Origin of the sequence: Ramlibacter sp. PS3R-8, assembly GCF_037572435.1 — a bacterium.
GTDB lineage: Bacteria > Pseudomonadota > Gammaproteobacteria > Burkholderiales > Burkholderiaceae_C > Ramlibacter.
The window spans coordinates 1-113,080 of sequence record NZ_JBBHGT010000001.1 but is presented as its reverse complement, the minus strand read 5'-3'; the positions used below and the strand labels follow the sequence as shown (position 1 = coordinate 113,080).

105 protein-coding genes, 1 tRNA gene and 3 pseudogenes (1 of these 109 cut by a window edge) are annotated in these 113,080 nt (G+C 67.5%); 56 read left to right on the top strand and 53 right to left on the bottom strand.

Features of this window, described 5'->3' with window-relative positions:
• The 13 genes from WG902_RS00545 to WG902_RS00485 form a co-directional block, all read right to left on the bottom strand.
• Positions 1-446, bottom strand: partial view of a thiolase family protein gene (locus WG902_RS00545; RefSeq protein ID WP_340057926.1) — the beginning only. It extends 712 nt beyond the left edge of the window; the window shows 446 of its 1,158 coding nt (coding positions 1-446); the start codon lies at positions 444-446; its stop codon lies off the left edge, out of view.
• 140 nt (positions 447-586) lie between these two features.
• Positions 587-1,558, bottom strand: a complete 972-nt coding sequence (locus WG902_RS00540) for a tripartite tricarboxylate transporter substrate binding protein (protein ID WP_340057925.1) — start codon at positions 1,556-1,558, stop codon at positions 587-589.
• Positions 1,519-2,619, bottom strand: a complete 1,101-nt coding sequence (locus WG902_RS00535; RefSeq protein WP_445263640.1) for a phosphotransferase family protein — start codon at positions 2,617-2,619, stop codon at positions 1,519-1,521. Before WG902_RS00535 ends, WG902_RS00540 begins: the two co-directional genes overlap by 40 nt.
• Positions 2,616-3,386 carry an SDR family NAD(P)-dependent oxidoreductase gene (locus WG902_RS00530; RefSeq protein ID WP_340057924.1) on the bottom strand — a complete coding sequence of 257 codons (771 nt, stop codon included), beginning with the start codon at positions 3,384-3,386 and terminating at the stop codon, positions 2,616-2,618. The genes WG902_RS00535 and WG902_RS00530 overlap by 4 nt, the downstream gene beginning before the upstream one ends.
• Positions 3,383-4,552, bottom strand: coding sequence for an acyl-CoA dehydrogenase family protein (locus tag WG902_RS00525; RefSeq protein ID WP_340057923.1), 1,170 nt, complete (start codon positions 4,550-4,552; stop codon positions 3,383-3,385). Before WG902_RS00525 ends, WG902_RS00530 begins: the two co-directional genes overlap by 4 nt.
• A gap of 14 nt (positions 4,553-4,566) precedes the next feature.
• The gene (locus WG902_RS00520; protein ID WP_340057922.1) at positions 4,567-5,706 is read right to left on the bottom strand and encodes a nitronate monooxygenase; all 1,140 of its coding nucleotides are present in this window, start codon (positions 5,704-5,706) and stop codon (positions 4,567-4,569) included.
• A gap of 2 nt (positions 5,707-5,708) precedes the next feature.
• On the bottom strand, positions 5,709-6,488 hold the full coding sequence (locus WG902_RS00515; protein WP_340057921.1) for an enoyl-CoA hydratase-related protein: 780 nt from the start codon (positions 6,486-6,488) through the stop codon (positions 5,709-5,711).
• Between the two features lie 11 nt (positions 6,489-6,499).
• On the bottom strand, positions 6,500-7,990 hold the full coding sequence (locus WG902_RS00510) for a hypothetical protein (protein ID WP_340057920.1): 1,491 nt from the start codon (positions 7,988-7,990) through the stop codon (positions 6,500-6,502).
• Complete coding sequence (locus WG902_RS00505) at positions 7,987-10,080, bottom strand: acetate--CoA ligase family protein (protein WP_340057919.1); 2,094 nt, start codon at positions 10,078-10,080, stop codon at positions 7,987-7,989. The genes WG902_RS00510 and WG902_RS00505 overlap by 4 nt, the downstream gene beginning before the upstream one ends.
• Positions 10,077-10,568 (bottom strand): Zn-ribbon domain-containing OB-fold protein, encoded by a 492-nt coding sequence (locus WG902_RS00500; RefSeq protein ID WP_340057918.1) that lies wholly within the window; start codon positions 10,566-10,568, stop codon positions 10,077-10,079. The genes WG902_RS00505 and WG902_RS00500 overlap by 4 nt, the downstream gene beginning before the upstream one ends.
• Positions 10,569-10,596: 28 nt before the next feature.
• Positions 10,597-11,835, bottom strand: coding sequence for a thiolase C-terminal domain-containing protein (locus WG902_RS00495; protein ID WP_340057917.1), 1,239 nt, complete (start codon positions 11,833-11,835; stop codon positions 10,597-10,599).
• A gap of 6 nt (positions 11,836-11,841) precedes the next feature.
• Positions 11,842-13,371, bottom strand: coding sequence for a class I adenylate-forming enzyme family protein (locus tag WG902_RS00490; RefSeq protein ID WP_340057916.1), 1,530 nt, complete (start codon positions 13,369-13,371; stop codon positions 11,842-11,844).
• A 5-nt stretch (positions 13,372-13,376) separates the two neighbouring features.
• Complete coding sequence (locus WG902_RS00485) at positions 13,377-14,351, bottom strand: Bug family tripartite tricarboxylate transporter substrate binding protein (RefSeq protein ID WP_340057915.1); 975 nt, start codon at positions 14,349-14,351, stop codon at positions 13,377-13,379.
• A 254-nt stretch (positions 14,352-14,605) separates the two neighbouring features.
• Between WG902_RS00485 and WG902_RS00480 the strand changes: the two genes are divergently transcribed.
• The 5 genes from WG902_RS00480 (at position 14,606) to WG902_RS00460 (ending at position 19,912) form a co-directional block, all read left to right on the top strand.
• The gene (locus WG902_RS00480; RefSeq protein ID WP_340057914.1) at positions 14,606-16,249 is read left to right on the top strand and encodes a flavin-containing monooxygenase; all 1,644 of its coding nucleotides are present in this window, start codon (positions 14,606-14,608) and stop codon (positions 16,247-16,249) included.
• A complete protein-coding gene (locus tag WG902_RS00475) occupies positions 16,246-17,250 on the top strand; it encodes a tripartite tricarboxylate transporter substrate binding protein (protein ID WP_340057913.1) in 1,005 nt (334 codons plus the stop codon). The genes WG902_RS00480 and WG902_RS00475 overlap by 4 nt, the downstream gene beginning before the upstream one ends.
• The gene (locus WG902_RS00470) at positions 17,247-17,954 is read left to right on the top strand and encodes a DUF1028 domain-containing protein (RefSeq protein WP_340057912.1); all 708 of its coding nucleotides are present in this window, start codon (positions 17,247-17,249) and stop codon (positions 17,952-17,954) included. The genes WG902_RS00475 and WG902_RS00470 overlap by 4 nt, the downstream gene beginning before the upstream one ends.
• Before the next feature lie 106 nt (positions 17,955-18,060).
• On the top strand, positions 18,061-18,978 hold the full coding sequence (locus tag WG902_RS00465; protein ID WP_340057911.1) for a LysR family transcriptional regulator: 918 nt from the start codon (positions 18,061-18,063) through the stop codon (positions 18,976-18,978).
• 13 nt (positions 18,979-18,991) lie between these two features.
• Entirely contained in the window at positions 18,992-19,912 is a 921-nt protein-coding gene (locus WG902_RS00460; protein ID WP_340057910.1) for an SMP-30/gluconolactonase/LRE family protein, read from the top strand.
• A gap of 8 nt (positions 19,913-19,920) precedes the next feature.
• On the opposite strand, the gene WG902_RS00455 is transcribed toward WG902_RS00460, so the two are convergent.
• The gene (locus WG902_RS00455; RefSeq protein WP_340057909.1) at positions 19,921-20,886 is read right to left on the bottom strand and encodes a Bug family tripartite tricarboxylate transporter substrate binding protein; all 966 of its coding nucleotides are present in this window, start codon (positions 20,884-20,886) and stop codon (positions 19,921-19,923) included.
• Between the two features lie 169 nt (positions 20,887-21,055).
• Here WG902_RS00455 and WG902_RS00450 point away from each other — a divergent pair, with 169 nt between their 5' ends.
• Positions 21,056-22,657 (top strand): AMP-binding protein, encoded by a 1,602-nt coding sequence (locus WG902_RS00450; RefSeq protein ID WP_340057908.1) that lies wholly within the window; start codon positions 21,056-21,058, stop codon positions 22,655-22,657.
• A 12-nt stretch (positions 22,658-22,669) separates the two neighbouring features.
• Here WG902_RS00450 and WG902_RS00445 read toward each other — a convergent pair whose 3' ends face one another.
• The 8 genes from WG902_RS00445 to WG902_RS00410 form a co-directional block, all read right to left on the bottom strand.
• Positions 22,670-23,464, bottom strand: a complete 795-nt coding sequence (locus tag WG902_RS00445; protein ID WP_340057907.1) for an enoyl-CoA hydratase-related protein — start codon at positions 23,462-23,464, stop codon at positions 22,670-22,672.
• Entirely contained in the window at positions 23,461-23,835 is a 375-nt protein-coding gene (locus WG902_RS00440) for a Zn-ribbon domain-containing OB-fold protein (protein ID WP_340057906.1), read from the bottom strand. The genes WG902_RS00445 and WG902_RS00440 overlap by 4 nt, the downstream gene beginning before the upstream one ends.
• Positions 23,836-23,837: 2 nt before the next feature.
• A complete protein-coding gene (locus WG902_RS00435; protein WP_340057905.1) occupies positions 23,838-24,998 on the bottom strand; it encodes a thiolase domain-containing protein in 1,161 nt (386 codons plus the stop codon).
• Positions 24,995-26,218: a CaiB/BaiF CoA transferase family protein gene (locus WG902_RS00430; protein ID WP_340057904.1), complete on the bottom strand. Its 1,224-nt coding sequence runs from the start codon at positions 26,216-26,218 to the stop codon at positions 24,995-24,997. Before WG902_RS00430 ends, WG902_RS00435 begins: the two co-directional genes overlap by 4 nt.
• Before the next feature lie 143 nt (positions 26,219-26,361).
• Positions 26,362-27,426, bottom strand: coding sequence for an acyl-CoA dehydrogenase family protein (locus WG902_RS00425; RefSeq protein ID WP_340057903.1), 1,065 nt, complete (start codon positions 27,424-27,426; stop codon positions 26,362-26,364).
• Between the two features lie 23 nt (positions 27,427-27,449).
• Positions 27,450-28,589 (bottom strand): acyl-CoA dehydrogenase family protein, encoded by a 1,140-nt coding sequence (locus WG902_RS00420; protein WP_340057901.1) that lies wholly within the window; start codon positions 28,587-28,589, stop codon positions 27,450-27,452.
• 5 nt (positions 28,590-28,594) lie between these two features.
• Positions 28,595-29,395 (bottom strand): crotonase/enoyl-CoA hydratase family protein, encoded by an 801-nt coding sequence (locus tag WG902_RS00415; protein WP_340057899.1) that lies wholly within the window; start codon positions 29,393-29,395, stop codon positions 28,595-28,597.
• A gap of 27 nt (positions 29,396-29,422) precedes the next feature.
• On the bottom strand, positions 29,423-31,126 hold the full coding sequence (locus WG902_RS00410; RefSeq protein ID WP_340057898.1) for an N-acyl-D-amino-acid deacylase family protein: 1,704 nt from the start codon (positions 31,124-31,126) through the stop codon (positions 29,423-29,425).
• Positions 31,127-31,343: 217 nt separating this feature from the next.
• Here WG902_RS00410 and WG902_RS00405 point away from each other — a divergent pair, with 217 nt between their 5' ends.
• Genes WG902_RS00405 through WG902_RS00385 form a run of 5 tightly spaced genes read left to right on the top strand, consistent with a single transcriptional unit; the run spans position 31,344 to position 36,938 of the window.
• Complete coding sequence (locus WG902_RS00405) at positions 31,344-32,312, top strand: Bug family tripartite tricarboxylate transporter substrate binding protein (RefSeq protein WP_340057897.1); 969 nt, start codon at positions 31,344-31,346, stop codon at positions 32,310-32,312.
• 5 nt (positions 32,313-32,317) lie between these two features.
• Complete coding sequence (locus WG902_RS00400) at positions 32,318-34,021, top strand: N-acyl-D-amino-acid deacylase family protein (protein WP_340057896.1); 1,704 nt, start codon at positions 32,318-32,320, stop codon at positions 34,019-34,021.
• A gap of 16 nt (positions 34,022-34,037) precedes the next feature.
• A complete protein-coding gene (locus tag WG902_RS00395) occupies positions 34,038-35,024 on the top strand; it encodes a dihydrodipicolinate synthase family protein (RefSeq protein WP_340057895.1) in 987 nt (328 codons plus the stop codon).
• A complete protein-coding gene (locus WG902_RS00390) occupies positions 35,017-36,012 on the top strand; it encodes a Bug family tripartite tricarboxylate transporter substrate binding protein (protein ID WP_340057894.1) in 996 nt (331 codons plus the stop codon). Before WG902_RS00395 ends, WG902_RS00390 begins: the two co-directional genes overlap by 8 nt.
• Entirely contained in the window at positions 36,012-36,938 is a 927-nt protein-coding gene (locus WG902_RS00385) for a DMT family transporter (RefSeq protein ID WP_340057893.1), read from the top strand. Before WG902_RS00390 ends, WG902_RS00385 begins: the two co-directional genes overlap by 1 nt.
• A gap of 942 nt (positions 36,939-37,880) precedes the next feature.
• Here the strand turns inward: WG902_RS00385 and WG902_RS00380 are convergent.
• The 5 genes from WG902_RS00380 to WG902_RS00360 are packed head-to-tail and all read right to left on the bottom strand — an operon-like array spanning position 37,881 to position 43,010.
• Positions 37,881-38,870 carry an NADPH:quinone reductase gene (locus tag WG902_RS00380; RefSeq protein ID WP_340057892.1) on the bottom strand — a complete coding sequence of 330 codons (990 nt, stop codon included), beginning with the start codon at positions 38,868-38,870 and terminating at the stop codon, positions 37,881-37,883.
• Positions 38,867-40,576, bottom strand: coding sequence for an AMP-binding protein (locus WG902_RS00375; RefSeq protein ID WP_340057891.1), 1,710 nt, complete (start codon positions 40,574-40,576; stop codon positions 38,867-38,869). Before WG902_RS00375 ends, WG902_RS00380 begins: the two co-directional genes overlap by 4 nt.
• Before the next feature lie 59 nt (positions 40,577-40,635).
• A complete protein-coding gene (locus WG902_RS00370) occupies positions 40,636-41,064 on the bottom strand; it encodes a hemerythrin domain-containing protein (RefSeq protein WP_340057890.1) in 429 nt (142 codons plus the stop codon).
• A 42-nt stretch (positions 41,065-41,106) separates the two neighbouring features.
• Positions 41,107-42,306, bottom strand: a complete 1,200-nt coding sequence (locus WG902_RS00365; protein ID WP_340057889.1) for an NAD(P)/FAD-dependent oxidoreductase — start codon at positions 42,304-42,306, stop codon at positions 41,107-41,109.
• Positions 42,303-43,010, bottom strand: a complete 708-nt coding sequence (locus tag WG902_RS00360) for an FCD domain-containing protein (protein ID WP_340057888.1) — start codon at positions 43,008-43,010, stop codon at positions 42,303-42,305. Before WG902_RS00360 ends, WG902_RS00365 begins: the two co-directional genes overlap by 4 nt.
• A gap of 118 nt (positions 43,011-43,128) precedes the next feature.
• Here WG902_RS00360 and WG902_RS00355 point away from each other — a divergent pair, with 118 nt between their 5' ends.
• From WG902_RS00355 to WG902_RS00285, 15 genes are all read left to right on the top strand, one after another.
• Positions 43,129-43,965, top strand: coding sequence for an alpha/beta fold hydrolase (locus WG902_RS00355; protein WP_340057887.1), 837 nt, complete (start codon positions 43,129-43,131; stop codon positions 43,963-43,965).
• A gap of 38 nt (positions 43,966-44,003) precedes the next feature.
• Entirely contained in the window at positions 44,004-45,191 is a 1,188-nt protein-coding gene (locus WG902_RS00350) for an ABC transporter substrate-binding protein (RefSeq protein WP_340057886.1), read from the top strand.
• 18 nt (positions 45,192-45,209) lie between these two features.
• Positions 45,210-46,076, top strand: coding sequence for a branched-chain amino acid ABC transporter permease (locus WG902_RS00345; protein WP_340057885.1), 867 nt, complete (start codon positions 45,210-45,212; stop codon positions 46,074-46,076).
• On the top strand, positions 46,073-47,056 hold the full coding sequence (locus tag WG902_RS00340; RefSeq protein WP_340057884.1) for a branched-chain amino acid ABC transporter permease: 984 nt from the start codon (positions 46,073-46,075) through the stop codon (positions 47,054-47,056). Before WG902_RS00345 ends, WG902_RS00340 begins: the two co-directional genes overlap by 4 nt.
• Complete coding sequence (locus WG902_RS00335; protein ID WP_340057883.1) at positions 47,053-47,811, top strand: ABC transporter ATP-binding protein; 759 nt, start codon at positions 47,053-47,055, stop codon at positions 47,809-47,811. Before WG902_RS00340 ends, WG902_RS00335 begins: the two co-directional genes overlap by 4 nt.
• Positions 47,804-48,505 (top strand): ABC transporter ATP-binding protein, encoded by a 702-nt coding sequence (locus WG902_RS00330; protein ID WP_340057882.1) that lies wholly within the window; start codon positions 47,804-47,806, stop codon positions 48,503-48,505. Before WG902_RS00335 ends, WG902_RS00330 begins: the two co-directional genes overlap by 8 nt.
• Positions 48,506-48,542: 37 nt before the next feature.
• Positions 48,543-49,817: an aromatic ring-hydroxylating oxygenase subunit alpha gene (locus WG902_RS00325; protein ID WP_340057881.1), complete on the top strand. Its 1,275-nt coding sequence runs from the start codon at positions 48,543-48,545 to the stop codon at positions 49,815-49,817.
• A gap of 12 nt (positions 49,818-49,829) precedes the next feature.
• A complete protein-coding gene (locus WG902_RS00320; protein WP_340057880.1) occupies positions 49,830-50,318 on the top strand; it encodes an aromatic-ring-hydroxylating dioxygenase subunit beta in 489 nt (162 codons plus the stop codon).
• 9 nt (positions 50,319-50,327) lie between these two features.
• Entirely contained in the window at positions 50,328-51,098 is a 771-nt protein-coding gene (locus tag WG902_RS00315; RefSeq protein ID WP_340057879.1) for an SDR family oxidoreductase, read from the top strand.
• Between the two features lie 10 nt (positions 51,099-51,108).
• On the top strand, positions 51,109-51,474 hold the full coding sequence (locus WG902_RS00310; protein ID WP_340057878.1) for a non-heme iron oxygenase ferredoxin subunit: 366 nt from the start codon (positions 51,109-51,111) through the stop codon (positions 51,472-51,474).
• A complete protein-coding gene (locus WG902_RS00305; RefSeq protein ID WP_340057877.1) occupies positions 51,474-52,673 on the top strand; it encodes an MFS transporter in 1,200 nt (399 codons plus the stop codon). Before WG902_RS00310 ends, WG902_RS00305 begins: the two co-directional genes overlap by 1 nt.
• Before the next feature lie 118 nt (positions 52,674-52,791).
• Positions 52,792-53,397, top strand: a complete 606-nt coding sequence (locus WG902_RS00300) for a MarR family winged helix-turn-helix transcriptional regulator (protein WP_340057876.1) — start codon at positions 52,792-52,794, stop codon at positions 53,395-53,397.
• A gap of 39 nt (positions 53,398-53,436) precedes the next feature.
• The gene (locus WG902_RS00295; protein WP_340057875.1) at positions 53,437-54,504 is read left to right on the top strand and encodes a hypothetical protein; all 1,068 of its coding nucleotides are present in this window, start codon (positions 53,437-53,439) and stop codon (positions 54,502-54,504) included.
• A gap of 109 nt (positions 54,505-54,613) precedes the next feature.
• Complete coding sequence (locus tag WG902_RS00290; protein ID WP_340057874.1) at positions 54,614-55,609, top strand: amidohydrolase family protein; 996 nt, start codon at positions 54,614-54,616, stop codon at positions 55,607-55,609.
• A gap of 119 nt (positions 55,610-55,728) precedes the next feature.
• Complete coding sequence (locus WG902_RS00285) at positions 55,729-56,514, top strand: 2-keto-4-pentenoate hydratase (protein WP_340057873.1); 786 nt, start codon at positions 55,729-55,731, stop codon at positions 56,512-56,514.
• A gap of 214 nt (positions 56,515-56,728) precedes the next feature.
• Here WG902_RS00285 and WG902_RS00280 read toward each other — a convergent pair whose 3' ends face one another.
• The 8 genes from WG902_RS00280 to cysS form a co-directional block, all read right to left on the bottom strand.
• Complete coding sequence (locus tag WG902_RS00280) at positions 56,729-57,127, bottom strand: RidA family protein (RefSeq protein WP_340057872.1); 399 nt, start codon at positions 57,125-57,127, stop codon at positions 56,729-56,731.
• A 455-nt stretch (positions 57,128-57,582) separates the two neighbouring features.
• Positions 57,583-57,705, bottom strand: coding sequence for a hypothetical protein (locus tag WG902_RS00275; RefSeq protein ID WP_340057871.1), 123 nt, complete (start codon positions 57,703-57,705; stop codon positions 57,583-57,585).
• Between the two features lie 65 nt (positions 57,706-57,770).
• A tRNA-Ser gene (locus WG902_RS00270) sits at positions 57,771-57,864 on the bottom strand.
• A gap of 27 nt (positions 57,865-57,891) precedes the next feature.
• The gene (locus tag WG902_RS00265; RefSeq protein WP_340057870.1) at positions 57,892-59,160 is read right to left on the bottom strand and encodes an aspartate kinase; all 1,269 of its coding nucleotides are present in this window, start codon (positions 59,158-59,160) and stop codon (positions 57,892-57,894) included.
• Between the two features lie 263 nt (positions 59,161-59,423).
• On the bottom strand, positions 59,424-60,401 hold the full coding sequence (gene tilS, locus WG902_RS00260) for a tRNA lysidine(34) synthetase TilS (RefSeq protein ID WP_340057869.1): 978 nt from the start codon (positions 60,399-60,401) through the stop codon (positions 59,424-59,426).
• Positions 60,364-61,341, bottom strand: coding sequence for an acetyl-CoA carboxylase carboxyltransferase subunit alpha (locus WG902_RS00255; protein WP_340057868.1), 978 nt, complete (start codon positions 61,339-61,341; stop codon positions 60,364-60,366). The genes tilS and WG902_RS00255 overlap by 38 nt, the downstream gene beginning before the upstream one ends.
• A gap of 40 nt (positions 61,342-61,381) precedes the next feature.
• Positions 61,382-62,032, bottom strand: coding sequence for a DNA-3-methyladenine glycosylase family protein (locus tag WG902_RS00250; RefSeq protein WP_340057867.1), 651 nt, complete (start codon positions 62,030-62,032; stop codon positions 61,382-61,384).
• Positions 62,029-63,405, bottom strand: a complete 1,377-nt coding sequence (cysS, locus tag WG902_RS00245) for a cysteine--tRNA ligase (RefSeq protein WP_340057866.1) — start codon at positions 63,403-63,405, stop codon at positions 62,029-62,031. The genes WG902_RS00250 and cysS overlap by 4 nt, the downstream gene beginning before the upstream one ends.
• 156 nt (positions 63,406-63,561) lie before the next feature.
• Here cysS and WG902_RS00240 point away from each other — a divergent pair, with 156 nt between their 5' ends.
• The 6 genes from WG902_RS00240 to WG902_RS00215 are packed head-to-tail and all read left to right on the top strand — an operon-like array spanning position 63,562 to position 68,595.
• Positions 63,562-64,671, top strand: a complete 1,110-nt coding sequence (locus WG902_RS00240; RefSeq protein WP_340057865.1) for a L,D-transpeptidase Cds6 family protein — start codon at positions 63,562-63,564, stop codon at positions 64,669-64,671.
• 33 nt (positions 64,672-64,704) lie between these two features.
• Positions 64,705-65,970 (top strand): L,D-transpeptidase family protein, encoded by a 1,266-nt coding sequence (locus WG902_RS00235; RefSeq protein ID WP_340057864.1) that lies wholly within the window; start codon positions 64,705-64,707, stop codon positions 65,968-65,970.
• Positions 65,970-66,554: a peptidylprolyl isomerase gene (locus tag WG902_RS00230; protein WP_340057863.1), complete on the top strand. Its 585-nt coding sequence runs from the start codon at positions 65,970-65,972 to the stop codon at positions 66,552-66,554. The genes WG902_RS00235 and WG902_RS00230 overlap by 1 nt, the downstream gene beginning before the upstream one ends.
• A 15-nt stretch (positions 66,555-66,569) precedes the next feature.
• Positions 66,570-67,073, top strand: coding sequence for a peptidylprolyl isomerase (locus WG902_RS00225; protein ID WP_340057862.1), 504 nt, complete (start codon positions 66,570-66,572; stop codon positions 67,071-67,073).
• Positions 67,074-67,120: 47 nt separating this feature from the next.
• A complete protein-coding gene (locus WG902_RS00220; protein WP_340057861.1) occupies positions 67,121-67,837 on the top strand; it encodes a UDP-2,3-diacylglucosamine diphosphatase in 717 nt (238 codons plus the stop codon).
• Positions 67,837-68,595 (top strand): M90 family metallopeptidase, encoded by a 759-nt coding sequence (locus WG902_RS00215; RefSeq protein ID WP_340059406.1) that lies wholly within the window; start codon positions 67,837-67,839, stop codon positions 68,593-68,595. Before WG902_RS00220 ends, WG902_RS00215 begins: the two co-directional genes overlap by 1 nt.
• A 258-nt stretch (positions 68,596-68,853) precedes the next feature.
• On the opposite strand, the gene WG902_RS00210 is transcribed toward WG902_RS00215, so the two are convergent.
• Positions 68,854-71,775, bottom strand: coding sequence for a DUF349 domain-containing protein (locus WG902_RS00210; protein ID WP_340057860.1), 2,922 nt, complete (start codon positions 71,773-71,775; stop codon positions 68,854-68,856).
• A gap of 822 nt (positions 71,776-72,597) precedes the next feature.
• Here WG902_RS00210 and WG902_RS00205 point away from each other — a divergent pair.
• The 3 genes from WG902_RS00205 (at position 72,598) to nrdR (ending at position 75,321) form a co-directional block, all read left to right on the top strand.
• Complete coding sequence (locus WG902_RS00205; protein WP_340057859.1) at positions 72,598-73,419, top strand: lytic transglycosylase domain-containing protein; 822 nt, start codon at positions 72,598-72,600, stop codon at positions 73,417-73,419.
• Positions 73,420-73,618: 199 nt separating this feature from the next.
• Positions 73,619-74,863, top strand: coding sequence for a serine hydroxymethyltransferase (gene glyA, locus WG902_RS00200; protein WP_340057858.1), 1,245 nt, complete (start codon positions 73,619-73,621; stop codon positions 74,861-74,863).
• A gap of 8 nt (positions 74,864-74,871) precedes the next feature.
• Positions 74,872-75,321 (top strand): transcriptional regulator NrdR, encoded by a 450-nt coding sequence (gene nrdR / locus WG902_RS00195; RefSeq protein WP_340057857.1) that lies wholly within the window; start codon positions 74,872-74,874, stop codon positions 75,319-75,321.
• A gap of 42 nt (positions 75,322-75,363) precedes the next feature.
• Here the strand turns inward: nrdR and WG902_RS00190 are convergent, their stop codons facing one another.
• The 8 genes from WG902_RS00190 to WG902_RS00155 all read right to left on the bottom strand — a co-directional run bounded on the left by WG902_RS00190 (position 75,364) and on the right by WG902_RS00155 (position 84,526).
• Positions 75,364-75,981 carry an energy transducer TonB gene (locus tag WG902_RS00190; RefSeq protein ID WP_340057856.1) on the bottom strand — a complete coding sequence of 206 codons (618 nt, stop codon included), beginning with the start codon at positions 75,979-75,981 and terminating at the stop codon, positions 75,364-75,366.
• A 1-nt stretch (position 75,982) separates the two neighbouring features.
• Positions 75,983-80,566: a pilus assembly protein gene (locus WG902_RS00185; RefSeq protein WP_340057855.1), complete on the bottom strand. Its 4,584-nt coding sequence runs from the start codon at positions 80,564-80,566 to the stop codon at positions 75,983-75,985.
• Positions 80,567-80,589: 23 nt separating this feature from the next.
• The gene (locus WG902_RS00180; protein ID WP_340057854.1) at positions 80,590-81,261 is read right to left on the bottom strand and encodes a pilus assembly PilX family protein; all 672 of its coding nucleotides are present in this window, start codon (positions 81,259-81,261) and stop codon (positions 80,590-80,592) included.
• On the bottom strand, positions 81,258-82,376 hold the full coding sequence (locus tag WG902_RS00175; protein ID WP_340057853.1) for a PilW family protein: 1,119 nt from the start codon (positions 82,374-82,376) through the stop codon (positions 81,258-81,260). Before WG902_RS00175 ends, WG902_RS00180 begins: the two co-directional genes overlap by 4 nt.
• A complete protein-coding gene (locus tag WG902_RS00170; protein ID WP_340057852.1) occupies positions 82,351-82,776 on the bottom strand; it encodes a type IV pilus modification PilV family protein in 426 nt (141 codons plus the stop codon). The genes WG902_RS00175 and WG902_RS00170 overlap by 26 nt, the downstream gene beginning before the upstream one ends.
• Positions 82,773-83,360 (bottom strand): GspH/FimT family pseudopilin, encoded by a 588-nt coding sequence (locus tag WG902_RS00165; RefSeq protein ID WP_340057851.1) that lies wholly within the window; start codon positions 83,358-83,360, stop codon positions 82,773-82,775. Before WG902_RS00165 ends, WG902_RS00170 begins: the two co-directional genes overlap by 4 nt.
• A gap of 2 nt (positions 83,361-83,362) precedes the next feature.
• Positions 83,363-83,827, bottom strand: a complete 465-nt coding sequence (locus WG902_RS00160; RefSeq protein WP_340057850.1) for a type IV pilin protein — start codon at positions 83,825-83,827, stop codon at positions 83,363-83,365.
• Positions 83,828-83,977: 150 nt separating this feature from the next.
• Positions 83,978-84,526, bottom strand: a complete 549-nt coding sequence (locus tag WG902_RS00155; RefSeq protein ID WP_340057849.1) for a GspH/FimT family pseudopilin — start codon at positions 84,524-84,526, stop codon at positions 83,978-83,980.
• Between the two features lie 95 nt (positions 84,527-84,621).
• On the opposite strand from WG902_RS00155, the gene ribD reads away from it, so the two are divergent.
• The 12 genes from ribD to WG902_RS00095 all read left to right on the top strand — a co-directional run bounded on the left by ribD (position 84,622) and on the right by WG902_RS00095 (position 94,592).
• Positions 84,622-85,731 (top strand): bifunctional diaminohydroxyphosphoribosylaminopyrimidine deaminase/5-amino-6-(5-phosphoribosylamino)uracil reductase RibD, encoded by a 1,110-nt coding sequence (gene ribD / locus WG902_RS00150; RefSeq protein ID WP_340057848.1) that lies wholly within the window; start codon positions 84,622-84,624, stop codon positions 85,729-85,731.
• A gap of 97 nt (positions 85,732-85,828) precedes the next feature.
• On the top strand, positions 85,829-86,458 hold the full coding sequence (locus WG902_RS00145; protein ID WP_340057847.1) for a riboflavin synthase: 630 nt from the start codon (positions 85,829-85,831) through the stop codon (positions 86,456-86,458).
• Entirely contained in the window at positions 86,455-87,588 is a 1,134-nt protein-coding gene (gene ribBA, locus WG902_RS00140) for a bifunctional 3,4-dihydroxy-2-butanone-4-phosphate synthase/GTP cyclohydrolase II (protein ID WP_340057846.1), read from the top strand. The genes WG902_RS00145 and ribBA overlap by 4 nt, the downstream gene beginning before the upstream one ends.
• 12 nt (positions 87,589-87,600) lie before the next feature.
• On the top strand, positions 87,601-88,065 hold the full coding sequence (ribH, locus tag WG902_RS00135) for a 6,7-dimethyl-8-ribityllumazine synthase (RefSeq protein ID WP_340057845.1): 465 nt from the start codon (positions 87,601-87,603) through the stop codon (positions 88,063-88,065).
• Positions 88,062-88,538 (top strand): transcription antitermination factor NusB, encoded by a 477-nt coding sequence (nusB, locus tag WG902_RS00130; protein WP_340057844.1) that lies wholly within the window; start codon positions 88,062-88,064, stop codon positions 88,536-88,538. Before ribH ends, nusB begins: the two co-directional genes overlap by 4 nt.
• Positions 88,538-89,722, top strand: coding sequence for a pyridoxal phosphate-dependent aminotransferase (locus WG902_RS00125; protein WP_340057843.1), 1,185 nt, complete (start codon positions 88,538-88,540; stop codon positions 89,720-89,722). The genes nusB and WG902_RS00125 overlap by 1 nt, the downstream gene beginning before the upstream one ends.
• A gap of 124 nt (positions 89,723-89,846) precedes the next feature.
• Positions 89,847-90,230: a tol-pal system-associated acyl-CoA thioesterase gene (gene ybgC, locus WG902_RS00120; RefSeq protein WP_445263639.1), complete on the top strand. Its 384-nt coding sequence runs from the start codon at positions 89,847-89,849 to the stop codon at positions 90,228-90,230.
• Positions 90,227-90,919, top strand: coding sequence for a protein TolQ (tolQ, locus tag WG902_RS00115; RefSeq protein ID WP_340057842.1), 693 nt, complete (start codon positions 90,227-90,229; stop codon positions 90,917-90,919). Before ybgC ends, tolQ begins: the two co-directional genes overlap by 4 nt.
• Positions 90,919-91,344, top strand: coding sequence for a biopolymer transporter ExbD (locus WG902_RS00110; RefSeq protein WP_340057841.1), 426 nt, complete (start codon positions 90,919-90,921; stop codon positions 91,342-91,344). Before tolQ ends, WG902_RS00110 begins: the two co-directional genes overlap by 1 nt.
• Positions 91,345-91,362: 18 nt before the next feature.
• On the top strand, positions 91,363-92,325 hold the full coding sequence (gene tolA / locus WG902_RS00105; RefSeq protein WP_340057840.1) for a cell envelope integrity protein TolA: 963 nt from the start codon (positions 91,363-91,365) through the stop codon (positions 92,323-92,325).
• Between the two features lie 270 nt (positions 92,326-92,595).
• Positions 92,596-93,378 (top strand): TauD/TfdA dioxygenase family protein, encoded by a 783-nt coding sequence (locus WG902_RS00100; RefSeq protein WP_340057839.1) that lies wholly within the window; start codon positions 92,596-92,598, stop codon positions 93,376-93,378.
• The gene (locus WG902_RS00095) at positions 93,375-94,592 is read left to right on the top strand and encodes a rhodanese-like domain-containing protein (RefSeq protein WP_340057838.1); all 1,218 of its coding nucleotides are present in this window, start codon (positions 93,375-93,377) and stop codon (positions 94,590-94,592) included. The genes WG902_RS00100 and WG902_RS00095 overlap by 4 nt, the downstream gene beginning before the upstream one ends.
• 85 nt (positions 94,593-94,677) lie before the next feature.
• Here WG902_RS00095 and dnaE read toward each other — a convergent pair whose 3' ends face one another.
• Positions 94,678-98,142: a DNA polymerase III subunit alpha gene (gene dnaE, locus WG902_RS00090; RefSeq protein ID WP_340057837.1), complete on the bottom strand. Its 3,465-nt coding sequence runs from the start codon at positions 98,140-98,142 to the stop codon at positions 94,678-94,680.
• A 56-nt stretch (positions 98,143-98,198) separates the two neighbouring features.
• On the opposite strand from dnaE, the gene WG902_RS00085 reads away from it, so the two are divergent.
• Entirely contained in the window at positions 98,199-98,948 is a 750-nt protein-coding gene (locus tag WG902_RS00085; protein WP_340057836.1) for a sulfurtransferase, read from the top strand.
• A 124-nt stretch (positions 98,949-99,072) separates the two neighbouring features.
• Here WG902_RS00085 and WG902_RS00080 read toward each other — a convergent pair whose 3' ends face one another.
• The 4 genes from WG902_RS00080 to WG902_RS00065 are packed head-to-tail and all read right to left on the bottom strand — an operon-like array spanning position 99,073 to position 101,758.
• The gene (locus tag WG902_RS00080) at positions 99,073-99,966 is read right to left on the bottom strand and encodes a pirin family protein (protein ID WP_340057835.1); all 894 of its coding nucleotides are present in this window, start codon (positions 99,964-99,966) and stop codon (positions 99,073-99,075) included.
• A gap of 9 nt (positions 99,967-99,975) precedes the next feature.
• A complete protein-coding gene (locus WG902_RS00075) occupies positions 99,976-100,530 on the bottom strand; it encodes a flavodoxin family protein (RefSeq protein ID WP_340057834.1) in 555 nt (184 codons plus the stop codon).
• Between the two features lie 37 nt (positions 100,531-100,567).
• Complete coding sequence (locus WG902_RS00070; protein ID WP_340057833.1) at positions 100,568-101,023, bottom strand: DoxX family protein; 456 nt, start codon at positions 101,021-101,023, stop codon at positions 100,568-100,570.
• Between the two features lie 30 nt (positions 101,024-101,053).
• A complete protein-coding gene (locus WG902_RS00065) occupies positions 101,054-101,758 on the bottom strand; it encodes a pirin family protein (RefSeq protein ID WP_340057832.1) in 705 nt (234 codons plus the stop codon).
• Positions 101,759-101,864: 106 nt separating this feature from the next.
• Between WG902_RS00065 and WG902_RS00060 the strand changes: the two genes are divergently transcribed.
• From WG902_RS00060 to trmB, 3 genes are read left to right on the top strand one after another with little or no spacing between them, the layout of a single operon-like run.
• The gene (locus tag WG902_RS00060; protein WP_340057831.1) at positions 101,865-102,812 is read left to right on the top strand and encodes a LysR family transcriptional regulator; all 948 of its coding nucleotides are present in this window, start codon (positions 101,865-101,867) and stop codon (positions 102,810-102,812) included.
• Entirely contained in the window at positions 102,809-103,684 is an 876-nt protein-coding gene (gene gluQRS, locus WG902_RS00055) for a tRNA glutamyl-Q(34) synthetase GluQRS (protein ID WP_340057830.1), read from the top strand. The genes WG902_RS00060 and gluQRS overlap by 4 nt, the downstream gene beginning before the upstream one ends.
• Positions 103,685-103,698: 14 nt before the next feature.
• Positions 103,699-104,400, top strand: coding sequence for a tRNA (guanosine(46)-N7)-methyltransferase TrmB (trmB, locus tag WG902_RS00050; protein WP_340057829.1), 702 nt, complete (start codon positions 103,699-103,701; stop codon positions 104,398-104,400).
• 104 nt (positions 104,401-104,504) lie between these two features.
• On the opposite strand, the pseudogene alaS (WG902_RS00045) reads toward trmB, so the two are convergent.
• Positions 104,505-105,968 (bottom strand): annotated as a pseudogene (gene alaS, locus WG902_RS00045) (alanine--tRNA ligase); the annotation flags it as partial.
• A 360-nt stretch (positions 105,969-106,328) separates the two neighbouring features.
• Positions 106,329-107,480: pseudogene (gene alaS / locus WG902_RS00040) on the bottom strand (alanine--tRNA ligase); the annotation flags it as partial.
• 101 nt (positions 107,481-107,581) lie between these two features.
• Between alaS (WG902_RS00040) and WG902_RS00035 the strand changes: the two are divergent.
• From WG902_RS00035 to ltnD, 3 genes are all read left to right on the top strand, one after another.
• Positions 107,582-108,913: a PQQ-dependent sugar dehydrogenase gene (locus WG902_RS00035; RefSeq protein WP_340057828.1), complete on the top strand. Its 1,332-nt coding sequence runs from the start codon at positions 107,582-107,584 to the stop codon at positions 108,911-108,913.
• A 130-nt stretch (positions 108,914-109,043) separates the two neighbouring features.
• On the top strand, positions 109,044-109,880 hold the full coding sequence (locus WG902_RS00030; protein ID WP_340057827.1) for a mechanosensitive ion channel family protein: 837 nt from the start codon (positions 109,044-109,046) through the stop codon (positions 109,878-109,880).
• 73 nt (positions 109,881-109,953) lie between these two features.
• Positions 109,954-110,850, top strand: a complete 897-nt coding sequence (ltnD, locus tag WG902_RS00025; protein ID WP_340057826.1) for an L-threonate dehydrogenase — start codon at positions 109,954-109,956, stop codon at positions 110,848-110,850.
• 36 nt (positions 110,851-110,886) lie between these two features.
• Here the strand turns inward: ltnD and WG902_RS00020 are convergent, their stop codons facing one another.
• The gene (locus WG902_RS00020) at positions 110,887-111,090 is read right to left on the bottom strand and encodes a DUF3606 domain-containing protein (protein ID WP_340057825.1); all 204 of its coding nucleotides are present in this window, start codon (positions 111,088-111,090) and stop codon (positions 110,887-110,889) included.
• Between the two features lie 303 nt (positions 111,091-111,393).
• On the opposite strand from WG902_RS00020, the pseudogene WG902_RS00015 reads away from it, so the two are divergent.
• Positions 111,394-111,735 (top strand): annotated as a pseudogene (locus WG902_RS00015) (RNA recognition motif domain-containing protein); the annotation flags it as partial.
• A 21-nt stretch (positions 111,736-111,756) separates the two neighbouring features.
• Complete coding sequence (gene infA, locus WG902_RS00010; protein WP_340057824.1) at positions 111,757-112,029, top strand: translation initiation factor IF-1; 273 nt, start codon at positions 111,757-111,759, stop codon at positions 112,027-112,029.
• Between the two features lie 70 nt (positions 112,030-112,099).
• On the opposite strand, the gene WG902_RS00005 is transcribed toward infA, so the two are convergent.
• Positions 112,100-112,945: a calcium-binding protein gene (locus WG902_RS00005; protein WP_340057823.1), complete on the bottom strand. Its 846-nt coding sequence runs from the start codon at positions 112,943-112,945 to the stop codon at positions 112,100-112,102.
• Between the last annotated feature and the right edge of the window lie 135 nt (positions 112,946-113,080).

Here is a 113,080-nt window from a genome sequence, read left to right as displayed (position 1 = left end):
TAGAACTGCACCGGCGTGGTCGCGCCCGCGGGGATCTCGAACTCGCCCACCACGCGGAACTGCGGCATCTGCGCGATGCGGCTGGCGATGCGCGTGCCGGAGTAACCGTTGCGGCCCAGCGAAAGCAACACGTGGCGGCATACACCCGAAGCGATGGCAGCCGCTGCGCACTGCAGGGCCGCGACCGCGCTGGCACCGCCCAGCGGCGTGAGCGCGGAAAAGCTCAGGTCCTCGATGCCGAAATTGGTGATGAAATCCTCGGCCACCAGCGGGGGGATGGCAAACGGGATAATCCCGTCGATGTCGCGCGGAGACAGCCCCGCGTCGGCCACGGCGGCCAGCGCGGCTTCCATCTGCAATGCAATCGGGGTCTTGCCGGAACCGGGGGCCCGGACGTAGCGCGTTTCGCCCACGCCGGACACCACCACCTTGTCTCGCAGAGTCATTGCGCGATGCCCATCCTTCCAGCCTGCCGGCGCGGTGAAAACCAGCAGCGATCGTAGGCGCGGCGACTCTGGCGCAAAAGCGACTTCTTTTCGCGCCGGATGTTGCGTTTTCCGACTGAGCGCGTCGCGAAAAGCCTGCGTCAGTCCTTGGGCATGGACTTCGCTACCGGCTCGTAGGTCCGCGTGTCCTGCTCCATCTGCCGCGACCAGTCGGCGCCGCCGAGGAAGGACAGGAAAGGCGCGTCGTTGCGGGCGGCCTTGACGTACTCGGGGTCCTTCATCGCCGCCTCAATCGCTTTCTGCAGCCGCGCCAGGATAGGCGCCGGCACGCCGTTGGGCGCGGCGAAGCCGCGTTCGGCGGTCATCTCGACGGGGAAACCGAGTTCGTACGTCGTCGGCACGCGCGCGATGCGCTGCACCTTCTCTTTGGTGAATTGGGCGAACAGCCGCACCGGCGTCGGCTCGTTGTCTGCATCCGGCACCTCCGAGGCCGCGAGGAACGCGATGTCGAGCGTGTTGGTGGCGAGGGCCGTCTTCTGCTGCGCCGTACCGTTGTACGGGATGGCGTTGAACTTGACGCCGGCCGCCTGCTCCAGCCGAGCCATTGCCAGGTGGCCGTTGGTTCCCAGCCCGTTGTGGCCTGCGGAAATCGACCCGGGCGCCGCCTTGAGCGCCGCCAGCACCTGCTTGAGGTCCGCGTACTTGCCGTCCTTGCGCGCCACCATGATGGTGGGGTCGCTCACCACGCGGGCGAGCAGCGCCAGGTCCTTCGTGGCGTACGAGGCCTTGCGATGCATCGGTACGAAGAAGTAGCCGGGCATGTTGACGATGACCAGCGAGTAACCGTCGGGCTTGGCGCGCATCACCGTGCTGATGGCCAGTTCCCCCGAAGCACCGGGGCGGTTCTGGACGACCAGCGAGGCGTTTTCGCCCAAGTGCTTCGCGATGAAAGGTGCAATCGTGCGCACCATCACGTCGGTGCTCCCGCCCGGCGCAAAGCCGACGGTTACGTTGATCGGCGCGTCGGATGGCCAGTCCGCATGCGCCAGCGGCGCGAAGGAGAATGCGGCGGCTACGGCGGCGGCATGGAAGAAGCGGGTACGGAATTGCATCGCGATGTCTCCTTGGGGTCGTTGGGTTGTCCGTTGTCCGGCGGGACGGAGGCGGCGAGGCCGCCGGCGATCTCGAGCGCGAGCTCCGCCAGCGGCCCCGCCTTCGCGCCCACTTGGGCGGCGTCGGGCGCGGAGGCGGTTCCCTCCAGCGCGCGCTGCGCGATGCCGTGCAGGATGGCCGCCATGCGGAACAGGTTGTAGGCCAGATAGAAATTCCAGTGCACGGGGAGGACCCCGGTGCGCTGCGAATAGGTGTGAAGGTAGGAGGCTTCGTCCGGGATGCCGAGGGCCGCCAGATCCAGGCCACCGATGCCGCGCCACAGTGCCGGCGTGACGCGCCAGGCCATGCAGTGGTAGGCCAGGTCAGCCAGCGGGTCGCCCAGCGTCGACAGCTCCCAGTCCAGCACACCCAGGATGCGCGGCTCCGTGGCGTGGAACACCAGGTTGTCGATCCGGTAGTCGCCGTGCACGAGGCAGGTGGGCGTTTGGGAAGGCACGTGGGCGGGAAGCCAGTCCATGAGGCGGCGCATCGCGGCGGGCACGGGCAGCGTCGCGCGCTCGCACTGGCCGACCCAGCGCGCCACCTGGCGCGCAACGTAGTTACCGGGGCGTCCGAACGACTGCAGGCCCAGCGCCTGGATATCCACGGTGTGCAACCGCGCCAGCACGCGGTTCATCTCGTCGTAGATGGCTGCGCGTTCGCTGGGCGTGGAATCCGGCAGCGACGGATCGGTCAGGACCCGGCCATCCAGGAACTCCATCAGGTAGAACGGCGTGCCGACCACCGCCTCGTCGCCGCACCAGGCGCGCATGCGCGGCACCGGCACGCCGCTGTCCGCCAGCGCCTGCATGGCGCGGTGCTCGCGGTCGATGGCGTGCGCGGACGGCAGCAGCACGCCGTCCGGCTTCTTGCGCAGCACGAAATCGCCGCGGCCGGTGCGTACCCGGAAAGTGGGATTGGACTGCCCTCCAGTCAGCGGCCGGATGTCCGGTGCCTCCGCGCCCGCGAAGCCTTGCGCGCGCAGCCAGTGCGCAAGCCGCTCCGGCGTTGCTTCGTTCACAGCGAACTGACGAGGTGGGCGCCGTCCACCGCCACGGTGGCGCCAGACATCGCCGCACCGGCGGGAGAGGCCAGCAATAGGAGTGGCCCGTCCAGGTCGGCCAACTCACCGAACCGGCGGCTCGGGATGCGGGCGCGCAGCTTCTCGCCCGCGTCGCCGGCGAGGAACTCGCGATTGAGGTCGGTGACGACGTAGCCAGGCAAGAGCGCATTCACGCGGATGCGGTGTCGCGCGAGTTCCAGCGCCATTGCCTTGGTCGCCTGCACGAGCGCGGCCTTGGAGATCGCGTAAGGCGCGACGCCGCCGGCCACCCGCTCGCCGAGGATGGAGGCGACGTTCACGATCGCCCCGCCGCCGCCAGCCCGCACCATGCGGCGCGCTGTCTCGGTCGCCACCAGCCAGCAGCCCTTGAGGTTGGTGTCCATCACCTGGTCGAAGTCTTCCTCGGTCTGCTCCAGCAGCGGCCGCGAGACCGTCACGCCCGCGTTGTTCACCAGGATGTCCGGCCGGCCCCAGGCGCACACTTCGTCCAGGCAGTCCCTGACGCTGCCCGCATTCGTGACGTCCAACGCGATCGTGCGGGCTTGTCCGCCGTCGGCGTCGATGCGCTCGCGCAGCGGCTGCAGGCGCTCGATACGGCGCGCGGCGAGGACGATGCGCGCGCCGGCAGCAGCCAGCACCTGCGCGAAATGCGCGCCCAGGCCGCTGGAGGCGCCGGTGATCAGCGCCAGCTGCCCATCGAGTCGGAAGCGGTCCAGCGCGCTCATTCCGCGGCCCCGGCCTGGCGCACCAAGCGGCGTGCCATGCTCCAGCGATGCACCTCGCTCGGGCCGTCGTAGATGCGGAAAGCGCGCAGGTCCATGAAGATGCGCATCACGGGCGTTTCGGCCGTCACGCCCTGCCCACCCAGGATCTGCACGCAGCGGTCCACCACGCGCCACTGCGCCTCGGAACAGACGACCTTGGCGCGGCTGGATTCGAAGTTGCCCTTCGCACCCTGGTCCATCAGCCACGCCGTGTGCCATATGTGCAGCCGCGCGGTGTGCAGGTCGATGTCGTTGTCGGCCAGCATGAAGCCCACGCCCTCGTGTTCGGCCAGCGGCTTGCCGAAGCCGGTGCGCCGGCGTGCATAGTCAAGCGCGATGTCGTGGGCGCGACGCGCCTGGCCCAGCCAGCGCATGCAATGCGTGAGGCGGGCCGGCGCGAGGCGCACCTGCGCGTAGCGAAAGCCTTGTCCCACCTCGCCGAGCACGCTGTCGGCCGGCACGCGCAGCGCGTCGAATGCCATCACGGCATGACCGCCGGTGAAGCACGCATCCATCGTGTCCATCTGGCGTTCCAGCCGGATGCCGGGCGACGCCATGTCCGCGAGGAACATGGTCGCCGAGCCTTCCTCCATCCGCGCCATGACGATGACGTAGTGGGCCCCTTCGGCCCCGGTGATGAACCACTTGCGCCCGGTGATCACGAACTCGTCGCCATCGCGCACCGCGGTGGTCCTCAGCATCGAAGGATCGGCGCCGGCGCCGTCCGGCTCGGTCATCGCGAAGCACGAGCGCGTGTGGCCCGCCACCTGCGGGCGCAGCCAGCGCTCCTTCTGTGCGGGCGTCGCCACTTCCTCCAGCAGGTGGATGTTGCCTTCGTCGGGGGCGTGGATGTTCAGTGCCACCGGCCCCAGCCAGGAGTAGCCCGCCTCTTCGAACACCACAGCCTTGCCCACGTGGCTGAGGCCGAGGCCGCCCATCTCGCGTGAGGCATGCGGCGTCAGGAGCCCCGCGGCGCGGGCGCGCGCCACCAGGTCCTGGCGGAGTGCGTCGGTCGGCCCGTGCGCATCGCGCGGCAACTCCTTTTCCAGCGGCAGGATCTCGTCGGCGATGAAGCGGCGCGTTCGCTCCTGCAGGTCGCGCAATTCGGGGGATAGCTGGAAGTCCATGTTTCGTCGCTTTCTTACGTCTCCGCCGCCAGCTGCGCGCGCACGGCGGCCAGCCGGTCCAGCGCCTCGAGATACCCTTCCTGCAGCTCCACCATCACCTGGCGGACGCTGAGTTCCTCGTGCAGGTCGGCGACACCCTGCCCACAGGGCGTCGTGTAGAAGTCCTCGCGTTCCGCGCGGTCGATGCGCGGCACTGCCATGCGCACCAGCACCTCCTGCAGCGGCGGCGGCAGCGGTTGCGGCGCACCGGGTGCTTCCCAGGCTTCCGACCAGCGGCTGCGCAGCAGGCGCACCGGCTTGCCCGTGCGGCTGAGGCTTTGCACCGCGTCCTCGGCGCGCGCCTTGAACAGCGCCTGCTTCTGGTAGGACAACAGGTCACTTTCCCGCGTCGCCAGCCATAGGGTGCCGCACCACACGCCCTGCGCGCCCATGGCGATCGCAGCCGCCACCTGGCTGCCCCGTGTGATGCCGCCCGCCGCCAGCACGGCCACGTCCGGCGCGCAAGCCTGCACCACCTGCGGCACCAGCACGAAGGTGCTGATGGCGCCGGTGTGGCCGCCGGCTTCAGTGCCCTGCGCGATGACCACGTCCACGCCGGCCTGCGCATGCCGCCGAGCATGCTCGGCCTTGCCGCACAGCGCACCCACCAGACCGCCACGCGCGTGCATCGCTTCCACCACGTCGGGCGGCGGCGAGCCGAGTGCGCTCACCAGCAGCTTCATCTTCGGGTGGCGCAACGCCACTTCCACCAACGCGCGCGCACCGGCGGGCGTGTTGTTGCGTTCGGCGCCGCGGCGGTCCTCGTCCACCTGGCGCTGAACGTCGGGCGGCAGCGGCGGGATGCCGGCGTCGCCCAGCAGCTTCTCGACGAACTCCAGGTGCGAGGGCGGCACGATCTCGCGCAGGCGCCCCGTGCTGGTTTCCGCCTCCTTCGAGTAAGTCACCGGAATCAGCACGTCCACGCCATAGAAATGGTCGCCGACGTGCTCGTCGATCCAGCGCAGTTCCTGTTCCAGCTGCTCGGGCGAGAAGAGCACCGCGCCCAGCACGCCGAAGCCGCCGCTGCGGCTGGCCTCCACCACCACGTCGCGGCAATGCGAGAAGGCGAAGATCGGCGCGGTGCAACCGAGCTGCAGGCAGATGTCCTTTGCCACGGCTAGCGCCCCCGCCAGCGCGGGGCGCGCTTCTCGATGAAGGCGCGGGGGCCTTCCAGGAAGTCCTCGCTCGCCTTGACCCGTTCGACGGCACCCCAGGCGAGGTCGCGCAGTTCGCGCTCGCCTGCCAGCACCGCGGCTCGCACCACCGCCATCGATTCGCGCACGGCCAGCGGCGCGCAGGCAGCGATTTCACGCGCGAGGCACAGGGCGGTCGGCAGGAGGTCTTCGGCCGCCACGCACGCGTTGACCAAGCCGCAACGCTCGGCCTCCTGCGCCGTGATCGGGTTGCCGGTCAGAACCATGCGGAACGCAAGCGCCCGCGGCACCGACCGGGGCAGCCGCCAAAGCCCGCCGGAGCCGGCGACCAGCGAACGCTTCACCTCCGGCATGCCGAAGCTGGCGCCTTCGGCGGCGACGATCATTTCGCACGCGAGCGCCAGCTCGAGCCCACCGGCCAGCGCCGGCCCGTTGACCGCAGCGATCCATGGATGCGTCCGGGCCGCGAACACGAAACCACCGAAACCGTCGGGCGAGCGCACTTCGGCCATGCGGCCGGCGGCCACCGCCTTCAGGTCCGCCCCGGCGCAGAACGCGGTGCCGGCGCCGGTGAGCACCACGACGCGGCAGTCCGCATCGGCCTCGGTTTCGCGGATCACCTCCTGCATGCGGACCACCACTTCGCCATTGACGGCGTTGCGCGCGTGCGGGCGATTGAGCGTGACGAGGGCGATATGCGGCTCGATACGTTCGAGGCGGACGGTCTCTTGCAGATCGGTCATTGGCTTCGCGGCTAAGCAGGCGTCCAGTCCGCCAGGCCGTCGGCGGCTGCCGCCACCGTACCGCGGCTGCCCACGGGCTCTTCCTGGCCGCAGGTGAGCCACTCGAGAAGCTCGCGGCCCTGCGCCCGCGCGAACAGGCGCTCGCCGGCTGGCGTGCGCGCGATCACGGTGCCATGCGCCGGCTCGCCGTCTGCCCGGTAGGCGACGGTGTAGGTCTCGATGGTGGCTGGACCGGCATGGTCCTGCACGAAGCGAGGGATGCGTCCGCGCAGTCGGTCGGCGTGCTCCTGCGCGTCGAAATCCCCGGGCAACCGGGCGTCGCGCAGAGGCTCGCGCGACACCGCGATCGCATGGGCCTCGGTCATGAAGCCGCCGTTGGCGAACAGCAGCCCGTTGCGGCCACCGTTGTCCCGCATGCGCCGCGTCATCTCGGCGGCTGCATGCATCATGTAGTTCCGGATCGGCGCTCCCGCGAACGTCAGCCCGCCGGAGACGCTCAGGGGCCGGCCGGCCGGAATTCCCAGCACCCGCCGTGCGTACTTGGGCACGCAGGGAAAGCAGCTGTAGATCTCCAGCAGGTCGCAGTCGGCGGCCTGCAGGCCATTGCGCTGCAGCGTGGACAGCAGCGATGCTTGCATGCTGGGCGAGGTGGCGTAACCCTCGCGTTCGCGGATGTCGTGCGATTCGGTGGCGGCCGCGGAACCGCCAACGAACACCATGCGGTGCTCGGGGATGCCCAGCTGCCTGGCCTTTGCATAGCTGGCGACGATCAGCGCCGCGCCCTGGTTGACGCCGTTGTTCGCCACCATCAGCGTCGTGTAAGGAAAGGAGAGTCTCCGGTTGGCGGGCCCGGGCTCCAGGATCTGCTCCGGTGCGTACTCTCGGCGGATCCACGCATGCTCGTTGCCGGCGGCGGTGCGCGAGAACTGCGACCACAACTCGGCCGACTCCCACTGCGATTCCTCCAGCCGCTGGCCCCAATGCGCGCGCATCGCATTCTCGAACAGCGGGTACAGCGCGATGGGCGTGACGAGCGAATAGCGGCGGCAGTCCTCGCTGGTCAGGCCCTCCAGCGCCTGCTGCATCATCTCGGGCGGCCTTGCGCCGCCGGCGGCCGCGGCCGCGCGCCGCTTGTCTGTGCGGCAGGCTTCGGCTCCCGCCAGTGCGCAGATTTCGGCTTGGCCGGAGGCGATGCGGTTGGCGACAAGGCTCAGCATCAGCAGCGGCGTATTGCCGTGGCCCACCACGAATTGCGGTGTGCTGCGCAGGCCGGGCAGCGCCTGCGACAGGCGCTCCGGGATGCCCTCCATGGGCGCCGCGAACAAGCGCACCAAGTCGAGCGTGTCCAGCTGCTCTAGCACGCGCGCACCGGCGTCGGATCCCGCGAGGCGGACGGCTTCCAGCATCAGGTCGCAGGCGTCCGGCGCCGTGGCCAAGTTCTCGGTGCGGTCGTTCACCTGCCCGATGCCGATGATGACGGGCCGGCGATCCAGTTCGTTCATGCGTACCTTCCGGAAGGGTCGGCCGCGATCAGGAGTGCGTCCAGCGCCTCCACCTGGCGGCCGCTGACCCACAGCGGGTTGATCTCCAGAGCCTGCAGCGAGCCGCGCCGAGTGAAGGCGATGTCGCCGATGCGCGCCAGCAGTTGACCCAGCGCCTCGACGTCGGCGGCTTCCGTGCCACGTTGCCCCTGCAGCAAGGCCGCGCCGCGCAGCTGGCGCAACATGCCGGCGGCTTCGGTGGCAGTGACGGGCAGCTGGCGCAGCGCCACGTCCTGCAACACCTCGATCCAGACGCCGCCGAGCCCGACCGCCAGCATCGGGCCCCATTGCGCATCGTGCGTGACGCCCACGAACAGCTCGATGCCGCCCTTGCGCATGGGTGCGACCAGCACGCCCTGCACGCGCGAGCCTGCAGGCACCCTCTGCTGCACCGCATGGAAGGCGTGCGCGACGGCCTCGTCACCCTGCACGCCGAGCGCGACGCCGCCGATATCGGACTTGTGCGCGATATCGGCCGAGCACACCTTCACGGCCACGGGCTCGCCGATCTGCCGCGCCGCCCGCATGGCCTCGTCGGCCGTCGTGGCGAGCACCGCGGGCACGACGGGCACGCCGTGCTTGCTCAGAAACTGCAGCGCGTCGTGCTCGGAGGCCGACCCGATCTCGAGCGGAACCGGCGGCGCGACCTGCAGCGCGTCCGCGCGCTCGCGCTGCTGGCGCGACCAGGCCATCGCCTGGCCCAGCGCTGCGACACCACGCTCCAGGCCAGCGCCGATGAAAGGCAGGCCGAACTCCTGCACCAGCTCCCAGCCCTGCGGCGTGACGGTGGTGGCCACACAGCTCATGACGAGCGCGGGGCGCTTGGCCCCCGCCACGCCGCGGCCCATGTGGCGCAAGCCCGCCAGCAACGACTCGTCGCTGTCCTGGCGCGAGGCGGGCAGATCGGCAAAGCACACGACCGACGCGTACTTCGGGTCCTGGCTCACCACCGACAGGCAGGACTCGAACAGGGAGCGATCCGCCGCTGCCGCGCCGGTGAGGTCGAGCGGGTTGTTGATGGTCGCGTAGCCGGGCAGCAGGTCGCGCAGCGCCGTTGCGGTGGCGCTCGACGGCTCGGGCATGGCCACTCTGAACTTACCTGCGGTATCGGCAGCGATACCGCAGATGCCCCCCGAGTTCGACACGAACGCCGCACCGCCTTCCGGGAGCACGCCGGTGTGCGAGATGACGGCGGCCGTGCACACCAGGTCCTCGATCGACGCCACCCGGATGACGCCATGCTGGGCGCACACCGCCGAGAACGCGCGGTCGTCGCCCACCAGCGCGCCGGTGTGGGCTTGCGCCGTGCGGGCGGCCACCTCGTTGGTGCCGACCTTCAGCACGATGAGCGGCTTGGCCGCGGCCAACGCGCGGCGAGCGACCTGCACGAACCGCTCGGGCCTGCGGATGGTTTCAAGGTACAGCGCGATCGCGCCCACGCGCTCGTCGGCCAACAGTTCGTCGACGAAGTCGGTGAAATCTACCTGTGCTTCGTTGCCGGTAGCCACAAGATGGCTCAGGCCCACGCCCTGGTTGCGCGCCAGCCGGTTCAGGTGGAACGCCACCTGGCCGCTGTGCGAGATGACCGCCACCTTGCCCTTCGCATAGGTGGCCGTGTACGGCGATGCCCACAGCGCCACGTCGTCTAGGAAGTTCACGAAGCCCAGGCTGTTGGGACCCATCATGGTCAGGCCGGCGCTGTCGGCGTACGCGCGCAGCTTTTCCTGCTCCGCCGCGCCTTCGGCTCCGAGCTCCGCGAAGCCCGAGCTCAAGACCACGGCATGCTTCACGCCGGATTGCACGAGGTCTTCGAGGGCGTCGCGCACCGCCGCCATCGGTACCATCACGAGGCCGACGTCGACCGGCTCGCCGATGGCCGCCACCGACGTCGCGGCTGCGCGCCCGTGCACCGTGCCGCCGCGGCGGTTCACCAGGTGCAACCGGCCGGCGAAAGGCTGGATGTTGTCGAACGTGACTTGCGACCAGCGCGAGCGGTCGGTGGCGCCGACCAACGCAACCGAGCGCGGACGCAGCATCTGGCCGATGCTCATCGCTTCATCTCCGCCCGCCACGCCTTGGCAGGAGAGGCCTCGTCGATCGTCCACTGCGGCAATGCCATGTGCTCGCCCAACCGGGTGAACGCCATCTTCACGCGCGTGCCGATGCCCACCCGCGCCACTTCCTGCGGCGAAGCGGGCGTGCCGTCGGGCCGCACCAGGTTGCCCAGCACCCGGATCGCTTCGTCCGCGGTCGGCTGGCCACGCTGCGTGTCCAGTTCAACCAGAAGAACCATGTAGGGTGAGTGCGGCGCGAAGCCGGGCTGCACCGCATGCTGCACCTCGCTGTACGAATAGACGGTGCCGCGCGCTTCCACCTCGTCCCACGCGAAGCCGGCGCTGCCGCACCACGGGCAACCGGCCGACGGCGGGTAGTGCAGCAGCCGGCATTGGTCGCAGCGTTGCAGGCAGAAGCGCCCTTGCGCGCAGCGCGCGAAATAGGCCGTGTTGACGGAGTCCTGCTCGGACACGCGCAGTTCCATTCCCAGGTGATGGTAGCTGAGCATTGCGTCAGGCCCTGCGCATGACCATGGCCGAACCCGTGCCGGGCGAGGCCCAGCCCAGGTTGGCGCTGACCTCGGCGTCCTTGACCTGCCGGCAGCCGCCCTCGCGGTAGTCGTAGGTGTGCTGCCGCTTCCCGTCCGGCCCGACCGGGCAGGAATCGTCCGCCTCGTGCCGCAGCTGCCGCACGTTCTCGATCACCATGCTGATGCCGTGCGTGTAGCCCTCGCAGAGATGCCCGCCGCTCGTGTTGTTGGGCCGCTCGCCCCCCAGCTCGATGATGCCGCTGGACACGTACTGCCCGCCCTCGCCCTTGGCGCAGAAGCCGTAGTCCTCCAGCTGCAGCATCGAGGTGAAGGTGAAGGCGTCGTATGAAGCCGTCAGGTCCACGTCCTGCGGTCCCAGTCCCGCATTGCGCCACAGCCGCTCGGCGGCGTAGCGGCCGGCCGTTGCGGTGATGGGGCCGTGCTGGTAGTGCATGTCCATGCGCGGCTTGTTGCAGCGGCCGACCACCGAGCGGATCAGGACCGGGTGGTGTCGGCAATCCCGCGCGCGCTCGGCGCGCGTGACGACCAGCGCGGTGGCGTTGTCCGATTCGGTGCAGCAGTCGAGCAGGTGCAGGGGCGTGCAGATCAGGCGGCTGGCCAGCACCTCGTCCACCGTCACGCGCTGCTTGTACAGCGCCTTGGGATTGTTGGATGCGTGCTTGCTGTGTGCCACCTTCACGGCAGCCACCTGCTCGGACGTGGTGCCGTAGTCATGCATGTGGCGCAGGAAGGTCGGCGAGAACATCTGCGCGGCGCTGCGCCACCCATAAGGCCGCGTGTGCAGGGCTTCGTCGGTGACCGGTGCCGCCGACAGGCCGCCGGTACCGCCCATGCGCAGGCCCGAGTAGCCGTTCATCGCGCGGAACACCACGACCGCTTCGCACATGCCGGCCTCGATGGCACCGACGGCCAGGCCGACCAGCGCCTCGGTCGACGAGCCGCCGCCGAAGCAGTCCATGAAGAAGTTCAGTCGCAGGCCCACATCGGCGCCCACCAGGTTGGATGCCGTCGAATCGTTGTACGAATACGAGAGCATGCCGTCCACCCGCGAGCGGTCCAGGCCTGAATCGGCGATCGCCTTGCTCACCGCCTCGTGCGCCAGTTGGCGCGTCGTCTTGCCCGCGCCGCGGACGTAGCGGGTCTCGCCCACGCCGACGATGGCGTACTTGTCGCGCAGGTGCGCGTGCGTGTCGGCTTCCACTTTGTTCTATTCCTGTTCCAGCAGTTGCTCCAGCGGCTGCCGCATCACCTTCCCGGTGATGTTGCGCGGGAAGTCCGCGGCCGCGAGGAAGCGCACCCCCTTGGGCAGCTTGTAGTTGGCGATCTTGCCGCGGCAGAACTCCAGCAGCTCGCGCTCCGTCGCCTCGCCGCGCAGTTCGACGAAAGCAATGGGCACCTCGCCCCAGCGCTCGTCCGCGCGGCGCACGACCACCACCTCGCCGAGCGCGGGATGGGTGCGCAGCACCTGCTCGATCTCTGCCGGGTACACGTTCTCGCCCCCGGTCTTGATCAGGTACTTCTTGCGGTCGACGTAGGCCAGGCGACCGGTGGGTTGCCGCACGAACACGTCGCCCGTGCAGTACCAGCCGTCGCGGAAGGCCTCGGCCGTGGCTTCGGGCATGCCGAAGTACCCGCTGAACAACGTGGGGCTGCGCAGCAGCAACTCCCCAGGCTGGCCATCCGGCACGTCGCGCCCGTCGCCATCGACGAGCCGCACGCGCGCAAAGGTGCTTTCGACCTTGTCGAGGTCTTCGGGCGCGACGCCGACGGGGATCAGGTTGCCGCTGGCCGGCGCCGATCCGGCCTCGGTGGCGCCGAAGCTGTTGCGGAACGGAGCGTTGAAGGCACGGGTGATCTCCGCAATGCGCTGCCGGGGTAGCAGATCGGCCATGCTGCCGACCGAGTCCAGCGGCTGCGGCCGCACGCCGCGGTCGCGCAGCTTGTCCAGCAACTCGTCGGCCATGCCGGGCGTCAGTCCCAGCCAGCCCAGATTGGTCTCCTGCTCCAGCGCGTCGCACATGGCGTCGAGCCGCGGGCCATCCAGCACGATCACCTTGCCGCCGAACATGAGCGTGGTCAGTGTGTTGTCGGTCCCCATCTGGTGGAACATGGGCGCCCACGTGATGTGGGTGCGGCCGGTCCGGAACGCGCCATCGAGCACTGCGACCGTGCCGCGGGCCACGACGGCACGCTGGCTGATCAGCGCCCCCTTGGGGCGGCCGGTGGTCCCGCTGGTGAACAGGATGTGCAACCCGTCTTCCGGCTCCGCCTGGATGGGCGGAACGTCGTTCGCAGGCGCATTGGCCAGGCCTTCGAAGGCGTCACCGAAGCGGTGCAGTGGCATGCCTTCGAACAAGCCCGCCTGGTCCTCGAATTTCGGCGACAGGAATGCGGCCACGGGGGTCACCAGCGCGAGGCAGTCGCGCAGCTCAGGCTGTGCCAGGCGCCAATTCAGGCAGGCGCAGGTCACGCCCAGGTGAGCCGCGGCCAGCAGGACCTCGACGAACTCGAAACGGTTCTCGGACAGGATGGCGATGCGGTCGCCGCGCCGCGCGCCGCTGCGGTGCAGGTGCGCGGCCAGCGCCTGCGCCCGCCGCTGCAGGTCCGCATAGGTGCGCTGCCCCTCCTGCGATTGCAGGGCGATGGCGCCCGGCTTGCGCCGCACCTGGGCCTGGATCAATTCCGCCAGGGTAGGCACGGCCGCGGCTTGCCGCGCGCCGTCGAACGAAGCCTGCATCGTGTTCAGTCCAGGCGGATGTTGAGTTCCTTGACCACCGGCGACCAGACGGCCACCTCCTGGCGAATACGCTGGCCGAAGGCGTCTGCCGTGGTCGGGTGCGCCACGCGAATGCCTTGGGCGGAGAACTTTTCCTTGACGTCCTCGCGCGCCAGCACCTTGCCGATCTCGGCCTCGAGGCGCCTGACGATTTCCGGCGGCGTCCTGGCCGGCGCCATGACGCCGAACACCACCTGCACGTCGAAATTCTTCATGCCGTGCTCCTGCAGTGTCGCTACGCCCGGCAGCACATCCATGCGCTGGGCACCGCTGATAGCCAGGGCGCGCAGGCGGCCCTCCTTGATGAGAGGCAAGGCCGACGGGTCGGTGAACATCATGCTGATGCGTCCGCCGATAAGGTCCTGCCGTGCCGCTGGCGCGGACTTGTAGGGAACATGCAGCAACTGCACTCCCAACTGCCTGGCGAACAGCTCGCCTGCCAGGTGCGCGGTACTGCCGACCGCCACCGAGGCGTGCGACAGCGGTTGCGCCTTCGCCGCGGCGCGGATGTCGTCGACCGATTTCAGCGGAGACTCGCCCGGCACGACCAGGATGTTGGGATAGGCGATGCAGCTTGCGACCGGCACGAAGTCCTTGCTCGGCTCGAAGGACATCTTCGAGAACAGCAGCGGGTTGATCGCCAGCAGCGAATTGAATGCCAGCAACAGCGAGTAGCCGTCGGCGGGCGACTTGGCAACGTTGTCTCCAGCGATGTTGCCCGAGGCCCCGGGTTTGTAGTCCATGACCACGGGCTGGCCCAGCGGTCCCTGCAGGCCGTCGCTGAGGATCTGTGCCAGCGTGCTGCCGGCTCCGCCAGGGCCGGTGGCGATGACCAGCCGCACCGGCTTGTTCGGGTACACGCCCTGCGCGTGCGTCCAGCTCCACGGTGAGGCCACGAGGGCGGCCACGCCGCCCGACAGGAATGCTCTCTTGGTGACCATGCGTTTGTCTCCTGCGTGCATCGGCGATGCGCCGCGACTTTAGCCAGCGCACGGTCTTCGGAAAAGCGACTTTTATTCGCCGCCACGGAGTCGTTTTTGTCGCAGCGGCGAGGCGGGGAGAACCCGTAGAACATTCGGCCGCGCTGCGGCGCGCACGGGCGCACGAAAAAAGGGACTGCGAGCGGAAGAAAAAAAGTCGCTTTCCGCTCCCACGGGCATTGTTTATCGTGCCCCGGGCCCATCGAGAGGACGACATGAAACGAGACGAGACCGCGAGCAGTACCGGCGCCGTGCTGGATGCCGTGGTGGTTGGTGCCGGCTTCTCCGGCCTGTACGCGATCCACCGACTGCTGAAGCTGGGCATGTCGCTGCGCGCCTTCGAGGCGGGCAGCGGAGTCGGCGGCACCTGGTTCTGGAACCGCTATCCCGGGGCGCGCTGCGACATCGAGAGTCTGGAGTACTCGTACTCGTTCTCGGAAGAACTGCAGCAGGAGTGGCAGTGGCCGGAGCGCTACGCGGCGCAGCCGGACATCCTGCGCTACGTCAACCATGTGGCAGACCGCTTCGACCTGCGCCGCCACGTCACCCTGAACACGCGCGTCAACGGCATGGCCTTCGACGACGCATCAGGGCTGTGGACCGTCACCACCGACGCGGGCGAGAGCGTGCGCGCGCGCTTCTGCATCATGGCCAGCGGCAACCTTTCGCTGCCGCGCATCCCGCCCTTCCCGGGACTGGACAGCTTCCGAGGCAAGGTCTACCACACCGGCTTGTGGCCGCATGAAGCGGTGGACTTCAGCGGCCAGCGCGTCGGCGTGGTCGGCACCGGTTCGTCGGGCATCCAGGTGATCCCCAGGATCGCCGAACAGGCCACGCACCTCACGGTGTTCCAGAGAACGGCGAACTTCAGCGTGCCGGCCGTGAACAAACCCATGGACCCGGAGGTGGAGCGCAGGCGCAAGGCCGAATACGCGCGCTGGCGGCAGGTCGCACTGGCCTCCGGCTTCGGCATTGCCGGCTACGAGCCGCCGACCAGGACCGTCTATGAAGACCCGCCCGAGGAGCGCGACCGCTCCTACGAGAAGCAGTGGGGCGTGGGCGGCAACATCGCCTTTCTGAGCGCCTACAAGGACATGCTCACCGACCCGGTGGCCAACGAGACCGCGGGCGACTTCGTGCGGCGCAAGATCCGCGGCATCGTCCAGGATCCGGCCACCGCCGAGATGCTGTGCCCGAAGGACCACCTGATCGGCACCAAGCGCCTGTGCCTGGACACCAACTATTTCGAAACCTTCAACCGCCCGAACGTCAAGCTGGTGGACGTTCGCAAGGACCCGATCGTCACGGTCACGCCCGACGGCATGAAGACGGAACAGGCCCGGTACGAGCTGGACACCCTCGTGTTCGCCACCGGCTACGACGCGATGACCGGTGCGCTCAAGGAAATGAACATCCGCGGCAGCGGCGGCGTGAAGCTCAACGACAAGTGGCAGCACGGCCCGCGTGCCTACCTCGGCCTGATGGTCGCGGGATTTCCGAACATGTTCCTCATCACCGGGCCCGGCAGCCCCTCGGTGAAGACCAACATGCTGTGCCACATCGAGCAGCACGTCGCGTGGGTCGCCGACTGCCTGCAATGGCTGCGCGAGCGCGGCATCTCCCGCATCGAGCCGCGCGTGCAGCTGGAAGACCAGTGGGTGGACCACGTCTCGGAAGTCGCGAACGCCACCCTCTACCCGACCGCCAACTCCTGGTACAGCGGCGCCAACATCGAGGGCAAGCCCCGCGTGTTCATGCCCTACGTCGGCGGGCTGGGCCGCTACAAGGAGATCTGCGACGGCATCGCGGCGCGCGGCTACCAGGAGTTCGACGTTGCCCCCGTCGAGGTGGGCGCATGAAAACCTTCTCGCGCCTCTTCTTCGCCGGGCTCGCCGTTTGCGCGATGGCCGCGGCGCACGCGCAGGCTTGGCCCACCAGGCCGGTGAAGCTGGTGGTGCCGTTCGCGCCCGGCGGCGCCGTCGATGCCACCGCGCGCCTGCTGGCGCAGGAGCTACAGGCGGAGCTCGGGCAGACCGTCGTGGTGGAGAACCGCACCGGCGCGGGCGGGGTGATCGCGGTCGACCAGGTGGCCAAGTCGGCCCCCGACGGCTATACCCTGGCGCTGGCGGCTTCCACCAACCTGACCATGGCCTTCATCTCCGGCCAGGCCATTCCATACGGATTGAACGACCTCACGTACGTGGCGCACGTCGCGCGTTCGCAGCTCGTGTTCGTGGCGCGCAAGGACTTCCCCGCCGGCACGCTGCAGCAGGTGCTGGAACAGGCCGCCGCCCGTCCGGGCAAGGTCACGTATGGAGACCTTTCGCTGGATGGCATCGGCGCGGTGCCGCTCACATACGGCTACCTATCGCGACTGCAGAACGTGGAGTTCCTGCGCGTGCCCTACCGGGGCGAGGCGCCGATCCTCACCGCGCTGCTGGGCGGAGAAATCGACCTCAGCATGGTCACCTACACCGCCGCCCTGCCCCACCTTCAGGCCGGCACCATCAAGGCCATCGCGGCCGGTTCGCGCGCCCGCTTTGCCACGCTGCCGCAGCTGCCCACCATCGCCGAAACGACCATTCCAGGCTACGAGGCCGGCTCCTCGTTCATCATCGTCGGGCCGGCCAAGCTGCCGCCCGAAGTGGTCACGCGCATGAATACGGCCGTCAACCAGGTGCTGGCCCGGCCCTCGGTGCAAAAGCAGATGGCCGACCTGGGACTGGTGCGCACCGGCGGGCCCGTGGAGGTCGCGCGCAACACCATCGCGGCGGAATCAAAGACCTGGCAATGCGTCATTGCCGCCGTCAAGGGCACCGGCGCGGCGAACGCCTCCTGCTTCCAGGGCAGCGGGCAGTGACGTTCGCCGTCATCGCACGCTGCCCGCGCACCGGGCACTACGGCATCGGCCAGGCAACCGGCACGCCGGCAGTTGGCACGCGCTGCTTCAAGTTCCTTCCGGGCCGCGGCGGCGTGCTGGTGCAGGCGGCGATCGACTACCCGCTGGTGGAAGCAGGCGCGGCCCTGCTGGAGCAGGGCCTCGATGCGCAAGCGGTGCTCGCGGGCATGCGCGAGCGCGACCCGCGGATCGACTACCGCCAAGTCGCGGTGCTCGCCGGCGAGTCGGTGGCGATCCTCAGCGGCTCGCAGGCGCGTGACCACGCCTCGATGCTGCAGGGCGCCGGCTACGCCGCGGCCGGCAACATGGTGTGCGACAGCGGCGTGGTGCAGGCCATGTCCAGCGCATTCGAGTCCTCCGCGGCCGAAGACCTGGCGGAACGACTGATGCGCGCCGTCGAGGCCGGGCGCGACGCCGGCGGCCAGCCGACCGGGCAGAACTCTGCCGTGCTCACCGTCTACGGGGACGCTTCCTTTCCGCTGGTGGACCTGCGAGTCGACATGGACGACGAGCCGATCGGTGAGCTGCGCCGCCTCGTCGACTGGTACCAGCCGCTCATCGCGTACTACGTCCGACGCAACGCGGACCCGCGCGTGCCGCCCTGGCGCGACCACCTGCGCGAACTGGGCTGGCCGCTCAAGCCGCTGCCGCGGCAACGCGCCTAGGGCATCCCCCATCCGGAGCCTCACGGAGATGCCGGCGATTCGGCGGATGAGCAGCGACCCAGCCCCGGGCGTCCCGGCTAGACTGCGGTCACCGCATCGCACCGCCATGACCCTCAAGCAACTCCAAGCGTTCTATTGGGCCGCCAAGCTGGGCACCTTCGCCATTGCCGCCCAGAGGCTGCATGTCACCCAATCCTCGCTCTCCAAGCGGGTGGCCGAGCTGGAGGAGGACCTGGGGCAGCAGCTGTTCGACCGCAACGGTCGCCGCGCCACGCTCACCGCCGCCGGTGAGATCCTGCTGGAAAAGGCAGGGCCGATGCTGGAGTTCGAGCGCGACATCCGCGCCAGCCTCGCCCAGCAGTCGCAAGGCGTGCGCGGCACCTGCCGCTTCGGCCTGACCGAGCTGTCGGCCACCACCTGGTTTCCGGCGCTCGCCGCGCGGATGGAGCAGGAGCACCCCGCCATCACGCTGGAGCCCCAGGTGGGCCTGTCTCGCGCTTGGGAAAACGCGGTGCTGCGCGGTGAACTCGATCTGGCCACCATCGCCGGCCCCGCCAGCAGCCCGGAGATCGACAGCAAGGTGATCTCCGAGATCGAGTTCGTGTGGACGGCTTCGCCTGCACGGCTGCGCCGGCGTACCGTGCTGACCAAGGAACACTTCGCGACCATGCCGGTGGTGAGCAACGCGCAGGACTCGGGCCTCAATGCGCTGTTCGAAGCGTGGTCCGCCGCCAACCACATCCGCCCCATCCGGACCATTCCCTGCAACAGCCGCGGCGCGATCATCGCGCTCACCGTGGCCGGCGTGGGACTGAGCTTCCAGCCGCGACGCTACGTCCAGCCGCTGTTCAACCGCGGCCTGCTCGTCCCCCTGGACAGCGACCCGCCGCTGCCTCCCGTGCCCTACTCGCTGATCTGGCGACGCGACGACGACCGCAAGCTGGTGCAGGTCATGCGGGAACTGGTGGAGCAGGAGGCCGACTTCGGTTCCGAGAACCTGTTCTGGTCCCCCGCTGCCGCCTGAGGCAGGAACGCGCATGTTCGCCGCACCGCCCGACATCGCGACGGAAGTGTTCAGCGCCATGCCCGAGCGCTACCGCCTGCGCGGGCGCGTGCCCGAGTGGGTGCGGGTGCTGCGGCGCAGCCAGCCCATCGAAAGCTTCCTGGAAGGCCCCAGCTTCGACCGGGCCGGCAACCTGTACGTCACCGACATTCCCTACGGCCGCATCTTCCGGATCGACCCGCGCGGCGAGTGGGACCTGGTGGCGGAGTACGAGGGCGAACCCAACGGCCTGAAGCTGGATCGCGAGGGCCGCGTCTGGGTCGCCGACCACATGCACGGCATCCTGCGGCTGGACGCGCGCACCGGCAGGATGGAGACGGTGTGCGACCGGCCGGTGCTGGAGCGCTTTCGCGGCGTCAACGACCTGGTATTCGCCTCCAATGGCGACCTCTACTTCACCGACCAGGGCCAGTCAGGCCTGGAGGATCCGGCCGGCCGGATCTACTGCCTGCGCGCAGGCGGCAAGCTGGACGTGGTGATGCGAAACATCCCCAGCCCGAACGGAATCGTGCTCGACGCGCAGGAGCACTCCTTGTTCGTTGCCGTCACCCGGGCCAACGCCGTGTGGCGGTTGCCGCTGCTGGACGACGGCACGCCTTCACGCGTTGGCGTGTTCCTGCAGTTGTCCGGGGGCCTCGGGCCCGACGGCCTGGCGATGGACGAGGCGGGCAATCTGGCGGTGTGCCATCCCGGCCTGGGGAGCGTATGGCTGTTCAGCGCGATGGGTGAACCCATGGCGCGCGTGCGCTCCTGTGCGGACAGCTACACCACCAATTCGGCGTACGGGGGGCCCGACAATCGCTGGCTGTACGTGACGGAATCGCACAGCGGCACGGTGCTGCGCGCGCGCATGCCGGTGGCAGGGCGCGCGATGTACTCGCACGCGCCCGCCTGAGCACGCCGTCAGTCCAACCTCGCGCCGGACTCCTTGACGAGAGCGGCCCAGTGCGCGATGTCCTTCTTCATGAAGTCGGCGAATTCGGCCGGCGTTCCCACGACGATCGAGCCTCCCAGATCCGTCACCTTCTTCACCATCTCGGGCGAGCGTCCGGCGCGGACGATGGCTGCGTTGAGGGCTTCCACCACCTTGGGCGGCGTGCCAGCGGGCGCCACGACACCCATCCAGGCGCCGACGTTGTAGCCGGCCAGTCCCGCCTCGCTCATGGTCGGCAGGTTGGGCATCGCGGGCGCTCGTTGCAGCGTGGTGACCGCCAGGGCTTTCACCGTGCCCGCCTTGATTTGCGGGAGCGCGTCGACGAGGCCCGTGAAATTGATGGGGATCTGGCCGCCGATCACGTCTTGCATCGCCGGCGTGGAGCCCTTGTACGGCACGTGCGTGATGGCGACGCCGGCACGCTTGGCGAACATCGCACCGCTGATGTGGTGGCTCGACCCGTTGCCGCCGGAGCCGTAGCTCCAGTTGCCACCCTTCTGGATCAGCGCGACCAGTTCGGACACGGAGTTCGCCGGCACCTTGTTGCCCACCAGCAGCACGTTCGGCAGTTCGACAAAGCGCGCGATCGCGATGAAATCGCGCTGCACGTCGTAGGGCACCTTCTCGTACAGGCTCATGTTGGAAGCCAAGGGACCACTGTTGCCGAAGAGGAGCGTGTAGCCGTCGGGATCGGCCTTGGCCACGGTGCTGGCGCCGATCATGCCGCCGGCACCGGCCTGGTTGATCACCACCGTCGGTTGCGGCAGGTACTCGGTGAGCTTGTTGGCGAGTTCGCGCGCCAGCATGTCGGTCGGCCCGCCGGGCGGCCCGGGGACGATGAGGCGGATCGGCTTGGTGGGAAAGTCCTGCGCGGCGGCGTTCGTCGCCAGCGCGGCGCCCGCCAGCATGGCGATCGCGGCAAGGCGCCTGGTCATCCGGGTCATGGTGTCTCCTGCTGTCGTCGTGCTGACGCCAGCCAGTCTGGCGCGCCCTGGGCAAGCGCGAAAGCGAAATTTTCGACTGCGCACCAAGTCGTTTCGAGCAAGCGCGCTGAGTCCCATTTTTCGCTTGGCCGGGCAACGCACCTTGCCTAGCATGGCGGCCATGGCGCTCGACCCCCGCATGCCGCCGCGCGACGAGTGCGTGCTGCGCGACCTCCTGGACCGGCATGCGCGTGAGCGGCCCGACGCCGTGTTCGCGGTCTTTCGCGACGGCCGCCGCTGGACCTATCGCGAACTGCACGCCAAGGTGCGCGCCGCGACGGCCGGGCTGCAGCGCGCCGGGGTCGCCCAGGGTGAGCGCGTGCTTTGCTGGCTGCCCAACGGGGCGGAGGCGATCCTCGCCTGGTTCGCCATCAATTACGCGGGCGCGGTGTTCGCGCCCCTGAACACCAGCTACCGCGGCGAGCTGCTCGCGCATGCCGTGCGCACTGGCGGCGGCACCCTGATGCTGGCGCATCGCCGCCTGGCCGACCGGCTGGCGGGCCTCGACACGGGGGCCCTGCGGCGGCTGGCGCTCACCGGCGAAGGGACCTCCGAGGTACAGGGCTTTGACTGCACGGACCTCGCGGCAATCCTCGAAGCGCCGGGGGAGCCCGCGCCGCTTGCGCGGCCCATCGAACCCTGGGACCTGCAGAGCATCATCTTCACCTCCGGCACCACGGGACCCTCGAAGGCGGTCCTGTCGTCCTATCTGCACCTGCACGCAGCGGGCGCGGCCTTCCACTTCCTGCGCGAGGACGACCGCGGCCTGACCACGCTGCCCCTGTTCCACCAGGCCGGCACCGGCGCCATCTACCGCATGCTGATCCGCGGCGCCTCAATCGCCGTCGTGGAGTCCTTCCGCACCCACGAATTCTGGGACGATGTCCGCGCCACGGAAGCGACCTTCCTCACCCTGCTGGGCGCCATGACGCGCTTCCTGCTGGGGGAGCCGCCCTCGGAGCGCGACCGCGAGCACACGCTGCGCCATGCCTTGATGGTTCCGTTGACCGAGGATGCACGGTCGATCCACGAGCGCTTCGGCATCGACCTGTACACGGCCTTCAACATGACCGAAGTCTCGTGTCCGCTGTTTTCCGGCCGGAACCCCGGCACGCCGGGCAGCTGCGGCCGGCCGCGGCCGGGCATCGAGGCGCGGGTGGCGGACGAAAACGACTGCGAGATGCCGACGGGCGCCACCGGCGAACTGCTGCTGCGCGCCGACATGCCCTGGGCCTTCGGCCATGGCTACGAAGGTGCGCCCGAAGCGACCGCGCGCGCCTGGCGGAATGGCTGGTTCCACACGGGCGATGCCTTCCGGGTCGACGCGCAGGGCGAGTTCCATTTCGTCGATCGCCTGAAGGACGCCATCCGCCGCCGCGGCGAGAACGTGTCGTCCTTCGAGGTGGAGCGCGAGGTCCTGCAGTACCCCGGCGTGCGCGAAGCCGCCGCCGTGGCCGCGCGCAGCGAGCATGGCGAAGACGAGGTGCTGGTGGTGCTCTCGTGCCAGCCGGGCGCCGACGTCGAACCGCGCGCGCTGGTCGACTTCCTGCTGCCGCGGCTGCCGCACTTCATGGTGCCGCGCTACCTGCGCGTCCTGGCGGAGCTGCCGAAGACGCCTACCGGCAAGGTGCAGAAACACGTGCTGCGCGACGCCGGTGCGGCAGGCGCCTGGGACCGCGAACTCGAGATGGGCGCACTCAAGCGCGAGCGGCTGGGTTCGTGACGGGGGCGGAGTCTAACCGCGATGCCAGCCCGGCTTGCGCTTCTCGAAGAAGCTGGCGATGCCTTCGCGGGCCTCGGGTGAGTCCCACATGTCGGCGACACGGTCGACAGCGTAGGTGAAGTTGTCTTCCTGGCCGTGCGTCGACACGTAGGCCAGCAGCTTCTTGATCGTGCCCAGCGCCTGCGGGCCGCACGCCAGGAAGTGGCGGACCTCGTCCTCGATCGCGTCGTCCAGGCTCTCGGGCGACACGGCCTCGTGCAGCAGCCCGTAGCGCACCGCCTCCTCGCCGCTGAACTGGCGCGCGGAAAGGAAAAGCCTGCGCGCCTGCGAGATGCCGACGCGGCGGGTGACGTAGGGCGATATCATGCCCGGGACCATCCCGAGCCTCGCCTCGGTGATGGCGAAGCGGCCCGCAGTGGTTCCGATCGCCACGTCGGCAACGCAGATCAGCGCCATCGCGCCGGCGAAGGCCGATCCGTTGACACGCGCGACCAACGGCTTGGACAGCAGGTCCATGTCGCGCAGCAGCAGGGCCAGCTTGCCCGCTTCCCGCACGCGCTCGTCGCGAGAGGATTCGCGTTGCGAACCCTGGTACTTCAGGTCTCCGCCCGAGCAGAAGGTCTCGCCGCGGCCGCTGAGGACGGCCACGCGGGTCGCGGCATCCGCCTCGATGCGCGCGAACGCATCGCGCAGTTCCTCCCACATGGTGCCGTTCATGGCGTTGCGCACCTGCGGCCGTGCCAGCCACACGGTGGCGACGCCGCGTTCGTCCTGCTGCACTTCGATGGTGGTGTAGTCGTTGTTCATGGGTTCGCCTGCCGCTCGGGCGTGAACAGGATCAGGGGGATGACGCCGTCGCCGGCTGTGACGAGGGCACGCACGCGGTCGCCGATGCGCACGGCGTCCAGGTCGCATTCGACCATGTTGCTCAGCACGGTGGGGCCTTCATCCAGCGTGACCAGCACCAGCGCGTACGGCGTCTCCGTGCGCCGCACCACGCTGACGCTGTAGACCGTTCCTGCACCCGTCGCCGCCTGCCATTCGATGTCCGGTCCGCCGCACAAAGGGCAGAACGCGCGCGGGTACCAGTGTGCACGGGCGCAACGCACACAAACGGGGAGCAGCAGGCGCCCCTCGGCAGCAGCGGCCCGGAAGGCGGAGAAAGCTGCACCTTCCATCGTCAGCCCTCCCGTTCCAGCAGCACGGTGGCGTGGCCGTGGCCGCTGCCCATCACCTTGCCGGGGCCGCAGGCAAGCGCTACCGCGCAGTCCTTCACCTGGACGGCCGGATGCGCCTCTCCGCGCAATTGCCGCACGGCTTCGACCAGCTTGGTCATGCCACCGCGGTTGCCGGGATGGTTGTTGCACAGTCCGCCGCCGTCCGTGTTCCAGGGCAGGCGGCCGCTGCCCGCCAGCAGATGGCCATCCGCGGCGAAGCGGCCGGCCTCACCCTTCGCGCAGAACCCCAGATCCTCCAGCTGCAGCAGCACCATGATGGTGAAGTTGTCGTAGATGGACGCGTACTGCACGTCCGCGGGCTGCATGCGCGCTTGCGCGAACGCCGCCGCGCCGGATTGCACGGCGCCCGTGACCGTGATGTCGGCGTATCCGCCCTGCCGCGTGCGCACGGCCTGCCCGCTGCCGGCCACGCGCACCAGGGGCCGTCCGAGGGAGCGCGCGATCTCCGGACGCGTGAGCACGAGTGCGCCGCCGCCGTCGGTGACCACGCAGCAGTCCAGGCGCCGGATGCCGTCGGCGATCACCGGCGAAGCCAGCACCTCCTGCACCGTCACGGGTTTCGGCAGCAGCGCTCGCGGATTGTGCTGCGCATGCAGCGAGGCCGTGACCTTTACCCAGGCAAGCTGTTCCGGCGTGGCGCCGTGCTGGTGCATGTAGCGCTGCGCGATCAGGCCGTAGATGCCGGCGATGGTGGGCCGGTACGGCGCTTCCAGCGCCGCGTCCGGCGGCCCCGTCGCGCCGGATGAGGCCAGCCCCGGCGGCGCGCGATCGCTGCGCGGCTTGCCGGCCAGCGTGACCAGGGCCACGTTGCATTGGCCGCTTGCGATGGCCGCGGCGGCATGCGCCACGTGGACGAGGTACGAGCAACCGCCCGACTCCGTTCCGTCGATCCACCGCAGGTCGAGATTCAGATAGTCCGCCATGTACAGCGGGCTCGCGCCCGGCGCATCGGCTGCGCAGAAGTAGCCGTCGACGTCGGTGAGCTGCAGGCCAGCATCGGCCAGCGCGCCGCGCGCACACTCCGCGTGCAGCTGCGCCAGCGACAGTTCGGGCGCGTGGCGCGCCGGGTGTTCGAACGCGCCTGCGACCCAGGCAGCGCTCATGGGGTCTCGGCCGCCTGCACCGCCGAACCTGAACTCACCAGGGCGTCGATGTCCTTCTCGCTGACGCCGGCTTCGCGCAGCACCTCGCGCGTGTTTTCACCCAGGCGCGGCGCGTGATGGCGCACCTCGAACTTGCTGCCCCCGAAGGTGATGGGGCTTCGCACCGAACGGTACGGGCCCTCGGTCGGGTGCACCTTGGCCTGGAACATTCCGACGGCCTGCAGGTGCGCGTCGCCGGCCAGGTCTTCCAGCGCATGCACGGGCATGCAGGGGATGCTGACGCCGTCGCAGAAAGCGATCCACTCGGCGTTGGTGTGGTGCGGCGCCTCCTCCTCCACCAGCGCGTACAGCCGGTCGATGTGCTGCGCGCGGTCGGCCAGGCTGGTGAACCGCGGGTCTCCGAGGAAGTCGTCGCGCCCCGTGAAGCGGAAGAAGTCCTGCCAGTTGCGGTCGGAATACGGCAGGATGCACATGAAGCTGTCGGCGGTGCGGAAGGGCTTGCGGTAGCGGCTGAGCACGCGGCCGAAGCCGTGCTCGCCCAGCGGCGGCTCGAACGTCGCCGCATGCAGGTGTTCGACCAGCGCGAATTCCACGGCGGTCTCGAGCATCGGCACTTCGAGGGCCTGGCCCCCGCCGCCGCGCGCCTGCTGGTGCAGCGCGCCGAGCACCGCATAGGCGACGGCCTGGCCGGTGATCTTGTCGCACAGCACGGTGGGCGCATAGGACGGATCGCCCTGCACGCGCGCCGACAGGCTCGCCAGGCCCGAGCCCGCCTGGATCACGTCGTCGTAGGCCGCCTTGTCCGCGTACGGTCCCGTCGAGCCGAAGCCGACGGCGCCGCAGTAGACGATCTCCGGGTTCACCTCCCGCACGGCCGCATAGCCCACGCCCAGGCGGTCGGCGGCCTGCTGCCGCATGTTGTGCACGAACACGTTCGCACCCGCCACCAGCTTCATCAGCGCCCGCAGGCCTTCGGGCCGCTTCAAGTCCAGCGACACGCTGCGCTTGTTGCGGTTGAGGTTCATGTAGTAGCCCGCCATGCCATCGCTGCGCATGGGACGGTAGTGCCGGGTCTGGTCGCCGCTTGGCGTCTCCACCTTGATCACGTCGGCGCCCATGTCGCCCAGGATGCGGGTGGCATACGGCCCGAGGACGACGCTCGTGAGGTCCACGATGCGCACGCCCTGCAGCGGGCCCCGGCTGAAATCGTTCTTTCCCATCTTCTCCCCTTGCTCGTCGCGGCAGCGCGGGCTTCAGTCCATTGCCTTCATGATGCGCAGAAGCATAGACAGCACCCCTCGCCCCGGAAAGCGACTTTTTTTCGCCGACTCGGAGTCGCGTTTCGAATGCGGTCCGGGAGCGATCAAAGCCGCGTGACGGCCGGCCACAGCGCGTCGGCGCCGCGGCTGCACGCGAGTTCGCCCAGGCGGCGGTTCCACCACGTCTCCGACCCGAACTCGTCGCGCCAGGACCAGAGCCGTCGCGTGAAGTGATGGAGCACGTGCTCCTGCGTGAAACCGATCGCGCCGTGCACCTGGTGGCAGGCGGTGGCCACCTTGCCGGCGGCTTCGCCGGCGCGTGACTTGGCAACCGCCGTCAGGAATTCCAGTTGCGCGGGGTCGCCGTCCCAGCGCGAGCACGCGAGCTCCACCGCCGCGCCCGCCGCGGCCGTTTCGCCGACGGCTTCTACCAGCATCGCCTGCACGGCGGGAAACTTGCCGATCGGCTGACCGAATTGCACGCGCTCGCCGGCGTACTGCAGCGTCAGGTCCAGGCAGCGCTGCATCGCGCCGGCCAGCTGCTGCGCGCGCACCAGCGCGCCGGCAACGCGCGGCAGCGGCGTGATGGCCGGGCGGTCGAGCGGCAGCACCGCATCATCCGGAATCGGCATGTCCAGCGTGATCGTGTCCCGTGCTTCGTTGGCCAGGCTGCTGCCGGCTTCCTTCGGAACGCCTTGCAGGTCCACCTTCACGAGGCAGGGCTGTCCCGCATCATTCCAGGCCTGCAACACCGCCACGCCCGCGTGGCGCGCCCACGACAGCCGGCGCAACGTGCCGCGCAGCCGCAGGCCGCCGGTGGACGACAGCTGCGGCCCGTCGCTTGCGTCGTTGGAGCCCAGCGTCCATGGCGCCTCGAGCTCTGCGAGCTCGCCGCCGGCGGCGCACCAAAGCGCACGGGCAGCCAGCGTTTCTCCCAGCGGCAGCGGCAGTGCGTGGTAGGCGGCGCGCCGCGCCAGCGCAAAGGCGTCCGCAGGCGCCAAACCGGCGCCGCCGTGGCTGGCGGGCACCAGCGCGTCCAGGTAGCCGCTGCTCGCCAGCTGCGCCCATTCCTCGCGGCACCATTCGCCGCCGTCCGCCCGGGCCAGCAAGGCCGGCGTGGCGAGGTCGGCGAACAGGCGCTCGCTGTGTTCGGCCACCAGGGCGGCCATTTCCTGATCGTGTTGTGCCATCGTCATCGCAATCCCAGGGCACGCGCGAGGATGCCGCGCAGCACTTCGCGGGTGCCGCCGCGCAGCGTGAAGCTGGGCGCCACCAGTTCGACCTGCGCCAGCGCCGCGGCAAAGCGGCCGCCTTCGCGCGCCGGCTCCACGTCCACCAGCAAGCGCGCCAACTCCGGAATCTCGCGCTCGAAGGTCGTGCCCAGGTCCTTGATCAGCGCCGCTTCCGTCGCCGGGTCGGTGCCCGCCTGCAGCAATCCGGCAACCGAGGCCGACATCGTGCGCAGGGTCACCAGGTGCGCGACCAGTCGCCCCACCTGCGCGGACTGGGCCGCGTCAGGCGAACGCCCTACTTCGTCCACCAGGGCCAGCAGCAGCTGGAAGGCGCTGAGGAAGCGGTCGGGGCCCGAACGTTCCAGCGACAGCTCCGAGGTCACCATCTTCCAGCCGTCACCGGGTGCGCCGATCAGCATGTCATCGGGCACGAAGCAGCCCTCGAAGTGGACTTCGTTGAATTCGTGGTGGCCCGACAGGTCCAGGATGGGACGCACCGTCACCCCCGGTGAGCGCGTGTCCACGATCATCTGCGTCAGGCCGGCGTGCTTCTTTGCTTCGGGATCGGTGCGCACCAGTACGATCAGGTAGTCCACCTGGTGCGCATTGGTCGTCCACACCTTGGTGCCGGTGATGCGCCAGCCGCCGTCGACCTGCTGCGCGCGCGTGCGCACGGCAGCCAGGTCGGACCCGGAGTCGGGCTCGCTCATCCCGATCCCGAATGCGCATTCGCCGCGCACGATGCGCGGCAGGATCTCGTCCCTCGCGCGCTGGCTGCCGTGCAGGAGGATCTGCGGTCCCGATTGCCGGTCGGCGATCCAGTGCGCACCGCAGGGTGCGCCGGCGGCCAGCATCTCCTCCACCACGACGTAGCGCTCCAAGGCGGGGCATTCACCGCCGCCGTAGCGGCGCGGCCAGGTCATGCCGATGAAGCCACGTTCCCCCGCTCGCCGCGTGAAGCCGCGGTCGAAGGTGGTCCAGGTGGTCTTCCAGGGCACGAAGCGGCCGCCGGCCCGCTCCTCCTCGAGGAAGGCGCGCACGCGTGCGCGAGTCGCCTCGTAGGGCGCCAGGTCGGGCGCTTGGCCGAATCGGAACTGCATCGCGCTCAGCGCCCCGTGAATACCGGCGGGCGCTTCTCGAGAAATGCGCGCACCGCTTCGTCGTGGTCGCTGGTGTTGTGCGCCAGCGCCTGGTAGGCCGCGGCCAACTCCAGCGAGCTGGCCAGCGACGAATGATCGCTCTCGCGCAGCAGCCGCTTGGTCAGGCGCACCGTGCGTGACGGATTGGCGGCGATGCGCTGCGCGAGGTCCAGCGCCTTTTCGCGCAGCTGCTCGTGGGGCGCCACCATCGTGACCAGGCCGATCGCGAGCGCGCGATGCGCATCGATGGTCTCGCCGGTGAACATCAGCTCCAGCGCCTTGGTCTGGCCGATCGTGCGCGAGAGCAGCCAGGCGCCGCCGTCGGCCGGCACGATGCCCAGCTTGACGAAGCTGCTGGCGAACGTCGCCTGGTCGGAGGCCACCCGCAGGTCGCACATGCAGGTGAGGTCCATGCCCGCGCCGATCGCCGGGCCGTTGACCATGGCAATGGTGGGGATGTCCAGTTCGTACAGCGCCAGCGGGATCTGCTGGATGCCGTTGCGATACGAGTCGCGGATGTCGGCGGGAGAGCCGGCCGAGAAACCCTTCTTGTCGCGCATGTTCTTCAGGTTGCCGCCGGCGGAGAACGCGCTGCCCGCGCCGGTAAGGATCACCACCTTCACGGTCGGGTCGCGCCGCATGCGCGCGCACACCGTCGCGAACTCCAGCATCTGGTGCTCCTCGGTGAGCGCGTTGCGCTCCTGCGGCCGATTCATCGTCAGCGTGACGATGCCTTCGTGCTGCTCGTACAGGAGGAAGTCGTCCATGGTTTCGTTGTTCCTTGTTCGTTGTCGTCAGTGCCGCATGGCGGCCGGGCCGCGCACCAGCCGGCCCGGCAGCGCTCCGGTGGCTTCGCCGTCGCGGTACACCACTTGGCCCGACACGATGGTGGCCGTGTAGCCGGTGGCCTTTTGCAGCAGGCGGTGACCGCCCGCGGGCAGGTCGAAGGCCATGAAGGGCCGCTCGCAGCGAAGGCGCTGAAAGTCGATCACGTTCAGGTCGGCCTTCATCCCGGCGCGCAGCACGCCCCGGTCCGGCAGGCCCATGGCCTGCGCATTGTCCATCGTCAGCCGGCGGATGGCCGCGGGCAGTTCGAAGGCGTCGGCGCCGGCATCGCGTGCCCAGTGGCTGAGGAAGAACGTGGGATAGCTCGCATCGACCAGCGTGGTCACGTGCGCGCCCGCGTCGCCCAGGCCGAGGATGGACGCGGGGCTGGCCAGCATCTCGCGTACGGCGCCGAAGCCAAAGTCGGTGTAATTGGCAGCGGCGTAGTAGATGAAGTTGCGGCCCTCGTCCGCCAGCAGCAGGTCGTAGGCCACTTCGCCGGGGGTGCGGCCTCCGCGTTCCGCGATCACCGGAATGGACCACTCGCGCCGCGCCGCGTATTCGAAGGACGAATCCATGCGGAACATGTGGGCGTACTCACGCCGGGATGGCCGCGGCTCGGCCAGGATGCGCGCGCGCATCGCCGGGTCGCGCAGGATGGCGACGCGCTCCGCCAGCGGCTTCTTCGCGATGGGCAGGTAGCTCGCGTTGTTGGAGAACGGGTTCTCGGTGCCCTGCAGGCCCAGCAGCACGCCGAGCTGGCGCGGCGCCACCTGCGCACGCAGCGGCAGGCCGTCGGCCCAGGCGGATTCGACCATGTCCAGCAGGTCGCGCCAGCCGTCCGGCGTCTTGTTCTCCTGGAACAGAGACAGCGTGAGCGGCCGCCCCGACGCCTCGACGATGCGCCGCATGATCCCGAACTCGTCGCGCCGCCGCTCGGGCGTGTCGAAATCGGTGCGGTACTCCAGCACGCCGCCGCCGGCGTCCTTCAGGCCCAGCGCGATCTGGGTGAGCTCGTGCTCCGTGGCGTGCAGCGTCGGCAAGGGATGGCCGGTGGCGGTCTTGTGGATCAGCGTGCGCGAGGTGGAAAAGCCGACAGCGCCGGCGCGGATGGCCTCGGCCGCCAGCGCGCGCATCTGCGCCGCATCTTCGGCGGTGGCCTCCTCCAGGCGCGCTGCGCGTTCGCCCATCACGTACACGCGCAGCGCCGCGTGCGGCACTTGGGCGCACACGTCGATGTCGTGCGCCCGGCCGTCCAGTGCGTCCAGATAGTCCCCGAAGCTTTCCCAAGACCACTGCAGGCCCTCGTGCAGCACGGCGCCGGGGATGTCCTCCACGCCTTCCATGACCTGGATCAGCAGTTCGCGATCCTTGGTGCGCACCGGCGCGAAGCCCACGCCGCAGTTGCCCATCACCGCGGTGGTCACGCCGTGCCAGCCGCTGGGCTTGAGGTGCGATTCCCAGGTGGCCTGGCCGTCGTAGTGCGTGTGCACGTCGACGAAACCGGGCGTGACGATGCGCCCGCGCGCATCCACTTCCTCCAGGCCGGGCGGCAACCCGCGGCCGACGGCCACGATCACGCCGCCATCGATGGCGACATCCGTGTCTTCCATCCCGTTCGCCCCGGTGCCGTCGTAGACGGTGCCGCCGCGCACTACCAGGTCATGTGCCATCCGTACCGCCATTGCGTTGTCCTTGGCCGGCGAGTGTAGGAGGCGCCCTGCCCCGGCGATAGCGACATTTCTTCTGTCGGATTCATCGCCTTTTTTCGCGCGGGCTGTCGCTTTTCGACTGGCAGTGCGCGAAAAAAAGTCGCTTTCGGCCGCCGCGGCTCGAACCTAGCATCGCTGCAGCCACGTGCGCAACGCCGCTGGCGTACAGGAGCATTCCATGATTTCCAGGAGACACGTGCTTGGCGCCGCACTCGCGGGCGCCGCCCCGCTGGCTTGGTCGCAGGCCGACTACCCCAGCCGCCCGATCCGCATCATCGTGCCCTTTGGCGCCGGGTCGCTGACGGGCACGTTCGCTCAACTCATCGGCGAGGGACTCAAGGAGCGGCTGGGCCAGCCGGTGGTGGTCGATTACAAGCCCGGCGCCACCGGCAACATCGGGGCCGACCTGGTCGCGAAGTCCCCGCCCGACGGGTACAACATGGTTGTCACCACCAATGCCACCTTCGCGATCAATCCCTGGATCTACGCGAAGATGCCCTTCGATCCGCTCAAGGACTTCCACCACCTGCTCACTGGCATCGCCTATGGGACCATCCTCGTGGTGCCGCCCGATTCACCGTTCAAGTCGGTGGCCGACATCGTGGCATACGGCAAGGCCAACCCAGGGAAGCTGACGCAGGCCTCGTCGGGCACCGGCAGCACCGCCCAGCTCGCGGGCGAGCTGTTCGCGCGCAGCGCCGGCTTTCGCATGCTGCACATTCCCTACAAGGGTGGGCCGCCCGCGCGCATGGACGTGATGGCCGGCCGCGTGAACCTGATGTTCACCGATCCCACCGGTGTTCCCTTGATCAAGGAGGGCAAGCTGCGCGCGCTGGCCGTCAGCAGTGCCACGCGGTCCAAGGCCCTGCCCGACGTGCCCACGCTGGCCGAGCAGGGCTTCCCGGACGTCGTGGTGGAAACCTGGTTCGGCCTGGCCCTGCCCGCCGGCACGCCGAAACCCATCGAGCAGAAGCTGGAGACCGAGATCGCCGCGTTCCTGCAACGCAAGGACACGCGCGAGCGCTTCCTGGCGCTGGGCGCCGAGGTACCGGAAGACACCAGCAGCACGGGCGCGCTGCGGCGGATCACCGCGGAGCAGAAGATGTGGGCGCCCATCATCAAGGACCTCGGAATCCGGGCGGAGTGATGCGAATGTTCGACCTCCTGATCCGCAACGCCCGGATCGCCGACGGCAGCGGCGGCGATCCCTACCCCGGCAGCCTGGCCGTGCAGGATGGCCGCATCGCGGCCGTCGGCCCGGACGTGCAAGGCGAGGCCCGCGAGACGATCGACGCAGCCGGCCGCGTGCTGATGCCCGGCATCATCGACGGGCACACGCACTACGACGCGCAGATCACCTGGGATCCGTTCGCAGACCCGTCGCCCGCCAACGGCGTGACGACCGTCGTAATGGGCAACTGCGGCTTCACCATCGCGCCTTGCCGGCCCGAGCACCGTGACCTGACGATGCGCAACCTGACGCACGTCGAAGGCATGTCACTGGACGCGCTGCGCGCCGGCATCCGGTGGGAGTTCGAGAGTTTTCCGCAGTACCTGGACATGCTGCAGCGGCTTGGCGTCGGGCCCAACGTGGCGGGCTTCGTCGGCCACTCCTCGGTGCGCACGTACGTGATGGGCGCGGACGCGTCGGCCCGCGCTGCCACCGACGAGGAGATCGCCCGCATGGCGCAAGTCGTGCGCGATGCGCTGGAAGCGGGCGCCGTGGGCTTCTCGTCGACGACCAACGAGCCGCACAACGGCGAAGGCGGCGTGCCGATGCCGTCGCGGCTGGCGGACGAACGCGAGCTGCGCGCATTGACCCGGGTGCTGGGCGACAGCGGGCGCGGCGTGTTCATGACGACCAAGGGCGCGTGCACGTCGATCGCCGAACTCGAGGTCCTGGCGCTCGCCAACCGACGCCCGACGCTCGTGTCGGGCTTCCTGCACAACCCCGCGAACCCGACGCGCGCCAGCGGCTTCCTGGCCGAGATCGCGGCGGCTCGCCGCCGAGGCGCCCGAATGTGGGGCGAAGTCACCTGCTGCCCCCTGACGATGGACTTCACGCTGGAGTCCGCGTACATGTTCGAAGGCTTCCCGGCATGGTTGCCGGCCATGACGGCCCATGGCGCCGAAGAACTCGCCGCGGTCTACCGGGACCCCGCCTTCCGTGCCGCCGTGAAGCGGGACCTGGTGGCACTGCGCGGCAAGCGCGCCTTCAACAGCGAGTGGGACAAGCTGCACGTGCTCGAGGTCATGTCTCCCGAGAACGCGGCGCTCGAAGGCCGCTCGATCGCCGACATCGCCGCGGCCAGCGGCAAGGAACCGCTCGACGCCCTGCTGGACCTGGGCCTGTCCGAAACCCTGCGCACGCGCTTCACGGCCACCCTCCTGAACTCGGATGACGCCGAGGTGGCGAAGCTGATCGCCGACCCGGACAACTACGTGACCCTCTCGGACGCCGGTGCGCATCTCAGCTTTTTCTGCGATGCCGGCTTCGGCCTGCACCTGCTGGGCAAATGGTCCCGCGACCTGGGCGTCTTCAAGCTCGGCGAGGCGGTGCGCAAGCTCACGGCGCAACCGGCCGACATCTTCGGCCTGAAAGGCCGCGGCCGCCTGCAAGCCGGCCACTGGGCCGACCTGATGCTTTTCGACCCCGCCACGGTCAGCCGGGGCAAGGCGCGGCGCGTGGAAGACCTGCCGGCTGGCGCAGCGCGCGTGGTGCGCCCTGCCGTGGGCGTCCACGGCGTGTGGGTGAACGGCGAGCGCGTGGTCGGCGATGATGGCACCGTGTCGCAGCAGCGCCGGCCCGGCCAGGTGTTGCGCGACTTCGAACGCAGCGCGGCCGGCGCACATTGAAGGGAAAAGACGAGACATGAGCAGCAAGAGTACTTTTCAGGCGCGGGGGGTCATCCCCGCCTGCCTGTTGCCGATGCGGGAGGACTATTCCATCGATACGGCATCGCTGGCGAAGCACGTGCGCGACGTCGCTGCCGTCGACGGCGTGAAGTCGCTGGTGATAAATGCGCACGCATCGGAGATCAGCTCGTGCACTTTCGAGGAGCAGGAGCAGGTCCTGGCGACGACGGTAGAGGCCGTGGGTGACCGCACGCACGTGATCCAGGGCATCTACCCGGAAGGCAGCCTGGAGGCGGCACGCGTGGCCAGGATGGCGCAACGCGGCGGTGCCTCTGCACTGCTGGTGTTTCCGCCCGGCATCTTCAGCGGCGGCGCCAACCACCGGCCCGAGGTGGTGCTGAACCATTACCGGCACATCGCCGCGGCGAGCGACCTGCCCCTGATCATTTTCCAGTTCCGCGTCGCGGACCTCGGTCACAGCCACGAGGTACTGCACCGCCTGGTCGACGAGATCCCGGCCATCTGCGGCATCAAGGACGTGTCGGACCATCCGGTGTTCCTTGAGAAGACGGTACGTGAGATCCAGCATGGCCCGCGGAAGGTCACCGTCTTCAGCGCGCACAACCCCTGGCTGCTGCCTTCCCTGGTGACCGGCTGCGACGGCATCATCTCGGGCTCGGGAAGCACCATTGCCGACTTGCAGTGCGCCTTGTACGAAGCGGTGAAGGCGAACGACCTGGAGGCCGCGCGCCGCCATGCCGACCGGCTGTACATCACCACCGGCATCTTCTACGGCTCCCCGCGGCTGGACCAGCACAACCGCATGAAGGAAGCACAAGTGGCGCTCGGACGCCTGCCCGGTGCCACGGTGCGCCCGCCCCTGCTGAAACTCGCCGCCTCCGAGATCGATCGCATCCGCACCGGCCTCGAAATGGCCGGCATCCGGCGCGAAGGCGCCTTCACCCAATACGATCGCAAGACGGGGAAACGAACCGATGCATGACGCCTTCTTCATCAGCCGCCGCAAGCTGCTCGCCGGCGGGGCGCTCGCACCTGCCGCGGCGCTGCTGGGCGGCCCCGCGCGCGCAGCCGACTTTCCGACCAGGACCATCACCGTCATCTCCCCGTTCCCGCCGGGCGGGCTGAACGACACAAGCGCGCGCGCCGTCGCCCGCGCCCTGCAGGCCGAGCTCGGGAAGAACGCGATCGTGGAGAACCGCCCTGGCGGCGGCACCATGATCGCGCTGGAGCACCTGTCGCGACAGGCGCCGGACGGCCACACGCTGCTGATCTGCGGCGACACCAACATGGCCGTGATGCCGCACCTGCAGCCGAACCTGTCGTTCAGCCTCGAAAAGGATTTCGCTCCCATCACGCTGCTGGTCAGCGCACCCGCGGTGCTGGTGGTGCGGCCGTCGCTGGCGGTGAAGTCCGTGCAGGACCTGGTCGCCCTGGCCAAGGCCCAGCCTGGGAAGCTGAGCTACGCCTCCGCCGGCAACGCGACGCCGCCACACATGATCGCGGAGCAGTTCAAGAGCCGCGCGGGCCTGGCCATCTCGCACGTTCCGTTCAAGGGAGCCAGCGAAGGCCTGACGAACGTGCTGGGCGACCACGTCGACCTGATGTTCGTCGACCTGGCCACGGCCTCGGCGCAGGTCAAGGCGAACAAGGTGCGCGCGCTGGCCGTGTCCACGGCGAAGCGTTCGAAGCTGCTGCCGGACGTGCCCACCATCGCGGAGAGCGGCTTGCCCGGGTTCGAAGGGCGCGCGTGGCAAGGCGTCATCACACGCCAGGGCACGCCTGCCGACGTGATCCTGGTGCTCAACCGGGCGATCGTCGCGGGCATGCAGCGGCCCGAGATCGGTGGTGTCTACGACTCCCAGGGCGCCGAACTCGTCACCTCCACGCCCGAGCAGTTCGCGGCCATGATCGCCGACGAACGCGCCAAGGCGGGACGCCTGATACAGCAAGCCGGCATCAAGCTCGGCTGATGGGTCGCACGACGGATGGCGGCGGGCCGTCCGGCCTGCTGCCTGGCCTTGCCGTGGCCGCGGCCGGTTCGATCGCCTTCAGCGGCAAGGCCATCATCGCCAAGATGGCGTACCGTTACGGCGTGGATGCGGTGACCCTGCTGATGCTGCGCATGTTGTTCGCGCTGCCGCTGTTCGTGCTGATGGCTGCCTGGGCGGGCCGGGGCCAGCCGCCCCTGAACGGCAAGCAATGGGCGGGCATCGCCGGACTGGGCTTCTCCGGCTATTACCTCGCCAGCTACCTCGACTTCGCTGGGCTCGCCTACATCAGCGCATCGCTCGAACGGCTGGTCCTGTACCTGACACCGACCTTCGTGCTGCTGCTCGGATGGCTTCTGCACGGCAAGCGCGTGACCCGCATGCACCTGGCCGGCAGTGCCATCAGCTACCTCGGCGTGGCGCTGGTGTTCGGCCGTGAGTTCGGCACGCTCGGCCCCGGTGCCGCATGGGGCTTCGCGCTCGTTCTCGGCAGCGCCATCAGTTATGCCGTTTACCTGGTCTACAGCGGGCAGATGGTGCAGATTCTCGGCGCGACCCGGCTCGTCGGCCTGGCGACCACCTTCGCCTGCCTGTGCTGCATCCTGCAATTCACACTGCTGCGGCCCTGGAGCAGCGTGGTCACGCTGGCGCCACAGGTCATCTGGCTTTCGCTGTTGAACGCCACCCTGTGCACGGCTATCCCGGTGCTGCTCGTGATGATGGCCATCGCGCGGCTGGGACCCGCGCTGTACTCCCAGGTCAGCATGGTCGGGCCCTTGTCCACCATCTTCCTGAGCGTGCTACTGCTTGACGAAACGTTGACCGCAGGGATCGTTCTTGGGACCGGCTTGGTACTGCTGGGGATCTGGGTGTTCTCGCGTGAGCCGACATTTGGTAGGTCGACATAGGAGCCGCGGGGATCATCGGCCAGACAAGCCAGCGCTTCAGGGCTGTGCACGGTGAAACCTCACCTTCCGCGAAGCCAGCCGTGTGGCCCAGTCGATGGATCGCCACGAAGATAATTCGCCTTCGTTCTCGGCACCCGGCTCCTAGACTTGCCTCACAACAAGCAGGAAACAAATGAAGCGAACCTCCGCCGACGAGGCATGACCCCGGTCGCAAACTCCCTCGTACAGCGCCTGCGCGAGGGCCGCACCCTCCCCGGCACGCAGTGATTCTCGGCCAGCCCGGTGCTGGTCAAGGCAATGGGCACGACCGGCCTCGACTTCGTCACCATCGACATGGAGCACTGCCCTACGGGGCTGGAGACCGTTGCCCACCTCTTGCGCGCCACGGGCCGCAGCCTTCCAGCGTCGCCCTCGCCGACTCACGCGTCCTAATGGAGCTTCGATTCCGGCGGGAAGACCAGGGTCGAAATCGAAGAGTCTCGAAGGTCGGATCGAGACCGCGGCGCACGCCACCAGCGTGCGCCAAAAACAGCAGCGCACGCCACGATCAGAGCAGCTGCGACGACAAAGGCTGCGTCTACCAGGTTCGGAAAAAAGCTCGTGTCCATGTGACCAGCATACGTGACGACACTTGTAGTCACGCAAGTAGGTAACTTCACCGATGGCGCTTATCAAAGTGCATTGAGCGTGGTGTGCCTATCGGTACTCATCCTTGAGACGGCGCACGCAGGAGACAGCGCAAAAAACAAAAAGCCCTGAGTCATCAGGGCTCTTTGCTGCTTCGGGAGACCATTCTGGGCCTCCTCGAAATCGGTTCTGGCGGAGCGACAGGCAGCAGTATTGGGCGCCTAAGTACCAGTCGCAGAAGGAATTTCTGAAATCCTTCTGGAGCGGTACCCCGTACTGTACCCCCATAGAAGGACAGCGGGTACAGACGGCTGGTCACACGGCCAGTACAAGGTTCCCCGCGACCTTACCCTGCTCGACCTTCTCATGTGCCTCGACGATGTCAGCCAATGGCATGCGCTCACCGATGTTGTGCGTGAGCGCCCCGAGCTTGAGCATCCGGTGCAGCGTGGCTATCGCGCGTTCACGGTCCGCATCGGCCAGGTGGTAGACCATGAAGAAACGAAGCTGGATGTTCTTCGCCAACAGGGTCGGGAAAGCCAGGTTCAAGGGCGCGGGACTGCTGCCGTAAGCGACGCAGTCGCCGCCAATCCGCAAAAGTTCCAGGTCCTGCGCACCGTTCACCGCGACGTCCATTTCGATTGCTCGGTCCACGCCGGCGCCGGAGGTGATGTCGCGCACTCGCTGCACCACATCCTCAGTTTTGTAGTTGATGACGTCATCCGCACCCGCGGCGGCCGCAAGCGCCGCCTTCACCGGGCCGCTCACGGTGCTGATCACGCGTGCGGCGCCGAGGCGGCCCGCGAGCTGGATCGCATAGTGGCCGACGGCCCCCGCGCCGCCGCTCACCAGCACCGTCTTGCCCGCCACGCCCCCATCCATCAGCACGGCATGCATTGCCGTGAGGGCGGGGATGCCGAGACATGCACCAACCACCTCGTCGACACCCTCCGGCAGTTTCACGGCCATCCGCGAAGGCAGGCAGACGTACTCGGCCGCTGTCCCAAAGGCGCGCCCCCAGGCAGCGTTCCATAGCCACACGCGCTCACCAATGCGGCTGCGGTCGATTCCCGCCCCCACCCTATCGATGACCCCTGAGCCATCGCTGTGCGGAATCACGCGCGGGAAAGCAAGGGTCCGGTGGCGAAGGCCGCTGCGCGACTTGACGTCAGACGGATTCACGCCGGACCAGCGCACCCGGACCCGCACTTCACCCGCGGCAGGTTCGGGCGTTGGAACCTCACCGACGTGCAGAACGTCACGTGCCGGTCCGACCTTCTCGTAATACGCGGCGCGCATGGTCATCCCTCCTGCCGCAAACGCGGGAAATCCTCCTCACGATACTCCTCGGAACCCCGCTCACCTTTGGCAAAGCGGGTGGCTTCTTGCGCACGCAATTGCACGCGGCGGATCTTTCCCGAGATCGTCTTGGGCAGCTCATCGACGAACTCGATGCGACGCACGCGCTTGTAGGGGGCGAGCTTCCGCCGCGCGAATGCAAGGATGTCTTCGGCCAGTGCCGCATCGCGCACGCGACCGGGCGCAAGCAGCAGGTACGCCTTCGGCACGGCCAGGCGCACCGCGTCCGGACTAGGCACGACCGCGACCTCGACGACAGCCTCGTGCTCGATGAGCGCACTTTCGAGCTCGAACGGGCTGATGCGGTAGTCAGATGCCTTGAACACGTCGTCTGCCCGGCCGACAAAGGTGTAGTAGCCCTCTGCGTCACGCGCCGCAGTGTCACCTGTGTGGTAGTAGCCATCGCGCATGGCCTCGGCCGTCTTCTCTGCGCTGTCCTGGTAGCCCGACATGAGGCCGGTGGGTCGTTGATTGAGGTCGATGCAGACTTCGCCTTCATCTGCTTCGCGACCGTCCGCATCGAGCAGCACGATCCTGAAGCCGGGCAGCGGTTTGCCCATCGAACCCGGCTTCACCGGCAGGCCAGGTGAGTTGCCAACCTGGGCAGAAGTCTCCGTTTGCCCGTAGCCGTCGCGCAGCTGCAGACCCCACGCATCCTGGACCTTCTCGATGATTTCCGGATTGAGCGGCTCCCCGGCGCCGACCACCGATCGCAGTGCCAGCTTCTGCTTCCACGCGTGCAGGTCTTCCTGGATCAGCATGCGCCAAACCGTTGGGGGAGCGCACAGGCTTGTCACCTCGCAGCGGGCGAGCGTCTCGAGTAATGCCGGCGCGGAAAAGCGGGGGTTGTTGTGAATAAAGACGCAGGCGCCTGCATTCCAGGGTGCGAATAAGCAGCTCCAGGCGTGCTTGGCCCATCCCGGCGAAGAGATGTTCAGGTGGATGTCACCGGGCCGCAGGCCGAGCCAATACATCGTGGACAGATGTCCGACGGGGTAACTCTCGTGCGTGTGCAGCACGAGCTTCGGTTTCGACGTAGTCCCAGAGGTGAAGTAGAGCAGGAGCGGGTCCGTCGCGAGCGTCGCTGCATCCGGCGCATAGTCGGCCGGCGCCGCCTCCGAGTCCTCATAGCGCAACCATCCCCCCGCCGGTGTTCCGACACAAATCCGTGAGTATTCTCCCGCAAGTCCATCGAACTTCGAGGCTTGCGTCGTATTGGTCACCACGTGCCGGACAGCACCTCTTTCGAGTCGGTCACGCAGGTCTTCGGGCGTCAACAGCGAGGTGGCGGGGATCACCACGGCGCCGATCTTCATCGCAGCCAGCATCACCTCCCACAGCGCGGGTTCATTGCCCAGCATCAGCAGAACGCTATCGCCGCGGCGGACTCCGAGCGAACGCAGATGATTCGCGACCTGCGACGACCGACGCGAAAGCTGGGCGAAGCTGGTGCGGTGCTCACTCCCGTCCGCCTCCACGATCCAGAGCGCAGGCGCGTCGTTGCCTTTCGCCAGAACGTCGAAGTGGTCGAGCGCCCAGTTGAACTCCTGCAGTCGCGGCCACTGGAAACGGTCAACCGCGGCATCGGGGTCGTCGCGTAGCTTCAGCAACAGGTCTCGGGCGCCGAGGAAGGCGTCGGTTTGATGCTTCATGGTGTGGGTGTCAGTGCTGTGAAGCTCAAGCCAACTTGCGCAAGCCGCGACTGACCGGCTTAACCCGCCAGTCGCCGGACAATTATTGGAGCACCGTCGAAACGCTGCTTGAAACGGTGTGCCGCCACGCCGGCGTCCATTGCGTGCACGTGCTCCGGCAGCCATTCGATGAGCCGTGCTGCCAGCCGCTGGACAAGTGCGGCCTTGGCGTCCTGGGACATTCCATCATCGATCAAGAAGGTCCGCACTTCGCCGAGTGACTGGAGAACGGCGGCATGCTCGTCGATATGACACTGGGCGTTGCCGTCCTTCATGTTCCGCAACTCCAGATTCTCCAGTTCAAAATGGCGGTGCGCGTGCTCACGCAACCCGTCCAAAGTGATTACAGCCTGCGCAATCGGCCCATCCCGAAGTTGCTCCATTAGCTGCGCTAGGCAGGAATGGTCGTCGTCAAGGACCGCGTCGCCCAAGCTTAGTTGATAGGTCATGGCCGTTAGAGCTCAGTACGGATTCTCTGAGAGCTTTTAGCTTCAGGCGATTTTGCGCAAGTCCGGGGCCGAGGCCCACTGCTGGTCGTTCGCCTCATATTCGAGGCCGACCAACTTGCGCAGCAAGCCAAAGTCCTTTCCGTTGTTTACGCAGGAGGCTCCGACGAGTTTGCGTCCCTGAAATTGCAGCAGTGCGAATTTTCCGGCGCTCACATCCCCGCGGACCACTTCACGCTCGCCGCGAGGGATTCCCACACCTTGGATGCGCAAATCGTACTGGTCGCTCCAGTACCAGGGCGTCTCCGCAAATGAAGGCGTGTCGGAGTTCAGCCAGGAGCGTGCGGCGGCGGCACCTTGCATCTGGGCGTTTGACCAAGTCTCTATCCGAACCACCTCACCGCTGATCGGGTGCACCTGCCTTGCCACATCGCCGACTGCCAGCACACCTGGCGCGCTGGTGCGCCCGTGCCCGTCGACAAAGATGCCGTCGTCGCAGCGAATACCAGCGGCGCGAGCGAGTTCGTCGTTCGAGCGAACACCGATGCCGACGACTACAAAATCGGGCGCGATGCGGCTGCCGTCATCCAGCACGGCCTCTCCTTCAACGCATTCAGCCATGACCCTGCCAAGCCGCAAATCCACACCTGCACGCAGGTGCCGGCCCGCTACATAGTCGGATAGCGTCGGGGGCGCGGTGCGACCCATGACGCGTGCCTGAGACTCCAGCACCGTCACTCCACAGCCAGCTTCCCGCGCGGTAGCCGCCAGCTCCAGCCCGATTACTCCAGCCCCGATCAAAAGGAGAAGGCGCCCGGGTTGAATCAGCTCGCGAAGACGGCGCGCGTCGTCAAGAGTGCGCAGCGTGAGCGTTGGTTTGCCGAATGCTTCCAGGGATCGCAACTCACGCGGACGCGCGCCGGTTGCCAGTACCAACGTTCCCCATGGGATCACCTGACCGTCAGACAAGGTGAGCTTACGGCCGTCGAGGTCAAGCATTTCGGCTCGCACGCCCCGAAGCAGGCGAGCTCCGTTCAGGCGGCTTTCGTCCAGACGAATCCGCTGCGTGTCGCCGTCCTTCAGATAAGCCTTTGAAAGCGGAGGCCGGTCATAGGGAGCCTCGGCCTCGTCGGACAGCAGGGTCAGCTCGCCTGTGTAGCCACCCTGTCGCAAGGCGCAGGCAAATGAAATGCCGGCCAACCCGTTGCCGACGACGACGACTGGTTCTTTGCTGACGCTTATCACTTCAGGACTCCCCGCTGTTTGATCACATTGAGCGCCAGCTGGATATGCTGTGCAAGAAGGCGTTCGGCGCTGTCGACGTCGCGCTTCATGGCTGCCTCGAAAATCTGCCGATGCTCTTCGTGCACGTTAGGGGGTACGGTTGCGCTTACTGCGGACAGGCGGCGATAGCGACGTGCCTGTTGATACAGGATGACCCGGAAGCGTTTGATCCACATTGAGGGGGACGCCGATGTCAGGGCGTCGTGAAAGGCGCGGTTGCGCTCTTCCCATTCGTCGAACACGTTGGCCGCGTCGGTGGCCAGCCGTTCCTCGGCCCGGGAGAGCTTGTGATACGCGCTCACCACGCGTGCCTCCCATTCATCATCACCAACCTGCATCGAGTCGCGGAATGCGGCGCATTCCATGATGGTGCGGGTACGCGTCAGATCCTCAATATCGGCCAGCGACATCGGTGCAACTCTAAAGCCGCGTTGTGACTGCGAGACGACGAGAGAGTCGGAGACAAGCAGTGCCAACGCCTCACGCAACGTGCCCGCGCCCACGTGGTATTGGTCCTTGAGGTGCTCTACCCGAAGGCGTTCGCCGGGCGCGTGGCGACCGCCAATGATGTCTTCGCGCAGCTGACGATAGGCTGCTTCGATCTGTGAACGCGGCTCCGCGCCCCCATCCAAAGCACCCCAGAGCCCGATGTTTTGACTTTCCATGTGTTCCCACCTGATCAGTCGACAGGGTATCAACTGAAATCTCGATATTCTCTCGGGTTAGTACCTATCAGGAAAATAGTGGTCTAACCCAGAATTCTCGATATTAAAGGGAAAAGACATGCGCGACTCGCCCGAGATCGGAAAATCAATCGCTGCAGCTGGAGTGCGAACGAACTACCACGACATGGGGGCCGGTTCACCGGTTGTGATGATCCATGGCTCCGGCCCTGGTGTAAGCGCGTGGGCCAATTGGCGATTGGCACTACCTGAGCTCGCCAAGGAGCGCCGGGTGCTGGCGCCGGACATGGCAGGCTTCGGCTACAGCGACGGATCCAAGGATGGCACCTATAGCCTGGACCGGTGGGTCAAGCAGGCAATCGGATTCCTGGATGCGCTGAACATCGAACAGGCGGATCTGGTCGGCAACTCCTTCGGCGGCGCCATTTCCCTGGCCCTTGCCATCCGTCATCCCGAACGCGTTCGCCGCTTGGTACTCATGGGGGCGGCCGGGCTGAAGTTTGAGCTCACGCCGGCTCTTGATGCCGTCTGGGGATACACGCCCTCTGTGCAAAACATGAAGGAGATCATGGGCACTTTCGCCTATGACGCTTCGCTGCTCACCGACGGTCTCGCCCTCATGCGCTACGAAGCCAGCATACGGCCGGGCGTACAGGAGGCCTATGCCGCCATGTTCCCAGCACCGCGCCAACGCTGGGTCGACGCGCTAGCCAGCCCGGAAGACCGCATTGCTGGCCTCTCTCACCAAACCCTGGTGATCCACGGCCGCGAGGACCGCGTGCTGCCTCTGGCAACTTCGCTGCGGCTCGCACAGCTCATTCCACGCGCTCAACTTCACGTCTTTGGGCAGTGTGGCCATTGGACGCAGATAGAACATGCGAGCCGCTTCGTGCGGCTGGTCGGAGACTTCCTCGCGGAAGCCGACGCAGCGGCGTGATTTTGCAGTTCCCCCGTCGAAAACCATCAGGAGACAAGATGAAACAAGCTGCCCTCGCACTCGGCATCGCCGCTGCACTCACGCTTCCGGGCACGGCAAGCGCCCAGGCCAAGGACCTGAAGATCGCCATGTTGCTACCCACTTCCGGGGTGTTTGCACTGTATGGCGAGGCAATCATGGAAGGCTTCAACCTCGCGCTCGAGGAAGCGGGGGGACAGGTCGCCGGACGAAAAGTGGTACTGCTGGCGGAGGACAACAAGGAAGACCCGAAGACCTCCCTTAGCCTCGTGCGCAAGTACGTCAAAGATGACAACGTCGACTTCGTGGTCGGCCCGATCGCCTCGCACGTGGTCGCTGCGATTCGCGACGACATCCACCGCAGCAAGACCTTTCTGGTGGTGCCAAACGCAGGTAACAACGAAGTGACCGGCAAGGCGTGTAGCCCGTACATCATCCGCGCCTCCTTTTCGAACTGGCAGATCAATTACCCAATGGGGCTGTACGCTGCGGAAACGCTCGGCAAGTCGGCGCTGACGGTGGGATCCAACTATGACGCGGGTCGCGAAATGGCGGGCGCCTTCGCGCAGGGCTTCCAGGAAAAGGGCGGCAAGGCACCCGCTGAAGAATGGCCGGCACTCGGCACCTCAGACTTTGCACCCACCATCACCAACGTACGCGCCAAGGCCACCAACCTTGACACCGTGTGGTTCTTCATCCCCGGGACCGGCGGCCCCCGCTTCGTCAACCAGGTCCAACAATCGGGACTTCGCACCGGAAAGCTGAAGGTGAGCGGCCCGGTTTTCATGGCCGATGAAATGTTCTGGGGCGCGATGGGCGATTCAGCCGTAGGGATGCTGGGGAGCGGTCACTACGTCGCCAGCATCGACACCGCACGCAACAACGCGTTCCAGCACGCCTTTCGCAAGAAGTACAACAAGGTCGCACACGTGATTCATGTGCAGGGCTACGACACCGCCAAGCTGATCCTGGCAACAGTCGGAGCCATGAAGGGCAACTTGGCAGACAAGCCTGCAGTCCGCAAGGCCCTGACCAGTGTGCAGATGGACAGTCCTCGTGGACGCGTCAGCATCGACGCGCGCACCGGGAACGTGGTGCAGAACGTCTATATCACGGAGGTTGTAAAAAAAGCCGATGGCAACCTGGGTCACAAAGTCCTCAAGACCTATGAACAGGTTCGCGATCCGGGCCAGGGATGCGCGTTGTAAGGGACTGGGTCCGATTCCATGCACATCTTTGCCGAGCAGCTCATCAACGCCCTGCAGATGGGGATTCTGCTGTTCCTGATCTCCTCGGGTTTGTCTTTGATCTTCGGCCTGATGCACGTGGTCAACCTGGCACACGGCGCGCTGTACATGGTGGGGGCGTACTTCGCGCTCACCGTTGCCCGTCGCTTTGACAGCTTCATGTTGGCGCTGGTACTGGCGCCCATCATGACCGCGGTGCTCGGTGCCATCCTGGAACGGGTGCTTCTGCGGCGTACGTACGGCCGGGGGATGCATCCGCAGGTGCTGCTGACTTTCGGCATGGTGTTCTGTTTCGACGAACTGGTGCGCATCGTCTGGAGCTCGCAAATCCAGACCATCGAATTGCCGGAGGCCCTGGCCGGTACCTTTTTCGTGGCGGGCATGCAGGTGCCGACATATCGGGCGTTCGTGGTTGTCGTCGGCGCCTGTGTTGTCGGAGCGCTGCTTCTCCTGTTCAACCGCACGCGGCTTGGCGCCCAGGTGCGTGCCAGCGTCGATGACCGCCAGATGGCCGCATCACTCGGTATCGACGTGCCGCGCCTGTTCACCGTGATGTTCGCGCTTGGCGCCGCACTCGCCGGTCTGGGCGGCGCGCTCGCCGTACCTCTCTACACCGCATATCCCGGCATGGGCAGCGAGATCTTGATCTCGGCGCTTGTCGTGGTGGTCGTAGGTGGCATGGGCTCGCTGATCGGCGCGCTCCTCGCCAGCCTGCTGGTGTCCTTCGCCATCGTCTTCGGACAGGTCATGTTGGCCGAGTTCGCGACGGCCATGATCTATGTCGTACTGATCCTTGTCTTGCTGTTCCGGCCGCAGGGCCTGATGGGCGTGGCGAGGCCGGCATGAACCGCTACTTGCCATATCTGTTCCTGCTGCTGGCTCTGGCTGTACCGCATGTCACCCGCGGCACGCAGACCGAGTTTGCCATCGAGCTGCTTATCACGGGCATTTTCGCGCTGAGCCTGAACATCCTGATCGGCCGGCTGGGCCTCATCAGCTTCGGCCACGGCATGTTTCTCGGCGTCGGTGCGTATCTTGCGGCTTTCCAGCTGCGCAACGTGACCGACAACCTCTTCCTGTTGCTGCTTGCGGCACTGCTGGTAGGCGCCGTCATTGCGCTGCTGGTCGGCGCCCTCGTCCTGCGGCTCGGGGGGGTCGGCTTCGTCATGATCACAATCGCGATGTGCCAGCTTGTGTACGTGGTCATCCTCTCGACGCAGACCTGGTCGGGGGGCATCAACGGCTTGACCTCGATCCCGCGCCCGACCTTCTGGAAAGACGCGCCGGCGTGGCTGTCGCTCGACACCGGAGCCACCTTCTTCTACGTTGCCCTAGCCTGCCTTGTGGTGTTCATCTGGCTTCTTAAGCGGCTGGACGCATCGGCGATGGGCTCGGTATTCGAAGGCATTCGCCAGAACCCTGGTCGCATGCTTGCGCTGGGCTACCCTGTACGTGCTTTCCAGCTGACAGGCTTTGTGATGGCCGGAGCAGCGGCAGCGGTCGCCGGTGCGCTGCATGCCTCGCTATTTGGTTTCGTCGATCCGACCGTATTCTTCTGGACGACGTCCGGCGAGGTGATCCTGATGGTGATCCTGGGCGGAGCGACCGCGCTGTATGGTCCCCTGGTGGGCGCCATGATCTTTCTGGCGCTGTTCCACTACCTGAGCGGGCTGACTGACCACTGGCGCCTGGTGCTTGGACTGGTGTTCGTCGTGGTCGTCCTGTATGCGCCACGTGGGCTGGTGCCGCTGATGGCTGAAGCATGGACACGCCGGCGCAATCGCCACACAACGATGTCTCCGGTTCGCCCCGAGGTGCGATCATGAGCCCCGTTCTGCAGACCGCTGGGCTCACCTTGCGTTATGGCCGGTTCACCGCCATCGACAATGTGTCCCTTTCCCTGCACGCAGGCCGACGCTACGGCGTACTGGGACCGAACGGAGCCGGGAAGACCTCGCTTCTGAACCTTTTGTCTGGCACTTCTCGGGCGAGCTCTGGTGCCATCCTGCTGGACGGCATCGATGTCACCGCACGGAGTCCTGCGCAGCGTCGGCATGCCGGCCTTGGCCGCAGCTTCCAGAAGACCAGTGTCTTTGCCGACATGAGCGTGCTGGACAACCTACGCCTCTCAGTACAGTCGAAAAGAAGCTGGCAGTTGTTTGATCCATGGTCGCCTCGCTCGCATGATCGCGAAGTGGTGACCCGCGCCGCCGACTTCGCGGAGCAGGTGGGGCTCACGGCGCGGCTCGGCACCTGCGCGGCTGCGCTGTCCTATGGCGAGCTGCGCCAGCTTGAAGTGGGTCTGGCATTGGCGACAGAGCCAAGGGTGCTTCTTCTGGACGAGCCCACGGCCGGAATGAGCGAGGAAGAGACCCACGCCATCGTTGCCATGCTTCAAACCAGGCTACCCACTTCGCTCACACTGCTGATCATCGAGCACGACCTGCGCGTGATCGAGGGATTGACCGACCACGTGTTCGTGTTCGAGAGCGGCGCCTTGTTCGAGCAGGGCACACCGGCTGAAATTCGCGCCAGTGAGCGTGTGCAGCGGGTGTATTTCAAGGGGCCCGCGCATGCTTGAAGCACGCGAGCTTCACGCCGCATACGGCCGCATTCCCGTGCTGTACGGCATCAGTCTGGCGGCGGCGCCGGATCGCTTCCTGGGCATCATTGGGCGCAATGGCGTCGGCAAGACGACCACGCTGCGCAGCATTGTCGGCCTGATGCCACTCACCGCTGGGGACGTGCGCCTGGACGGTCAATCCATCGCCGGGCGCCAGACGCACGAGATCGCGCGCATGGGCGTGGCGTATGTGCCGGAGAACCGCGGCGTTTTCCCGTCGCTTACGGTGCTGGAAAGTCTGACGCTGGCTGCTCGCGCACCCACCAGGTCAGGGGACATATGGACACTGGAACGTGTCTTTGATGTCTTCCCACGGCTGGCCGAGCGCCGCGCCAACCGTGGCGATCAGCTCTCCGGCGGCGAACAACAGATGCTGGCGATCGGCCGGGCCCTGCTGACCAATCCGCGGCTGCTTATTCTTGACGAGCCTACCGAAGGGTTGGCACCCCTGATCGTGCTGCAGATTCGCAAGGTACTTCGCTCGCTGCGCGGCAGCGGACTAACCATCGTGATCGTCGACCAGAACCTGGAAACGGTCTTTGACATTGCCGATCACGTGGTATTGATCTCGCGCGGCTCCGTGGTCGCGCAGGGACCCAGCGCAACCATAGCGGGTGACCAGTCCCTGCTGAATCAATACCTGGGCGTTTGACCATGCCCGCACCCCACCCCATCCAAGAGAGAGATTTATGAGCACACTCCAGGATAAGACCCAGCTCCGCGTGGATCTGGAGCGCAAACTATTCAAGGTTCCGCGCATTTCATTCACCAGCCAGGAAGTGCTGGAGGCGGAGCGAGACGTTATCTTCAGCAAGTGCTGGCTGTACCTTGGCCATGTATCGGAAATTCCAAAGCCTGGACAGTTCGTCACTCGCACCGTCGGCGGCCGCAATATCGTATTCAGCCGCGACATGGAAAAACGTGTCAACGCCTTTCTGAACACCTGCCCGCATCGCGGTGCAACGGTGGTCCGCGATCGCGCCGGAACGGCTAAATCTTTCCAGTGCTTTTACCATGGCTGGGTTTTCGGTATCGACGGCGGCCTCAAGAGCCAGCCCGGCGCTGAGTCGTATAGCGAGTCCATCAATCAGGGCGGCGAGGTCGACCTGGCGCGCGTTCCGCGCCTTGAGGAATACCGCGGCTTCTGGTTCGTCTGCTTCGACAAGGCAGCGGTTTCCCTTTTCGACTACCTGGGTAACGCTCGCGAATACATTGACCTGGTCGCCGACCATTCCGAAGCCGGAATGGAAGTAGTGGGCGGTACACAGGAATACAGCATCCGCGCGAACTGGAAGTTGCTGGTGGAGAACAGCATTGATGGCTACCACGCCTCGACCACACATGCGAGCTACCTTGACTATCTGAAGGGAACCGCCGGCGCGCTCGCTGCGGTGCCGTTGAAAGGTCATGGGGTCGACCTCGGCGGCGGGCATGCAGTGATTCAATATGCGGCGCCCTGGGGGCGTCCGATTGCGCAATGGATCCCGGCGTGGGGGGAAACCGGCAAGCAGGATGTTGAACGCCTCCTGGCAGGCCTGACCACCCGCTTCGGGGAAGAGCGCGCCAAGCGCATTGCGCTGACCAACCGCAACCTGTTGATCTTCCCGAACCTGATCATCAATGACATCATGGCCATCACCGTGCGGACTTTCTACCCGCTGGCGCCAAACTATCAGAACGTCAACGCCTGGGCGCTCGCTCCGGTTGGCGAGAATGAGTGGGCGCGCAAAAACCGGCTGGAAAATTTCCTCGAGTTCCTGGGCCCGGGTGGTTTCGCAACGCCCGATGACGTCGAGGCGTTACAGCAGTGTCAGGCTGGTTACGACAACGCCCGTGAAGCGGGTTGGAACGATATCTCCAAGGGCATGGGTCGGGAGATCCCCGCGATGGACGACGAGGTCCAGATGCGCGCGTTCTGGACCCAGTGGAACAAGATGCTCGGCAAGATCGACAAGCAGGATTGAGGAGACGTGCGCATGACCATGACTTTCACCCGCCCCGAGATCGAAGACTTCTTGTTCAACGAGGCTGCCCTGCTCGACGACTGGAAGCTGGAGGAATGGCTTGCGCTATTCACCGATGACGCTCGTTATCTCGTTCCCGCCACTGACCTGCCCAAGGACGCGCCGCCAGAGGGCAACCTTTTCTACATCGCTGATGATTACTTTCGCATCGGCGAGCGGGTCAAGCGCCTGATGAAGAGAACCGCCTTCTCCGAGCAACCCAGATCCAAAACGCGGCATCTGGTGAGCAATGTGCGCGTCGTCTCGCAGTCGGCTGACCAGTGCGTGGCCATGGCCGCATTCATCACCAGCCGCGCCAAAGGGGGCAACGTCGATCTGTATGTGGGTAGCAGTGAATACACGATCGTTCGCAGGGAGGGGGAACTGCGCATCCGCTCGAAGCGTTGCACGCTTGACATGGAAGCTTTGCGCCCCCACGGCCGCATCAGCATCCTCCTGTGAAGACGGCCCATGAAAGCTTTCAAGGTTCATCCCCACGCAAACCGCGTCGCAGTAGTCACGGGAGCCGCCCGGGGCATCGGTCTGGCAGTTGCAGAGAGGCTGTCCGCCGACGGAGCACGGCTGGTGTTGGCAGACGCCGATGAAGCTGGCCTGGCTGCCGCTGTTTCGTTGATCAGGGCATCCGGCAGCGAAGCTGTCGGCGTGGCTGGTGATCTGTCTCAGGAATCGGTAGCCATCGAGACAGTCCGCGCGGCCGTCGACAATTTCGGCCGTCTGGACATCCTTGTCAATAACGCCGGCGGAGGCGTCATCCTGCCATTCCTCGAACACACCCCGGAAACCCTTCGCCGTACCATCGACCGCAACCTTTGGACCGTCATCTGGTGCTGCCGCGCGGCCCTTCCGGTGATGCGCGAGCAGCGCTACGGTCGTATCGTGAATATGGGGGCCGACTCGGTTCGCAGCGGCCTGCACGCCCACGCTGCCTACAACGCGGCCAAAGGAGGCGTCCATGCGATCGGGAGCGGGCTGGCCCTCGAGTTCGTGCACGAAGGCATTACCGTCAACGCTATCGCGCCATGCGCGGTCAATACCCCTCAGCTTGCGGAACTGGTGAAGGACAACGACGCCTTACTTAAAAGGTTCATTGACGTAATACCCATGGGCCGCGCCGGCGAGATGGATGAGATCGCGTCATTCGTCAGTTATATCGCCTCGGAGGAAGCGGCTTTCATCACTGGCCAGGTCCTCAGCGTCAACGGCGGGACCACTTTGCAGTGACAGTGACTTGATGAGTGCCGAACTGCACCACCTCTGCCGCCTCGACGAACTCGAAGAGGGCACCATCACGGGCGGCCGGCTCCCAGACGGACACCGCGTTGCCATCTACCTGATCGATGGTGAGGTGTACGTCACGGACGACCGCTGTTCGCACGGCGCTGCCTCGCTTACGGAGGAAGGAATCATCGATGGTTGCCAAGTGGAATGCTCCTGGCACTTTGGCCGCTTCGACATCCGTTCGGGAGCGCCGACGGCTAGTCCATGCACTGAGGCGATCCGGACGTACCGGGTGACCGTTCAGGACGGCGCAGTTCACGTCGTCGTTAGCGATGCCCTCCGCATCGCGTCCGCATCCGGCCCGGTCGACGACAGCTGATGACGACCGGATCCTCCGGCTGGCCACGGGCTGCCTTGGTGCTGGTCTGCGGCGTATTCGCTGCTACCCAGATCGGCAAGCTGCCACCCGCCATCCCGGCACTGCGGGAAGCCTTCGGCGCATCGCTTGTGCAGATGGGATGGATCGCCTCAATCTTCAACCTGATTGCCGCTTGTGGAGGACTTGCGACGGGCCTCGTCGCGGACCGGCTCGGCCGCCGCACGCTGCTGAAGGCCGGAATCGCCTTTCTGGGTTGTGGCGCACTGCTCGGGCTCATTGCCGACGGTCTGCCGATGTTGTTCATCTCCCGCGTCATTGAAGGATTCGGCTTTGTGTGCATCGTGGTAGCGGCGCCGGTCCTGGTGCGCGAGGCAGTTGCGCCCGGCAGTCAGCGCCTCGCGCTTGGCATCTGGAGTGCCTATACGGCCGCCGGGATGACTCTGATGCTCGCAATTGCGCCGTGGTCACTGCCCGCACTTGGCTGGCAAGGCGGCTGGTGGATCGGCGTGGCGGGTGCGGCCGTGCTGCTGCTTGTCATCTGGCGGCGCTTTCCCGGCGCCGGAACGCGCGCTGCCGTCGATGGAAAGGGCGCCAGCTTGCTCCGCGGGTTGCACGTGCACACGCCGTGGTGCCTCGCCGCGACCTTCGGCCTGTACACCTTCCAATGGATGGCGTTCATGGTGTGGATGCCAACCTACCTGCTGGAGCAGGGCATGAGTCTTGCGGAGGTGAGCGGAGCGGTGGCCCTGATGATTGTGGTGAATGCACCAGGGAACATTGCCGGTGGCTGGCTCTTGCAGCGAGGCACGCCTTTGGCGATGCTCGTCCTGGTATCCACGGCCACGCTGTCGACGGCCGGATTCGCAGTATTTGCCCTGATGCCGCCAGCTGGCGCCGTGATCGGCCTCGGGACGCTGCTTTCCTTCTTCGGTGGCATCCTTCCCGGCTCCATTTACGCCGCTGTGCCAGCAGTCGCAGCGCGCCACCAGAACCTGGGCGCCGTGAACGGCCTCGTGGTCCAGGCGTCGAACATCGGCACGTTGGCAGGGCCGCCTTGCGCCGCTGCTCTGGCGAGCGGCAGTGGCTGGCACGGCGTGGCGCCCCTGTTCGTTGTCGCCGGCTTGGGCTGCGCGATGCTCGGCTTCGCCGGCTCCCGTGACGCAGGCTTGCACAAGGCGTCTGACTGCACTGAGAAGTAGTTCATTTTCTGATCTATTAGCTCGGTGATTTCGAAGCAGTGAGGTTTACCCTTATGAGTATTTTTCGTCTTCGAGTTGCCATAAGGCGGTCCTCCAGTCAAAATAACTTCTTCATTGAATGAAGCAAATGACTAGAAGATTGGGTCCCTCCGCAAGGGTTGATGGCGCCCTGGAACCCGCTGCTGTTGACCCTTTGAATCTGGCTGATCAGGTCGCGGTAAGTGCGGCTCTGGACAGGGCTCTGGACGGCAGCGCCCTGTGGGTTCTGCTCAGCCTCTACCGCACCTTCGCCGTATTGGACCGGGACCAGGCCGATGAGGTCGGCGCAATCGGTCTCACACCGCTGCAGTTCAACATCCTGATGACGTTGCAACGCACCGGTAAGCCGACCACCATGGGCGCGCTTGCTTCGATGCTTGTCGTCAAGCCGAACAATCTGTCGGGCAACATCAACTCACTGGTCGAGCGCGGCCTGATCAAGCGAGAGCTGAATGCGCAGGACCTGCGGTCCGTTCTGCCCGTGCTGACTCCAAAAGGGCGCGAGTTCCTGGCGGAGCACGTGCCAAGCCATTGGCGAAGGCTGGAGCGGCTCATGCACGGGCTTTCGCGTGAAAAGCGACTGCAACTGGTCGCTCTGCTCAAGGAACTCGTTCTCTCCATAGAGGACGAGCAGCACCGCGACAAAGCCTCGCGGGCCAGCGAAAAGAAGTCCCGTATCACCTGAGCGCGCTGCGCCCAGACCTTATCGCTTCTGGAGACGAACATGGCGGAAATTCTCGGATTGGGCCTCTCGCATTACCCGCCCCTATGTCTTCCCGACGAAATGATGTCGGGCATCCTTCGCTTGACGCTGAAGGACGCGGGCATCCCCGCCGACGTGAAAGCTCCGGAAAATTGGCCGGAGGCAATGCAGGCCGAATGGAGCACGGACTTGGGGCTGAAGGCGGCGGCGCGGCACCGCGAAGCGCTGGTTGGAGAGTTTCGCAAGGTCCGCAAGGCGCTCGACGACTTCAATCCCGACTTCGTGCTGATCTGGGGCGATGACCAGTACGAAAACTTCAAGGAAGACATCATTCCGCCGTTCACTGTCTGCGCCTATGACGATATGGATGTGTACCCCTGGAAGCACGCGCAGGGTTCGTCGATCATGCAAGGCAAGCCGAACGTCTGGGGTGAGGGGCCTGACAAGCATTACCGCCTCAAGGGCCGTCGCGACATTGCCAAGCACCTGGTCGGCGGGCTGATCAATGCAGGCTTCGACATGTCCTATGCCTACAAGCCACTGCACCACGAAAGCCTGGCGCACGCCTTTACCAACGCGATTCTCTATTTGGACTATGACCGGGTCGGCTGGGACTATCCGACCGTAACGGTGCCCATCAACTGCTATGGCCGCAAAGTGATCTCCGCCCGCGGCTTCATGACGGATTTCGGCAGCAAGATGGACTACGACCCGCCCGGTCCTTCCCCCGCGCGCTGCATGGACATGGGGGCGGCGAGCGCCAAGATCCTGCGAGACTCGCCGTGGCGCGTGGCATTGATCGCCTCTTCGAGCTGGTCGCACGCCTTCCTGTGCGACCGCACGTGGCGCCTGCGGCCTGACACCCCGGCGGACCGCGAGCTGTATCGCGCACTCCGTGCGAACGACTTCACCACCTGGCGCCGCAATACCACGGAAGATTTTGAGGCCGCTGGCCAGCAGGAGTTGCTGAACTGGTGTCCTTTACTGGGCGCCATGGAGGCATTGGGATCGCAACCCGAGTGGTCGAGCTTCACCGAGACGCACATCTTCAATTCCAACAAGGTCTTCACGGTATACCGGTCCGCGTGATTCCGACCAGGCAGTTCAAAGTGGGAACGACGACGATGAACAAGAATTTCAACAAGCGCGGCATCGTCCCGCAAGCTGGTTGCGCGGCGTCAATACCGGCCTGGACGGAATGATTGACGTCCATACCCACATCGTTCCGGAATCTTTCCCGGAATACATTGGTCGGCATTTTGGCGCGCCATGGCCGTCCATGGCTTCGGCAGAAGGCTGTCATCGGCACGTGATGGTCTCGGGATCGGTCTACAGGACCGTGTCCCATCAATGCTGGGATTGCGCGCAACGCCGTGCAGACATGAACCGCATGGGGATCTCGCGCCAAGTGCTGTCGCCTATGCCGGAACTGCTCTCGTACTGGCTGGAGCCCGAGGACGGGGCCGTCATGTGTCGCTTCCTCAACGAAACCATTGCCGCGATGGTGGCCGACTCGCCGCAACACTTCTTCGGCTTGGCCGCCGTGCCGCTGCAGGACGTGGACATGGCCATCACCGAACTGGATCATGCTGTCCGGCATCTTGGTCTGCATGGGGTGGAGATTGCCGGCAACGTCAATGGCAATGTGATCGGCGACCCCCGATTTCTTCCCTTCTTCCAGGCGGCCGTTGAGTTGGACGCGGCGGTTTTCGTTCACCCTTTGCGACCCGTCGCAATGGACCGGCTCGTCGGCCCTGCGTCGCTTGAACAGGTACTGGCTTTCCCGAGCGAAACCGGGCTCGCCGCAGCATCGATGATCACCGGCGGAACATTCGCCAGAGTGCCTGGACTGCGCATTGCGTTCAGCCATGGCGGCGGCACGCTCAGTACGCTGTTGCCCCGGTTGCAGCATGCCTGGCACGCCCTACCCCAAATTCGCCAAGCCATCCCGCTCAATCCGTTGCAATCGGCGCGGCAGATGTATTTCGATGATTTGGTCTACGACGCAGCCACCATCCACAGGCTCATCGACGTGTTCGGAATCACGCAGGTCCTGGCGGGATCTGACTACCCATTCAGCATCATGGACCCGGACCCAGCCGCCCGCCTCGTTGGGCTTGGCCTGGATACGGCGGCTCTCGACCTGCTGCGCAGCGCCAATGCCATGAGTTGGTTGGGACGCAGCCCCTCGTGAGCAGCGGCGCCCAAGCGATTCGCATCGCCGATAGCCATGCTGCAGTCACCCCGATTCGCATCCAGCCTGCCTGTGGGCGTGACGGCGAAATCTTCATCCAACCCCCTACAGGAGACACCATGACAGGCCCCACTGCAGTTCAGGACGCCGCACAGGCATTACGCCGTGCGCGCGCACAGCGTCTGACCATTGCCCGCATCTCGGAAACGCATGGTATTGCCGGCGCCGAGGAGGCATATGCCGTCGCCGCGGTCAACACCCAAGCTCGGCTGGCAGAGGGGCGCCGCATCGTCGGGAAAAAAGTCGGCCTCACCTCCCTGGCCGTCCAGAAGCAGCTAGGTGTAGACCAGCCGGACTTCGGCGTCTTGTTCGACGACATGGAGTACCTGAACGGGCAGGACGTCCCCATGGCGCGCCTGATCCAACCCAAGGTGGAAGCTGAGGTTGCATTCATCATGGGGCGCGATCTGGCGGGCGCAGCGCCCACGTGGTCCGAGTTCCTGGCATGTGTTTCGCAAGTGCTGCCGGCGATTGAAATCGTGGACAGCGCCATCACCGACTGGAAGATCACGCTCGTCGACACGATCGCGGACAACGCGTCGTCCGCCCTTTTCGTTCTCGGTGATCAGCCGGTGGCGCTTGGCGCCTTGCAATTGGGCGAGGTCGCGATGAGCATGACAAAGAACCGTGAACCCGCCTCCAGTGGCACTGGCGCCGCCTGCCTGGGCCATCCACTGCGCGCGGCCTACTGGCTGGCCAGGACCATGGCCGCCCGCGGCCAGGGACTGCGGGCCGGCGAAGTCATTCTCTCGGGCGCCCTCGGGCCCATGGTGCCGGTCAGTGCAGGCGACACCATCCAGGCGGACATGGGACCGCTTGGGCGTGTCAGTTGCAGCATGGTTTGAGGTAACCCATGAGTCGTCAGTCGTTCACACTCGGCACCGAACGAGTTGCAGCGCGCGTCCTTTTTCGAGCACTCTTGCCAGCCGCTGCGTGCCGCCCGCGCCAGGGATCCCCGCTCCGCTCTATCGCTTTGATCCGATACGAGGGCTCCAAGGCCGGGGCTTTGGAGGTGACGGCTGCCGGGGTCGTACGCTCTCCCTCTTGACCTGAGACATTTCAGCGGACGCCGTGCCTGGCACGAAAAGCCACAGCCTCGACTTCGATCTTCCACGACGGGTCCACCAACCCCTGTACCAGCACCAGCGTGGAAGCGGGTCGGCTCGCCCCGAGATGCCGAATGCGGATTGGGCGCATCACCGGAATGTCCTGTCGGTCGACCAGATAGGTGGTGGTCTTCACCACATGCTGCATGTCCATTCCCGCCCCGCGCAGCGCGCGCGCAACGTTGCCCCACGCCAGTTCCGCCTGCTCCGCGAAGTCAGCGGGTGTAGCGCCTTGCGCATCGATGCCCACTTGGCCGGAGACATGCAGCCATTCGCCGGGGCCGTGCACCAGCGTGGCCTGCGAATAGGGGCCGGCGGGTTGCGGAAGGTCTTCGGGATTGATGGTTTGCATGATTTCGTCGATTAGGGAGATGGTTTAACGCGAGATCCAGGACTTCGGCAGCGTGCTCCAGCATGGGGTTGCGCCCGCAGCATGACAGCAGTACCAAGCGGGCGGTCGCCGAGGCTCTGGTAACGAACGCACGTCACCTTAGCGGAGGCAAGTCGATACCGTATGCTTTTTCTAGCGTTGCTCTCGCCAACTCCCCGCGCCCTAATGGAGCTTCGATTCAGGCGGAAACACCAAGGTCGAAATCGATGAGTCTCGAAGGTCGGATCGAGGCCGCCGCGCGCGCCACCGGCGTACGCAAAAGACAGCGACACCAGCAAGAATCAGGGCACCTGCCACGAAAAAGGCTGTGTCTCCCAGGGTTGCAAAAAGCTCGTGTCCATTTGCCCAGCATACGTGACTGCACCTGTAGTCACGCAAGTAGGTAACTTCACGGATGGCGCTGATCAGACCAGCGTTCAGGTGTAGTTCGTGACTGGCTGCTCATCCCGAAAGACCCACGACCAGGAAGCGCCACGGATGCGCAGCAGCAGCCCACCGCCGTCGCTGAGGTCGCCGTCGCCGGCGGCTTGGACCTTCACGGGCAGTAGGAGCTTTTCCGCTGCACGCTAACGGTACTGAGATGCACGTTAACGGGGGATTGTCCTGGCGGAGCGACAGGGATTCGAACCCTGGATGCAGGTTTTTGCCCGCATACTCCCTTAGCAGGGGAGCACCTTCGGCCACTCGGTCACCGCTCCGGTGCCCGGATTATGCCCCAAGCGGGCTCATGCGGGCGGCTGGTCCAGGTCGAAAGCCCGGTGCAGCGCCCGCACCGCCAGCTCCATGTATTTCTCGTCGATCACGACCGAGGTCTTGATCTCGCTGGTGGAGATCATCTGGATGTTGATGCCCTCTTCCGACAGCGCGCGGAACATCCTGGAGGCGATGCCCACGTGGCTGCGCATGCCGATGCCGACGATGGACACCTTGCAGATGCGCGTGTCGCCCTCCACGCGGTCGGTGCCCAGGGTAGGCACCACCTTGCTCTTCAACACGTCGACGGTGCGCGCATAGTCGTTGCGGTGCACGGTGAAGCTGAAGTCCGTCTTGCCGTCGTGGCTGACGTTCTGGATGATCACGTCGACCTCGATGTTGGCGTCCGCCACCGCACCGAGGATCTGGTAGGCGATGCCGGGCCGGTCGGGCACGCCCAGGATGGAAATCTTGGCTTCGTCGCGATTGAACGCGATGCCCGAAACGACGGCTTGTTCCATTTTCTCGTCTTCCTCAAAAGTGATCAGCGTGCCGGAGACCGCTTCTTCCGCGATGGGAATGTCCCACGGGGTGAAGCTGGACAGCACGCGCAGCGGGACCTGGTACTTGCCCGCGAATTCGACCGAGCGGATCTGCAGGACCTTGGACCCCATGGAGGCCATCTCCAGCATTTCCTCGAAGCTCACCGTGGTGAGGCGGCGCGCTTCCGGCACCACCCGCGGGTCGGTGGTGTAGACGCCGTCCACGTCGGTGTAGATCAGGCATTCGGACGCCTTCAGCGCCGCAGCCACGGCCACGGCGGAGGTGTCGCTGCCGCCGCGGCCCAGCGTGGTGATGTGGCCCAGGCCGTCGACGCCCTGGAAGCCGGTGATGATGACCACCTTGCCGGCGTCGAGGTCCTTGCGCACGCGCGCGTCGTCGATCGATTCGATGCGGGCCTTGGTGTACGCGCTGTTGGTGCGAATCGGCACTTGCCAGCCCGCGTAGCTGACGGAGGGCATGCCCTCGGCCTGCAGCGCGAGCGCGAGCAAGCCGACGGAGACCTGTTCGCCGGTGGAGGCCAGCATGTCGAGTTCACGCTGCACGGCGTCGTCGGTCTTCACGGGCGCCACTTCCTTGGCGAGGCCGAGCAGGCGGTTGGTTTCGCCGCTCATGGCGCTGGGCACCACCACCATCTGGTGGCCGGCGCGCGCCCATTTGGCGACGCGCTTGGCGACGTTGCGGATGCGCTCGGTCGAGCCCATCGACGTGCCGCCGTATTTGTGAACGATCAGTGCCATCGGAACCGGGGATGAGAGGGGCTCGTGCGAGCCGGGGGGCGATTCAGTGCTCGCCAATGCTGGCGCGACTGCGCGAAGGACTGCGGGATTATACCTAGCGGGGCTGTGGCCTCCTGCGAGGGGCTGCGCGATCCGAGGCCTGTGAACGCGGAGGACGCAGAGGTACGCAGAGTGCGCAGAAAAAACCCAGAAGGAATTCTTCTTTGCCTTCCCTCTGCGTAACCTCTGCGCACTCTGCGTTCACCGACCAGCGCGCCCCAACCCTATTGGACAAAGCTGAGTCGATCCAGCACCCGCTCGACAAACCCGTTCCCGACCTTGATCCGGATCTGGTGACCGCGGGTCTTGCAGTCGGCAACCTGGTCGAGCAATTCTTCCAATTGCGCGGCGCTCGCGTTCGCCGCATGCGCAGTGCGCAACCAATGCCGCAGCACGTTGCCCTGCCGCGCGCGATGCATCTGTTGCAAGGCCGTGATGCCCGGCACGCCGCCCATGCGCGCGAGGTCCTCGACCGCCACCGTCTCCAGCAGCTCCTGCGCCTGCGCGGCATGGCGGGTCGAGCGGCCGAAGGTCTCGCGGTAATGCGGGAAGGCTTCTTCCAGCGTGGGCAGCACCAGATGGCGGATGCGATTGCGCGTGAAGGCGATGTCCGCGTTGGTCGGATCTTCGACGACGGCAACGCCGTGCTGCCCGACCCATTCGCGGATGACGCGCGCGCCCACGGCCAGCAGCGGCCGCACGAACAAGACGCCATCGCGCTGGAACACCGGCGGCATCCCCGCCAGGCCCGGCAGGCCGGCGCCGCGGCTCAGCGCCAGCAGCAGTGTCTCCACCTGATCGTCGGCATGCTGGCCCAGCAACACCGCCTGCAGTCCGGCGTCCCGCGCTGCCCGCGCGAGCGCGGGGTAGCGCGCCTGCCGCGCCGCATCTTCCGGGCTCTCCCCCATCGCGTGGCCGGCCTGCACGCGCTTCACCTGCAAAGGCACGCCAAGCGCCGCGCACACCTGGCGGCAGTGCTGCGCGAACGCATCGGCGGCATCCTGCAAACCGTGGTGGATGTGGATGGCCTGCACCTGTCCGGGCCAGCGTTGCACGGCGGCGAGCAGGAGCACGGTGGAATCGGCGCCGCCGCTGTACGCGACGGCCAGGGGCAGCGGCAGGTCCAGCCCGGCAAGCGCGGCCGCTGCCGGATTGCCCGGGGGCTCAGCTGGCTTCGGCCTTGGTGTCGGAGAAGCGGCCATAGCTTTGCAGCCGCTCGTAGCGCCGCTCCAGGAGCTCGCGCACCTTCAGGTCGCTCAGCTGGCGCCAGGCGTCGTTCAGCGCGCGCTTGAGGAACGCGGCCATCTGCTTGTGGTCGCGATGGGCGCCGCCCACCGGTTCGTTGACGATCTTGTCGATCAGGCCCAGCGCCTTCAGCCGGTGCGCCGTGATGCCCATCGCTTCGGCGGCATCCTGCGCCTTCTCCGACGTCTTCCACAGGATCGACGCGCAGCCTTCCGGGCTGATCACCGAATAGATCGAGTACTGCAACATCAGCACCTGGTCGCCCACGGAAATCGCCAGCGCGCCGCCCGAGCCGCCCTCGCCGATGATGGTGGTGATGATCGGCACTTCCAGCTGCGCCATCTCGTAGATGTTGCGGCCGATGGCCTCCGACTGGCCGCGCTCCTCGGCGTCGATGCCGGGATAGGCGCCGGGCGTGTCGACGAAGGTGAAGACCGGCAGCTTGAACTTCTCGGCGGTCTTCATCAGGCGCAGCGCCTTGCGGTAGCCCTCGGGTCGGCTCATGCCGAAGTTGCGCAGTGCGCGCTCCTTCGTGTCGCGGCCCTTCTGGTGGCCCAGCACCATGCACGGGGTGCCGTTGAAACGCGCCAGCCCGCCGACGATGGACAGGTCATCGGCGAAGTGGCGGTCGCCGTGCATCTCGACGAAGTCGGTGAAGACCTCGTTGATGTAGTCCATGGTGTACGGCCGCTCCGGGTGGCGCGCGATCTTGGTGATCTGCCACGGCGACAGCTGGCTGTAGATGTCCTTGGTGAGCTGCTGGCTCTTCTTGCCCAGCTGCTCGATCTCGTCCGAGATGTCGACGGCAGACTCGGTCTGCACGTAGCGCAGTTCCTCGATCTTCGTCTCGAGCTCCGCAATGGGCTGCTCGAAATCCAGGAAGGTCCGTTTCGCCACTTGTGTTCCTCTTGTTTTGCGCCCTGGCGCGGCGCCGCGGTCAGTAGGCCACGGGCAGCGGGTCGAGCGATCGCCAAATATACCAAGTCGCGACCGAGCAATACGGGTTCCAGGCCGCGGCCACTTCCCGGGCGTCGCTGCGGCTCACCGCTTCGCCGGAGAAGTAGTTCTTGCTGATGCCCGCGATCAGGCCGACGTCGTCCAGCGGCAGCACGTTGGGCCGCATCAGGTGGAAGATCAGGAACATCTCGGCGGTCCACCGCCCGATCCCGCGGATGCCCACGAGCTCCGCGATGATCTCTTCGTCCCCCATCCCGGCCCACGCATCGGCGTGGATCGCGCCGGAGTCGAAGTGCAGCGCCAGGTCCACCAGGTACTCGATCTTGCGCGCCGACAGGCCCGCGCCGCGCATGTCGTCCATCTTCAGCTTCAACACGCTCGCGGGGGTCATGCGCTTCGGGAGCGCCGAGAACCGGTCCCATACGCTTTGCGCCGCCTTCACGGAGATCTGCTGGCCGACGATGCTGCGGGCCAGCGTGATGAAGGCATCGCCGCGCGACTGCAGGCAGGCGGTGCCGAACTGCGGGATGAGCCGCTTCATGACGCGGTCCTTGCGCGTCAGGTACTTGCGGGCGTCGTCCCAGTATTCGGGCGTGACCAGTCCCCCAGGAGCCTCCCCCGCGGTGGTCAAGACTTCGCCTCCCAGGTGGTGCCGGTGGGAGAGTCCTTCAGCACGATGCCCTGCTCCAGCAGCTCCTTGCGGATGCGGTCGGCCTCGGCGAAGTCCCTGGCCTTCTTGGCCGAGGCGCGGGCGTCGATCCGTTGCTGGATCGTCGCCTCGTCCAGGACAGCGCCGGCGCGCAGGAACGCCTTGGGGTCGCCCTGCAGGATGCCCAGCGTCGCACCCAGCGCCTTCAGCAGCCCCGCGCGCTGCGCTGAACGCGTTCGGTTGACGTCCGCCGCCAGCTCGAACAGCACGGCCACCGCATCCGGCGTGCCGAAGTCGTTGTCCATCGCCGCCTGGAAGCGCGCGGCGTGCGGATCGTTCCAGTCGATCGCCACCGGCGCCGGCGCCACCAGGTCCAGCGCCGTGTAAAGGCGCTTCAGCGAGCCGCGGGCGTCGTCCAGGTGCACGTCGCTGTAGTTCAGAGGGCTGCGGTAATGGGCGCGGACGACGAAGAAGCGCAGCGTCTCGGCGTCGAACTTCTGCAGCACCTCGCGGATGGTGAAGAAGTTGCCGAGCGACTTCGACATCTTCTCGTTGTCGATGTTGACGAAGCCGTTGTGCATCCACACCCTGGCGAGCGGCACGCCGTTGGCGCCCTCGCTCTGGGCGATCTCGTTCTCGTGATGCGGGAACTGCAGGTCCGCGCCGCCGCCGTGGATATCGAAGGTTTCCCCCAGCAGCGCGCAGGCCATGGCGGAGCACTCGATATGCCAGCCGGGGCGGCCACGACCGTAGCCGCTGTCCCAGATGGCGTCGGCGGGCTCCGCCGGCTTGGCGGCCTTCCACAGCACGAAGTCCAGCGGGTCTTCCTTGCCCTCCAGCACCGCCACCCGCTCGCCCGCATGCAGTTCGTCGAGCGACTTGCCCGAGAGCTTGCCGTAGCCGGGGAAGCGCCGCACCGCGTAATTCACGTCGCCGCCCTCGGCGCGATAGGCCAGGCCCTTGCCCTCGAGCTTGCGCACGATGTCCAGCATCTGGGGGACGTAGTCCGTGGCGCGGGGGTCGTGGGTGGGCCGCTCGATGTGGAGCGCGTCGAAGTCTCGGTACATCTCGGCGATCATCCGGTCGGTCAGGGACCGCACAGTCTCGCGGTTTTCGACGGCCCTGCGGATGATCTTGTCGTCGATGTCCGTGATGTTTCGCACGAACGACACTTTCAGTCCCGACGCTTTCAGCCACCGCTGCACGACATCGAAGGCGATATTGGCGCGGGCGTGGCCGACATGGCACAGGTCGTAGACGGTCATGCCGCACACGTACATGCGCACCTGGCCCGGTTCCAGTGGGGAAAAGTCCTCCAGCGCACGCGTGAGCGTGTTGTAGATGCGCAGGCTCATTGGAATCTCGAAGCCGCCGGCGGCGCCTGGAGGCGGCGGGATGGGTGTTGTTCTGAGGGAGAAGAGTTGAGCCGCAAGGCAGGGCCACGGCTACAATCGGCCGCAGTATATAGCCCCGCTTCCGGGCATACCACCAGCGTGGATCCGAGAGACCTCATGAAGCTTGCGCGCACGATTTTCCCGAAAACGCTGGGCCTCGCGGTCCTGGCGGCCGCCCTGTTCGCGGCCGGCGCGGCGCGCGCCGACGAGTACGGCGACGTGAACCAGCTGCTGCGCACCGGCCGGCACGCCGAAGCCCTGGCCAAGGCCGACCAGTATCTCGCGGGCAAGCCCAAGGACCCGCAGATGCGCTTCATCAGGGGCGTGGTGCTGACGGAAGCCGGCCGCACCGCCGACGCCATCGCCACCTTCCAGAAGCTCACCGAGGACTTCCCGGAGCTGCCGGAACCGTACAACAACCTCGCCGTGCTGTATGCCGGCCAGGCGCAGTTCGACAAGGCGCGCGCCGCGCTCGAAATGGCCATCCGCACCAATCCGAGCTACGCGACGGCGCACGAAAACCTCGGCGACGTCTACGCCAAGCTGGCCAGCCAGGCCTACAGCCGCGCGCTGCAGCTCGATGCCACCAACACCGCCGTGCAACCCAAGCTGGGCCTGATCCGCGAGCTGTTCTCGCCAGGTGCGCGCTCCGGCGCGGCCGCCGCCCGCCCGGGCGCCGTGGTCGCCACGGCCCCGGTCGCGGCGCCGGGTCGCCCGACGACCGTGGCCGCCGCGCCTGCGCCCGCGGCCGCCCCCGCTGCTCCCGCGCGCCCGGCCACCGCCGCGCCGACCGCCGCTGGCCCCGTCACCGGTGCTCCAGCGGCAGCGGCAGCGCCGGCACCGGCAGCGGCCGCCGCGAGCGCTGCCGCACCGGCTGCACCGGCCGCGTCCAGCAAGGAGGTCGAAGCCGCCGTTCGGGCCTGGGCCGCCGCCTGGGCCGCGAAGGACATGACCGGCTACCTGGGCGCCTACGGCAAGGAATTCGACCCGCCCGGCAGCCAGAGCCGCCAGGCCTGGGAGGCCGACCGGCGCGCGCGCATCGTCGGCAAGTCGAAGATCGCGGTGAACATCTCCGACCTGAACGTCTCGGTCCACGGCAACAAGGCCACCGCCCGTTTCCGCCAGGGGTACAGCGCCGACTCCCTGAACGTCACCAGCCGCAAGACGCTGGAACTGGTCCGCAACGGCGAGCGCTGGACCATCGTGCGAGAAAGCACGGGCGCCTGACGGCGCGCCCGGCCCCAGGCGATGGTTGCGCAGTTGAACCTTCCCAGGCTCTCCCTCCTGTTGACCCGGGCGCTGCTGGCCCTGTGCTGCGTCGCGGCCGTCCCGGCTGCCCTCGCCAACGGCCCATCCCGCAAGTCCCCGCATGCGCAGGCTCGCAAGGCCGCATCGCCTGCGCTTGCCGTGGTGCGTGATGGCGAGACCGAGGCGCGGCTGATCGAGATCTACAAGCTGATCGGCCAGGCGCAGACGCGCACGGCCCTCACCCGCGCCGAGGCGCTGGTCAAGGACCACCCCAACTTCACGCTGGCGCAGCTGGTGTACGGCGACCTGCTGATGGCGCAACTGCGCCCGGTGCGGACGCTCGGCGACGTACCGGAGCAGCATGCGCAGGCCGCCGGCCCGGCGCTGGCCGAATTGCGCGAGGAATCGCAGCTGCGCATCCGCGCGCTGCGCGAGCGGCCGCCGGCCGGCGTCATCCCGGCGCAGTTCCTGCAGCTTTCGGCGAAGAACAAGCACGCCATCGCCATCGATACGTCGCGGGCCCGCCTGTACCTGTTCGAGAACGGCCCCGAGGGACTCAAGCTCATCGCCGACTACTACGTCTCGGTGGGCAAGCTGGGCACCGAGAAGACGGCCGAAGGCGACCTGCGCACGCCGCTGGGCGTGTACTTCATCACCAGCAACCTCGACCCGAAGTCGCTGAAGGACTTCTACGGCGCCGGCGCCCTGCCGATCAACTACCCGAACCCGTACGATGCGCGCCGCGGCAAGACCGGGCGCGGCATCTGGCTGCACGGCACGCCGCCCGAGCAGTTCTCGCGCGCGCCCAAGGCCACCGACGGCTGCGTGGTGCTGGCCAACCCGGACCTGCAGCGCATCATCCGCACCGTCGAGGTTCGCACCACGCCGGTGGTGATCGCGCCGTCGCTGCGCTGGGTCGCACCGGCCGGCATGCAGGCCGACGCCCGCCACTTCCACGACGTGCTGCAGGCGTGGCGCGGGGCCAAGGCCAGCGGCGACGTCAACCGCCTGCTGGCCTTCTACGCGCCCGATTTCGCCATCAACGGCAAGACGCTGGCCGAATGGACGCCGATGCTGCAGGTGGAACTCGGCAAGGCGCGCGGCAAGAACATCGAGCTCAAGGACCTTTCGGTGCTGCGCTGGACCGACTCTGCAGACACCAGGGTGGTAACCTTTGGCGAGGTCGCCATGGGCGACCGCACCGGCCCCGTGAAGCGCCAGTACTGGGTGCGCCAGGGGGCCAACTGGAAGATCTTCTTCGAAGGAGTGATCGGTTGATGGTTTCGTTCTCGCGCCGCGCCGCGGCCCTCCTGCTGGGCGCCTGCCTGGCCGCTCCCGCCTGGGCCGCCGATGCGCCCAAGGTCAAGTTCGCCACCAGCGCCGGCGACATCGTCGTCGAGGTGTATCCCGACAAGGCGCCGAAGACGGTGGAAAATTTCCTGCAGTACGTGCGCGACAAGCACTACGACGGCACCGTCTTCCACCGCGTCATCAACGACTTCATGATCCAGGGCGGCGGCATGGACCGCAACATGGCCCAGAAAAGCACGCGCCCCCCGGTTGCGCACGAAGGCCGCGACGCTTACGCGAAGGGCCTGAAGAACGAACTCGGCACGGTGGCGATGGCGCGCACCGCCGATCCCAACTCCGCCACCGCGCAGTTCTTCATCAACGTCGCCGACAACACGCGAACGCTCGACCCGCCGGGGCCCAACGCCCCGGGCTACACCGTGTTCGGCCGCGTGGTCAGTGGCATGGACGTCGTCAACAAGATCAAGGGCGTGCAGACCGCCCGCAGCGGCATGCACGGCGACGTGCCGGTGGTGCCCGTGGTCATCAACTCGGCCACGCTCGTCCGTTAAACAGGAAAACAGGAAATGAACCCGAAGGTCGAATTGCACATTGCCGGCGGCGGCGTGATCACGCTGGAGCTGGACGAACAGAAGGCGCCCAAGACGGTCGCCAACTTCCTGGCTTACGTGAAGAAGGGCCACTACGACGGCACCATCTTCCACCGCGTCATCGACGGCTTCATGGTGCAGGGTGGCGGCTTCGCCCCCGGCATGAAACAGAAGCCGACCGACGCGCAGATCGAGAACGAGGCCAACAACGGCCTGAAGAACACGAAGTACACGGTAGCCATGGCTCGCACCTCCGATCCGCACTCGGCATCGGCGCAGTTCTTCATCAACGTTTCCGACAATACCTTCCTCAACCACACCGCGCCCACGGCGCAGGGCTGGGGCTACGCGGTCTTCGGCAAGGTGGTCGGCGGCCAGGACGTCGTCGACCGCATCAAGGGCGTGCCCACCGGCAACAGCGGCGGCCACGGCGACGTGCCGAAGACGGACGTGGTGGTCGAAAAGGCGGTCGTGGTCTGAACACGCCGCAGGCGCAGGAACTGCGCGCCGGCCCCGGCTGGCGCGCGGTGGAGTTCATCTCCGACCTGCACCTGCAGGCCGCGGAGCCGTCCACTTTCGAGGCCTGGCGCCGCTACATGGCGAACGTTGGCGCCGACGCGCTGTTCATCCTGGGCGACCTGTTCGAGGCCTGGGTCGGCGACGACGTGGCGCAGCAGGCCGGCTTCGAGGCCGACTGCGCAGCGGTGTTGCGCGCCACGGCGCAGCGGCTTCCCCTCTTCTTCCTGGTCGGCAACCGCGACTTCCTGGTGGGCGTCGGGCTGGCGCAGGCCACCGGCATGACCTTGGTGGACGATCCCACCGTGTTCACCTTCGGCGACCGGCGCTGGCTGCTGTCGCACGGCGACGCGCTGTGCATCGACGACCATGCGTACCTCGCCTTCCGCGCCCAAGTGCGCGACGCGCGCTGGCAGCAGCAATTCCTGGCCCAGCCGCTGGCCACGCGGCAGGCCATGGCCCGCAGTGTCCGCAACGAGAGCGAGCAACTCAAGCAAGGCGGGCGCGACTACGCGGACGTCGACACCGCCACCGCGCTGCAATGGCTGGCGGCGGCCGATGCGCCGGTGCTGGTGCACGGCCACACGCACCGCCCGCGCGAGCATGAACTGGACGGCACGCACCGCCGCATCGTGCTGAGCGACTGGGACGCGAACGCCGTGCCGCCCCGGCTGGAAGCGTTGCGCATCACGCGCGAAGGCGACGTCCGCCGCATCGGATTGGCGTGATCTGGAACTGGCTGCGCCGGCGCCGCGGCGGGCCGGCCCTGCCGGACGCGCTGTGGCATGCCACGCTGGCCCGCTACCCCTTCCTGGCGCAACGCAGTGCCGAAGAACGCGAGCGGTTGCGCGCGCTCTCCGCACGCTTCCTCGCCGACAAGGAATTCCACGGCGCCGGCGGGCTGGTGATCACCGACGAAATCGCGCTTGCCATCGCGGCACAGGCGGTGCTGCCGATCCTGCACCTGGGCCTTTCCTGGTACGACGACTTCGTGACGGTGGTGGTGCATCCGGATGAAGTGGTGGCGCGCCGCACGCACGTGGACGACGACGGCGTGGTCCACGACTGGGACGAAGTGCTTGCCGGCGAGATGATGGAGGGCGGGCCGGTGATGGTGAACTGGCGCGACGTGGCCGCCGCCGGGTTGGCGGCGGAGGCCGGCTTCAACGTGGTGATCCACGAGTTCGTGCACAAGATCGACTTGCGCGACGGCGCCGCCGACGGCTGCCCGCCGCTGCCTACGCGCGCGGCGCGAACCGCGTGGCTCGCGGTGCTGCAGGCGAACTACGAGCGCTTTCGCGAGGCCGTAGTGATCGCCGAGCGTTTCGGCGGCGAGCAGCCGTGGCTGGACAGCTATGGCGCGGAGGCGATCGACGAATTCTTCCCGGTGGCGTGCGAGGCCTACTTCGTGAACCGCGAGCGGTTCACGCAGGACTTTCCGGATTTGACCGCCCTGTTCGACAGCTTTTATCTGCGCAGCGACTGATCACCGGGGTTCGCCTGCGGGCTCACCCCGGCCTACGGATCGCCGCATGGACCCGGCGTACGGATCGCCGCATGGACCCGGCGTACGGATCGCCGCATGGACCCGGCGTACGGATCGCCGCATGGGCCCCGCGTATGGATCGCCGCATGGACCCGGCGTACCGATCGCCGCATGAACCCGGCGTACGGATCTCCGCATCGATGCCGGGATTTCGTAGGCCGGGGTGAGCCCGCAGGCGAACCCCGGTGATGAATGCCCTTACTTGCGCAGCAGCGCCTTCAACGCGTTCTGCATCCGGCGCGCGGCGCCGGCCTCGTACGCCGTCGCCAGCACCTTCGCCACGTCCGCCCCCCAGGTTTCCTGCGGCGACGGGTCGTTGCGGCGCGTGAGCAACTGCAACTGCAAGGCGCGGCGCGCGGTGATCTGCTCCGCCGGCGTCGGCACGTCGGCCGCGATCTCCAGGCGCAGCAGCGCCTCGGAGGCGTCGCCGCCGGGCGCCTTGCCCAGCGCCTGCAGCCACCCCGTGCGCACCTGCGTGCTGACCACCTTGCCAAGCTCCTGGTGGCTGGGCACCTGCTCGGCGGAGCGCTGTTCCCACGCCGTCATCAACGACGTGAGCGCCTCGCCATGCGCCTGCGCCGCCAGCTTGCGCAAGGCGGCCTGCGCGTGCTCCAGCGCGTCGCGCTGGGCGCGGAAGGCGGCATCGCCCAGGCGAGGACCGCGGTCCTCGCGCTGGTCGTCGCGGTCGCGACCGAAACCGCCCCGGCCGTCCCGCGCGTCGCGGCCGCCGGGCGCGCCCGGGCGCCGCGAATCGAACTTGCCACCCGGCCTGGACGGCGGCATCTCCGGCCGGCGTCCACCGGGTCGGTCATCGGCTCGGCGCGCGGCAACCACCGGCTTGGGAGGCGCCTTGGGTGCCGGTGCGGGTGCGGCGGCCGCCGCTGCTTCGGCGCCGCCCTCGGCCGTGACCGGCTCCGTTGCGCCCTCGCCTTCGCCGGCCTCCTCCAATGCGGTCGCGGGTGCAGCCGCGGCAGCAACGGGCGCAGGCGCAGCGGCAGCCACGGCCGCCTGTTCATCATCGCGCGCCCGCAGCGCCTGTTCGAGCGCCGCCATCGCGGTGCGGATCTTCTGGGCGTCACCGCTGGCGGTGGCTTCCTCCACCGCACGCGATGCGTCCAGCACCGCGCGGTCGCGCCCGCTCATGGCAGCGGCGGCCTTCTCGCGCTCGACCGTCTTGCGGTTGAAGGCATCGTCGATCGGCTTGCGGAATGCATCCCACAACTTCTGTTCGAACTTGCGCTCCAGCGGCACCGTCTGCGCCTCGGCTTGCCAGCGCTGCTGCAGCGACTTGACCGCGTCGATGCGCAGCATGGGCGCCTCGCCCAGCACGCGTGCCTCGTCGATCATGGCGTTGCGGCGCTCGATGCTGGCCTGCTGTGCCTGCTCCAGCGGCGCGGCCGCCTGGTTGATGGCCTCTTTCCACAGCGGCTGCAACTCCGCGAATGCCTTTTCGCTCAGGTGGCCTGCGTCGCGCCAGCGGTCGCCGAACTGGTGCAGCGCACGGTTGAACGCCTTCCAGTCGCCCTGTTGCGGCTCGGGATGCGCAGCCGCCCAGGCCTTGACCTCTTCGATCAGCACGAGGCGGGCCGCGCGATGCTCGGCGGCTTCCGACTTGACGCGATCCAGCCACTCCTGCACCACCTTGTAGGCTTCGTTGCAGGCTTCGTCGAAGCGCTTCCACAGCGCGTGGTTGGGCGGGCCACCCTGGTCCACCTGCTTCCACTGGTCGCGCAGGCTGCGCAGCGTCTCCTGCATCTTGCGGCCGCCATAGCGCGGCTTGCGCACGCTGGCAACGGCCGGGGCCGATGCGGCCTCCGATGCAGTCACGGCTTCCGATGCGGCCGCAGCTTCCGGTGCAGGCGCTGGTTGCGCCGCAGGTGACGCCTCGGCCACCGCGGCGCCTTCCGGAGCGGGCTGGCTCTCGGCCAGCACCGGCGATTTGGCTTCGAGCTGGCCTTCCAGCGCCTCCTGCGGTTGGGCGGCGGCGGCTTCCGTTGCGGCCGGTGTCCGGTTCGCGGCTCGGGGGCCCTTGGGTCCACGCACCGGCACCATCTCGAACAGTGCTTCCGCTTTCGCAACGAGCTCCTGGCGCAGCTGGTCGGCGCGCCAGCGCTGCCAGCCTTCCAGCTCCGTCGCCGCACCCAGCGCGGCATGCGCCTGCGCTTCCAGCTTGTCGTCCACCAGCTTGCCGTGTTCCTTCAAGGCATTGCGCAGGGCGTTGGCCGCGCCCGCGCTGGCCTTGCCGTGGCCTTGGGCCACTTCCTGCTCGACTTTCGCCAGCGCCTCGGTCACGGCCTGGTTGGCCCGCGCCCGCTGCTCCGGATCCGCCTTTGGGCGCGCGGGCCTGGCCACCGCTTCCGGCGGGTGGCCGCGGCCCTGGCGCAATTCCTCGGCCCACACCGGCACCGGCGGGAGCGCAGCCTGGCTGTCTTGCGCCGCAGCGACGGCTTGCGCCAGCGCCGACTGGAAGGCGTCCCAGACCACCTGCAGCTGGCCGCGCGAAGCGTCGAGCAGGGGCGGGAAGCGCGGCTCGACGCTGCCCCAGTTCGGGTCTTCGAGCAGGGCCTGCGCCTGCGCCTGCCATTGCGGCACGTCGGTGCGCAGCGCGTCGGCCGCGGCCTGGGCGTCGCGCCACGACTTGGTGGAAAGCACTTCGATGCGCTGCGCCAGCAGCACCGCCGCTTCGCGCTGCACCTGCACCCGCGTCTGCAGGTCCTCGATGCCCTTGATGCGATCGGCCAATTCGGTCTTGACGCCGGCCAGCGGCTCGCGGCTGAGGGGCGCGCCGGCCTTGGCCGCATCGCGCTGCCAGGCCATGGCGTCGGCGATGTTCAGGCGCGGCTGCGACAGCAGGCCGCGCGCCTTCTCCGCCCACTCCGCGGCGATGGCCTCCTGCCCTTTAGCCCGCTTGATCTCGTCGAGCTTTTCGCGCAACAGGCGGGCCGCGCCCTTGTCGCGGGCGCTCAGCTCGCGGAACACCTCCTGCATCTGCTCGGCGGCGGGCTCGGTCGCGAGCCATTCGCGCACGCGGGCGGCCCGCTCGCCGGAGGTTGGCGCGGAGAAGGCACCCTTGGTGAGCGCGTCGAGCGCCTGGGTGTCGTGGGTTTTCAAGGAGCTCACTGCAAGTCGTTCGAAAGGGGGAAAGGAAAGCCCCCGGATGCGGGGGCAAGGGCCGTATTCTCGCCGCGAAACGGGATGCCCGGGGCACGGCGCGTTTCCCCAAATAGAAAGCCCGGCCAGGCGCCTTCCAGCAGCCTGCCGGGCTGACGGCGCGACCCGGTCGCTGCCGTCTGGGTTCGCGACCCGGACAGGGTGTCCGCGTCGCGCCGGAGGCAAAAAGATTGCCTCCAAGAGGGGCCGGGGCTACCACGGGATGTGGCCCTACCGGCTTGGCGTCCAATCACTTGGACCCACGCAAGGTAGGCGACGCGCCCGGCTTTTTCAAATCGACTTTTCAATGGCTCCGGCCGTGGCCATTGCGGCTGGCAAGGCAGGAATCCCCGGCCAACCTGACGCCTGCCGCCTGTCCCGGGTGCCCCGACAAGCGGTCACGAGGCACGGCAGCAAGCGGAGGCGCTCCTGAAAAAGGAGCGTCCGACGCACTGTCAGGCCCGTCCGACAGGCTCCGACGGGAATTTCCCACGCCTCACGGCCCTGGCTCAGCACTAAATTACCTCATCGATATCACAGTTCTTGCATAACGCAGGGTAAGAACATCCTTGACTGAGCATTTAGGCCCTGCCTAGAATCCGCCCGTCCCGACCATCGCGCCGGGACGACGACCAGATCAACCCGCTGCCGAACCCGGCTAAGTCCGGTTCGAAGGCGCCTCCGGAATCCGGGGAGCCTCGAGCCTGATGGCGTACCAATCCAAACGAGGAGCCGGAGCGATGCCGCCCCCAGGCGGCGCCTCTACGGACCCGCGCGTAGAAAGGAAGTGCTATGACAGCGTTAGGAAATGTGGCCAAGGGCGTGCAGACATTCGTCGGCGACGTGGCCCAGGGCTTCTTCGAGATCACGCACAACGGCTTCGCGGTGGTGGGGCTGGCGACGGTTTTTTCCATGCTGACCCTGGCCGCCCGTCCCGATCTGCGCCAGGCGGGCGAGTCCCAGCTGATGACCTGGCTCCACGCCCGGCAGGCCCAGGCCCTGGGCCTGGTGCCCGAACTCGATGCGATCGACCGCGCCACGGCGCTGAATCCCAAGGACCTGCCCAAACAGCAGGCGGCCGTGGCGTACTGGATCAGCAAGAAGTACCGCGTGGCCCCCGAGCCGCTGTCGGCGCTGGTCGCCGAGGCCTACGAGATCGGCGAGAAGATGAAGATCGACCCCACCCTGCTGCTGGCGGTAATGGCGGTGGAGTCGGGCTTCAACCCGTTCGCCCAGAGCCCGGTCGGGGCGCAGGGCCTGATGCAGGTGATGACCGGCATCCACAGCGACAAATACGAGAACTTCGGCGGCAAGCTGGCCGCCTTCGACCCCGTGACCAACCTGCGGGTCGGCGCCAAGGTGTTGCAGGAATGCATACAGCGGGCCGGCTCGGTCCAGGCGGGGCTGAAGTTCTATGTGGGCGCGGCCCTTCACCCGGACGATGGCGGCTATGGCGACAAGGTGCTGGCCGAGCACGCCCGGCTGAAGGAAGTGGCGAGCGGCCGGGCCGTGCCGCTGGCGACCCCCCCGGCAGCGCCCCTGCGCACCGCGGTCCCCATGCCCATCCCCTCCGCGCCCGCCAAGGAAGACGACGCGCCGACCCCGGCGGTCTGAGACGCCCGGTCGCTTCGAGCGGGTAAACTAGCCCGGCACGCGACTGGCGATAGGCGCCCCGCCCGGGGCGCTGACGTGGATCCATCCGGGGGCCCGCCCCCGCACCAACCACTGGGAAGCGTGCCGCGCGCGAGCTCCGCGCGCGACCCGCCGTTCGCCTGGGCAGCCCTCGTCAACGACAGGGAACCATAGGACTGCCATGTACGACCGCAACATCCTCATCGAACAGACCGACCCCGAACTCTGGGCCGCCATCCAGGCCGAGAACCGCCGCCAGGAAGCACACATCGAGTTGATCGCCAGCGAGAACTACGCCTCGCCCGCCGTCATGGCCGCCCAGGGCACCCAACTCACCAACAAGTACGCCGAGGGCTACCCCGGCAAGCGCTATTACGGCGGCTGCGAGAATGTCGACGTGGCCGAGCAGCTGGCCATCGACCGGATCAAGCAGTTGTTCGGCGCCGAGGCCGCCAACGTGCAGCCGCACTCCGGCGCGCAGGCGAACCAGGCGGTCTTCCTGGCGTTCCTGAAGCCCGGCGACACCATCATGGGCATGAGCCTGGCCGAAGGCGGCCACCTCACCCACGGCATGGCGTTGAACATGAGCGGCAAGTGGTTCAACGTCGTGAGCTACGGGCTGAACAAGGACGAAGCCATCGACTACGACGCGATGGAGCGCAAGGCCCACGAGCACAAGCCCAAGCTGATCATCGCCGGCGCGTCGGCGTACTCGCTGCGCATCGATTTCGAACGCTTCGCCAGAGTGGCGAAGGACGTCGGCGCGATCTTCATGGTCGACATGGCGCACTACGCCGGACTGATCGCCGCGGGCGCCTACCCGAACCCCGTGCCTCATGCCGACGTGGTGACTTCCACCACCCACAAGAGCCTGCGCGGACCGCGCGGCGGCTTCGTCCTGATGAAGGCGCAGCACGAAAAGGCGATCAACAGCGCCGTCTTCCCCGGCCTGCAGGGCGGACCGCTGATGCACGTCATCGCCGCCAAGGCGGTCGCGTTCAAGGAAGCGCTGTCGCCCGAGTTCAAGGGTTACCAGCAGCAGGTGGTGAAGAACGCCCAGGTCGTCGCCGAAACGCTGGTGCAGCGCGGGCTGCGCGTGGTGAGCGGCCGGACCGAAAGCCACGTGATGCTGGTGGACCTGCGCTCCAAGGGCATCACCGGCAAGGAAGCCGAGGCGGTGCTGGGGCAGGCGCACATGACGATCAACAAGAACGCCATTCCCAACGACCCGGAAAAGCCGATGGTCACCAGCGGCCTGCGCATCGGCACGCCGGCCATGACCACGCGCGGCTTCAAGGAGGAGGAGGCGCGCCTGACGGCCAACCTGCTGGCCGACGTGCTCGACAAGCCGCGCGACGCCGCCAACATCGCCGCGGTGCGCGAGAAGGTCAACGCCCTGACCCGCCGCTTCCCGGTCTACAGGTAAAGCCCCGGATGAAGTGCCCCTTCTGCAGCAACGCGGACACCCAGGTGGTGGAGACCCGCATGGCGGAGGACGGCGACTTCATCCGCCGCCGCCGCCAGTGCGCCCACTGCGAAAAGCGCTTCACCACCTATGAGCGGCCGGACGTCACTTTCCCCGCGGTGGTGAAAAAGGATGGCCGGCGCATCGACTTCGAACGCGCCAAGCTGCTGGCCTCCATGAACCTGGCGCTGCGCAAGCGCCCCGTGTCCACCGAGCAGATCGACGGCGCCGTGGAGCGCATCGAGGAAAAGCTGCTGGGCCTGGGCGTGCGCGAAGTGCCCTCCTCCCGCATCGGCGAAATGGTGATGCGCGAGCTCAAGAAGCTGGACAAGGTCGCTTACGTGCGTTTCGCCAGCGTGTACCGCAGCTTCGAGGACGTCGACGAGTTCCGCACCGTCATCGACGAGATCCGGCGCTGATCTGCACCACCATGCCGGGGTCGGCTCGTCGCCGAACCCGGCCTACGACTTGCGGCCGGTCGGCGCCTGGAAGTCGATCTCCAGCCGCACCTGAGAGCGCACCGCGACGCGGTCCACCTCTCCCGGGCTGAAGCGGGCCGCCGCGAAGGCTTCGCGGATGCTGCGCTCGAACGCCGGGTGCACATCGGGCGAGTCCAGCCGCAGCTTCTGCACCGCACCGCGCTCGTCGATGAACAGCGTCACCCGCACCTTCAGGTCCACCGTGCCGTCCACGTCGTTCGGGAAAGGCACGTCCACGTGGCCTACCAGCTTCGGCGTCACCGTGAGCTGTCCGCGCGGCAGGTAAGGCGCATCCGGCGCGGGTGCGGCAGTTCGTTCCGGGGTGGCCGGCCCCAGGGTGGGTGCCGTGGCGGCAGCGGCAACCGGCGGCGGGATGGACTCGGTGGTGCCGCGCAGAGCGGCCGGCGTCTCGGGCGCGGTGGGCGCCGGCTCCGCAGTTGCCGTCGGCTGCACCGGACGCACCTGGAACGCGAGCGGCGCGCCGTGCAGCGCGCCGTGGAGGGCGGGAGCCGGCTGCACCGTCGCCAGCCAGGCAAACACCGCCCCGTGCCCCAGCAGGGTCACGGCGACGGCCTGCCAGAAACCGCGGCGGCGCTCCAACTCAATCCACCAGTTCCCGCCAGGAGGTCCGGCGCAGGACAGGGCTGCCGCCGGATGACGTCCCGACCAGCGATTGCAAGGTGCCGTCGCTGCGCGTGATGATGCTGACCACGCTGCCGGGGTTGTCACCGGTGGTCAGCTGGACCAGCGTCAGGCCCTGGATCATCACGTTGCCGATGTAGGTGGAGCTCGAGGCGCCGCTGCCGATGCTGAACTCGTACAGGAAGGACTGGCCCCCCACCGTGCAGCTCTCGTCGTTGGGCAGGTTGGAACCCACGAACAGCGTCTCCAGCGCGAGCTGCGGATTCACCGAAATGCGCTCCCCGGCCGGAAGGTCGGCCCGCCAGCCTGCCTTGGTCAGCCAATCGACGGCATTGTTGGTGCTGGTTCGGGCCGTACCGCTGGCGCTGATGGTCTGCGACACGAAGTTGGTGTTGGAGCGCACGTCGCCATAAGACGAGTCGATCAGCGGGTCCTTCATCGCGTAGAGGGACTGCACGCTGCCGTCAGTCAGGTCGGACGTGCCCAGGTACTTGCCTGTTCCGACGAAGACGACCGGATAGCGCGAGCCATTGTGGGTGATCTCCGCCACCGAAGGCTTGGTGGTCACCGGCTGGGCCCCACCGTCGGGGTTGGTCAGCTGGGCCAGGCGCAGCGCGGCGTTGTTGGGGGCGACCACGCCGTCGATGTCGAAGCGCCACAGGTTGCCCAGGATGTCCCCGCCGTAAAAACGCTTGGACACGTTCGCCAGTTCGGAATCCACCCAGGAGTTGATCTTTGCCAGGCCGCTCGGCGTGGTGGTGTCACCGGCGGCGGTGGTGCCGCTGGTGAAGGTGTCCACCTGCGTCAGGAGCGTGCCGGTGTTCGCGTCCAGCACGAACAGGTGACCGTTGCCGTCGCCCGGACTCACGTTGTTGTAGCCGGACGCGAACACCACCACCCATGTGCCGTCGCTGCGCTTCGTGATGATCGGGTTGCCGTAGCTCAGGCCGAGGTTGTCGTTGGTGAACTCCCACATCTGCTTGGGGTTCGCCGGGTCCGTGAGGTCCAGAGCGTAATAGCCCCGCCCGCCGGCATTGAGGCCGCCCACGACGATGGTCTTCCAGGCGCCGTCCACATAGATGTCGCCCATCTGCGGCGAACCGTCCACGAAGTAGGAGTGGTGGTTGGTGAAGTTGCGGTCCGCCAGCTTGTACAGCTTGGGCATCACGAACGAAGGAATGTAGGCCCACCTTTCATCACCGGTCAGGCGGTCAAAGGCGTGCAGCATGCCGTCGTTGGAAGCGGCCAGCACCACGGCAGTCCGCGCCGGCGAGGCGTTCACGAAAGTCTGGTAGTCGTTCTCCGTGTACTTGAAGCCCGGCTTGCCGACGAACAGCGGCGAGGCATTGATGATGTCGCCCAGCAGGTGGACGCGCGAGCGGTAGTAAGCCATCGTCCTGTCACCGCGGATGAACTTGACCAGGTTGTCTGCGGTGTTGGCGCTGGCCTTGGTTGCCGTGTCCAGGTCCGCGCACTGTTCCGGCGCGCTGCCGCCGTCGGCCCCTGGCTTGCTGCAGAAGTTCTCGAAAGAGCCGATGTAGCCATCGTCGCTCAGGTTGGTGGTCGTGAACGTTTTCAGCGTCGTGCCGCCCGCCGGATTCCGGTAGTAGATCGTGCGGCTGGCCGGCGTCTGCAGATCCAGTCGGGCCTTCGCGGACCACGTGGTGGTGGTCGAAATCGCGCCGCTCGTGGGCGAAATGCTGAAGGAAAGAACGTCACCCCACCAGTCCTGCGTGCGGAACTGCGCGACGTAGATGTCGTTGTCGCCTTGCACCGGCTGCAGCGACGAGGTCGATGCCGCGGACGCGGCGCCGGTGGTCCCCGCGATGGTGTCGATCACGGCAGTCAGGCTGCTGGCCAGCGTGGCCGGGTCACCCGCGCTGAAGTACTTGCCCCGGCCGTTGACCGCGGCGTGCCACAGGTCGTCGATGTTCTCGGGGCCGCCACCACTGGTGCTCGCGGTCGGCGCGGCCCAGTTCCGGCTGTTGTTGATGATGTCGCGGAAATCGCCGGTCGTCTGCTCCTGGTAGTTCGGGTCGTACGTCATGTAGCCGTTTGCGCCCAGGCCCAGCGTGAAGGTGGTCATGTGCTGCCACTGCGCGGTGTCGCCATAGGAATACCCGGCCTCCTTGACGTCGCCCGACCCGTTGTTCCGGCAGATGTCGTTGCCGAGCGCGCCAATGCAGTTGCTCAGCCCACTGGTCCGCAAGTCGGTCTTGTAGTAATACATTGCCACGTCGGCCAATGTGTTCAAGCTGCCGCCGCTGGTGGTCGCGGCCGTGGTGCTGACGTGCGCGCTTTCCACCGTGCTCGTGCTGAGCGGAGTGACGCTCTGGGCGCCGTTCTGCGTGCGAGTGGGACCCGTGCTGCTGACGATGCCGTTGGACACCGGCGCCTGGGGGCTCGTCGTGGACGGGAGGTTCGTAGCGGTCACGTTGCTGGGATTGGAAGCGTTGTTCACGCAAGAGGCGCCCGACGGGACCGAAACGCTCGTACTGGCGACCCAGGAGGTCTGGCCCGCGGACACCACCGTGGTGGCCGGCGCGGGCGGTGTGCCGATGGCGGTCGTGACGGCCGCGGTGCCCGTGACGTTCGTCGGCGTGGAAGTGGTCGTACTGCTGGACAGCGCCCCCTGGGTGGTCGTGTCGCTCACCTGCACTCCGTTCACGACCTTCACCACCCGGGTCCAGGGCGTGATTTCCCGAAGCGTGGAGACGTGCGTGGACGTCGACGGCTGCCGGGTCGTGGTGGTCATGTAGGTCGTCGTGGTGCTCAGCAGGTCACTGGTTTCGCGGATCGTGCGCTGCACGCTCCTGCCGCTGCTGCAATCCACGCCGCCCGGGAAGATCCGGTAGGTGCCGGCCGGAGTCCCGGCAGTCCCCGGGCTGTTGTACCGGAACTGCGTGGCGCTGATCACCGTGATGCTGACGTTGTCCGCCCTGAACGAGAGGTTGAACGTGCCGCTGTTGCCGCCGCCAATGTCGATGACATCACCGGTGACGAGGTTGTGGCCGCCAGCGACAGTCACAGTCACGACGCCTGCGGCACGGGTAAGGTTCGCGCCCACGTCGAACTCGGGAACGAGCACGAAATTGTCGCGCCGCTGTCCAGCGTTCGCGCTCGCCGGTGCGGTCGTGGAGGTGCTCCGTGTGACCGTGCTGGTCGTGACGTAGGGGATGACGACAGTGGTCAAGGTGTCCTTGGTCACCGTCCAGGTTTCGGTGGTCGTGTCCGTCACGCTGCCGCCGTCGAACATCGGCCGCAACGTTGCCCCGCCGTCCTGCTGGCCCACCAGGGTGGTTCCGTCCAGCTTGTAGGGGCCGTACGACGAAGTCTCGTATCCGGTGTTCCAGTAACCGTCCGTGGACAGCAGGGTGAAGTTGCGCTGGCAGGAGTACTGGACGGGGTCGACCGTCTGGCTCGGCGCCTTCTTGGCGTAGTACTGGCCGGCCTTGGCCAACGCACCGCGCAGCGGGGTCGTCATCGTGGCCGGCGGGACGGTGGCGAAGAGCTTGGTATAGAACAGCTCCTTCTGGGCAGCGTCGAAGTCCCGGATGTTCAGGAACTTCGTACCTTCCACCGCGTTGGTGGAGCTGATGGTGGTGAAGCCCACGCGGTAGTCTTTGTCCACCGTGCGGAACGCCCTGGACACGGCCGTCTTCATCAGCTTCATGCGGTCGGTGTAGTACGCCTTCCAGTTCGCGTACTTCTGTGCAGCGACGGCATCGCCGCCGTCGACAGCGAATGGAGTGAACACGCCGCTGCCGGGTTCGGCAGAAGTGGGAGTCGTGCCGATCGGGCGGATTGGACTGTTGCACTCCTTGTAGAAGGTGGTGCTCGTGATGACGGTTCCGTCGGTCGCGTAGGAGAAGCCCAGCTTTTTCTGCACGCCGGTGTAAGTGAAGTAGGTGTTGGCGAGGCCGCGACCGATCTTGCCGCCCGACAGGCTTCCCGTGCCGACGACTGCCAGCACCTTCAGGGTCATGGTGCCGCTGCTCATGGCGGTCACGACAGCGGTGAAATACTTGCTGGCGGAACCGTACACCGTCACCAATCGGCTCGATCCCGTCGTCGAGAAATAGTCACTCGCGTTTCCGCTCGACAGCGTTACGGATACCGAAGCGCCCGCAGCCGGCCAGGTGCTGATGTTGTTCAGGCTGCGCGTATCCGTCACCTGGGTGGCCGGATCCAGCACTGCGAGGTCGCCGAGGGTAGCGTCCGCACCCGTGTGGTCCACCGGCAGCAGGTACGAAGTGGCGGGGCTGTAGGCCAGGCCGTTGCATTGCTGTGACCGCTGGCCATACTCCGTGGCGTCGAAATCATCCGCCGAGTCCGGCATGTGGTCGCGCAACATCGAGCCCGAATCGTCCAGGATGAACATGATGTTCGGCTTGACCACGTCGTTGGAGGACGTGAACAGCGGGGCGTTGGCGATGTCGGTCGTCGCTGCAATGACGGTGCCGCAGAACAGTCCCGCAAGCAACGCGGCCGCCGCGCGCGATCGTCGCACCCGGGACTGGAGTTGAAGGTCAGCGAGTTTCATGATGGGCTTTCGGCGGCTGTCCGTCAGAAGTGGACGAGGGATTCGGTGAAGGTCACGGTATTGCGCGGCCCTTCCACGCGCACGATGACGCGGAAGTAGGGACCTGCGATGCCGGTGCTGATGCGGCCGCCGGGGTTGAGCTCGCCGCGCTCGAGCGCGGTCGATGTGGATGCAGCTGCCGGGCGAACGCACGAGTTCGCCGGGCCTGGGGCGCCGTCGGCGTCGCACAGGCGCGTGATGACCCACTGCATCCTGTTGCCGCCGACCGTGGTGCCCGTGAAGGGCAGCGTGTCGCAGGTCGCGTAGGTTCCCTCGGCGAGGCCGTTGCAGTCGCCGTCCCAGTTGACCATCGCCAGCCTCTTGCCGGGTTCGTCCCGGTTGTGGTTGCCGGTGGGATCGAGCTGGTCGATGCTGCTGGCGTAGTAGCCCCGTTCCGGGACGCTGGTGTTCAGCGTGGCGCCGGAGGCATTGCTCGCCAGCCAGACCAGGGCCTCTTCGGTGGCGCGGGAGCTGGCGGCGATGGTGTCCTGCTTGAAGGCCAGGTTGCCCATGATGAGCGTGCCGGTGTCCACCGAGCGCGTCAGCGCCACGGCGCCGAAGCCCAGGATGACCAGGGCCATCAGCGAGAACAGCAACGACACGCCGCGCTGCGCAGCGCGCGGGGCGGATCGGCGAAGGATGGAAATGCGATTCATGACGACCACAGCATGTTGCGCAGGGGCACGATGGTGTCGAACAGGCGGTAGCGGTAGCGCTTCCAGTCGTCGCCCAGGCCGTCGATCTTGATGGACACGCACCGGCTGGTGGCGCCCGACGGGGTCACGCAAGAGGCGCCGATCGCGGAAGTCCCCACGGTGCCGACGTCCCAGGACACATTGGCGTGCGTCACGTCTTCCTTCTCGTACTGGCTGTTGCGCGCGACCACCGCGATGCGCACGGCGATCACCTGTTGCCACTCGGCCGGCGTCGTCGGCGCGACGCTGTTCCAGGTGTCGACGATGCTGTTGGCGTCGGCAATGGTGTCCTTGCCATACAGCGCCTGCAACTGGACGATGTTGGGAAACAATTCGGTGGCCGCGGCGTATTCCGGCTCGAAGGTCGCCGCATTGAGGGTGAGGCTTCGCACGGTCAGGGCGTTGCCGCTGACGGCATAGGTCACGTCCAGGGGCGTACCCATGTTGATCAGCGCGCCGCCGTCGGGAAACACGGCTGCGGCGGGCGGGCCCGCGTTCCAGCTGCTGGTGGTGCCGATCGGGACGCTCGCCCCCGGGGTGCCCGTCACCTGCAGCACGCGGCACGGAACGCTGGGCGCGGCGGAGATGGCATTGGTGGCAATGACCAGGTCGCCGCTGGCGATGCCACGGGAACTTGCCACCGGGTAGGCGGTGAGCGTGTTGCCGGGCGCCACGATGCGCAGGGGCACCGAGTACGAGGTCTTGCCGCTGGCGAGGATGCGCACGGAATCCGGGGCGTCCCCTGCGCCATCGGTGATCACCACGGGCACCAGGCGCGGCGGGAAATTCGCGACAACGGCGCCGCCGAAGGATGCCGTCAGCGTACAGCCGACCACTTGGGGCGTGGTGGCGAAGCCATAGCCGGCCGGCTGCAGCGCGCGCTGCAGCGTGGCCAGCGCCACCGCGCCGTTCACCTGCGCGTCGGAGCCGGACGTCGTGCTGCGCTTCTGCCCCTCCGAATTCACCAGGACGTGGGTCACGGCGAGGCTGGCCATCAGGCCGATCAGCACGCCGATCATCAGCTCGATCAGCGTGAAACCGGACTGGCGCTTAATTGATGGAACTCGAGACGACATGGCTGTGCGTTCCTTCCGCGCTCGTGGACCAGGTGAGTGTCATCGACACGACGCCGGTGGCGGCGGTGGCGCTGATTTCGACGGCGCCGGCAGGCAGGCCGGATTCGACCTTCTGCACGAAGTCGCTGCAAGGCGCATGGGCGTCGCAGGCGGCGCCCGTGTTGTAGGAGGCCAGGTTGGCCCTGTCCGCCCACATGTTCCCCAGCACCTGCGAGCTCAGGTAGGCGGCATCGGCGCGGTACTTGGCGCTGCCCTGCGCGCGCGTCATCGCCACTTGCAGACCCACCAGGCCGATGATGCCGAAGGCGAAGATGAGGATGCCGACGAGTGCTTCGACCAGCGCCACGCCGCGCTGGCGGCGCGCCGCGGGCTTGCGGGAGATGTGCGGTTTCTTGTTCATGGCTGGACGCAAGCCCTCGAATCCGTGGCATCGATGGCGGTGGCGGTCGGGTCGCACATGCGGATGCCGCCGCTGGCCGAGACTTCCACCCGCAGCGGCCGCACGGTGGTGCTGGCGGAGTGGCTGATGTCCACCTTCCAGGCGCCGCCGGTGGTTCGCTGCCCGAACCCGTTGAAGCTGACGGAAGACGTGTTCGCGACGACGGCAAGCCCCTCGGCGCTCTTGCCGGGGCCGAAGGTCTCCACGATCTTTGGCGTGACGGAGGCGGACGGGGCCGTCGCGCACGCCCCTGCCGGGTTCTCCAGGCTGACGACCCACGCCCCGGACGCGGTGTCGAGCGCGCAGGAGTTGTCCGGCCGGGTGGTGTTGGGCGGCGAGACCAGCCAGAACGTGACCACCTTGTTGCGCTTCATCGCTTCCTGGCGCGCCTTGTGCAGGCCGTTCTGGGTGGTCTCGGCCAGCGTGCGCACGTGCGTGGACCGCATCCAGTCGCCCATGCTGGGCAGGCCGGCGGCAATCAGGATCCCCAGCACCGAGACCGTCACGGCGACCTCGATCAGGTTGATGCCAAGTTGCCGCTTCATGATCAGCACTCCGTGCCCTTCACCACCCAGCAGGTCTTGGTGACGGAGGCGCCCTTGAAATACGTGGTGCCCTGCTGGTTGGCCTGGTTCACGGTGTAGACATGGCCCACGGCCTTGCCCGACGCGCCGGTGGCCGTCAGCACGTAGCCGGTGCCGTCGACCAGGCAGGTGTAGTTGAAGAATTTTCCGGGAGCGAAGCTGCTCCACCCCGGCGCGTTGGTGCCGTTGGCGCAGACGCCGCCGTTGGTGGTGCCGTAGCTCTTGTAGTCCTGGAAGTACTGCTCGAGCTTGACGCGGTAATCCTGCAGCGCACCGAACGCCTCCTGCAGCTGGCCGCGGCGGATGTAGTCGGTGTAGGCGGGATAACCCACCCCCGCGAGGATGCCCACGATCGCGACCGTGATCATCAATTCGATGAGGGTGAAGCCCGCTGCGCTGCGGGACCGGCTCAGACAGGTTGGGGACAAGGCTCTCTCCAGACGACAGGAACGAGCGGATGCTACGCAGCGCACCCACCCCCTGCCATGCCGGTTCGCCCAGCGGTCACGGTCATGTGATAAGCGGTCCAGCCCCGTCGCGGGGGGCTGGCAGACGGCGCGGCGCGCCCTACCGACGGATCAGTAGCAGTCGTTCAACCAGATCTTCTGCACCCTCGGCCGGCCACCCGCGTTGATGATGATCTGGCGTGCTTCGGTGCGCTCCGTCGAGGTCCGGCACAAGGTGAACGTCCCGGCCTGGAAGGCGCCGGACGACGCCATCCGCGCGCCCCCCATCGGACCGTACGACACGTAGCGGCCCACCGGCCCATTGGCGGTCAGCCGCCATCCCGGCGGCAGCGCATTCAGCCGATGCAGCACCGGCTCGTTCTCGTCGCGGGCGCCGCTGTTGTTGCGGTCCTGGAAGAGGATCCAGCCTTGCTCCCACGCGCCGCTCCCCGCGCAGGAGTTGCCGTCCGCGGATTTGCAAAGCACCACGCGTCCGTTGCGCTTGATGGCCTCGCTGCGGGCCAGCATCAGCTGCTGGAACAGGTCGCCGCTCATGGCCTGCAGCCGCAGGCCATGGAACAGGTCGGCCATCGAGCTGGCGCCCAGCGCCAGCAGGGAGCCGACCATGGCGAGCGTCACGAGGGACTCGACCAGGGTGAAGCCGCGAGCGCGCTGGGACATGCACCGCACGATAGGCAGCCGTCCCCGCCCGCGCAGTGCGTTGCTGGCAACGACGGCGTGACGGATGCCGCACGCTCTTGGCTCACAATGGCTTGATGGAACCTCAGGACCGCTGGATGCAGGAGGCGCTCGCGCTGGCGGCGCGCGCTGTCGGCTTCTGCGAGCCCAACCCCCGCGTCGGCTGCGTCATCGTCACGGCGGACGGCACGCGGGAGCTGGGGCGCGGGCATACCCAGGCCGCCGGGCAGGCGCACGCCGAAATCATGGCCCTGCGGGATGCCGCCGCGCGCGGCGAGGACGTGCGTGGCGCCACCGTGTTCGTCACGCTGGAGCCCTGCGCGCACCACGGCCGCACCGGCCCCTGCTGCGACGCCCTGGTGGCCGCCGGCGTCGGCCGGGTCGTCGCTTCATTGACGGATCCCAATCCGCTGGTCGCCGGCCAGGGCTTCGCGCGGCTGCGGGCCGCCGGCGTCACGGTGGAGACCGGGCCGGGCGCCGACGAGAGCCGCGCACTCAATATCGGCTTTTTCAGCCGCATGGTGCGCGGCCTGCCCTGGGTGCGCATGAAGATCGCCGCCTCGCTCGATGGCCAGACGGCCCTGGAGAACGGCCGCAGCCAGTGGATCACCGGTGAGGCCGCGCGCGCCGACGGCCACGCCTGGCGCGCCCGGGCGGGCGCCGTGCTCACGGGCATTGGCACGGTGCAGGAAGACGACCCGCGCCTGGACGTGCGGCTGGCACCCGTCGGCCAACAACCGCCCTTGGTGGTCGTGGACAGCAAGTTGCAGACGCCACCCGGCGCCGCCCTCTTCCAGGCCGGCCGGCCGGTGTGGATCTACGCCGCCGAGGATCGCGCCCCGGAGCGGGCCGCGCTGGAAGGACGCGGCGCCCTGGTCACGCAACTGCCCGGCCCCGGCGGCAAGGTGGACCTGGCCGCGCTGCTGAAGGACCTCGCCGCGCGCGGCGTCAACGAGTTGCACGTCGAAGCCGGCTTCAAGCTCAACGGCTCCCTGGTGCGTGAGGGGCTGGTGGACGAGTTCCTGCTGTACTTCGCGCCCAAGCTGCTGGGCGCCGGCCGCGGCATGGTGAACTTCGGGCCGCTGGGGGAGCTGGCGGGCGCGGTGGCCCTGGAGTTCACCAGCGTCGAGCCGATCGGCGCCGACCTGCGGGTGCTCGCCACCGTCAAAGACCGCGGTTTTTCGTAGGGTGGGTTCGCGCAGCGACCCCACCGGCGGGGTCGCTGCGCGAACCCGCCCTACCCAACCAGCCTGCCGTCCCGGGTGAACCTGCGAGAATACGCGTATGTTCACCGGCATCATCACCGGCGTCGGGCGTATCGCCGCCATCGACGACCTCGGCTCTTCAAGGCAGCACGGCAAGCGGCTCACCATCACCGCGCCCTCCGGCTACCTGGACGATGTCGGGCTGGGCGACAGCATCGCCCTCAACGGCGCCTGCATGACGGTGACTTCGCTCGATGCCAACGCAGGCCGCTTCACCATCGACATCTCCGCGGAGTCCCTCGACAAGACCGCTGGCCTGGCGGACCCCGGCCCGGTGAACCTGGAAAAGGCCTTGCGTGCGCACGACCGGCTGGGCGGCCACTTGGTGGCCGGCCATGTCGACGGCGTCGGGGCCGTGACGAAAATGGAGCCGGTGGGCGAAAGCTGGGAGCTGCGCGTCCTGGCGCCGCCGGGGCTGGGCAAGTACCTGGCATACAAGGGCTCGATCACCGTCAACGGGGTCAGCCTCACGGTCAACAGCATCGCCGACCGCGCCGACGGCACCGAACTGTCGATCAACCTGATCCCGCACACCGTGGACAACACCGCCCTGCACGCGCTGAAAGCCGGCGGCCGGGTCAACCTGGAGATCGACCTGATCGCCCGCTACGTCGAGCGCATGCTCGGCACAGGAAGGGTCCCGTCATGAACGCACGTCAACCCGTCACGCCGGTGCCGGTGGCGCCCGTCGAGGAGATCGTCGCGGAGATCCGCGCCGGCCGCATGGTCATCCTGGTCGACGAGGAGGACCGCGAGAACGAAGGCGACCTCGTCCTGGCCGCCGAGCACGTCACGCCCGAGGCCATCAACTTCATGGCGCGCTTCGGCCGCGGCCTGATCTGCCTGACGCTCACCCGCGACCGTTGCGAGCGCCTGCAGCTGCCGCCCATGGTGGCGCGCAACGGCACCAAGATGGGCACGGCGTTCACCGTCTCCATCGAGGCCGCCGAAGGCGTGACCACCGGCATCTCGGCCGCCGACCGCGCACGCACCGTGCAGGCGGCCGTCGCCCGCACGGCCACTGCCGCCGACCTCGTCCAGCCAGGCCACATCTTCCCCTTGCAGGCGGTGGATGGCGGCGTGCTGATGCGCGCGGGGCACACGGAAGCGGGTTGCGACCTCGCCGCCCTGGCCGGCCTCACGCCAGCGGCGGTGATCTGCGAAGTGATGAAGGACGACGGCACCATGGCGCGCCTGCCGGACCTGCAGCTGTTCGCCGCCGAACATGGCTTGAAGATCGGCACCATCGCCGACCTGATCGGGCACCGCAGCCGGACCGAGAGCCTGGTGGAAAAGCTCGGCTCGCGGCCGCTGAAGACGGCCTGCGGCGAATTCGTGGCGCACGCCTGGCGCGACAAGCCCAGCCAGGGCCTGCACCTGGCGCTGGTCAAGGGCGCCTGGCAGCCGGACGATGTGGTGCCGGTGCGCGTGCACGAGCCGCTGTCGGTGCTGGACGCGCTGGAGCTGGACCGCTCCATGCATTCCTGGAGCCTGGAAGCCACGCTCCAGCACATCGCCGCGGCAGGCCGCGGCGTCGCCGTGCTCCTGAACTGCGGCGAGACGGCGCACCAGTTGCTGGCGCAGTTCGAGGGCACCGCCCGCGCATCGCACGCACCGGAGCGCGGCACCATGGACCTGCGCACCTACGGCGTGGGCGCCCAGATCCTGCGCGACTGCGGCGTGCAGCGCATGAACCTGATGGGCGCGCCGCGGCGCATGCCCAGCATGGCCGGCTACGGCCTGGAAGTGGTCGGGTACATCCCCCGCCCCGTTGCCTGAAGGAATCTCTGAATGTTTGGTGCAGACAAGGGCCCGGCCAACCGGCTCGATGGCAAGGACCTGGCGATCGGCATCGTGCAGGCCCGCTTCAACCAGGGCGTGACCAACGTGCTGGCCAAGGCTTGCTGGGACACGCTGCTGGAGCACGGCGTGCTGGAAAAGAACATCGAGCACGTCCAGGTGCCGGGCGCGCTGGAAGTGCCCATCGCGCTGCAGGCAATGGCCGAACGGGGCGGCTACGACGCGCTGATCGCGCTGGGCTGCATCATCCGTGGCGAAACCTATCACTTCGAGCTGGTTGCCAACGAGTCGGCCGCAGGCGTGACCCGGGTTTCGCTGGATTACCAGTTGCCGATCGCCAACGCGATCCTGACCACCGAGAACATGGCGCAGGCCCTGGCGCGGCAGGAGGACAAGGGCTGCGATGCGGCGCGCGTCGCCATCGAGATGGCCAACTTGCTGGAATCGATCGGATGACGACCGACGCTCCCCGCAAGACATCGTCCAAGCCGCCGCGCAGCCGCGCCCGCGAATTCGCGGTGCAGGCGCTGTACCAGCACCTGGTCGGCCGGCAGGACGCCGAGTCCATCGACCAGTTCACCCGCGGCCTGTCCGGCTTCCACAAGGCGGACTCGGTGCATTACGACGCGCTGCTGCATGGCTGCATCCGCGAATCAGCGCAGCTGGACGAGCTGATCCTGCCGCTGCTCGATCGCAAGCTGGCCGAGATCTCCCCGATCGAACACGCGGTGATGTGGATCGGCGCCTACGAAATGCTGCACGCGCCGGACGTCCCCTGGCGCGTCGTGCTCAACGAATGCATCGAGCTGGCCAAGGAGTTCGGCGGCACCGACGGCCACAAGTATGTCAACGGCGTGCTCAACGGCCTGGCGCCGCAGCTGCGCCCGGCGGAAGTGGACGCGGACCGCGCCTCGGGCAAGGCACGCTGATGAGGATTTCGCGGCGGGCGGAGCGGATCGAGCCGTTCTACGTGATGGAGGTGGCCAAGGCCGCCCGCGAGATCGCGCGCGACGTCGCCCGCAGCGACACGCCGATGATCTTCCTGAACATCGGCGAGCCGGACTTCACCGCGCCGCCGCTGGTGCAGGAAGCGGCGCAACGCGCCATCCGCGGCGGCGCCACGCAATACACGCACGCCGTCGGCCTGGACGCGCTGCGCGAGCGCATCAGCGGGTGGTACACCGAGCGCTTTGGCGTCGATGTGCCGGCCCGGCGCATCGTCATCACGGCCGGCGCCTCGGCGGCGCTGCAGCTGGCCTGCCTGGCGCTGATCGAGGCCGGCGACGAAATCCTGATGCCGGATCCGAGCTACCCGTGCAACCGGCATTTCGTGAGCGCGGCCGACGGCGACGCCGTGCTGGTGCCCACCACCGCCGCGGAGCGCTACCAGCTCACCGCCGCCAAGGTGCAGGAGCACTGGACGCCGCGCACCCGCGGCGTGCTGCTGGCGTCGCCGTCCAACCCCACCGGCACCAGCATCCACCCCGACGAATTGCGGCGCATCCACCACCTGGTGCAAAGCCGCGGTGGCATCACCCTGCTGGACGAGATCTACCTCGGCCTGAGCTACGACGACACCTTCGGGCACACGGGGCTGGCGATCGACGACCACGTCATCAGCATCAACAGCTTCTCCAAGTACTTCAACATGACGGGCTGGCGGCTCGGCTGGATGGTGGTGCCGGACGCCCTGGTGCCCGTGATCGAGCGACTGGCCCAGAACCTGTTCATCTGCGCCAGCACCATTTCCCAGTACGCCGCCCTCGCCTGCTTCGAGCCGGAAAGCATCGCCGAGTACGAGCGCCGGCGCGCCGAATTCCGCGCCCGCCGCGACTGGTTCATCCCGCAACTGCGGTCGATGGGCCTCCAGGTGCCGGTGATGCCCGACGGCGCTTTCTATGCCTGGGCGGATTGCGGCGACGCCGCGCGGCGCCTGGGCGTCGACGGCAGCTGGGACTTCGCTTTCGAAGCCATGCGGCGCGCGCACGTCGCCGTCACGCCGGGCCGCGACTTCGGGCACGCCGAAACCAGCCGTTTCGTCCGCTTTTCCACCGCGAGCTCGATGGCGCAGTTGCAGGAAGCGGCGGCGCGGCTGAAAGGACTCCTCGGATGATGCAGAGCGCCGCACGGCCGCCCGAAGGCGCTCGCCCCCTCCGCTTGCGGAGGGGGGAGGAGATGGCCGCGAAGCGGACGATCCTGGGGGAGGTGGTCTGATTCACCCGGTCTTTACATGGCCGGTGCGCGTCTATTGGGAAGACACGGACGCGGGTGGCATCGTGTTCTACGCCAACTACCTGAAGTTCTTCGAACGCGCGCGCACCGAGTGGCTGCGCGCGCTGGGCGTGGACCAGGGCCGGCTGAAGGAACGGGTGGGCGGCATGTTCGTCGTCAGCGAAACTTCGGTGCGCTATCTCGCGCCCGCGCGGCTGGACGATGAACTTCTTGTTACGGCCCAGCTCGAAGCAGCAGGCCAGGCGTCTCTGATAATCGCGCAGCAGGCCCGGCGCGGCGACACGCTGTTATGCAAGGGCACCATCCGCATCGGCTGGGTCGATGCGCAAACCTTGCGGCCCGGCCGCATCCCGCACGACATCCTCGATGTGCTGAACCACAAGGCATGAACCAGAACCTATCGATCCTCCAGCTCGTGCTGGGCGCCAGTCTCGTCGTGCAGCTGGTGATGCTGCTGCTGCTCATCGTGTCGGTGGCCAGCTGGGCTGCCATCTTCCGCAAGCTGTTCTCGCTGCGGCGGGTGAACGCGCTGAACGACGATTTCGAACGCGACTTCTGGTCGGGCACCAGCCTGAACGACCTGTTCTCCGCGGCTGCCCAGAACGCCAAGCTCGCCGGCCCCATGGAGCGCATCTTCGCCTCCGGCATGCGCGAATACCAGAAGCTGCGCGAGCGCCGCATCGGCGATGCGGCCACGCTGCTCGATGGCGCGCGGCGCGCCATGCGCGCCAGCTACCAGCGGGAGATGGACACGGTGGAGACCCACCTGTCGTTCCTCGCCTCGGTCGGCTCGGTCTCGCCTTACGTGGGCCTGTTCGGCACCGTGTGGGGGATCATGCATGCCTTCACCGGCCTGGCCAGCCTGCAGCAGGTGACCCTGGCCACCGTGGCGCCAGGCATCGCGGAGGCGCTGGTGGCCACCGCCCTGGGCCTGTTCGCCGCGATCCCCGCCGTGGTGGCGTACAACCGCTTTGCCCGTGACATCGACCGGGTGGCCATCAAGCTGGAGACCTTCATCGAGGAGTTCTCCAACATCCTGCAGCGCAACCTGGGCGCCTCGTCCGCCTCGGGGCACTGATGCCTTCCGTCAGCCAGCGTGGCCGCGGCCGCCGCACCATCAACGAGATCAACATGGTCCCGTTCATCGACGTGATGCTGGTGCTGCTGATCATCTTCATGGTGACCGCGCCGCTGATCGCACCCAGCGTGATCGACCTGCCGAGCGTGGGCAAGGCGAAGACCCAGCCGGACAAGGTGGTGCAGGTGATCGTCTCCAGGGACGAGACGCTGGAAGTCAGGAGCGGCGACAAGTCACAGCCGATGAACCTCAAGGACATCGCACCCGCCGTGCTGCAGGCGCAGTCCGGGCAAGCCGCGGGCAGCGTGGCGGTGGTGATCAGCGCCGACCGCAACGTGAAGTACGAAACCGTGGTCAAGGTGATGGACACGCTGCAGCGCGCCGGGGTCGAGCGCGTCGGCCTGTCCGTCCAGCTCGCGCCGTAACGACAAGCGCAGGTCCGCATGCACGCCACCGCCGACCGCCTCGACTTCGCGCCGCCGCCGCAGCCGGGCCTCACACGCGCCCTGGGCCTGGCCGTGGTGGCGCACCTGCTCCTGGCCGCCGCGCTGATGCACGGACTGCGATGGAAGACCGACACGCAGGCCACGGTGGCCGAGGCCGAACTCTGGTCCAGCGTGCCACGCCAGGCAGCCCCGCGCGAAGTCGTGCAGCCGCCTCCGCCCCCACCTCCTCCGCCGCCACCCGTGGTCCGGGCGCCGCCGCCACCGCCGCCGGTGGTGAAGACGCCACCGCAACCGGAACCGCCGGTGCAGCGCCAGGCGGACATCGCCCTGGAGCGCGAGAAGCAGCGACGCGAGCGGGAGCTGGAACGGCGCGAACTGGAGAAGCGCGAAGCCGCGAAGCGGAAACAGGAGGACCTGGCACGCGAGCGTGACCAGCGCCGCAAGCTGGAGGCCCAGAAGAAGCAGCGCGAAGAGGACCTCGCGCGCAAGAAGGAAGAACAGGCGCGCGCCGTCGCCGAGGCGAAGCGCAAGGAAGAAGCCGATCGCAAGCGCCAGCAGGAACAGCAGGCCCGGGAGGCGCGCGAAGCGCAGCGGGTGGCGCAACAGCGCGAAGAAAACATGCGGCGCATCCAGGGCATGGCCGGTTCGGGCGCACCCGATGCGACCGGGAACGCCGCGCGCTCCTCCGGCCCGTCCGCCAGTTGGGGCTCCCGCGTGCAGGCACGCGTGAAGCCGAACATCGTGTTCAGCGACGACAGCCCGGGCAACCCGGAAGCGGTGGTCGAAGTGCGCCTGGCGCCGGACGGCACCATCGTCAGCCGGCGCATCAAGAAGGCGAGCGGCAACAAGGCTTGGGACGATGCGGTGCTGCGCGCCCTGGACCGCACCGAAGTTTTGCCGCGCGACACCGACGGGCGCGTGCCACCCGGCGGCGATCTCGTCTTCCGCCCACGCGGTTGACCGCCCATCCGCGACGCACGGGGCTTTTTGTTGCGCGCGCTTTGGGGAGCGCACCCATCGCCGCGTACGCACCGGGCTTACGGTGGCGCTGCAGGCCTTGGTTCGCCTGACTCCAATGCTACTTTTTCGATAGCACGACCTGCAACCGCAGGTAAGTTGCGGCTGCGCCCGTGCGCTGCCCCTAGGCTGGCACGCTGCATCTGCTCACACTGGGTCAGCCCGGCCGTGGCATTCGAATGGCGGCGACGCGGCATGGATGGGAGGCTTTGCATGGTTCGACATACCCCGCTCTGCGCCAGTTTTGGTGCGGAGATCCACGGCATCGACCTGGCGCGCATCACGGCGCCCCAGTTCCATCTCCTGTATGCGCTCTGGAAGCGGCACCACGTGATCCTGTTCCGCGGCCAGCGGCTGGCCGACGGCGAGTTCGACCGGTTCGCGGCCCGCTTTGGCGAGATCGAAGCGCAAGCCGAGAGCGAGCGCGCGGACACCGAATGGCACGCTGCCGGCGCGTACCTGGAGCGGCCGCCGTTCGCGCACCTGATGCATGCGCCGCAGCAGGCCGCATGCACCGGCCTCTGGCTCGCGAGCCTGTCGGCCGCCCTGCGCTCGATGCCGACCGACCTGGCTTCACGGCTGCGCCGGCTGGCCATGCGCCATGCCGGCAGCCTGGCCATGGCGGAGCCCATCGCTTTCGGCCGCGTGGCCAACGACGGCCCCGTGCACGTGACGGGCAGCGTGCATCCGGTGATCGTCGTGCAGCCCGAAAGCGGCGAGCAGAGCCTGTATCTCGGCAACCGCCGCCAGAGCTGGTTCGCGGGACTGGCCCCCGACGAATCCGAGCGGCTGATGAACATCGTCTGGAGCTATGCCACGGCGCCCGCCGTCACGCTGCACCACGCATGGCAGCCAGGCGACGTGCTGCTCTGGAACAACCTCACCACGCTCCACCGGCACGACCCGCCGATGGCCGCATCCGCCCAGCCGCCTCGGCACGCACAGGTGCGCGGCCGCTACGTCCTCACTTCGCCGATTCAACAGGAGGCAGCATGAAACCGTCCAGGGTCATCATCGGGGCTGCACTGGCCCTCACGGGCCTCGCGGGGCAAGCCGCCACGGCGCAGTCACCGGCCGCGGGCGCCCCGGCCGTACTGCGCGTGCTGGTCAATCCGGGGGACAGCAGCGAGCAGTCCCGCTATGCGCTGTACACGGCGTGGCGAGCCGCCGTGGAGCAGGCGTTGCGCAAGCAATCCGGTGGCGGCGTCCATGTCGCGCTGTCGACCGATGCGACCGCGGACCTGGGCTCCACGCGGGCGGGCGTCCACGACATCTTCGTCGGCCCCGCCCACGTCGTGGGCAGCGCCGTGCGTTACGGCTACGTGCCGGTGGTGGGGTTGGGCCGGCCGGTGCAGGCGGTGCTGGTGACGCTGCGCGACACCGACATCGCGGACCTCACCCATGCGAAGGGCAAGCGCCTGGGGCTCCCGCTGCAGGACAGCGTGGTGACGTACCTGGTGCGCGGCGAAGTGAACGCCGCCAACACCAGCATCAAGCGCCACTTCTCGTCGGTCTACGAGACGCGCTACCAGGACGCACTGCTGCCGTGCCTGCAGGTGCGCCGCTGCGACGTGGTGGCCGTGGAGAAGGCCGTGTTCGACCGCTGGGTGGCCGCCGGCGAGCCGGTGAAGGCGGTGATGCAGTCCAAGCCGGTGCCCGGCCTCAGCGTCGCCATCCGCAAGGGCGCGCGCACCAGTCCCGACGCGCTTCGGGATGCGCTGGCGGACGCCGCGCCGTTCGCGGAGCTGATGCGCCTCGAGAATGCGCGCTCCGTCGCCCACACGGCCGATGACTTCAAGTACGTGGCCACGCTCGGGTACTTCACCCCGCGCGCGTTGCCCGGCGCCACGGTCGTCGACGCGCCGAAAGTGGCGCAGTTGCTGCAGGCCGGTGCGACCTACGTGGACACCCGCACGGAGGTCGAATTCAAGGCCGGCCAAGTGCCCGGTGCGATCCTGGTGCCGTACCACGAGAAGAGCGCCAAGGACGCCGATTTCGACGCATCGCAGGACAAGTTCGAGGTCGAGCGGCTGGGCGCCGACCGCAATGCGGAACTGGTCTTCGCCTGCAACGGCCCCGAGTGCTGGAAAAGCTTCAAGGCCTCGCAAGCCGCGATGAAGGCGGGCTACCGCAGGGTGTACTGGTTCCGTGGCGGCTTCCCGGAGTGGCGCAGCTCCGGCATGAAGTTCGACGTGGCGGCAGCGCAGTAGCACAGGTGGGGTGCGCGTTGCGCAACCCGCCCTACGCGGGCGTCCGTAGGGCGGGTTCGCGCCAGCGACCCCGCCGAACCCCGGATCAGCTCTCGTAGACGATCTGCGCTTGCCCGCCGTGGGCCTGCGCCATCCAGCTGGCCAAGGCGGCGTCGCTCGGGAAGAACTTGGCCTGCTCTCCCAGCTGCAATTCGGCCTGCGCCGCGTCGCGCTGCACCAGCAGGCGCACGCCGAGGCCGCGCACCAGCTCGCCTTGGTCCGACAGCTCCCGCCGCGCGGGGAAGTCGCGCAGCAGGCGCTGGATGTCCGGCACCTGGCCGTTGACGGCCACCCTGAGGTACTTGCCGAAGCGGCAGCGGGCGGTCGCCAGGTCCCAGATCTGGCTGATGTTCAGGCGGAAGCCGCCCGAAAAGCGGTCGGGCTGCATCTTGGCCATCACCACGATCAGCTCGTCGTCCTTGAACCAGGCACGGTGCGGGTTGAACACGCCCTCGTCGGCCGCCGCCTCGATCGTGTCCGTCTTGTCGTCCAGCTTGAACAGCGCCAGCTTGCCGCGTTGCCCGTTGATCACCCGCAGGTCGTTGACGATGCCTGCCAGCAGCAACGGCTCACGCGTGTCGACCAGCTCGTCGATGCGGCGCCGGGCGAAGCGGCGCACCTCGCGCTCCACCTCGTCGAACAGGTGACCCGAGAGGTAGAAGCCGATCGCCGTCTTCTCCATCGACAGCCGCTCCTTCACGCCCCAAGGCATGGCGTCCACCAGCTCCGGCTCGACGTGGCTGGCCGCGTGGGAGTCGCCCATGTCGAACAAGCCGCCCTGGTTGGCATTGGCGTCGGCGGCATTGGCGAAATCGAAGGCGCGGTCGATGGAGGCCGCGAGCGCCGCCCGGTTCATGTTCAGCGTGTCGAAAGCGCCGGCCTTGATCAGGGCCTCGACCGAGCGCTTGTTGATGCGCGTGCGGTCCACCCGGCAGCAGAAGTCGTACAGGCTGGTGAAAGGCCCGCCCTCCTCCCGCGCGGCGACGATGGCCTCGATGGCGGACTGCCCCGTGCCCTTGATGGCGCCCAGCCCGTAACGCACCTGCTTGCTGGAGATCGGCTCGAAGCGGTGGGTGCCGCGGTTCACGTTGGGCGGCTCGAAGGTGATGCCGAAGTTCTTGACGGCATCCTCGAACAACACCTTGAGCTTGTCGGTGTTGTCCATTTCGATGGTCATGTTGGCGCAGTAGAACTCCGCCGTGTAGTGGACCTTCAGCCAGGCGGTGTGGTACGCCAGCAGCGAGTAGGCGGCGGCGTGCGACTTGTTGAAGCCGTAGCCCGCGAACTTCTCCATCAGGTCGAACACCTCGTCGGCCTTGGCCTGCGGGATGCCGTGCGTCTGTTCGGCACCGGCGCGGAAGCGCTCGCGGTGCTCGGCCATCTCCTCGGCCTTCTTCTTGCCCATCGCCCGGCGCAGCAGGTCGGCGCCGCCCAGCGAGTAGCCGCCCAGGATCTGCGCGGTCTGCATCACCTGTTCCTGGTAGACCATGATCCCGTAGGTCTCGCTCAGCATCCCGGCGACCGCGGGGTGCGGGTACTCCACCACCTCGCGGCCGTGCTTGCGTGCCACGAAGCTGGGGATCAGGTCCATCGGGCCCGGGCGGTACAGCGCGTTCAGGGCGATCAGGTCTTCCAGCCGCGTCGGCCGGGCGTCGCGCAACATGCCCTGCATGCCGCGGGATTCGAACTGGAACACCGCCTCGGTCTTGCCGTCGGAGAAAAGCTTGTAGGTGTGCGCGTCGTCGAGCGCGATCTTTTCGAAGGTGAAGTCCTCCTGCCCCGGGTGGCGTCCGGCGATCAGCTTGCGCGCCTGCTCCAGGATGGTCAGCGTCGCCAGGCCCAGGAAGTCGAACTTCACCAGGCCCGCGGCTTCCACGTCGTCCTTGTCGTACTGGCTGACGGCCGAGTCGCTGCCCGGCTGCTGGTACAGCGGGGTGAAGTCCGTCAGCTTGCCCGGCGCGATCAGCACGCCGCCCGCGTGCATGCCGACGTTGCGGGTCATGCCTTCGAGCTTCTGCGCCAGGTCCAGCAGCGTCCTGACCTCGTCCTCGCGCTGGTAGCGCTCCGCCAGGATCGGCTCTTGCTTGAGCGCGTCGGCGATCGTGATGTGCACGCCCGGCTTGTTCGGGATCAGCTTGCTGATGCCGTCGCAGAAGGTGTAGCTCATGTCCAGCACGCGGCCGACGTCCCGCACGGCGGCGCGCGCGGCCATCGTGCCGAAGGTGGCGATCTGGCTGACCGCCTCGCGCCCGTACTTCTCCTTCACGTACTCGATCACGCGGTCGCGGTTGCCCTGGCAGAAGTCGATGTCGAAGTCGGGCATCGACACCCGCTCCGGGTTCAGGAAGCGCTCGAACAGCAGGTTGTACTGCAGCGGGTCCAGGTCGGTGATCTTCAGCGCGTACGCCACCAGCGAACCGGCGCCCGAACCCCGGCCGGGCCCCACCGGGCAACCGTTCTTCTTGGCCCAGTTGATGAAGTCGCCGACGATCAGGAAGTAGCCGGGAAAGCCCATCTTCAGGATGGTCCCGATCTCGAACTCCAGCCGCTCGACGTAACGCGCCCGCTCCTTCTCGCGTGCGGACTCCTCGGGGAACAGCTGCAGCAAGCGCTCCTGCAGGCCTTCGTGCGAGGCGAAGCGGAAGTACTCCTCGATCGGCATGCCATTGGGCGTGGGAAAGTTGGGCAGCCTGGGCTTGCCCAGCTCCAGCACGAGGTTGCAGCGCCGCGCGATCTCCAGCGTGTTGGCCACCGCCGACGGCAGGTCGGCGAACAGCGTCGCCATCTGCTGGGCCGGCTTGAAGTACTGCTCGCGGGTGAATTTGCGCACGCGCCGCTGGTTGCCCAGGATTTCGCCTTCGGAGATGCACACGCGCGCCTCGTGTGCCTCGTAGTCGTCTTCCTTGGTGAACTGCACGGGATGCGTGGCCACCACGGGCAGCTTCAGGCGCGCCGCCAGCTGCACCGCGGCCGCCACGTGCTGCTCGTCGTCGGGGCGGCCGGCGCGCTGCAGCTCGATGTAGAAGCGGTGGGGGAAGATGCCGGCCAATTGCAGCGCGACGTCGGCGGCGCGGCTTTCGTCACCCTGCAGCAGCGCCTGGCCGATCGGGCCGGCCTGCGCGCCGGACAGCAGGATCAGGCCTCCGCCCAGCTCCTGCAACCACTCCAGCTTGCACACCGCCTGCGCGCGCACGACATTGCCGATCCAGCCGCGCGCCAGGATCTCGCACAGGTTCAGGTAGCCTTGGTGGTTCTGGACGAGCAGCACCACGCGCGTGACCAGCGCGGCGTCCCCGCCCAAGCCCTGCAGCATGACCTCGCAGCCCACCACCGGCTTCAGCCCGGCGCCGCGCGCCTCCTTGTAGAACTTGATGGCCCCGAACAGGTTGTTCAGGTCGGTGATGGCCAGCGCCGGCTGCGCGTCCGCCGCGGCAGCCTTGACGATCTCCTCGATGCGGTTGGTGCCGTCGACGACGGAGAATTCGGTGTGCAGGCGCAGGTGGACGAACATGTTCCAGCCATTGTAGAAAATGCGCGCCCCTTGACATTTGCAGTGAAGCCAACCCCGTGAACAAAGTCCTCAACATTTCCGCCTACCGCTTTGTCGCGCTGCCCGACGCCGGCGCGCTGCGCGAGCCGCTCTTGCAGCGCGCCGAGGCGCTGGGGCTCAAGGGCACGATCCTGCTGGCGGAGGAAGGAATCAACCTGTTCCTCGCCGGAGCGCCTGCCGCGGTGCGCGACATGCTGGCCCATCTGCGGTCGGATCCGCGCCTGGCGGACCTCCAGGCCAAGGAAAGCTGGTCCGACACCGTGCCGTTCCGGCGCATGCGGGTCAAGCGCAAGCGGGAGATCATCCGCATGAACCACCCCGCCATCCAGCCGGCGGCCGGACGCGCACCTGCGCTGGACGCCCTCACGGTCCAGCGCTGGCTGGACCAGGGTCACGACGACGAGGGCCGCCCCCTGGTGATGCTGGACACGCGCAACGCCTTCGAGGTGGACCAGGGGACTTTCGAAGGCGCGGTGGACTGGCGGCTGGCGCGCTTCAGCGACTTTCCGCAGGCCTTGCAGGAGCACCTGCCCGACCTGCAGGGGCGCACCATCGTGAGCTTTTGCACCGGCGGCATCCGCTGCGAGAAGGCCGCGCTGGTGATGCGCGAAGCGGGCTTGCCGCAGGTGTGGCAGCTCGAGGGCGGCATCCTGAAGTACTTCGAGGAGACCGGCGGGGCGCATTTCCGCGGGAACTGCTTCGTTTTCGACGAGCGCGAGGCTCTGGATGGGCAGCTCGCGCCGGCCCAGGACGGGTCGGCGGGCTAGGCACCGGGGTTCACCGGGGTTCGGCTGCGCGCTCACCGCCGGCCTACGGGAGATAGCTGCACGCGAGAGTGCGCGCGACGCGGATTCGTAGGCCGGGGTGACGCAAGGAACCCCGGTGAGCCGCCTACGACCGCGGCTCCGGCGGCGTCAGAGGCGTCGGCGGCAGCGGGATGAACTCGTCATCTCCGGGCACCCGGCCCATGCGCATCGCCTGCCAGTCTTCGCTCGCGGCGAGGATGCGCTCCTTGCGGCTGGACACGAAGTTCCACCACATGTGGCGCGGCGCGTCGAGGGCGTCGCCGCCCACCACCACCAGCCGCACGTCACCGGCGGCCGTCAACAGCGCGTCTTCGCCGGGACGCAGCACCGCCATCTGCCGCTGCGGCAGCACCGCGCCGTCGACCGTCACGTCGCCCTCCACGGGATAGAGCGCCAGTTCACTTTCGAGCGCGGGCAATCGCATGCGGCCGCCGGCGGTCAGGCGGACATCGAGGTAGAGCGTGCGAGACAGCGCGGGCACGGGCGAGGCCAGCCCGAACGCCTCGCCGACCAGCACGCGCACGCGCGCATCGTCCACCGCGCCTTCCGGAATGGCGGATGCAGGCGTGTGCGAGAAGGACGGCTGCGCCTCCTCGTGCGCCAGCGGCAGCGCCGTCCACAGCTGCAAGCCGTGGTTGACGAAGGCCACGTCACGCAAGTGATCCGGCTTGCGCTCGGAGTGCACGATGCCCCGCCCCGCCGTCATCCAGTTGATGGCGCCGGGTTCGATCAGCTGCTCGATGCCCAGGCTGTCGCGATGCATCATCGCGCCCTCGAACAGGTAGGTGACGGTGGCCAGGCCGATGTGCGGGTGCGGCCGCACATCGTGGTTGAGCCCCGGTTGTTCTTCCGCCGGGCCGAAGTGGTCGAAGAAGATGAAGGGCCCGACACTGCGCCGCCGGGCATCGGGCAGGAACCGGCGGACGAGGAAGCCCCCGCCCAGGTCCTTCTGGTGGCCGCCGATCTGCAGGTCGATCATGGACGCGGCCTACCGGGCCCAGCGCGCGGCCGCTTCGGCGACGCGCTGTCCGAAGATGCGGCCGGTCTCCAGGTCGCCCGCTGACATGGCATCGGCGCCGGCGTCCGAAGGCGACTGCGCGATGGCGCCGCTGTACGACACCAGGTAGTTCACGTCGTCGCGTTTGGCGGCCTTGGTGTTGCTGGGCATCAGGCCCTGGCTCACCCACACCATGCCGTGCTGCATGGCCAGGGTGAACAGCGACGTCAGCACGCCCTGCTTGTCGCCGTTCATGCCCGCGCTGTTGGTGAAGCCCGCGGCGATCTTGTCCTTCCACTCCTGGGCGAACCAGGGCTTGGACGACGCATCGGCGAACTTCTTGAACTGCCAGCTCACGCTGCCCATGTAAGTGGGCGAGCCGAAGATGATCGCGTCCGCTGCCTTCAGCTCTTCCCAACCGCCGGCCGGCAGGTTGCCCTCGGCGTCGATCGCGAGCAGCCGGGCGCCGGCGCCCTCGGCGACGGATTGCGCCAGGCGCTGCGTGTGGCCGTAGCCGGAGTGGTAGACGACGACGACATTTGCCATGGAATTCCTGTGCGAATGATGAAAAGAACGAGGAGGATCAAGCGCGGCGGCGGCTGCCGTCCACGCTGTAGGCGCCCGCGCCGAACGCCGCGAAAGCCAGCACGCCACCGGCGATGGCCAGGTTCTTGTAGAAGTTCATCTTCTGCGCCATCACCTGCGCGGCTTCGACCGCCCAGTAGTTGTGGAAGATGAAGGTGATGACGATGATGAAGATGGCCATCAGCAAGGCGACCCAGCGCGTCTTGAAGCCGACCAGCAGCAGGATGCCCAGGCCCAGTTCGACGGCGATGGCGATCACGGCGCACACCTCGGGCAGCGGCACGCCCTTGGAGGCGATGTAGCCCACCAGTCCGGAGAAGCCGGCGATCTTGCCCCACCCCGAGGGAATGAACAGCAGCGCGATGAGCACGCGGCCGAGCAGCGCGAAAGCGTCTTGCGCCGGGGTCAGCGCGTAGTCGTTGGTCGAGGCGTAGGGGGAAGCGACGGTGGCCATGGGAACTCCAGTTGGGAAGGAAAAGAAAGATCAGTGGGCGGCGAGTTCGAACACCAGGACTTCGGCGTCCCGGCCTTCGGACAGCGTCAGCTGCGACTCGCCCTGCAATTTCGCCGCATCACCGGCCGCAAGACGCGTGCCGTTGACGGAGAGCTCGCCGCGCACCACGTGCACGTAAGCGGGGCGGGCAGGCTCGAGCTTCAGCGTCGCGCTTTCACCGCCGTCGAACAAGCCGGCATGCAGCCGCGCATCGGCGTGGATCAGCACCGAGCCTTCGGCGCCATCGGGGGAAGCGACCAGGCGCAGCTTGCCGCGCTTCTGCTCCTCCGGAAAACCCTTCTGCTCGTAGCCCGGCTCGATGCCGGTGACGTTGGGTTCGATCCAGATCTGCAGGAAATGCGTGGTCTGGTCCTTGGCGTGGTTGAACTCGCTGTGCATGACGCCGCGGCCCGCACTCATGCGCTGCACGTCGCCGGGCGGAATGCCCTTGACGTTGCCCAGCGTGTCCTTGTGCGCCAGCTCGCCGGACAGCACGTAGCTGATGATCTCCATGTCGCGATGGCCGTGCGTGCCGAAGCCGGTGCCCGGGGCGATGCGGTCCTCGTTGATCACGCGCAGGTTGCCGAAACCCATGTGCTCGGGGTCGTGGTAGCCGGCGAACGAAAAGCTGTGGAACGACTTCAGCCAGCCGTGGTCGGCGAACCCGCGTTCCTGGGACTTGCGCAAGGCGATCATGGTGAATTCCTTTGAATGAGCACCAATGTACGTGCCGGGAGGCGTGGAGAGAGCCAGTGCTATTTGATGGCATCATTCAAAAACTTTGAATCAGTGGGGTTGATTGATGGCCACGCCGCGGGACGTGCTGACGCCCGATTCCTTTGCGCTCGTGCAGGCCGTGGTGGCGCAAGGCAGCTTCGCCGGCGCCGCGCGCGAGCTCGGGCTGGTGCCCAGCGCCGTGACTTATCGCATCCGGCAGCTCGAGGATGCGCTCGACGTCCTGCTGTTCGACCGCAGCTCGCGCCAGGCCCGGCTCACGCCCGCCGGCAACGAGCTGTTGTGCGCCGGCCAGCAGCTGCTGCAGGACATCGATGCCATGGCGCACCGCGTCAAGCGCGTGGCCACCGGCTGGGAAGCCGAGTTCACCGTTGCCGTGGACACCGCGCTTTCACCGTCCACCGTGATGGAGCTGGCGGAATCCTTCTACGCGCTGCAGCCGACGACCCGGCTGCGCCTGCGCGACGAGTCGCTGGCCGGCACGCTCGAAGCGCTGACCACCGGGCGCGCCGACCTGGCGCTGGGCGTGGTGGTGGAGCCCGGCACGACCGCAGGCGTGCAAAGCCACGATCTCGGCGACTTGCACTTCATCTATGCGGTCGCGCCCCATCACCCGCTGGCCAGTGCGGCCGAACCGGTGCCGGACGAGGTGCTGATGAAGCACCGTGCCGTGGCCGTATCGGATTCGACCCAGCAACGCGGTACCGCGCTGACCATGGGACTGCTGCCCGGCCAGGATGTGCTGACGGTCTCCAGCATGCGCGCCAAGCTCGACGCCCAGGCGCGTGGTCTCGGCGGCGGCTTCCTGCCCGAGCCGCTGGCGCGCCCTTATCTCGAAGCCGGGCGGCTGGTTGCGCGCGACATCCAGCGCCATCCGCGGCGCGTGCTGCGCCTGAGCTATGCATGGCGCACCTCGGGCAACCTGGCGGCCGGCCGCGCGCTGCAATGGTGGCTGGAGCAACTGGACAGCGCCACCACGCGCTCGGCGCTGCTCGGGCGGCATCGTCCGGGATGAGCATGGTGTATCGGGGCCGCTTCGCGCCCTCTCCCACCGGGCCGCTGCATGCGGGATCGCTGGTCGCGGCGCTCGCGAGCTGGCTGGATGCGCGCGCACATGGCGGGCAATGGCTGGTGCGCATCGAGGACGTGGACCGGCCGCGCTGCGTGACCGGCGCCGACAGGCAGATCCTGCAGCAGCTCGCCTCTTGCGGGCTGGTGGCCGACGAGCCGCCGCAGTGGCAGTCGAGTCGCGACACGTTGTATCAGTCGGCGCTGGAGCGGCTGGTGTCGAACGGCCTGGCCTACCCGTGTGGCTGCTCGCGCAAGGACATCGAGGAGGCGCTGCGCTCGCTGGGGCGCGAGCGTCCGCGGCATGCCGAGCTGGTGTACCCCGGCACCTGCCGCGGCGGCCTGCAGGGCAAGCAGCCACGCGCCTGGCGCTTGCGCGTGCCGGCTGGCGAGGTGCGGTGGACCGATCGCCGCCTTGGGGACCAGCAGCAGGACGTGGCAGATCAAGTCGGCGACTTCGTCCTCAAGCGCGCCGACGGCCTGTTCGCGTACCAGCTCGCCGTGGTGGTGGACGACGCCGCCCAGCGCATCACGCACGTGGTGCGCGGCGAGGACCTCGCGGACAACACGCCGCGCCAGTTGCTGCTGCAGCGTGCGCTGGGCCTGCCCGCGCCCGTCTATCTGCACACGCCGCTGGTGTTGGGTGCGAACGGGGAGAAATTGTCCAAGCAGAACGGCGCCGCCCCGCTGGAGCTGGACGCTCCTGCAGTCGCGCTGGCCAACGCTGCGGCGGTGCTGGGCCTGACGGTGGCGTCAGGCGGCACTGTCGCGGACGTCCTGGCGCGCGCGGTCGCCGCATGGGGCGGGCGCTGGCGGTAGCGGACAATCCGGCCATGAGCGACAACGAGAACACGCCCGAGAGCGTGCGCTACCCGCGCGGCATCCGCAGCTATGTGCGCCGCGCCGGCCGCACGACGGTCGGCCAGGCCAAGGCGATCGAGTCGCTGGGGCCGCGGTACTTGCTGCCGTACCAGGCGCAGCCCGTGGATCTGGCGCAGGCGTTTGGCCGCGCCGCGCCGACCGTCCTGGAGATCGGTTTCGGCATGGGCGAGGCCACGGCGCACATTGCCGCGCTGATGCCGGAGACGAATTTCCTGTGCTGCGAGGTGCATCCACCGGGCGTGGGTGCGCTGCTCAAGCGCATCGGCGAGCTGGGCCTCACCAACATCCGCATCCTCGAACACGATGCGGTGGAGGTGCTGGACCACATGCTTGCGCCCGATGCGCTGTCGGGCGTTCACATCTTCTTTCCCGATCCGTGGCACAAGTTGCGGCACAACAAGCGCCGGCTGGTGCAGCCGCATTTCATCGCCAAGCTGTTGCCGCGACTGGCGCAAGGCGGATACATCCACTGCGCGACGGACTGGGAGCCTTACGCGCAGCAGATGCTGGAGGTGTTGTCAGCGGAGCCGGCGCTGAAGAACACCGCAGCCGGGTTCGCGCAGCGGCCCGCCTACCGGCCGCTGACGAAATTCGAGAATCGCGGGTTGCGGCTCGGGCATGGGGTTTGGGACGTGGTGTTCCGCAAGACTTGAGCGTCGGGGTTCGGCTGCGCCGCTCACCCCGACCTACAGGATCCAGGCCGGGACTTCGTAGGTCGGGGTGAGCGCGCGAAGCGCCGAACCCCGACATCGCAAGCTCACACCCGATCCGACACCCAGGCCTGCACCGAACTCAAAGCCGCTGCCAGCTTGCTCGCATCCGTGCCGCCCGCCATGGCCATGTCGGCCTTGCCGCCGCCCTTGCCGCCCACCTGCTGGGCGACGAAGTTCACCAGGTCGCCGGCCTTCACCTTGCCCATGCTGTCGGCGGTCACGCCGGCTGCCAGCTGCACCCTGGATCCGTCCACCGCCGCCAGCACGATGGCTGCCGTCTTGAGCTTGTCCTTGAGCTTGTCCATGGTGTCGCGCAGCGTCTTGGCATCGGCACCGTCCAGCCGGGCCGCCAGCACCTTGATGCCCTTGATTTCGACGGCCTGCGACACCAGGTCGTCGCCCTGCGAGGAAGCCAGCTTGCCCTTGAGCTGGGCCACTTCCTTTTCCAGCGTCCGCACCTGCTCGAGCACCTGCGCCACGCGCCCGTTCAGCTCGGTGGGCGAGGCCTTCAGCGAGCTGGCGACCGCCTGCACCGTGCCTTCCAGTTCCTGCAGGTAGTTCAGCGCATTGGCGCCGGTCACGGCCTCGATCCGGCGGATGCCGGCGGCCACGCCGCCTTCGCTGACCACCTTGAACATTCCGATGTCGCCGGTGCGCTGCACGTGCGTGCCGCCGCACAGCTCGCGGCTGCTGCCGATGTCCAGCACGCGCACCGATTCGCCGTACTTCTCGCCGAACAGCATCATCGCGCCCGTGGCCTTGGCCGCTTCGATGTCCATCACCCGCGCCTGCGTCGCGTGGTTGTCCAGGATCTCGGTGTTCACGCGCTTCTCGATCTCGCGCACCTGCTGCGGCGTGACGGGAGCGTTGTGCGTGAAGTCGAAGCGCGTCTTGTCGGCGTCGACCAGCGAGCCCTTCTGCTGCACGTGCTCGCCCAGGACCTCGCGCAAGGCCTTGTGCATCAGGTGCGTGGCGCTGTGGTTGCGCACGGTGGCGGCCCGCCGCTCCAGGTCGACCGCGGCCTTGACCCTGTCGCCGACTTTCAGCGTGCCCTGCGTCTGCACGCCGTGGTGGCCGAAGACGTCGGACTTGATCTTCTGCGTGTCCTGCACGCCGAACTGCACGCCCTCGGCCGCCAGCACGCCGCAGTCGCCGACCTGGCCGCCGCTTTCGGCATAGAACGGCGTGGTGTCCAGCACCACGACGCCCGGCTGGCCCTCCTCCAGTTGCGGCACCGGCGTGCCGTCCCTGTACAGGGCCAGCACCGTGGCCTGCTCTTCGAGCTTGTCATAGCCGATGAAGACGTTGCCCGCCCCGCCATATTCGAGCGCGCGGTCCATCTTGAACTTGCCCGCCGCGCGGCCGGCCGCCTTCTGCTTTTCCATGGCGGCGTTGAAGCCGGCCTCGTCGACCGACACGCCGCGCTCGCGGCAGACGTCCGCGGAGAGATCGAGCGGAAAACCGTAGGTGTCGTGCAGGGCAAACGCCACCTTCCCGTCGAGGATTCGAATTTCGTCGAGCCGCCGATGGTCGAAGAACTCCACGTCGACGGCATCGCTGCCCATGGCGGCCCGGATGTCTTTCTCGATGACAGCGGATTTTTCACCCAGCACCGCCACGATGGCCTTGTCGTACTGGCTCGCAGCGAAGCTGCCGGCAAACCGCTTCAGGTGCGCCACCATCTCCTCCTGCTTCTGGCCCGGCCTCGGACGCAGGATTTCGATCGCGAACGAGGCGCCGCTGTCGAAGTCCAGGACGGCATCGAACCGGTTGGTGTCCTTGCCGGAACTCTTCTGCCCTGCCGATTCGATGCCGATGTTCTGCGCACCGTGGTGGCGGCGCAGGTGCGCAAGCACCAGCCCTTCGTCACTCAAGGCCCGGTCCAGGATCTGCATTCCGGTGCCGAGCGTCTCGTAGAAGCGCTCTTCCTCCGCCTCCAGCACGTCCATCACCTTCTTCTCGGCGGCCGCCAGTTGCGGATAGGCCTCACCCATCAGCTTGACCAGCGTCGGCACCAGCTTGTGGAAGAAGGGCGTCTTCTGCCCCAGCTTGTAGCCGTGGCGGATAGCGCGCCGGATGATGCGGCGCTGCACGTAGCCCCGGCCTTCGTTCGACGGGATGACGCCGTCGGCCACCAGGAAGGAGGTGGCGCGGATGTGGTCGGCGATCACGCGCAGCGAGGGATTGCCCAGGTCCTGGGTGTGCGTCTCGCGCCCGGCGGCGGCGATCAGCGCCTCGAAGATGTCGATCTCGTAGTTGCTGTGCACTTTCTGCAGGATCGCCGCCAGCCGCTCCAGCCCCATGCCCGTGTCGACGCAAGGCGCGGGCAGCGGACGCAGCGAGCCGTCGGGCTGCATGTCGAACTGCATGAACACGTGGTTCCAGATCTCGATGTAGCGGTCGCCGTCCTGCTCCGGGCTGCCCGGCGGGCCGCCGGCAATGTGCGGGCCGTGGTCGTAGAAGATTTCCGAGCACGGGCCGCACGGGCCGGTGTCGGCCATCATCCAGAAGTTGTCGCTGGCGTACTTCGCGCCCTTGTTGTCGCCGATGCGCACCACGCGCTCCGGCGGCACACCGATCTCCTTGGTCCAGATGTCGTAGGCCTCGTCGTCGTCGATGTAGACCGTGGCCCACAGCTTGTCGGCCGGCAGTTTGTACACCTGGGTCAGCAGTTCCCAGCCCCACTTGAGGGAGTCGCGCTTGAAGTAGTCGCCGAACGACCAGTTGCCCAGCATCTCGAAGAAGGTGTGGTGCCGCGCCGTGTAGCCCACGTTCTCCAGGTCGTTGTGCTTGCCGCCCGCGCGCAGGCACGCTTGCACCGAGGCCGCGCGCACGTAGGAACGCTTGTCGCTGCCGAGGAACACGTCCTTGAACTGCACCATGCCCGAGTTGGTGAACATCAGCGTCGGGTCGTTGCCCGGCACCAGCGGGCTGGACGCCACCACCGTGTGGGCCCGGTCCTTGAAGAAATCGAGGAAGGTCTGGCGGATGTCGGCGACGGTGATCTTGGGGGTGCTCATGGAGTGTCCAGCTGAACCTTCGATTATAGGTTTCGCACCCTTTCTCTCCTGTTGCGGCGCTGGCCTACGCGTCGCGGCGGGTTCCGGCGGACACTCGCGGGATGGCCTCCCATCGTCCCCTCGTCCTCGTCCCGCTGCTGGCCGTGCTGGCCCTGGTTGCCTGCGCTGGCGGTGTCACGGCCCAATCGGCTCTGCCCGGCGTCGGCCCGCAACCGCAGTTGCCCGCGCCCCAAAAGAGCCTGCTGCCCACCCTCAGCATCGCGCCGGCTGAAGGCTGGCCCGACGGTGCGACGCCGCGCGCGCCGCAAGGCTTTCGCGTGACGGCCCTGGCCAGGGGCCTGGAGCATCCGCGCTGGGTGTACACGCTGCCCAACGGCGACGTGCTGGTGGCCGAGAGCAACAAGCCACCGCCGCAAGCGGGGGCGAAGAACGTGCATGCCGAAGGCATCCGCGGCAAGGTGATGGGGTGGGTGATGAAGCGGGCCGGCGCCGGCGTGCCCAGCGCCAACCGCATCACCTTGTTGCGGGATGCGGATGGCGACGGCGTGGCCGAAGTGCGCACCGTTTTTCTCTCCGGCCTGACGTCGCCGTTCGGCATGGCGCTGGTCGGCAACGAGCTGTTCATCGCCAACGCGGATGCCATCGTGAAGGTGCCCTACCAGCCGGGGCAGACCGCGATCTCCGCAACCCCGGTGAAGGTGACGGACCTGCCGGCGGGCGCCAACCACCACTGGACGAAGAACATCATCGCCAGCAAGGACGGCACCAAGCTGTACGCCACCGTGGGGTCGAACAGCAATGCGGGCGACAACGGACTGTCTTCCGAAGAGGGGCGCGCCGCGATCTGGGAAGTGGACCGTGCCACCGGCGCCAAGCGCCTCTTCGCCAGCGGACTACGCAACCCCAACGGCCTCGGCTGGGAGCCGCAGAGCGGCGCGTTGTGGACGGTGGTGAACGAGCGTGACGAGCTCGGCAACGACCTGGTGCCCGACTACCTGACTTCGGTGAAGGACGGCGGCTTCTACGGCTGGCCGTGGAGTTACTGGGGCGGCAATGTGGATGCGCGGGTGCAGCCGCCCAACCCGCAGATGGTCGCCAAGGCCATCGTGCCGGACTACGGCCTGGGTTCGCATGTCGCGCCGCTGGGCCTGGTGTTCTCGGACGCACGGATGCCGGCCAACTACGCCAGCGGCGCCTTCGTCGGCCAGCATGGGTCATGGAACCGCAAGCCGATGGCCGGCTACAACGTGGTGTTCATACCGTTCGCCAATGGCCGACCGGCCGGACCGCCGGTGGAATTCCTGTCGGGCTTCCTCGACGGCAAGGAGCGCGCACGCGGTCGACCGGTCGGCGTCGCCCTGGACGGCCGAGGTGCGTTGCTGGTGGCGGACGACGTCGGCAATGCGGTGTGGCGTGTGACGGCCGGGCCTTGAAGCACCCGGTCGAGCCGCCCGACACATCGTCACTCTCCTACAGCGCGCGCGGGACGCCACCGACGCGTTACAGAATGCGAAAGATTGACAGTGGGTGTTGGTTGCGCCTTCATCCACCGGAGATTCCCTCATGCCCACAGCAGTCACCCACTGGAGCGACGCCATGTTCACGTCGCTCGCCGCCGCCATGGCGCTCCTGTTCTCGGCCATCCCCAAGATCCTCGGCTTCGCGCTGATCCTGATCGTCGGCTGGTTCATCGCTTCCCTCATCGAGCGCGGCCTGGCCTCGTTGCTGCGCTCGATCCGCTTCAACGACCTGGCCGAAAAGGCGGGGCTGTCGGGGTTCGTGAGGAAGATGGGCATGAACACCGACGCGGCGGGACTGATCGGCCTGGTGGTGAAGTGGTTCGTGCGCCTGATCGCACTGGTGGTGGCTTTCGACGCGCTGGGCCTGCCGGCCGTGTCGGACGTGCTGCGGCAGTTGCTGCTGTGGCTGCCCAACGTGGTGGTCGCGCTGGTCGTGCTGGTGATCGGTGGCCTGGCGTCGCGCGCACTGAGCAACCTGGTGCGCGGCGCGGCAAGCGAAGCGGGCCTGTCGAACGCGGATTTCCTGGCGAAGGCTGCCGCGGTGGTGGTGTGGGCCTTCGCCGTGGTGGTGGCCGTCAACCAGCTGGGCATCGCCACGGAACTGGTCAACACCCTGTTCATGGCCATCGTCGGCGCGCTGGCCCTCAGCATCGGCCTGGCTTTCGGACTGGGCGGGCGCGACACGGCAAGCGAGATCGTGCGCAAGTGGTACGCCAAGGCCCAGGAGAAGTCGGGCGAGATGAAGCAGGTGGCGCAGAACATGGGCGATGCGGCCAAGTCCAGGCCATCGTCCGAGTGGCCCACGGGCGGTTACCCGCAGAGCGGCGGCTTGTCCGGCACGGGGCCGGCCGACAAGAAGCACGACGTCGAAGGCAGCTGAGCCCGCGTCGCGGCGAAACGAAAAAGGCCCTCCGGGGCCCTTTTTTCTTGGGATGATCCGGCAGGAGCATCCCATGACACAGAACAAGGCAGGACTGATCGGACTCGGCGCCATGGGCGCCGGCATGGCCGCGACCCTTCGACGCAACGGTTACCTCGTGCACGCTTGCGATGCACGGCCCGGCGTGGCGGCCAGTTTCGCCAGGGAGGGCGGGGTCGCCTGTGACTCACCCGCTGATGTGGCGAAAGCCTGTGCGATCGTCATCTCGGTGGTGGTGAATGCGCAGCAGACCGAAAGCGTGCTGTTCGGTGACGCGGGCGCCGCCGCGGCGATGGCGCCGGGCAGCGTCTTCGTCATGTGTTCGACGGTCGACCCCAACTGGTCGATCGCCCTGGAGCAGCGCCTCAACGCCGCCGGCATCCACTACATCGACGCGCCCATCTCCGGTGGCGCGGCCAAGGCGGCCAGCGGCCAGATGACGATGATGAGCTCCGCGAAGCCCGAGGCCTATGCGGCGGCAGGCGGCGTCCTCGACGCGATGGCGGGCAAGGTCTACCGGCTGGGCGACAAGGCCGGCGCCGGCAGCAAGGTGAAGATCATCAACCAGTTGCTCGCCGGCGTGCATATCGCGGCGGCCGCGGAGGCGATGGCGCTGGGGTTGCGCGAGGGCGTGGCGCCCGAGGCGCTGTACGAGGTGATCACGCACAGCGCCGGCAACAGCTGGATGTTCGAGAACCGCATGGCCCACGTGCTGGCGGGCGACTACACGCCGCTGTCCGCCGTGGACATCTTCGTGAAGGACCTGGGGCTGGTGCTCGACACGGCACGGGCTTCCAAGTTTCCGCTGCCGCTGGCTTCCACCGCGCACCAGATGTTCATGCAGGCGTCGTCGGCAGGCCATGCCAAGGAGGATGACTCTGCCGTGATCAAGATCTTCCCGGGCATCAAGTTGCCCGGTTCCCCGGCGTAGGTCGGGTTGCGCGCGAGCGCACCCCGACGCCTGAAGTCAGTTGCTCATCGGCCTTTCGGAAGACCGGCCCTTCAGGTGCTCCCGCACCTTGTCAGCCTCGTCTCCCACCGCGGCCACGGCCTCTTTCACTTTCTTCTCGCTCACGTTGAAGTGGCGTGCCCAGGCGCAAACGGCGTAATCGTAGGAAACGTCGACGCGTTCCTTGCGGGGGGAACGCTGGCGGCTCTGCAGGATGCTCATCGTCGTGACTCTCCGAAAACCTCATGCTATGCAGGCTCCGCGGCGCGGCTTGTAGGACCCGTGCCCACCCCTGAGACAGCAGAGGGGCGAATCTTTGTCACGCGGTTCACCCCCATTCACAGGCCGATAGCCGATTCCCGTGCGCCGGAATCGAATACGGGGCACAATAGGGGGTCGTTCGCGCTTCGGTGCGCGCGCGGCAGTTTGCGGTGAACAGTCAGTTTCGCGTTTTCGAATCAATCCCATGAGTTTGTGATTGCATCCGGGCTCCATCGCTTCCCTATCCTTTCTCTGGAGTCCCTGATGGGCAACAAACTTTACGTGGGCAACCTGCCCTATTCCTTCTCCGACAGCGACATGCAACAGGCCTTCGGCCAGTTCGGTACTGTCTCCAGCGCCAAGGTCATGATGGAGCGCGACACCGGTCGCTCCAAGGGCTTCGGCTTTGTCGAAATGAGCACCCCCGATGAGGCGCAAGCCGCCATCAAGGGCATGAACGGCCAGCAGATGGGCGGCCGTGGCCTGGTGGTCAACGAAGCACGTCCGATGGAGCCGCGCAGCGGTGGCGGCGGCGGCGGCGGTGGTTATGGCGGCGGCGGTGGTGGCGGCGGCGGTTACGGCGGCGGCGGCGGTGGTGGTGGCGGTTCCCGCCGGTATTGAGCGCCTATGGCCAAGGAAGAACTGATCGAAATGCGCGGCAGGGTCGAGGAAATCCTCCCCGACTCCCGTTGCCGCGTGAAGCTCGTCAACGGCCATGAGCTGGTTGCCTACACCGGCGGCAAGATGAAGAAGCACCGCATCCGCATCATCGCGGGCGACGATGTGACCCTCGAGCTGTCTCCGTACGACCTGACCAAGGGCCGCATCATGTTCCGGCACCTGCCGGAGCGGAAGCCCTTCGTGGGCGGTGGTGGTGCCCGGCCGCCGCAACGGCGCTGAACATTCGGTTCGCGATTCAGGAAAAAGCCCCGCACTGCGGGGCTTTTTTACGGGTGCTGGCAGCGTAGGGCTACAGCATCACGTCCGGGTCGGAAAGCCCCGCCACACCGGTGACCCGTATCGCGAACTCCGCGGCGGGATCGTTGTCGGTATTGCCGTACAACACCCCGTCGCGGAACTTCAGCTGCCCCGGCGCATTGAAGGCGCGCGCGGCACCGATGAATCCGGAGAACGCCTGGTCGCCGCCGGCCGCGGCGTTCGCATCGATGGTGCGAAGGTCGATCCTGTCGGCGCCCCGTTGAAAGTCTCCGATGACGTCCCGGCTGCCGGAGCTCAGCCCGGACTCCCCGACACGGTCCAGGTCGAAGATGTCGGCCCCCTCGCCACCGAACAAGCGATCCCCTCCGAGGCCGCCGGTGAGCACGTCCCTGCCGGCATCGCCGTACAGGATGTCGGCGCCTGCGAAGCCGAGGAGCCTGTCGTTGCCCGCATAGCCGCGCATGCGATCGGCGCCGTCCGAAAGAAAGAAGGTGTCGGCACCGGCCAGCATGCCCTGGATCAGCGCGAAGTCGTCAGCGGTGCCCGCGGTGTGCGCCGCGTTCCAGAGCGGGACGGCGCCGACGTTGATCCGCTCGACACCCCACACCGCCGCAAAGCTGCTGCCGTCCCGGGCCTCTTCGATGATGCCCGTGACGGTGCCGCCGGTGATCGTGTCGCCGGCCATGGTGATGCCGTGGCCGGCGAAAGTCAGGTACGAGGAACCGAAGTCGAACTCCAGCGAGTAAAGGTCCTCGTAGACGATGCCGTTGTAGGTGACGAAGACGTTGTTGTTGAACTCGTAGCCGGTGGCGTCCAGCGTATCGCTGAGGTTCAAGGCCCGGTAGTCGAACGGACGGTTGGCGAACAAGGTGGCCATGGTGGACTCCTTCGTCGCATGGGACGAGGGAATTCAAGCAGAGCCAGCCAGGGTCGTCAAATGAAGCAGCACCGCCAAAGGGGCTGTTCCTGGATGCTCGTCATGGAGCGGGCGATGGGAATCGAACCCACGTCT

Excerpts from the sequence above, each read along its gene's own strand:
- WG902_RS00540 (WP_340057925.1), bottom strand. The coding sequence starts at position 1,558 with ATGCAATTCCGTACCCGCTTCTTCCATGCCGCCGCCGTAGCCGCCGCA.
- WG902_RS00530 (WP_340057924.1), bottom strand. The coding sequence starts at position 3,386 with ATGAGCGCGCTGGACCGCTTCCGACTCGATGGGCAGCTGGCGCTGATC.
- WG902_RS00525 (WP_340057923.1), bottom strand. The coding sequence starts at position 4,552 with ATGGACTTCCAGCTATCCCCCGAATTGCGCGACCTGCAGGAGCGAACG.
- WG902_RS00515 (WP_340057921.1), bottom strand. The coding sequence starts at position 6,488 with ATGACCGATCTGCAAGAGACCGTCCGCCTCGAACGTATCGAGCCGCAT.
- WG902_RS00510 (WP_340057920.1), bottom strand. The coding sequence starts at position 7,990 with ATGAACGAACTGGATCGCCGGCCCGTCATCATCGGCATCGGGCAGGTG.
- WG902_RS00505 (WP_340057919.1), bottom strand. The coding sequence starts at position 10,080 with ATGAGCATCGGCCAGATGCTGCGTCCGCGCTCGGTTGCGTTGGTCGGC.
- WG902_RS00500 (WP_340057918.1), bottom strand. The coding sequence starts at position 10,568 with ATGGAACTGCGCGTGTCCGAGCAGGACTCCGTCAACACGGCCTATTTC.
- WG902_RS00490 (WP_340057916.1), bottom strand. The coding sequence starts at position 13,371 with ATGCAGGCTTCGTTCGACGGCGCGCGGCAAGCCGCGGCCGTGCCTACC.
- WG902_RS00485 (WP_340057915.1), bottom strand. The coding sequence starts at position 14,351 with ATGGTCACCAAGAGAGCATTCCTGTCGGGCGGCGTGGCCGCCCTCGTG.
- WG902_RS00480 (WP_340057914.1), top strand. The coding sequence starts at position 14,606 with ATGAAACGAGACGAGACCGCGAGCAGTACCGGCGCCGTGCTGGATGCC.
- WG902_RS00475 (WP_340057913.1), top strand. The coding sequence starts at position 16,246 with ATGAAAACCTTCTCGCGCCTCTTCTTCGCCGGGCTCGCCGTTTGCGCG.
- WG902_RS00465 (WP_340057911.1), top strand. The coding sequence starts at position 18,061 with ATGACCCTCAAGCAACTCCAAGCGTTCTATTGGGCCGCCAAGCTGGGC.
- WG902_RS00460 (WP_340057910.1), top strand. The coding sequence starts at position 18,992 with ATGTTCGCCGCACCGCCCGACATCGCGACGGAAGTGTTCAGCGCCATG.
- WG902_RS00455 (WP_340057909.1), bottom strand. The coding sequence starts at position 20,886 with ATGACCAGGCGCCTTGCCGCGATCGCCATGCTGGCGGGCGCCGCGCTG.
- WG902_RS00450 (WP_340057908.1), top strand. The coding sequence starts at position 21,056 with ATGGCGCTCGACCCCCGCATGCCGCCGCGCGACGAGTGCGTGCTGCGC.
- WG902_RS00445 (WP_340057907.1), bottom strand. The coding sequence starts at position 23,464 with ATGAACAACGACTACACCACCATCGAAGTGCAGCAGGACGAACGCGGC.
- WG902_RS00440 (WP_340057906.1), bottom strand. The coding sequence starts at position 23,835 with ATGGAAGGTGCAGCTTTCTCCGCCTTCCGGGCCGCTGCTGCCGAGGGG.
- WG902_RS00435 (WP_340057905.1), bottom strand. The coding sequence starts at position 24,998 with ATGAGCGCTGCCTGGGTCGCAGGCGCGTTCGAACACCCGGCGCGCCAC.
- WG902_RS00430 (WP_340057904.1), bottom strand. The coding sequence starts at position 26,218 with ATGGGAAAGAACGATTTCAGCCGGGGCCCGCTGCAGGGCGTGCGCATC.
- WG902_RS00425 (WP_340057903.1), bottom strand. The coding sequence starts at position 27,426 with ATGGCCGCCCTGGTGGCCGAACACAGCGAGCGCCTGTTCGCCGACCTC.
- WG902_RS00420 (WP_340057901.1), bottom strand. The coding sequence starts at position 28,589 with ATGCAGTTCCGATTCGGCCAAGCGCCCGACCTGGCGCCCTACGAGGCG.
- WG902_RS00415 (WP_340057899.1), bottom strand. The coding sequence starts at position 29,395 with ATGGACGACTTCCTCCTGTACGAGCAGCACGAAGGCATCGTCACGCTG.
- WG902_RS00410 (WP_340057898.1), bottom strand. The coding sequence starts at position 31,126 with ATGGCACATGACCTGGTAGTGCGCGGCGGCACCGTCTACGACGGCACC.
- WG902_RS00405 (WP_340057897.1), top strand. The coding sequence starts at position 31,344 with ATGATTTCCAGGAGACACGTGCTTGGCGCCGCACTCGCGGGCGCCGCC.
- WG902_RS00400 (WP_340057896.1), top strand. The coding sequence starts at position 32,318 with ATGTTCGACCTCCTGATCCGCAACGCCCGGATCGCCGACGGCAGCGGC.
- WG902_RS00395 (WP_340057895.1), top strand. The coding sequence starts at position 34,038 with ATGAGCAGCAAGAGTACTTTTCAGGCGCGGGGGGTCATCCCCGCCTGC.
- WG902_RS00390 (WP_340057894.1), top strand. The coding sequence starts at position 35,017 with ATGCATGACGCCTTCTTCATCAGCCGCCGCAAGCTGCTCGCCGGCGGG.
- WG902_RS00385 (WP_340057893.1), top strand. The coding sequence starts at position 36,012 with ATGGGTCGCACGACGGATGGCGGCGGGCCGTCCGGCCTGCTGCCTGGC.
- WG902_RS00380 (WP_340057892.1), bottom strand. The coding sequence starts at position 38,870 with ATGACCATGCGCGCCGCGTATTACGAGAAGGTCGGACCGGCACGTGAC.
- WG902_RS00375 (WP_340057891.1), bottom strand. The coding sequence starts at position 40,576 with ATGAAGCATCAAACCGACGCCTTCCTCGGCGCCCGAGACCTGTTGCTG.
- WG902_RS00370 (WP_340057890.1), bottom strand. The coding sequence starts at position 41,064 with ATGACCTATCAACTAAGCTTGGGCGACGCGGTCCTTGACGACGACCAT.
- WG902_RS00360 (WP_340057888.1), bottom strand. The coding sequence starts at position 43,010 with ATGGAAAGTCAAAACATCGGGCTCTGGGGTGCTTTGGATGGGGGCGCG.
- WG902_RS00355 (WP_340057887.1), top strand. The coding sequence starts at position 43,129 with ATGCGCGACTCGCCCGAGATCGGAAAATCAATCGCTGCAGCTGGAGTG.
- WG902_RS00350 (WP_340057886.1), top strand. The coding sequence starts at position 44,004 with ATGAAACAAGCTGCCCTCGCACTCGGCATCGCCGCTGCACTCACGCTT.
- WG902_RS00345 (WP_340057885.1), top strand. The coding sequence starts at position 45,210 with ATGCACATCTTTGCCGAGCAGCTCATCAACGCCCTGCAGATGGGGATT.
- WG902_RS00340 (WP_340057884.1), top strand. The coding sequence starts at position 46,073 with ATGAACCGCTACTTGCCATATCTGTTCCTGCTGCTGGCTCTGGCTGTA.
- WG902_RS00335 (WP_340057883.1), top strand. The coding sequence starts at position 47,053 with ATGAGCCCCGTTCTGCAGACCGCTGGGCTCACCTTGCGTTATGGCCGG.
- WG902_RS00330 (WP_340057882.1), top strand. The coding sequence starts at position 47,804 with ATGCTTGAAGCACGCGAGCTTCACGCCGCATACGGCCGCATTCCCGTG.
- WG902_RS00325 (WP_340057881.1), top strand. The coding sequence starts at position 48,543 with ATGAGCACACTCCAGGATAAGACCCAGCTCCGCGTGGATCTGGAGCGC.
- WG902_RS00320 (WP_340057880.1), top strand. The coding sequence starts at position 49,830 with ATGACCATGACTTTCACCCGCCCCGAGATCGAAGACTTCTTGTTCAAC.
- WG902_RS00315 (WP_340057879.1), top strand. The coding sequence starts at position 50,328 with ATGAAAGCTTTCAAGGTTCATCCCCACGCAAACCGCGTCGCAGTAGTC.
- WG902_RS00310 (WP_340057878.1), top strand. The coding sequence starts at position 51,109 with ATGAGTGCCGAACTGCACCACCTCTGCCGCCTCGACGAACTCGAAGAG.
- WG902_RS00305 (WP_340057877.1), top strand. The coding sequence starts at position 51,474 with ATGACGACCGGATCCTCCGGCTGGCCACGGGCTGCCTTGGTGCTGGTC.
- WG902_RS00300 (WP_340057876.1), top strand. The coding sequence starts at position 52,792 with ATGAAGCAAATGACTAGAAGATTGGGTCCCTCCGCAAGGGTTGATGGC.
- WG902_RS00295 (WP_340057875.1), top strand. The coding sequence starts at position 53,437 with ATGGCGGAAATTCTCGGATTGGGCCTCTCGCATTACCCGCCCCTATGT.
- WG902_RS00290 (WP_340057874.1), top strand. The coding sequence starts at position 54,614 with ATGATTGACGTCCATACCCACATCGTTCCGGAATCTTTCCCGGAATAC.
- WG902_RS00285 (WP_340057873.1), top strand. The coding sequence starts at position 55,729 with ATGACAGGCCCCACTGCAGTTCAGGACGCCGCACAGGCATTACGCCGT.
- WG902_RS00280 (WP_340057872.1), bottom strand. The coding sequence starts at position 57,127 with ATGCAAACCATCAATCCCGAAGACCTTCCGCAACCCGCCGGCCCCTAT.
- WG902_RS00265 (WP_340057870.1), bottom strand. The coding sequence starts at position 59,160 with ATGGCACTGATCGTTCACAAATACGGCGGCACGTCGATGGGCTCGACC.
- tilS (WP_340057869.1), bottom strand. The coding sequence starts at position 60,401 with ATGGCCGCTTCTCCGACACCAAGGCCGAAGCCAGCTGAGCCCCCGGGC.
- cysS (WP_340057866.1), bottom strand. The coding sequence starts at position 63,405 with ATGAGCCTGCGCATCTACAACACGCTCACGCGTGCGCTGGAGGACTTT.
- WG902_RS00240 (WP_340057865.1), top strand. The coding sequence starts at position 63,562 with ATGAAGCTTGCGCGCACGATTTTCCCGAAAACGCTGGGCCTCGCGGTC.
- WG902_RS00230 (WP_340057863.1), top strand. The coding sequence starts at position 65,970 with ATGGTTTCGTTCTCGCGCCGCGCCGCGGCCCTCCTGCTGGGCGCCTGC.
- WG902_RS00225 (WP_340057862.1), top strand. The coding sequence starts at position 66,570 with ATGAACCCGAAGGTCGAATTGCACATTGCCGGCGGCGGCGTGATCACG.
- WG902_RS00205 (WP_340057859.1), top strand. The coding sequence starts at position 72,598 with ATGACAGCGTTAGGAAATGTGGCCAAGGGCGTGCAGACATTCGTCGGC.
- glyA (WP_340057858.1), top strand. The coding sequence starts at position 73,619 with ATGTACGACCGCAACATCCTCATCGAACAGACCGACCCCGAACTCTGG.
- nrdR (WP_340057857.1), top strand. The coding sequence starts at position 74,872 with ATGAAGTGCCCCTTCTGCAGCAACGCGGACACCCAGGTGGTGGAGACC.
- WG902_RS00185 (WP_340057855.1), bottom strand. The coding sequence starts at position 80,566 with ATGAAACTCGCTGACCTTCAACTCCAGTCCCGGGTGCGACGATCGCGC.
- WG902_RS00180 (WP_340057854.1), bottom strand. The coding sequence starts at position 81,261 with ATGAATCGCATTTCCATCCTTCGCCGATCCGCCCCGCGCGCTGCGCAG.
- WG902_RS00175 (WP_340057853.1), bottom strand. The coding sequence starts at position 82,376 with ATGTCGTCTCGAGTTCCATCAATTAAGCGCCAGTCCGGTTTCACGCTG.
- WG902_RS00170 (WP_340057852.1), bottom strand. The coding sequence starts at position 82,776 with ATGAACAAGAAACCGCACATCTCCCGCAAGCCCGCGGCGCGCCGCCAG.
- WG902_RS00165 (WP_340057851.1), bottom strand. The coding sequence starts at position 83,360 with ATGAAGCGGCAACTTGGCATCAACCTGATCGAGGTCGCCGTGACGGTC.
- WG902_RS00155 (WP_340057849.1), bottom strand. The coding sequence starts at position 84,526 with ATGTCCCAGCGCGCTCGCGGCTTCACCCTGGTCGAGTCCCTCGTGACG.
- ribD (WP_340057848.1), top strand. The coding sequence starts at position 84,622 with ATGGAACCTCAGGACCGCTGGATGCAGGAGGCGCTCGCGCTGGCGGCG.
- WG902_RS00145 (WP_340057847.1), top strand. The coding sequence starts at position 85,829 with ATGTTCACCGGCATCATCACCGGCGTCGGGCGTATCGCCGCCATCGAC.
- ribBA (WP_340057846.1), top strand. The coding sequence starts at position 86,455 with ATGAACGCACGTCAACCCGTCACGCCGGTGCCGGTGGCGCCCGTCGAG.
- ribH (WP_340057845.1), top strand. The coding sequence starts at position 87,601 with ATGTTTGGTGCAGACAAGGGCCCGGCCAACCGGCTCGATGGCAAGGAC.
- nusB (WP_340057844.1), top strand. The coding sequence starts at position 88,062 with ATGACGACCGACGCTCCCCGCAAGACATCGTCCAAGCCGCCGCGCAGC.
- WG902_RS00125 (WP_340057843.1), top strand. The coding sequence starts at position 88,538 with ATGAGGATTTCGCGGCGGGCGGAGCGGATCGAGCCGTTCTACGTGATG.
- tolQ (WP_340057842.1), top strand. The coding sequence starts at position 90,227 with ATGAACCAGAACCTATCGATCCTCCAGCTCGTGCTGGGCGCCAGTCTC.
- WG902_RS00110 (WP_340057841.1), top strand. The coding sequence starts at position 90,919 with ATGCCTTCCGTCAGCCAGCGTGGCCGCGGCCGCCGCACCATCAACGAG.
- tolA (WP_340057840.1), top strand. The coding sequence starts at position 91,363 with ATGCACGCCACCGCCGACCGCCTCGACTTCGCGCCGCCGCCGCAGCCG.
- WG902_RS00100 (WP_340057839.1), top strand. The coding sequence starts at position 92,596 with ATGGTTCGACATACCCCGCTCTGCGCCAGTTTTGGTGCGGAGATCCAC.
- WG902_RS00095 (WP_340057838.1), top strand. The coding sequence starts at position 93,375 with ATGAAACCGTCCAGGGTCATCATCGGGGCTGCACTGGCCCTCACGGGC.
- dnaE (WP_340057837.1), bottom strand. The coding sequence starts at position 98,142 with ATGTTCGTCCACCTGCGCCTGCACACCGAATTCTCCGTCGTCGACGGC.
- WG902_RS00080 (WP_340057835.1), bottom strand. The coding sequence starts at position 99,966 with ATGATCGACCTGCAGATCGGCGGCCACCAGAAGGACCTGGGCGGGGGC.
- WG902_RS00075 (WP_340057834.1), bottom strand. The coding sequence starts at position 100,530 with ATGGCAAATGTCGTCGTCGTCTACCACTCCGGCTACGGCCACACGCAG.
- WG902_RS00070 (WP_340057833.1), bottom strand. The coding sequence starts at position 101,023 with ATGGCCACCGTCGCTTCCCCCTACGCCTCGACCAACGACTACGCGCTG.
- WG902_RS00065 (WP_340057832.1), bottom strand. The coding sequence starts at position 101,758 with ATGATCGCCTTGCGCAAGTCCCAGGAACGCGGGTTCGCCGACCACGGC.
- WG902_RS00060 (WP_340057831.1), top strand. The coding sequence starts at position 101,865 with ATGGCCACGCCGCGGGACGTGCTGACGCCCGATTCCTTTGCGCTCGTG.
- gluQRS (WP_340057830.1), top strand. The coding sequence starts at position 102,809 with ATGAGCATGGTGTATCGGGGCCGCTTCGCGCCCTCTCCCACCGGGCCG.
- trmB (WP_340057829.1), top strand. The coding sequence starts at position 103,699 with ATGAGCGACAACGAGAACACGCCCGAGAGCGTGCGCTACCCGCGCGGC.
- WG902_RS00035 (WP_340057828.1), top strand. The coding sequence starts at position 107,582 with ATGGCCTCCCATCGTCCCCTCGTCCTCGTCCCGCTGCTGGCCGTGCTG.
- WG902_RS00030 (WP_340057827.1), top strand. The coding sequence starts at position 109,044 with ATGCCCACAGCAGTCACCCACTGGAGCGACGCCATGTTCACGTCGCTC.
- ltnD (WP_340057826.1), top strand. The coding sequence starts at position 109,954 with ATGACACAGAACAAGGCAGGACTGATCGGACTCGGCGCCATGGGCGCC.
- WG902_RS00020 (WP_340057825.1), bottom strand. The coding sequence starts at position 111,090 with ATGAGCATCCTGCAGAGCCGCCAGCGTTCCCCCCGCAAGGAACGCGTC.
- infA (WP_340057824.1), top strand. The coding sequence starts at position 111,757 with ATGGCCAAGGAAGAACTGATCGAAATGCGCGGCAGGGTCGAGGAAATC.
- WG902_RS00005 (WP_340057823.1), bottom strand. The coding sequence starts at position 112,945 with ATGGCCACCTTGTTCGCCAACCGTCCGTTCGACTACCGGGCCTTGAAC.